98 protein-coding genes and 1 tRNA gene (1 of these 99 running past the window's edge) are annotated in these 115343 nt (G+C 44.8%); 48 read left to right on the forward strand and 51 right to left on the reverse strand.

All coding sequences use genetic code 11. The annotated features are described in order from the left end of the window. The first annotated feature begins 124 nt into the window (after window positions 1–124). From ABHV44_RS02200 to ABHV44_RS02240, 9 genes are all read left to right on the forward strand, one after another. Window positions 125–490, forward strand: a complete 366-nt coding sequence (locus ABHV44_RS02200) for a hypothetical protein (RefSeq protein ID WP_459073008.1) — start codon at window positions 125–127, stop codon at window positions 488–490. Between the two features lie 168 nt (window positions 491–658). Then, window positions 659–1492: a hypothetical protein gene (locus tag ABHV44_RS02205; protein WP_459073009.1), complete on the forward strand. Its 834-nt coding sequence runs from the start codon at window positions 659–661 to the stop codon at window positions 1490–1492. Between the two features lie 223 nt (window positions 1493–1715). Beyond that, window positions 1716–2168: a hypothetical protein gene (locus ABHV44_RS02210; RefSeq protein ID WP_459073010.1), complete on the forward strand. Its 453-nt coding sequence runs from the start codon at window positions 1716–1718 to the stop codon at window positions 2166–2168. A gap of 19 nt (window positions 2169–2187) precedes the next feature. Beyond that, window positions 2188–2679 (forward strand): RNA polymerase sigma factor, encoded by a 492-nt coding sequence (locus ABHV44_RS02215; protein WP_459073011.1) that lies wholly within the window; start codon window positions 2188–2190, stop codon window positions 2677–2679. Further along, a complete protein-coding gene (locus ABHV44_RS02220) occupies window positions 2663–3301 on the forward strand; it encodes a hypothetical protein (RefSeq protein WP_459073012.1) in 639 nt (212 codons plus the stop codon). The genes ABHV44_RS02215 and ABHV44_RS02220 overlap by 17 nt, the downstream gene beginning before the upstream one ends. A 146-nt stretch (window positions 3302–3447) precedes the next feature. After that, complete coding sequence (locus ABHV44_RS02225; RefSeq protein WP_459073013.1) at window positions 3448–3711, forward strand: hypothetical protein; 264 nt, start codon at window positions 3448–3450, stop codon at window positions 3709–3711. A 150-nt stretch (window positions 3712–3861) separates the two neighbouring features. Beyond that, a complete protein-coding gene (locus tag ABHV44_RS02230; RefSeq protein WP_459073014.1) occupies window positions 3862–4383 on the forward strand; it encodes a hypothetical protein in 522 nt (173 codons plus the stop codon). A 129-nt stretch (window positions 4384–4512) separates the two neighbouring features. Beyond that, on the forward strand, window positions 4513–4917 hold the full coding sequence (locus ABHV44_RS02235; RefSeq protein WP_459073015.1) for a hypothetical protein: 405 nt from the start codon (window positions 4513–4515) through the stop codon (window positions 4915–4917). Window positions 4918–5302: 385 nt separating this feature from the next. Continuing rightward, on the forward strand, window positions 5303–5821 hold the full coding sequence (locus ABHV44_RS02240) for a hypothetical protein (protein ID WP_459073016.1): 519 nt from the start codon (window positions 5303–5305) through the stop codon (window positions 5819–5821). A 348-nt stretch (window positions 5822–6169) separates the two neighbouring features. Here the strand turns inward: ABHV44_RS02240 and ABHV44_RS02245 are convergent, their stop codons facing one another. After that, window positions 6170–8635 (reverse strand): copper-transporting P-type ATPase, encoded by a 2466-nt coding sequence (locus ABHV44_RS02245; RefSeq protein ID WP_459073017.1) that lies wholly within the window; start codon window positions 8633–8635, stop codon window positions 6170–6172. 166 nt (window positions 8636–8801) lie between these two features. On the opposite strand from ABHV44_RS02245, the gene ABHV44_RS02250 reads away from it, so the two are divergent. Next, window positions 8802–8876, forward strand: a tRNA-Pro gene (locus ABHV44_RS02250). Between the two features lie 689 nt (window positions 8877–9565). Next, window positions 9566–9904: a hypothetical protein gene (locus tag ABHV44_RS02255; protein ID WP_459073018.1), complete on the forward strand. Its 339-nt coding sequence runs from the start codon at window positions 9566–9568 to the stop codon at window positions 9902–9904. Window positions 9905–9911: 7 nt separating this feature from the next. Here the strand turns inward: ABHV44_RS02255 and ABHV44_RS02260 are convergent, their stop codons facing one another. Further along, window positions 9912–10298 (reverse strand): Ig-like domain-containing protein, encoded by a 387-nt coding sequence (locus ABHV44_RS02260; RefSeq protein ID WP_459073019.1) that lies wholly within the window; start codon window positions 10296–10298, stop codon window positions 9912–9914. 59 nt (window positions 10299–10357) lie between these two features. Between ABHV44_RS02260 and ABHV44_RS02265 the strand changes: the two genes are divergently transcribed. Together ABHV44_RS02265 and pheS are read left to right on the forward strand one after the other, a co-directional pair. Then, the gene (locus ABHV44_RS02265) at window positions 10358–11098 is read left to right on the forward strand and encodes a peptidylprolyl isomerase (protein WP_459073020.1); all 741 of its coding nucleotides are present in this window, start codon (window positions 10358–10360) and stop codon (window positions 11096–11098) included. A gap of 3 nt (window positions 11099–11101) precedes the next feature. Continuing rightward, the gene (pheS, locus tag ABHV44_RS02270; protein WP_459073021.1) at window positions 11102–12124 is read left to right on the forward strand and encodes a phenylalanine--tRNA ligase subunit alpha; all 1023 of its coding nucleotides are present in this window, start codon (window positions 11102–11104) and stop codon (window positions 12122–12124) included. Here pheS and ABHV44_RS02275 read toward each other — a convergent pair. The 9 genes from ABHV44_RS02275 to ABHV44_RS02315 all read right to left on the reverse strand — a co-directional run bounded on the left by ABHV44_RS02275 (window position 12121) and on the right by ABHV44_RS02315 (window position 23518). Continuing rightward, window positions 12121–14211, reverse strand: coding sequence for a tetratricopeptide repeat-containing sensor histidine kinase (locus ABHV44_RS02275; protein WP_459073022.1), 2091 nt, complete (start codon window positions 14209–14211; stop codon window positions 12121–12123). The genes pheS and ABHV44_RS02275 overlap by 4 nt on opposite strands. 88 nt (window positions 14212–14299) lie before the next feature. Then, window positions 14300–15343 (reverse strand): M42 family metallopeptidase, encoded by a 1044-nt coding sequence (locus ABHV44_RS02280; protein WP_459073023.1) that lies wholly within the window; start codon window positions 15341–15343, stop codon window positions 14300–14302. A gap of 136 nt (window positions 15344–15479) precedes the next feature. Beyond that, a complete protein-coding gene (locus tag ABHV44_RS02285) occupies window positions 15480–16493 on the reverse strand; it encodes a M28 family peptidase (RefSeq protein ID WP_459073024.1) in 1014 nt (337 codons plus the stop codon). Continuing rightward, window positions 16486–17964 carry a cysteine--tRNA ligase gene (gene cysS, locus ABHV44_RS02290; protein WP_459073025.1) on the reverse strand — a complete coding sequence of 493 codons (1479 nt, stop codon included), beginning with the start codon at window positions 17962–17964 and terminating at the stop codon, window positions 16486–16488. The genes ABHV44_RS02285 and cysS overlap by 8 nt, the downstream gene beginning before the upstream one ends. A gap of 133 nt (window positions 17965–18097) precedes the next feature. After that, window positions 18098–18994 (reverse strand): toxin-antitoxin system YwqK family antitoxin, encoded by an 897-nt coding sequence (locus ABHV44_RS02295; protein WP_459073026.1) that lies wholly within the window; start codon window positions 18992–18994, stop codon window positions 18098–18100. Window positions 18995–19037: 43 nt separating this feature from the next. Then, a complete protein-coding gene (locus tag ABHV44_RS02300) occupies window positions 19038–20006 on the reverse strand; it encodes an NAD-dependent epimerase/dehydratase family protein (RefSeq protein ID WP_459073027.1) in 969 nt (322 codons plus the stop codon). 304 nt (window positions 20007–20310) lie between these two features. After that, window positions 20311–21027, reverse strand: coding sequence for a LytR/AlgR family response regulator transcription factor (locus ABHV44_RS02305; RefSeq protein ID WP_459073028.1), 717 nt, complete (start codon window positions 21025–21027; stop codon window positions 20311–20313). Further along, the gene (locus tag ABHV44_RS02310; protein ID WP_459073029.1) at window positions 21024–22076 is read right to left on the reverse strand and encodes a sensor histidine kinase; all 1053 of its coding nucleotides are present in this window, start codon (window positions 22074–22076) and stop codon (window positions 21024–21026) included. Before ABHV44_RS02310 ends, ABHV44_RS02305 begins: the two co-directional genes overlap by 4 nt. A gap of 50 nt (window positions 22077–22126) precedes the next feature. Then, complete coding sequence (locus tag ABHV44_RS02315; protein WP_459073030.1) at window positions 22127–23518, reverse strand: alpha/beta hydrolase; 1392 nt, start codon at window positions 23516–23518, stop codon at window positions 22127–22129. 242 nt (window positions 23519–23760) lie between these two features. Here ABHV44_RS02315 and ABHV44_RS02320 point away from each other — a divergent pair, with 242 nt between their 5' ends. The 5 genes from ABHV44_RS02320 (at window position 23761) to ABHV44_RS02340 (ending at window position 30266) form a co-directional block, all read left to right on the forward strand. Then, window positions 23761–24291, forward strand: coding sequence for an RNA polymerase sigma factor (locus ABHV44_RS02320; protein WP_459073031.1), 531 nt, complete (start codon window positions 23761–23763; stop codon window positions 24289–24291). 21 nt (window positions 24292–24312) lie between these two features. Next, on the forward strand, window positions 24313–26964 hold the full coding sequence (locus ABHV44_RS02325; protein ID WP_459073032.1) for a carboxypeptidase-like regulatory domain-containing protein: 2652 nt from the start codon (window positions 24313–24315) through the stop codon (window positions 26962–26964). Further along, window positions 26965–27747: a DUF4249 family protein gene (locus ABHV44_RS02330; protein ID WP_459073033.1), complete on the forward strand. Its 783-nt coding sequence runs from the start codon at window positions 26965–26967 to the stop codon at window positions 27745–27747. A gap of 153 nt (window positions 27748–27900) precedes the next feature. Beyond that, window positions 27901–28752, forward strand: coding sequence for a FecR family protein (locus ABHV44_RS02335; RefSeq protein WP_459073034.1), 852 nt, complete (start codon window positions 27901–27903; stop codon window positions 28750–28752). Between the two features lie 290 nt (window positions 28753–29042). Next, window positions 29043–30266: an S-adenosylmethionine:tRNA ribosyltransferase-isomerase gene (locus ABHV44_RS02340; protein WP_459073035.1), complete on the forward strand. Its 1224-nt coding sequence runs from the start codon at window positions 29043–29045 to the stop codon at window positions 30264–30266. Between the two features lie 68 nt (window positions 30267–30334). Here ABHV44_RS02340 and ABHV44_RS02345 read toward each other — a convergent pair whose 3' ends face one another. The 11 genes from ABHV44_RS02345 to mutY form a co-directional block, all read right to left on the reverse strand. Further along, window positions 30335–32395, reverse strand: coding sequence for a peptidylprolyl isomerase (locus tag ABHV44_RS02345; protein ID WP_459073036.1), 2061 nt, complete (start codon window positions 32393–32395; stop codon window positions 30335–30337). A gap of 121 nt (window positions 32396–32516) precedes the next feature. Next, a complete protein-coding gene (locus ABHV44_RS02350) occupies window positions 32517–33791 on the reverse strand; it encodes a hemolysin family protein (RefSeq protein WP_459073037.1) in 1275 nt (424 codons plus the stop codon). Window positions 33792–33851: 60 nt separating this feature from the next. Continuing rightward, complete coding sequence (locus ABHV44_RS02355; RefSeq protein WP_459073038.1) at window positions 33852–34070, reverse strand: hypothetical protein; 219 nt, start codon at window positions 34068–34070, stop codon at window positions 33852–33854. Then, entirely contained in the window at window positions 34063–34662 is a 600-nt protein-coding gene (lptC, locus tag ABHV44_RS02360; RefSeq protein ID WP_459073039.1) for an LPS export ABC transporter periplasmic protein LptC, read from the reverse strand. Before lptC ends, ABHV44_RS02355 begins: the two co-directional genes overlap by 8 nt. Further along, window positions 34659–36023, reverse strand: a complete 1365-nt coding sequence (locus ABHV44_RS02365) for a tetratricopeptide repeat protein (RefSeq protein WP_459073040.1) — start codon at window positions 36021–36023, stop codon at window positions 34659–34661. The genes lptC and ABHV44_RS02365 overlap by 4 nt, the downstream gene beginning before the upstream one ends. A 53-nt stretch (window positions 36024–36076) precedes the next feature. Further along, window positions 36077–37489 (reverse strand): hypothetical protein, encoded by a 1413-nt coding sequence (locus tag ABHV44_RS02370; protein WP_459073041.1) that lies wholly within the window; start codon window positions 37487–37489, stop codon window positions 36077–36079. Continuing rightward, a complete protein-coding gene (locus tag ABHV44_RS02375; protein ID WP_459073042.1) occupies window positions 37461–38174 on the reverse strand; it encodes a type III pantothenate kinase in 714 nt (237 codons plus the stop codon). The genes ABHV44_RS02370 and ABHV44_RS02375 overlap by 29 nt, the downstream gene beginning before the upstream one ends. Further along, a complete protein-coding gene (gldD, locus tag ABHV44_RS02380; protein ID WP_459073043.1) occupies window positions 38174–38746 on the reverse strand; it encodes a gliding motility lipoprotein GldD in 573 nt (190 codons plus the stop codon). The genes ABHV44_RS02375 and gldD overlap by 1 nt, the downstream gene beginning before the upstream one ends. Then, on the reverse strand, window positions 38736–40130 hold the full coding sequence (gene gldE, locus ABHV44_RS02385; RefSeq protein WP_459073044.1) for a gliding motility-associated protein GldE: 1395 nt from the start codon (window positions 40128–40130) through the stop codon (window positions 38736–38738). Before gldE ends, gldD begins: the two co-directional genes overlap by 11 nt. A gap of 49 nt (window positions 40131–40179) precedes the next feature. Further along, complete coding sequence (locus ABHV44_RS02390; RefSeq protein ID WP_459073045.1) at window positions 40180–40626, reverse strand: single-stranded DNA-binding protein; 447 nt, start codon at window positions 40624–40626, stop codon at window positions 40180–40182. Between the two features lie 89 nt (window positions 40627–40715). Next, on the reverse strand, window positions 40716–41771 hold the full coding sequence (mutY, locus tag ABHV44_RS02395; RefSeq protein WP_459073046.1) for an A/G-specific adenine glycosylase: 1056 nt from the start codon (window positions 41769–41771) through the stop codon (window positions 40716–40718). Window positions 41772–41904: 133 nt separating this feature from the next. Between mutY and ABHV44_RS02400 the strand changes: the two genes are divergently transcribed. From ABHV44_RS02400 to ABHV44_RS02410, 3 genes are all read left to right on the forward strand, one after another. Beyond that, entirely contained in the window at window positions 41905–42195 is a 291-nt protein-coding gene (locus tag ABHV44_RS02400; protein ID WP_459073047.1) for an HU family DNA-binding protein, read from the forward strand. 3 nt (window positions 42196–42198) lie between these two features. Next, a complete protein-coding gene (locus ABHV44_RS02405; protein WP_459073048.1) occupies window positions 42199–42795 on the forward strand; it encodes a tetratricopeptide repeat protein in 597 nt (198 codons plus the stop codon). Window positions 42796–43026: 231 nt separating this feature from the next. After that, window positions 43027–44574, forward strand: a complete 1548-nt coding sequence (locus ABHV44_RS02410; protein ID WP_459073049.1) for an Rne/Rng family ribonuclease — start codon at window positions 43027–43029, stop codon at window positions 44572–44574. 21 nt (window positions 44575–44595) lie between these two features. On the opposite strand, the gene ABHV44_RS02415 is transcribed toward ABHV44_RS02410, so the two are convergent. Further along, window positions 44596–45837, reverse strand: a complete 1242-nt coding sequence (locus ABHV44_RS02415) for an HD domain-containing protein (RefSeq protein ID WP_459073050.1) — start codon at window positions 45835–45837, stop codon at window positions 44596–44598. Window positions 45838–45972: 135 nt separating this feature from the next. On the opposite strand from ABHV44_RS02415, the gene porX reads away from it, so the two are divergent. The 3 genes from porX (at window position 45973) to ABHV44_RS02430 (ending at window position 49258) form a co-directional block, all read left to right on the forward strand. Then, window positions 45973–47532: a T9SS response regulator signal transducer PorX gene (porX, locus tag ABHV44_RS02420; protein ID WP_459073051.1), complete on the forward strand. Its 1560-nt coding sequence runs from the start codon at window positions 45973–45975 to the stop codon at window positions 47530–47532. Between the two features lie 4 nt (window positions 47533–47536). Then, window positions 47537–47950 (forward strand): tRNA (adenosine(37)-N6)-threonylcarbamoyltransferase complex ATPase subunit type 1 TsaE, encoded by a 414-nt coding sequence (gene tsaE, locus ABHV44_RS02425; RefSeq protein WP_459073052.1) that lies wholly within the window; start codon window positions 47537–47539, stop codon window positions 47948–47950. An 87-nt stretch (window positions 47951–48037) separates the two neighbouring features. After that, window positions 48038–49258, forward strand: a complete 1221-nt coding sequence (locus ABHV44_RS02430; protein ID WP_459073053.1) for an alanine dehydrogenase — start codon at window positions 48038–48040, stop codon at window positions 49256–49258. A 287-nt stretch (window positions 49259–49545) separates the two neighbouring features. On the opposite strand, the gene mutS is transcribed toward ABHV44_RS02430, so the two are convergent. From mutS to clpP, 3 genes are all read right to left on the reverse strand, one after another. Beyond that, window positions 49546–52173: a DNA mismatch repair protein MutS gene (mutS, locus tag ABHV44_RS02435; protein ID WP_459073054.1), complete on the reverse strand. Its 2628-nt coding sequence runs from the start codon at window positions 52171–52173 to the stop codon at window positions 49546–49548. Window positions 52174–52369: 196 nt separating this feature from the next. Then, entirely contained in the window at window positions 52370–53605 is a 1236-nt protein-coding gene (clpX, locus tag ABHV44_RS02440; protein ID WP_459073055.1) for an ATP-dependent Clp protease ATP-binding subunit ClpX, read from the reverse strand. Between the two features lie 89 nt (window positions 53606–53694). After that, window positions 53695–54378 (reverse strand): ATP-dependent Clp endopeptidase proteolytic subunit ClpP, encoded by a 684-nt coding sequence (gene clpP, locus ABHV44_RS02445; protein WP_459073056.1) that lies wholly within the window; start codon window positions 54376–54378, stop codon window positions 53695–53697. Between the two features lie 288 nt (window positions 54379–54666). On the opposite strand from clpP, the gene ABHV44_RS02450 reads away from it, so the two are divergent. Both ABHV44_RS02450 and ABHV44_RS02455 read left to right on the forward strand, forming a co-directional pair. Further along, entirely contained in the window at window positions 54667–56064 is a 1398-nt protein-coding gene (locus ABHV44_RS02450) for a dipeptidase (RefSeq protein ID WP_459073057.1), read from the forward strand. Between the two features lie 46 nt (window positions 56065–56110). Beyond that, complete coding sequence (locus ABHV44_RS02455; RefSeq protein WP_459073058.1) at window positions 56111–56572, forward strand: LEA type 2 family protein; 462 nt, start codon at window positions 56111–56113, stop codon at window positions 56570–56572. A gap of 3 nt (window positions 56573–56575) precedes the next feature. Here ABHV44_RS02455 and ABHV44_RS02460 read toward each other — a convergent pair whose 3' ends face one another. Beyond that, window positions 56576–57367 carry a hypothetical protein gene (locus ABHV44_RS02460; protein WP_459073059.1) on the reverse strand — a complete coding sequence of 264 codons (792 nt, stop codon included), beginning with the start codon at window positions 57365–57367 and terminating at the stop codon, window positions 56576–56578. Between the two features lies 1 nt (window position 57368). After that, a complete protein-coding gene (locus ABHV44_RS02465; protein ID WP_459073060.1) occupies window positions 57369–58388 on the reverse strand; it encodes a TolB family protein in 1020 nt (339 codons plus the stop codon). Between the two features lie 247 nt (window positions 58389–58635). Between ABHV44_RS02465 and ABHV44_RS02470 the strand changes: the two genes are divergently transcribed. Continuing rightward, window positions 58636–61818, forward strand: coding sequence for a WD40/YVTN/BNR-like repeat-containing protein (locus tag ABHV44_RS02470; protein WP_459073061.1), 3183 nt, complete (start codon window positions 58636–58638; stop codon window positions 61816–61818). Here ABHV44_RS02470 and ABHV44_RS02475 read toward each other — a convergent pair. The 5 genes from ABHV44_RS02475 to ABHV44_RS02495 form a co-directional block, all read right to left on the reverse strand. Continuing rightward, window positions 61807–62409 (reverse strand): outer membrane beta-barrel protein, encoded by a 603-nt coding sequence (locus ABHV44_RS02475; protein ID WP_459073062.1) that lies wholly within the window; start codon window positions 62407–62409, stop codon window positions 61807–61809. The two genes, ABHV44_RS02470 and ABHV44_RS02475, sit on opposite strands and share 12 nt — an antisense overlap. Window position 62410: 1 nt before the next feature. Further along, window positions 62411–63307 (reverse strand): Omp28-related outer membrane protein, encoded by an 897-nt coding sequence (locus ABHV44_RS02480; protein ID WP_459073063.1) that lies wholly within the window; start codon window positions 63305–63307, stop codon window positions 62411–62413. A 13-nt stretch (window positions 63308–63320) separates the two neighbouring features. After that, the gene (locus tag ABHV44_RS02485) at window positions 63321–65012 is read right to left on the reverse strand and encodes a DUF6029 family protein (protein WP_459073064.1); all 1692 of its coding nucleotides are present in this window, start codon (window positions 65010–65012) and stop codon (window positions 63321–63323) included. Window positions 65013–65064: 52 nt separating this feature from the next. Next, window positions 65065–65562: a TlpA family protein disulfide reductase gene (locus ABHV44_RS02490; RefSeq protein ID WP_459073065.1), complete on the reverse strand. Its 498-nt coding sequence runs from the start codon at window positions 65560–65562 to the stop codon at window positions 65065–65067. A gap of 103 nt (window positions 65563–65665) precedes the next feature. Beyond that, window positions 65666–67156: a T9SS type A sorting domain-containing protein gene (locus ABHV44_RS02495; protein WP_459073066.1), complete on the reverse strand. Its 1491-nt coding sequence runs from the start codon at window positions 67154–67156 to the stop codon at window positions 65666–65668. 407 nt (window positions 67157–67563) lie between these two features. On the opposite strand from ABHV44_RS02495, the gene ABHV44_RS02500 reads away from it, so the two are divergent. From ABHV44_RS02500 to ABHV44_RS02525, 6 genes are all read left to right on the forward strand, one after another. Continuing rightward, a complete protein-coding gene (locus tag ABHV44_RS02500) occupies window positions 67564–69831 on the forward strand; it encodes an NADP-dependent malic enzyme (RefSeq protein ID WP_459073067.1) in 2268 nt (755 codons plus the stop codon). Between the two features lie 33 nt (window positions 69832–69864). Continuing rightward, window positions 69865–70449, forward strand: coding sequence for a Holliday junction branch migration protein RuvA (ruvA, locus tag ABHV44_RS02505; RefSeq protein ID WP_459073068.1), 585 nt, complete (start codon window positions 69865–69867; stop codon window positions 70447–70449). Window positions 70450–70454: 5 nt separating this feature from the next. Continuing rightward, on the forward strand, window positions 70455–77939 hold the full coding sequence (sov, locus tag ABHV44_RS02510) for a T9SS outer membrane translocon Sov/SprA (protein ID WP_459073069.1): 7485 nt from the start codon (window positions 70455–70457) through the stop codon (window positions 77937–77939). A 104-nt stretch (window positions 77940–78043) separates the two neighbouring features. After that, entirely contained in the window at window positions 78044–78418 is a 375-nt protein-coding gene (gcvH, locus tag ABHV44_RS02515) for a glycine cleavage system protein GcvH (protein WP_459073070.1), read from the forward strand. A 13-nt stretch (window positions 78419–78431) separates the two neighbouring features. After that, on the forward strand, window positions 78432–78839 hold the full coding sequence (locus ABHV44_RS02520; RefSeq protein ID WP_459073071.1) for a VanZ family protein: 408 nt from the start codon (window positions 78432–78434) through the stop codon (window positions 78837–78839). Between the two features lie 48 nt (window positions 78840–78887). After that, window positions 78888–79595 carry an energy transducer TonB gene (locus ABHV44_RS02525; protein ID WP_459073072.1) on the forward strand — a complete coding sequence of 236 codons (708 nt, stop codon included), beginning with the start codon at window positions 78888–78890 and terminating at the stop codon, window positions 79593–79595. 59 nt (window positions 79596–79654) lie between these two features. Here the strand turns inward: ABHV44_RS02525 and ABHV44_RS02530 are convergent, their stop codons facing one another. Genes ABHV44_RS02530 through ABHV44_RS02550 form a run of 5 tightly spaced genes read right to left on the reverse strand, consistent with a single transcriptional unit; the run spans window position 79655 to window position 82536 of the window. Further along, a complete protein-coding gene (locus tag ABHV44_RS02530) occupies window positions 79655–80179 on the reverse strand; it encodes an AAA family ATPase (protein ID WP_459073073.1) in 525 nt (174 codons plus the stop codon). After that, window positions 80176–80718 (reverse strand): nicotinamide riboside transporter PnuC, encoded by a 543-nt coding sequence (gene pnuC / locus ABHV44_RS02535; RefSeq protein ID WP_459073074.1) that lies wholly within the window; start codon window positions 80716–80718, stop codon window positions 80176–80178. The genes ABHV44_RS02530 and pnuC overlap by 4 nt, the downstream gene beginning before the upstream one ends. After that, a complete protein-coding gene (locus ABHV44_RS02540; protein ID WP_459073075.1) occupies window positions 80711–80968 on the reverse strand; it encodes a hypothetical protein in 258 nt (85 codons plus the stop codon). Before ABHV44_RS02540 ends, pnuC begins: the two co-directional genes overlap by 8 nt. A 27-nt stretch (window positions 80969–80995) precedes the next feature. Continuing rightward, window positions 80996–81610 (reverse strand): leucine-rich repeat domain-containing protein, encoded by a 615-nt coding sequence (locus tag ABHV44_RS02545; RefSeq protein WP_459073076.1) that lies wholly within the window; start codon window positions 81608–81610, stop codon window positions 80996–80998. Beyond that, complete coding sequence (locus ABHV44_RS02550) at window positions 81607–82536, reverse strand: bifunctional riboflavin kinase/FAD synthetase (RefSeq protein WP_459073077.1); 930 nt, start codon at window positions 82534–82536, stop codon at window positions 81607–81609. Before ABHV44_RS02550 ends, ABHV44_RS02545 begins: the two co-directional genes overlap by 4 nt. A gap of 181 nt (window positions 82537–82717) precedes the next feature. Here ABHV44_RS02550 and atpD point away from each other — a divergent pair, with 181 nt between their 5' ends. The 6 genes from atpD to ABHV44_RS02580 all read left to right on the forward strand — a co-directional run bounded on the left by atpD (window position 82718) and on the right by ABHV44_RS02580 (window position 88507). Further along, complete coding sequence (gene atpD, locus ABHV44_RS02555; protein ID WP_459073078.1) at window positions 82718–84235, forward strand: F0F1 ATP synthase subunit beta; 1518 nt, start codon at window positions 82718–82720, stop codon at window positions 84233–84235. Window positions 84236–84255: 20 nt separating this feature from the next. Beyond that, on the forward strand, window positions 84256–84492 hold the full coding sequence (gene atpC / locus ABHV44_RS02560) for an ATP synthase F1 subunit epsilon (protein WP_459073079.1): 237 nt from the start codon (window positions 84256–84258) through the stop codon (window positions 84490–84492). A gap of 175 nt (window positions 84493–84667) precedes the next feature. Then, complete coding sequence (locus ABHV44_RS02565; RefSeq protein WP_459073080.1) at window positions 84668–86401, forward strand: hypothetical protein; 1734 nt, start codon at window positions 84668–84670, stop codon at window positions 86399–86401. Further along, on the forward strand, window positions 86388–87041 hold the full coding sequence (locus ABHV44_RS02570) for a class I SAM-dependent methyltransferase (RefSeq protein ID WP_459073081.1): 654 nt from the start codon (window positions 86388–86390) through the stop codon (window positions 87039–87041). Before ABHV44_RS02565 ends, ABHV44_RS02570 begins: the two co-directional genes overlap by 14 nt. Before the next feature lies 1 nt (window position 87042). Beyond that, window positions 87043–87909: a decaprenyl-phosphate phosphoribosyltransferase gene (locus ABHV44_RS02575; RefSeq protein ID WP_459073082.1), complete on the forward strand. Its 867-nt coding sequence runs from the start codon at window positions 87043–87045 to the stop codon at window positions 87907–87909. A gap of 4 nt (window positions 87910–87913) precedes the next feature. Beyond that, window positions 87914–88507: an HAD family hydrolase gene (locus tag ABHV44_RS02580; protein ID WP_459073083.1), complete on the forward strand. Its 594-nt coding sequence runs from the start codon at window positions 87914–87916 to the stop codon at window positions 88505–88507. On the opposite strand, the gene rlmH is transcribed toward ABHV44_RS02580, so the two are convergent. After that, window positions 88504–88977: a 23S rRNA (pseudouridine(1915)-N(3))-methyltransferase RlmH gene (gene rlmH / locus ABHV44_RS02585; RefSeq protein WP_459073084.1), complete on the reverse strand. Its 474-nt coding sequence runs from the start codon at window positions 88975–88977 to the stop codon at window positions 88504–88506. The two genes, ABHV44_RS02580 and rlmH, sit on opposite strands and share 4 nt — an antisense overlap. Before the next feature lie 111 nt (window positions 88978–89088). Between rlmH and ABHV44_RS02590 the strand changes: the two genes are divergently transcribed. The 7 genes from ABHV44_RS02590 to ABHV44_RS02620 all read left to right on the forward strand — a co-directional run bounded on the left by ABHV44_RS02590 (window position 89089) and on the right by ABHV44_RS02620 (window position 94994). After that, the gene (locus ABHV44_RS02590; protein WP_459073085.1) at window positions 89089–89466 is read left to right on the forward strand and encodes a DUF4783 domain-containing protein; all 378 of its coding nucleotides are present in this window, start codon (window positions 89089–89091) and stop codon (window positions 89464–89466) included. 112 nt (window positions 89467–89578) lie between these two features. Continuing rightward, on the forward strand, window positions 89579–90421 hold the full coding sequence (gene nadC, locus ABHV44_RS02595; RefSeq protein ID WP_459073086.1) for a carboxylating nicotinate-nucleotide diphosphorylase: 843 nt from the start codon (window positions 89579–89581) through the stop codon (window positions 90419–90421). A gap of 1 nt (window position 90422) precedes the next feature. Further along, window positions 90423–91385, forward strand: coding sequence for a YihY/virulence factor BrkB family protein (locus tag ABHV44_RS02600; RefSeq protein ID WP_459073087.1), 963 nt, complete (start codon window positions 90423–90425; stop codon window positions 91383–91385). Window positions 91386–91455: 70 nt separating this feature from the next. Continuing rightward, on the forward strand, window positions 91456–92154 hold the full coding sequence (locus ABHV44_RS02605) for an SDR family NAD(P)-dependent oxidoreductase (RefSeq protein ID WP_459073088.1): 699 nt from the start codon (window positions 91456–91458) through the stop codon (window positions 92152–92154). Between the two features lie 154 nt (window positions 92155–92308). After that, entirely contained in the window at window positions 92309–92746 is a 438-nt protein-coding gene (locus ABHV44_RS02610; RefSeq protein ID WP_459073089.1) for a DUF2147 domain-containing protein, read from the forward strand. Between the two features lie 114 nt (window positions 92747–92860). Further along, window positions 92861–93916 carry an N-acetylneuraminate synthase family protein gene (locus ABHV44_RS02615; protein WP_459073090.1) on the forward strand — a complete coding sequence of 352 codons (1056 nt, stop codon included), beginning with the start codon at window positions 92861–92863 and terminating at the stop codon, window positions 93914–93916. 97 nt (window positions 93917–94013) lie between these two features. Next, complete coding sequence (locus ABHV44_RS02620; RefSeq protein ID WP_459073091.1) at window positions 94014–94994, forward strand: LamG-like jellyroll fold domain-containing protein; 981 nt, start codon at window positions 94014–94016, stop codon at window positions 94992–94994. A 41-nt stretch (window positions 94995–95035) separates the two neighbouring features. Here ABHV44_RS02620 and ABHV44_RS02625 read toward each other — a convergent pair whose 3' ends face one another. The 7 genes from ABHV44_RS02625 to ABHV44_RS02655 all read right to left on the reverse strand — a co-directional run bounded on the left by ABHV44_RS02625 (window position 95036) and on the right by ABHV44_RS02655 (window position 104722). Then, window positions 95036–96511 (reverse strand): MATE family efflux transporter, encoded by a 1476-nt coding sequence (locus ABHV44_RS02625; protein ID WP_459073092.1) that lies wholly within the window; start codon window positions 96509–96511, stop codon window positions 95036–95038. 6 nt (window positions 96512–96517) lie between these two features. After that, window positions 96518–97651 carry a polysaccharide pyruvyl transferase family protein gene (locus ABHV44_RS02630; RefSeq protein WP_459073093.1) on the reverse strand — a complete coding sequence of 378 codons (1134 nt, stop codon included), beginning with the start codon at window positions 97649–97651 and terminating at the stop codon, window positions 96518–96520. A 1-nt stretch (window position 97652) separates the two neighbouring features. Beyond that, a complete protein-coding gene (locus ABHV44_RS02635; protein ID WP_459073094.1) occupies window positions 97653–99347 on the reverse strand; it encodes a cytidylyltransferase domain-containing protein in 1695 nt (564 codons plus the stop codon). Continuing rightward, entirely contained in the window at window positions 99340–100218 is an 879-nt protein-coding gene (locus ABHV44_RS02640) for a hypothetical protein (protein ID WP_459073095.1), read from the reverse strand. Before ABHV44_RS02640 ends, ABHV44_RS02635 begins: the two co-directional genes overlap by 8 nt. Before the next feature lie 96 nt (window positions 100219–100314). Beyond that, a complete protein-coding gene (locus ABHV44_RS02645; protein WP_459073096.1) occupies window positions 100315–101202 on the reverse strand; it encodes a glycosyltransferase family 2 protein in 888 nt (295 codons plus the stop codon). Between the two features lie 86 nt (window positions 101203–101288). Further along, window positions 101289–104042, reverse strand: coding sequence for a PD-(D/E)XK nuclease family protein (locus ABHV44_RS02650; protein ID WP_459073097.1), 2754 nt, complete (start codon window positions 104040–104042; stop codon window positions 101289–101291). A gap of 62 nt (window positions 104043–104104) precedes the next feature. After that, window positions 104105–104722, reverse strand: a complete 618-nt coding sequence (locus tag ABHV44_RS02655; protein ID WP_459073098.1) for a tetratricopeptide repeat protein — start codon at window positions 104720–104722, stop codon at window positions 104105–104107. A 65-nt stretch (window positions 104723–104787) separates the two neighbouring features. Here ABHV44_RS02655 and ABHV44_RS02660 point away from each other — a divergent pair, with 65 nt between their 5' ends. Then, window positions 104788–105054, forward strand: a complete 267-nt coding sequence (locus tag ABHV44_RS02660; protein WP_459073099.1) for a hypothetical protein — start codon at window positions 104788–104790, stop codon at window positions 105052–105054. Then, on the forward strand, window positions 105044–106102 hold the full coding sequence (gene murB / locus ABHV44_RS02665; RefSeq protein WP_459073326.1) for a UDP-N-acetylmuramate dehydrogenase: 1059 nt from the start codon (window positions 105044–105046) through the stop codon (window positions 106100–106102). The genes ABHV44_RS02660 and murB overlap by 11 nt, the downstream gene beginning before the upstream one ends. Here murB and ABHV44_RS02670 read toward each other — a convergent pair whose 3' ends face one another. The 5 genes from ABHV44_RS02670 to ABHV44_RS02690 form a co-directional block, all read right to left on the reverse strand. Further along, window positions 106103–107095 carry a PorP/SprF family type IX secretion system membrane protein gene (locus tag ABHV44_RS02670; RefSeq protein ID WP_459073100.1) on the reverse strand — a complete coding sequence of 331 codons (993 nt, stop codon included), beginning with the start codon at window positions 107093–107095 and terminating at the stop codon, window positions 106103–106105. Window positions 107096–107103: 8 nt separating this feature from the next. Further along, a complete protein-coding gene (locus ABHV44_RS02675; RefSeq protein WP_459073101.1) occupies window positions 107104–108660 on the reverse strand; it encodes a hypothetical protein in 1557 nt (518 codons plus the stop codon). A 6-nt stretch (window positions 108661–108666) separates the two neighbouring features. Beyond that, complete coding sequence (locus tag ABHV44_RS02680; protein WP_459073102.1) at window positions 108667–113733, reverse strand: PKD domain-containing protein; 5067 nt, start codon at window positions 113731–113733, stop codon at window positions 108667–108669. A gap of 131 nt (window positions 113734–113864) precedes the next feature. Beyond that, window positions 113865–114290, reverse strand: a complete 426-nt coding sequence (locus ABHV44_RS02685; RefSeq protein ID WP_459073103.1) for a YkgJ family cysteine cluster protein — start codon at window positions 114288–114290, stop codon at window positions 113865–113867. A 58-nt stretch (window positions 114291–114348) separates the two neighbouring features. Further along, window positions 114349–115343: the 3' portion of a cytochrome-c peroxidase gene (locus ABHV44_RS02690; protein ID WP_459073104.1), read on the reverse strand. The gene runs 124 nt beyond the window's last position; only the last 995 of its 1119 coding nucleotides appear in the window; its start codon lies off the right edge, out of view — the gene reads right to left on this strand; it ends in the stop codon at window positions 114349–114351.

The raw sequence follows: 115343 nt of genomic DNA on the forward strand, positions 1-115343 counted from the left end.
AAATTCAAGATATTGCAATCAATGAACTCTAAGAATTAAAAACGAAAATCAACGGCTCCGAAAATCCGCACGATTTTTTAGCCAAGGACGTTGTGCACAAGCTAAAAAAACTAACGTCAATAAAATGAAACTCCTCATATCGACAATCATTTTGACTTTGACGACCTGCGTTGGACAACGCCAAAATTTGGACTACCCGACCGATATTAAAGAAATTAAGGAAGTGACTTTGACTCGGCCTGACAAAGAATCAAATGGAAAATTTGCGACAATCAAAGATTTGACTGAAGAAGAGATCAAAGAACTTTTGAAAGCTCTAGAAAACTCAAAACCAGTTGGCCCGTGGAAATTCATTCCCGACTATTTCATTGTCTTTACGACAACAGAAAACGAGACTAAACGAATAAAAATTAACGGAAACAAAGTCAAAGGGTACGACAGCGACTATACCTATGAGATTGACCAACTCGATTTTTTAGAAGAGTTTTGAAAAAAGAAAAAAAGCCTGTGCACAACATCGGCTATAGCAAATGCGGGCTGACTGCTTAAAAATGAATATTTTACAACTAAATAAATTTACGGTAGGCGGACAAGAAAGCGGTTTCAAAATCCCGCAATTGCCATAGCCAGGGCCGTTGGCGTGCATGTAAAACAGACAATGAGCAGATTAGAAAAAATATGGACTGACTTAAAGGACTTGAAAACCGATGCTCAAGTTTTAAGCTATTGGGAAAACAGACAGTCCAGAATTTTGGAAACCCTAAAAACTGCGGACTCGGACTATGACACAGCCACTAATATCATCCACCGTCTAGCAAAATCGCTTAATGACAGGGAAAAGTATTCTGCTGTTTATTACCTATACAAAGCGGGCTATCAACCGATAGAAAACAAACTCAATCAGACCGACCAATTAAACGAAGTCAAATACGAACTCGGACGCGGACTTCATCACAACAGAAAATACAACCATTCCAAACGACTTTTTAATGAGTTAGCAAATACGGATTTTGACACAAGCAGAATTGACGGATGGTGGAATCAAACAGCCTTTGCAAGCACAAGAGACAGAATTTGGTTTCAAACGGATGTTCTTCCAGCAATTGGACGATTTGCGATTATGGTCGCCTACATATTGATTGCCATAAAAGCAGAAGAGTTTCTAATCTCAACAACAGTTTACATAATACTCTTTGAGCTTTATGAGACATGGTGGTATCAATACAAAGTGTCGAGTTATTTAAAGGAATTTGAAGGTGCAGCAGAGACCGCAGACATTAAAAGGAACATCAAGAAAAAGATACTGATTGAACTTGGAATTTCGATTCTGTTTTATCCAATCTATTTCCTGAAACAAGAATGGTTACTGCCCTTGGTATTGATAATCGCAGTTTATTTTCAGATTTTCCATTACGGACTGAACTACTATTATTTACCGAAACTGATTGGAGACTTAAATAGAAAAAACACGACACGCCAACATCGGCTATAGCAAATGCGGGCTAAAGTGCTAAAATGAAAGTGATTACACAAAATAAACTTACTGCTAAACGGACAAGTAAGTGCCTTGAAATCCCGCACTTGCCATAGCCAGGACCGTTATCACCAATATACGAAGACCTAAATTCGACAGTCAAATCTATTTTTCGAAAAAATATTTTGTGAGGGTGTAATATTCTGCGACTTGAGCCACTAAACAAGAAAAGATTAAAATCATGACAATTAAAAATGCGATTAACCTTTTCAACCGTTTGGTATCTGAGACCACAAAAAAGTCTGAAGTTAAGGTGTACAGGGATTTCATAGAAATACTTACTAATGTAGAAAAAAGACACTTAACGAAATCTGAAGTTGAATCCATAGAGACGAAACTTGATGCGCTTGAATTAATCAGTACCACAACAAACAAGAAAAGACATTTTAAAAAAGCCCTTCAACAGTTTAAAAAGTATCTGAAGGATACCTTTTCTTTAATTACCAAAGGGCACTACGCAGGACTGGGCATAGCTTTAGGCGCCTCAACAGGTTTGCTTTTAGGAGTAATATTTCTACCGGGTTTAGAGCGGTCTATGGGAATTTCACTTGGTATTTCAGTTGGCATCTTGATTGGTATAATCATAGCAAGTTATTTGGAATCTCAGGCTAAAGCTTCGGGAAACTTGATTTAAACTACGAAAATATGAAAGCTTGAGTAATGACTTTTATGCCATATCGATTAATCCTTATGCTGCCATCATCATAAAGATATGCAGGGCCTATACAAATTCTCAGGAAGATTTCGAAGATTACTATCAGGAGGTGTGCTTACAAATCTGGAGAACCAGAAACAACTTCCGTGGGCAATCCGAATGGTCAACCTGGGTGTACAGGTTAGCATTGAATGTGAGTTTAACCATGCTGAAAAAAAAGAAAAATAATCAGCAGTATTTTACTTCTGAAATCTTGCCAAACGAATTGGCAGAAACTAGCCAAGCATTTCCGGACGAAGCACTCAATCAATTGTATGATGCCATTAAACGTTTATCAGAAGTTGACAGAGGTGTAATACTACTTTACCTGGAAGAAAAGTCGTATAAGGAAATCGCTGAAATTACAGGCACGAACCCTAACAACATTGGGGTACGAATTAAACGCATTAAAGAACGATTAAAGAAAATATTAGATGGAAAAGTCAATTGAATCAATTTGGAAGCAAGGTTTTTTAAATAGTGATGCATTGGTTGCCCCAAAGCTGAACAACCTGTACAATCAAAAATCGATACATGTCATCGATAAGTTTAAACGAATGTTCAAAATTAACCTGATTGCAATCGTTATAGGTTCAATCCTCTTTTTGGGGATTTCATTTTTGATTGGGATTCCTTGGATGGGAATAGGCTTTTTTTTGACACTAAGTGTAATCGTAATAGTCAACCGAAGGCTTTCCAGAGGATTAGCTAAAATTGATAAGAGCGAAAGCAGCTACCATTATATCAAAGCATTTGACAACTGGATGAAGCAGCAAGTCAGTGTAAATAGTCTAATGGCCAGATTCTATTATCCTTTGTTCTTTTTGTCTATTCTACTTGGTTTTTGGCAGCAATTAGGTGAAGCAGTTACGAATAAGTTGGTTTTAAACTATCCTGGCATTGACCTTATTTTTGGTGTGCCGCTATTTCTCATCATTGGCGTGGTTTTAATGATGGTTTTACTCTCCTACTTTGGGGCAAGAATATACATTTGGGATTTGAAGGTTGTCTATGGAGGTGTACTCAGAAAGCTGGATGAAATTATTGCCGACATGGAAGAATTAAGAAAATAATACTGGTGATAACATTGGCTAAGAAAACATAGGGCAGACATGGCTTTCAGAAAGGTTGGTTCATCTAGCAAGCTTTGGTTTCGGTGGACAAGTAATCGCTCCGAAAGCCCTACGTTTCTTAGCCTAGAACGTTAAGCTTCCTTTGAATGAAAAAAGAACTACTTGACATCCTTTACAATCAGACTCTATTCTTTTCCGAAAATGGAAAATCAAATATTGATAGTCCGAATATCATGGTTCAAGAAACTCATAAGAGTTCCGGAAAATCAAGGAAAGAAGTAATCGGACTTTTTAAAGAACTAACTGACATTGGATTCATAGAGAAAGTGCCTGATGAAGAATATGCTTATCGAGTAAGGGAAATGATGAGTATTCAAGAAATAAAAAAACGAAAGCTTAACAATACCTAGAATTAATGCGGCCATTTCGTCTTCCTGCCTACCGGCAGCAGACACAGACGCGGTTGACGATGACGATTTCGGTACTTTTTTTTGGAACTTGCGGAAAACCGCACTGGCTTTAGCCAAACTGTAATCAGCGAAATACTAGAATGCGCCAATATGAAAAAACTAATCAACTCGGGAGAAGTCTATTATTTAAAGTCGGCCAACGTTATTGGGAGCAAGAATATTCAACTTCTATTGCGGCAAGAGAGTAAATATTTTTTGCGAAATAGTCGAGAGAATGAGTACGATTACGTGAACTTTTCATTGGTTATATGGATGAATAATCCGAAGGATGCCGAATACTACTTTTCTGAGATCAATAAGTATTTTTTAGATGATACCTTGTCAATTGATTTGGTATCTGTGAATTCATTGGAAGAATTTGAACTTGAACTGATTGGTGGTACTGATTATCTAATAAAGGTCAAGAATTACAGTGAGAATATTCTCAGTCAATTTAAAGAAGACTGGGTTGATAGGTATTTGTATGCAACTAGTCGAGTCTTCGAAGAAATGGAAACAAATACGAGATACCGTGATTTAATAGAGAGTTTGAAAAGATTGGCCGAGTATTCCAAAGATAAAATGGCAACCGAGGTTTTAGAACGAATAGAAAAATTTGAAAAGAAAAACTGATATTACTGGAATAGTCCAAGCCAACTTTGCCCTGTTTCAAATAGGGACATCCAGTTGAAGTTGATACTTTATTTAAAATCATTAAACAAACGTTGGTGTTTTAAAACCGTTCGCAACTGTAGAGGCAGTATGATTAGAAAAGTCGTATATATCGCAGCAATAGTATTTACAATTTCGTGCGTGACTCCATCTTCATGTGCTCCTTCATCTGACCCTTTAGCTGGTAAATGGAAGTTTTTCAAAGCACTGGAAGACAATGAAGGTATCCAGGTCTATGGCCCCAATGTCACGGATTCAAGAACAATTGAATTTTTTCCAAATGGGGAACTTCACCACTTTAATCATGGTTCAAGGGTTGGCCTTGGCCTTGATGAATATAAAGTCGATGGAGATTCAATAACTATCGCGAGTTACGATATCCTTCCAGAAGGAAAACAACTAAGACGCAAATTAGTCGTGAGTTTTGCAACTGAAAACGACACGTTAATAATTGAGGATGGAATAATAAGTATGATCTACTTGAAGTTAGATTAAAAATAAAACATCAACTCAAAAATTATCTGATAGCTTCACCCCCTCTTCAATCTCAAACTATTACCAATTACAGTTACCGAGCTGAGGCTCATGGCCAGGGCTGCGAGCATGGGGCTGAGTAGAAGCCCGAAGAAAGGGAATAGCAATCTAGCTGCAATTAGAACTCCTCAAGCGTTGTCAGCAAAGGCTAGTCTTCCTCCAGGCAGCAAAAAATACAGTTAACAATCTGGCTTTTTTAGGAATTTACGGAAAACCCTGACTACCGGCAGGTAGGCCCATCAGCTTCAGCCTAATCGTGATATGTTGTTTCCCGTATTAATTCTTGATTCGCGATTCGCGAATTGCGAATATACTTCTTATATTTACCTCTCAAACGAACAGTCGTATGAAAAAGCATAGCGGAATGAGGCCTCATGATATCGCTGTTTTGCTAAAAATAGCTAGTAAGGGGAGCGATAATTGGCTTATGAAAGACTTAGCCCATGAGCTGATGATAAGTGCGAGCGAAATAAGTGAAAGCATCAACAGGTCAGTAATTGGTGGTTTAATAAGTAGCGATAAAAGAACGTTGAAGAAACTTGCTCTGCTAGACTTCCTGAAATCGGGTCTTCGCTATGTATATCCACAACAACCAGGCTCGATCACAAGAGGTGTAAATACAGCAATCTCTGCACCACCCCTGAATGCCGAGTTTATGACTGAAGAAAAATTCGTTTGGCCCTATGGAAAAGGAAATAGTAGAGGACAGTCAGTCGAGCCGTTGCATCCAAATACTCCAGAAGCATGTTTGAATGATGCTAAATATTATGAACTGATGGCTCTTGCAGATGCGATCAGAATTGGGAAAGTAAGAGAGCAGAACATTGCATTTGAGATGCTAAAAGAAAGGATTGATGATGCTTAAAAATCAAACCATAAATTTAAAGGTCATTGAAAAAGTCGCACTAGCTCTTGGAGAATTAAATGACCAGGTCATTTATGTTGGTGGCGCTGTAGTGGTGTTGTATGTCACAGACGAAGGTGCCGAACAGCCACGACCCACCAAAGACATTGATATTTCAGTACAGATAAGCACGTACTCACAAATGGATAAACTGCGGGAGAGACTAGCCAGTAAGAAAATCTATCCTGCCTCATCGGAAAAAGTCATGTATCGATATTCTTATGAGGGCATTCTAATTGACTTCATTCCTTTCGAAGAAACTCTTCTGGGACCAACCAATAGTTGGTTGAAACCTGGCTTACGAATCCTTCACCCCCTCTTCAACCTCAAACTATTTCCAATTACAGTTACCGAGCTCAAGCTCATGGCCAGGGCTGCGAGCATGGGGCTGAGTAAAATTCCGAAGAATGGAAACAGGAGGCCAGCTGCAATGGGTACGCCAAGGGCGTTGTAAACAAAGGCGAAAAACAGGTTTTGCTTGATGTTACGCATCACATCGCTGCTGAGTTTTCGCGCTCTCACTATTCCGTCCAGCTCTCCTTTCACAAGCGTGATTCCTGCACTTTCAATGGCTACGTCTGTTCCGGTTCCCATGGCGATGCCGACATCGGCTTTTGCCAGTGCAGGTGCATCGTTGATGCCGTCTCCGGCCATGGCGACTTTACGTCCCTCTTTTTGCAATTGCTCCACCTTGTCGTGTTTTTGTTGTGGGAGCAAGTCGGCTTCAAACCCATCGAGATGGAGCTTTTTGGCTACAGCTTCGGCAGTTTGCTTGTTGTCGCCAGTGAGCATAATCACCTTGAGCCCCTGACTCTGAAGTTTTGAAATGGCGTCTGCAGAACTTTTCTTGATGGCATCGGCTACGCTGACAAAACCCGCATACTTTTTCTCCACCAAAACAAACATCACCGTCTCTCCTTCGCGCTGTCTTTGTTTGGCCTCTTCAGGAATGTTAGTTTCACTGCCCAGGTCTTTCAAAAGCTTCTCATTTCCGATGGCTACGTGCTTTTCACCGATTTTTCCCTGCACGCCTTTTCCGGTGATGGAGTCGAAGTCGGAAACATCTAGCAGTTCGATGTTCTGATCTTTCGCTTCTTGTAAAATTGCCGAGGCCAGCGGATGCTCGCTGTCAGCTTCGAGTGAAGCCACCAGCGTCAGCAACTCCTTTTTGTCGATATCAGCGTTGGCAACTTCGAGGTGTTGAAAGGTGGGTTTACCTTCTGTGATGGTTCCGGTTTTGTCGATCACCAGCGTATCTACCTTTTCCATCTCTTCGATGGCACGGGCGTCCTTTACCAGTACGCCCTGCTTTGCTCCTCGACCAGTTCCTACCATGATGGCCATCGGTGTTGCCAGTCCAAGAGCACACGGACAGGCAATAATCAATACGGTGATGGCACTGCTGAAGGCGTAAACGAGTTTGGGATCCGGACCCCAGATGGCCCACACCGCAAAAGAAATGATGGCTATGGAGACTACTATTGGCACGAAGTAGCGCGCGACTTTGTCGGCCAGGTTTTGAATAGGAGCTTTGGTGCGACTGGCTTTGTTTACCATGTCGATGATTTGGGAGAGCAGCGTTTCACCGCCAACTTTTTCCGCAGTCATTTCAAAAGAACCCGATTGGTTGATGGTTCCGGCAATCACCTTGTCTCCCTGCGCTTTCTTCACAGCTGCCGGCTCTCCGGTGATCATAGACTCGTCAATGGAGCTTTTCCCGGAAGTGATTTTACCATCCACCGGAATTTTTTCGCCCGGCTTGATTTTGAGTGTGTCTCCGGCTTTCACGTCATCGATGGAAACTTTCAGTTCCTTGCCGTCTCTAATCACAACCGCAGTTTGCGGCACGAGGTTGAGCAATTCTTTTATGGCGTCATTGGTTCGGCTGCGGGCTTTGTGCTCCAGCACCTGGCCGAGCATAATTAGCGTGAGGATCACTACCGATGCTTCAAAGTAGAGGTGAACATGACCACTGTCGGTTTTGAATTGTGGTGGGAAAATGTCGGGCAGAACAAGTCCGATGATGCTGAAAAGATAGGCCGCTCCGGCACCGAGAGAAATCAGTGTCCACATGTTTGGCGAGCGGTTAATGATGGACTTGTAGCCTCTCACAAAGAAGCTGCGGCAAGCGTAAAAAATCACAGGAGTGGAAAGTGCAAACTGCACCCAGCCCCAAACCGTTTCGCTGGCCAGTTTCGAAAATGGAATGCCGACCATATCGCCCATGGCAATCACAAAAACAGGAACGGTGAATGCAACGGCTACCCAAAATTTCTTGAGGATTTTCCGGTAGGACTTGTCTTCTTGCTTTTCCTCATCCGGACTGGGCTGCATGGGTTCCAGGTCCATGCCACACTTGGGACAGCTTCCCGGTTCGTCTTGCACCACTTCAGGGTGCATGGGGCAGGTGTATTTTGTTTTCGACTCGTGACTATCGCCACCACAACAGCTGCCTGACGAGTGGCCGACAGTCTCCTCCTTTACCAGATCCATACCGCAGACGGGGCAATCACCGGGCTTGTCGTAGCGCTTGTCGCCTTCACAGAGCATCGGGCAGTAGTAGTCGCCAGTGTTGTTTTGATTTTTTGCCGGATGTGGTTTTTTGCGGTTTGTGCTGTGGGAGCTGCAACAGCTACCTTGAGCAGGTGACTGGGAAGCCACTTCCTCCTGCACCAGGTCCATACCGCAGACGGGACAGTCCCCTGGCTTGTCGTATTTTTTATCGCCCTCGCAGAGCATTGGGCAGTAATATTTTTTGTCGGTTTCGTGAGCCATTTTTATCTCAGTTTAGAACAGCAAAGGTAGGTGAGAGGTGGTGCTGACGTGTTACAGAATTTATGAGGATAGTTACAGAATTTGGGCTGAAGTCCACAGCCGCGTGAAAAGGCAGAAATCAGTTTTCAGATTCTAACAGATGTTTAAATTTGCAACCGCAAAAGCTCGGGATGTAGCTTAGTCCGGTTAAAGTGCGCGTCTGGGGGGCGCGAGATCGGAGGTTCGAATCCTCTCATCCCGACAAAGCAAAAAACCCGACTCGCAGTGAAACTGCGGGTCGGGTTTTTCATTTCAGGAAAAAGCCAAGCTCTGCTTGAGCTTTTTCCTGAAATGAAAAACCAGAAGTGAGACGAAGGAACACTTCTGCGGGTTTTGCTTTGAATCACCCCCCAAAAGGATCACGCAGTAATCCTGTTTAAAGCCAAGCTCCGCTTGAGCTTTTTCACGAAATGAAAAACCAGATGTGATCAGCAAGATCACAGCGTAGGTTTTTTGCTTTGAATCACCCCACCTGAGGATCACTTTAGTAATCCTTTTGTAGTGAAAAAGGTAATTGGGGGGATTAAGGTAAATTAGTAGCTAGCAACGCTTAGTAGGTCAATCGATCGCTGTCCTCCTTTGGAGAAAGTGCCCGTAGGGCGAAGGAGGACTTGTGGTCAATGTGAGAGAGACACCAGTGATTTCAAGAGTTAAACCATTAAGGTTCGTTAAGCAGTCAAGGTTCATTAAGCACTACTAAATCAGACCTTAATTTCTCAATGTTAAAAACTCCTTAGCTGTATGCCAAACAGATAGAAGTCTACCACCATTTCCTCTCCCTCTCCCCACCACAATTCCCCTCTTAGCCCAAAGGATTAAATCATAGCTTTGATCTCGATTTGAGGCAGTGTAATTTTGTATTGCTTTTCAGAAAAAAAAAGAGAAGAGAAAATGGATTACGTATTCGAGAGAAAGTGGCAGGAAACGGTGAAGGAGGTTTCTGATCAGTACGGAGAGGAGCTCGACTTGCAGGCGCTTTTGTTTTTAATTGGCGTGCAGGAGTTGGGGCTCGGCTACAAGAAATTCAAGAAAGACGAGAAGATCGATTTGATGCACATCGCCATTTGCACTCTGCTGGAGCCATACGGATACTTTGAATACGAGGGGCGAGACGAGGATGGTTGGCCTCACTTTACGAGAAATCAAAAGCTGCCTGCACTGGACGGAAGCCAGCAGGAAAGACTGATTAAAGAAGCTGTTATAGAATATTTTTCAGGAGAAGAAGCTTAGCAAAAGCTTACTCGATCACTACTGTTTCTTCAGAAGTTTCTTCTTCTTCGATCTTAATCAGACTAGAACCTTCGAGTTCGCCTTTGTAGGCCTCAATGTCGAGAACGGCAAATCCGGCCTGGCCTTGCTTGTAGAATTCTGAAAAATTGAATGAAACTTTACCGGCTGCGTTGGTGGTTCCTGTTGTGTCAAATCTCAATGGATTGATCACCGGCTCTTCGCCAGATCCTTCTGCATAGAGCCTTACTGTAGCTCCTGCAACTGCATTGCTTTCTGCGTCAACCACTGTAATTGTTGCAATGGTGTCTTCTTCCTTGTCGCAAGAAGTCATCAAAAAACTGATCATTACCACTGGTAAGATCAACGCCCACACCTTCAATTTTTTCGTATCCATAGTCTGAATTTCTTAATTTCGTCCGCTGCGCAGAATGATCAGCCAAATTAAATAAAAAAATGTTTACCGGAAAACGCTATTTCTTATTGCCAGTAACTTGCATTTTGCTGTTTGTTGGCTGCTCCCTGCTTCAAAAGGACACGAAGTCGGACGAAAACGTTGCTCAGGAAGTTGAAGAAAAGGAACCCGAAGAATCTAAAGGTGAGCGGGTTTTGATTCACACCGAATACGGTGACATGATCGTGGAGCTCTACGACAAAACGCCCATTCACAAAGAAAACTTTTTGAAGCTGACTGGGTCGGGCTATTACGACAGCACACTTTTTCACCGTGTGATCAACGGATTTATGATTCAGGGGGGTGATCCCGACTCTAAAGGTGCCCCTGCAGGGATGAGACTGGGAAATGGCGGTCCGGACTACACCCTCCAAGCGGAATTTGACACTACGCTGATTCACAAAAAAGGAGCTTTGGCGGCTGCCAGAAAAGGCGATGGAGTGAATCCTGAAAAGCGCTCGTCTGGAAGTCAGTTCTACATCGTCCAGGGAAAAGTGTTTAACGATGAAGGGCTCGACAAGATGGAAGAGCACATCGCAGAATCGCACCCTGGATTTAGCTACACTGAAGAACAGAGAGAAATTTACAAAACCATAGGAGGAACGCCTCACCTCGACATGAGCTACACTGTTTTTGGACAGGTGGTAGAGGGCGTAAATGTGATTGATTCGATAGCGGCAGTGAAAACCAGAGGTTCGCGGCCGGTAGAAGATGTGATCATGACCATGGAAAGAATCGAATAAGAGATGCAGGAAAAAATCGCGCAACTGGAAAAAGAAATCGAAAGCTTTGATGGCTCCACGGCCGAAGAAGTTGAGGCTTTTCGAATAAAATTCCTCGGCAGAAAAGGAATTGTGAAAGACCTCTACGCTGAGTTTAAGTCTGTGCCCAACGAGCAGAAACGCGAAGTAGGGCAGAAGCTGAACTCCTTGAAAAGTCAAATCCAAAACAAAGTTGAGGAGCGCAAAGCTGCTTTTGCTTCGGCATCCGGCAGCGGTGTGAAAGTGGATGATTTGACCAGACCTGCGGGAATGGAAGAGCTCGGCAGCCGACACCCGATTTCGCTAGTCAGACGCGAAATTCTGGACATCTTTTCGCGCATCGGATTTACCGTTGCCGAAGGACCCGAGATTGAAGATGACTGGCACGTGTTCAGCGGATTGAATTTCCCACCGGAGCATCCGGCTCGCGACATGCAGGATACGTTCTTCGTAGACCGGGATCCCGACATGCTTTTGCGCACACACACTTCTTCCGTACAGGCCAGAATGATGGAAAAAACCAAGCCGCCATTGCGAATCGTAATGCCAGGCCGTGTTTTTAGAAACGAGGCCATTTCTGCAAGAGCACACTGCATTTTCCACCAGATTGAGGGGCTTTACATCGACAAGGATGTGTCGTTTGCCGACATGAAACAAACGCTCTTGTATTTCGCAAAGGAATTTTTTGGTGACAAAACGGAAATTCGTCTTCGTCCTTCTTACTTTCCGTTCACCGAGCCAAGTGCCGAAATGGACGTTTACTGGGGGTTGGAAAACGAGATTGATTACAGAATCACCAAAGGAACCGGCTGGCTCGAAATCATGGGCTGCGGAATGGTGGATCCAAATGTTTTGGAGCTGAGCGGAATCGACTCAAAAGAGTATTCTGGCTTTGCCTTCGGAATGGGAATCGAGCGAATTGCGATGCAGCGATTCCAGGTCGATGACCTGAGACATTTCTTCGAAAACGATGTGCGTTTCCTAAAGCAATTCTCGAGCGCTTTTTAAGCGTTGAGGTTGGGTAGCTGGAAAATGAGTTTCGATCCTTTTTTCTCGTTGCTTTCGAGAGTGATCGATCCGCGGATTTTGTCCGTTGCGATTTTCACGAGGTAAAGTCCGAGCCCGGCACCTTTCGACTTGTGTGTACCTTTCACAAACATGTCGAAGACGTTTTCTTTTACTTTCTCTGAAATGCCCACACCGTTGTCTTCAATGGCCAGCACAGCTCCGTTTTGGTCGGTAGTGATGGTCACCTTGCAGAAATCGTTCTCAGTGCCGTTTCGATAGTCGATGGCATTGGTGATGGTCTTTCTCAGGATCACTTTCAGCAATTTAGGATCGCTGAAGAATGGCGTGTTTTCACGGATGTTCCAAATCAGTTTCACCCCGTCAAGCTCAGTGATTTCTTTTGACTCCAGGTCGTATTGCAGCTTTTTGAAGTCGACTTTTTCAACCTTCACATCGATGTTTTTGTAATCGACAGCGCGGGAAAGGTTTACCAAAATGTCGTCCATCTGCTCACTGCAGGCATCAATCAGCCCGAGGTATTTTGCTGTGGTGGCGTTGTGTTCTTCCGTTTTTAGCAGTCTCAACAAACTCTTGATGCTTGTAAGCGGAGTTCTCAAATCGTGCGAAGATTTGTAAATGTAGGTGTTGAGTTCCTTGTTGGCTTTTCGCAATTCACGAGTTCTCTTGTAGACCTTCCACTCGAGCACCTTGCTCAATTTTCTCTTTTGGATAAATTCGCGATAGAGGAAGAAGAGCACCAAAACAAGCACGATGATGCTGCCGATCATGAGGTTTTGGTAGAGAGCGGTATTGCGGTCTTCGAGTTCATCCATCTCCACAGCGGCTTCTTTTTTGAACTCGATTTGCTCCTGATTTTTTTGCTGGATTTTGGCCTGCATTTGCGCCACAAGTTCTTCAGATCTCACTGTTTGCAAACTGTCGCTGATACTCAGAAACTTGTAGGCCGTTTGGTAATCGTCACGAGCAAAGTAGAAGTCGCTAATCGCTTTAGCAGCTTTCTGGATGAAAGTGTAATCCTGTGACTTTCTGGCGAGCCTCATGGCATCGTGGTAGTGAAGGAGTGCGTCAGTGTCTCTGTTGGCCAAAGAGCAAAGCTCTGCCAGTCGTAAGGTCAATCGGCTACGGTCGCGGAAATCCGATTCTCCAGCGTAGGTGATGGCCTTCTCCTGCATTTTTATCGACTCGCGGTAGTCGCCACCTTTTTCGAAGAGGAGAGAAAGCTTTTCGTACTTGTTTTTTACCTGCAGGCTGTCGCCCATCAGGAGGTTGATCTCAAGGCCGCGTTGTGTAAACTGAATGGCGCGGCCGTATTTGCCCTGCTCTGCGTAGATCTCGATGAGGTAGTCGAGCAGGAAGTTTTCTGAGCTGCGAAAATCGTATTTGCGATAAATTTCTATGGCTGCCAGAAAATGGTCTTCGGCATCTCTGTAGTCACCCAATCTGAATTTGAGAAGAGCAATTTCTTCTTGCGTGTAGCCAATCTTGAGTTCATCATTTTGCTGGCGGTAAATCGCAAGTGCCCTCTCGAGATTTTTGATAGCCTTGTCGTAGTCGCTGTCTTTGGATTTAATCTTTCCGACCTTGCTGAGGACCTTGGCTTTTCCTGAAGGATTTTCTTCGTCTTTAAAATGTTTGTAGGCAGTGAGGTAGTGTTTTTCTGCGAGGTCAGGGCTTTTTTGCTCCAGGTAGATATCTCCCAGGGCGAGTTCAGCTTCGGCCATCACTGCCTTGTCGTCAATCTCTACTGCTAGCAGTTCGTTGAGCCGGTGAATGGCCCGGACCGGCCGTCCCGTTTCGCTGTAGATTCTTGCGCTTAGCAGCAGTGAATGGACGAGTTCTGACTTCAGGTTTTGATCTCTAGCCATGTTGAGGGCAGAATCTGCCAGAGCTTCGGACTGCTCGTAGTTCTTTTTCTCGTAGGCTGTTTTGCCCTGTTGCAGGAGTTCAGCGGGGTTGCTAAAACCGGAAGAAGACTGGCTATGTAAATCCGCAAAAACCCCAGTTAGCATCAGCAACACTGCAGATGCTAAGAAAACAGAGATTTGGTTAGCGAATCTTCTTCTCACAAAATTTTTATTAGGTCAAAAAATAGTAAGTCCGCATTAGGGTTTAAAGTAAAATCATCAACAACGGGAAACTGCTCATGCCATTTGGCTAACGCTTCCATTCATGCTTGTCCAGTTCTTCGAGACACTTGGTTAGCAGCTTGATGCTGGCTTCAATATCCTTTTTGTTGGCCATCTCTATCACAGAGTGAATGTGGCGAGTTGGGATTGAAACGGCCCCGGCAATGCTGCCTCCAGCTGTCATTTGCTGAAGTCCTGCTGTATCTGTTCCACCAGCCGGTAGTATTTCCGGCTGCCATTTTATCTTGTGTTTGTCGGCTGTCTTTTTCATGAAGCTAACCATTCGCGGGTCGCAAATGGTGCTGGCGTCCATGATTTTTATACCCGTTCCCTCACCGAGGGTCGTCACCCGCTCGTGGCCGCTCGATCCCGGTGTGTCAAAAGCGATGGTGGTATCGAGTCCAAATCCAAAGTCTGGCTGAATGCCGAGGCTCGAGACTTTTGCTCCGCGAAGCCCAACCTCTTCCTGAACCGTGAAAACTCCGTAAATATCGTAAGGAGTTTCAGACAAGTTGCGCAGTGTTTCGAGCAAGATGAAAACTGACACTCTGTTGTCGATCGACTTGCAGTTTACGCAATCGCCCATTTCAAAAAGTTCGCTGTAGCGCGTAACCGGATTTCCTACCTCCACTATCTTTTCGACTTCCTTTTTGGGCATGCCTAAATCGATGAAGTAGTCCTTGATTTTTGGTGCCTTGTTTCGCTCATCGGGCGACATGATGTGAATCGGCTTGGATCCCATCACACCCATCAGGTCTTTCTTGCCGTGAACTACTACGCGCTGAGCGGTGAGAGTTTTTGGGTCGAATCCACCAAGCGTGTGAAATCTCACAAACCCGTTGTCGTCAATGTGATTCACAATGAAGCCGATCTCATCCATATGGGCGGCCACCATTGCTTTTTTGGATTCCCGCCCTTTTTTCAAAGCGGTGATGTTTCCGATGTTATCGACTGAAACTTCGTAAGGTAAATCTTTGAGCTCGCGCAAAACAACTTCGCGAATCCGGTCTTCGTATCCCGGTGCACCAGCGACTTCACAAATCTCCTTGAGGAGCGGAATATTCAAAGGCATAGTAAGAGAATATTTGGTTGATCGTTCAGTAAAAATAAGTGGTTTCTACCGATCTTCCTTAAATCCCAAAGCGAACATATCCTCAAGAAGGCGTTAACAAGTGTTTTTGATCTGTTAGGTGTTTGAAAGACAGTTGTTATCGCCTGGTTCGAGTTTGGTAGATCATCTCCAAAACTGTCTGTCCAACTGCTTTCAAGGTGTTTTTTCCAATCACGTCCATGTTGTCTTCGTGGGTGTGGTGGAAATCTCCGTAAGTACTTTTATCGGTATGGAACTCCACGATGCAGGCCGAAGGGATGTTGGCATATTCGTTTACGAAAAGGTGATCGTCTGTAGTGGGGCCGGTTCGGTCGTTGGTGAAATAACTTCCGTATCCGATTCTGCCGGCAGTGCGCCAGATGTCGCGAACCAGGCCAGGTGCGTAGTAAAGTGATGTTCCTTCTTTCGGGAAGACTGCGTCTTTTCCACCTACCATGTCGAGCAAGATGCCGTACTGTGCGCTGTAGTTTTGAACGTGCGGATTTTTACCCCAGTGTTGGGCTCCGAGGCACCAGTGTTCTGCTTTCCCGTCTACTTGCGATCCGTTTGGAGGGCCGTAGTCTTCAGCATCAAAAAAGATGATGTCGACACCGTAATCGGTAGGTTTTTGCTGAAGCTGTCGTCCGACTTCCATCAAAACGCCAACGCCACTTCCGCCATCGTTGGCTCCGAGGATGGGCTCAGACATTCGCTCTTCGTCTTTGTCTGCGAAAGGGCGCGTGTCCCAGTGTGCGAATAGCAAAATCCGATTTGGATTGTCTTTGTCGAATTGCGCAATAATGTTTTTAGCCTGAAGTCGAGTGTTGTCGAAAGCCGTGACCTGAGCTTCCTGAACGATTACATCGGCACCGAAAGCAGTCATTTTTTCTTCGAGCCATTTTGCACAAGCCGCATGCTCTTCAGTGTTGGGAACCCGGGGTCCAAAGGCTACTTGTTTTTCAATGTACTGGTAGGCCGAGTCGGAAGAGAAATCAGGTGTTTCCACCGGTGGGAGTTCTTCTTTCTTCTCCTGTTTTTTGCTCTTACTTTCAGTGCTTTGGTCGTTTTGACAAGCTGTAAAACTACCGAGCACTACGGTCAGTGAAAGTGTGTAGAAAATAATTTTATTCATAACTCCAGGTTGTGCCTTCTCTATCGTCTTTGATCTCAACGTTGAGCTTCTCCAATTCGTCTCTGATCTGGTCGGCTGTTTCAAAATCTTTGTTTTTTCTCGCCTGTTGGCGGATGTCCATCAGCAGTTGCATAATCCCATCGGCTATGCCTTTCATCTTTTGGCCTTCGCCATCGCTCGAGGTACTTCTGAACCCGAGGATGTCGTAGCTAAACTCGTGCATGGTTTTCTTCAGCAGGTCGAGGTTTTTCTCATCGATGGCGAGCTTTCCATCCCAAATAGAATTAATCGCTTTCACACCTTCAAAAAGCACGGAAATCAGCACCGGAGTGTTGAAGTCATCGTTCATTGCTTCGAAAGCTTTTTGGCGAAGTGGTTCGGCTTCAAACTCGCCTTTGTCTGTAGCTTTCAGATTCTCCAGTGTGTCGAGCGTGTTCATCAATCGCTTGTAGCCGCGTTCAGCCGCCTGCAGTGCTTCGTTCGAGAAATCCAGCGTGCTGCCGTAGTGGCCCTGAAGCATGAAAAACCTAACAGTCATCGGGCTGTAGCCCTGCTCCAGAAGTTTGTGGTCGCCTGTGAGTAGTTGCTCTGGAGTGAAGCCGTTTCCTTCTGACTTAGACATCTTTTTACCGTGAACGGTAAGCATGTTTCCGTGCATCCAGTAGCGCACAGGAGACTCGCCAGTGGCGCCTATGTTTTGAGCGATTTCGCAGTCGTGGTGAGGAAACTTTAGGTCCATTCCGCCACCGTGAATGTCGAAATTGGTTCCCAGATATTTTGTACTCATCACAGAGCATTCGAGGTGCCAGCCGGGAAAGCCTTCGCCCCAGGGAGATGGCCATCGCATGATGTGCTCCGGCTCAGCTTTTTTCCAAATGGCAAAGTCAAGTGGATTGCGCTTCTCATCCTGACCATCCAGCTCTCTGGTGTTAGAAATCAGGTCTTCAATCTTTCTTCCGGAAAGGGTTCCGTAGCCGTGTTCCTCATTAAACTTTGGTACATCGAAGTAAACGGAGCCGTTGGCCTCATACGCATAGCCGTTTTTGAGGATGGACTTCACCATCTCAATCTGCTCAATGATATGACCGGTTGCAGTCGGCTCGATGCTCGGAGATTGAATATTGAAAACCTTCATCACATCGTGGAAGCCATTGGTGTACTTCTGCACAATTTCCATTGGCTCCAGATTTTCGAGACGTGCTTTTTTAGCGATTTTATCTTCGCCCGCATCTGCATCGTTTTGAAGGTGGCCCACATCAGTGATATTGCGGACGTAGCGCACCTTGTAGCCCAAAAATTTCAAGTAGCGGAATACAACGTCAAAAGTCATAAACGACCTCACATTCCCCAGATGGACATCGCTGTAAACGGTTGGCCCGCAAACATAAAGACCCACGAATGGTGGGTTGAGCGGCTCAAACAATTCTTTTTTTCGGGACAGGGTGTTGTAGATGTAGAGCTGGTTTTCCATGCTACAAAGAAAAAAAGAAAATGCTTAGTGAGTAGAACAGCGGTAGTTGTTTTTGCCAGAGGTGTAAAAAACGAAAAGCCACCGAAAGTTTTGCTTTCGGTGGCTTTGGCGGTCATTCTAATTGAGATGATATTTATTTTTCTATCAGACCGTTACCTACGTATTTTCCATCTTTATAAACTTCAATACGAATCAGAATTCCATCCTGGTTGTATTGGTACCATTTCCCGTTCCAGAGCTGCCCATCTTTGTACTGGCCAACCTGAGAGATTTGGTCGTTGCTGTTGTAAATTGTGTTGTAGCCGTTTGCTCTAAATGATTTCGCCTTGTTTGTTTTCGCGTCTTCAGGAAGCGGCACAGCTTCTTCGGCAACAGGTTCTTCAACAGGTTCAGTGATTTTCGGCTGTTTTGGAGCGTTGCCTCCATAGGTTCTCACGCTGGCTGGATCAACCTCACCGTTGTGAAATACCTTTCTTTCTTTCAACTTTCCATTGGCAAAGTAGCGCTTCATTTCGCCTTCTTCTTTACCGTTCACAACATTCACTTCCAACCAAAGATTACCATTTTCGTGGTAGTAGCGCTGTTCGCCATAGCGAAGCCCGTTGTCAGAAAAGAAAAACTTTTGTTGAGGGTTTCCATTTTTATAAAAGCGCTCAAACTCACCTACGTTTTTATTTCGTTGCCAGTAGCCGTGTTCTTCAATCTGACCATTACGGTAATAGATTGAATATTCACCACGAGGTTTGTTGTTTTCGTAATTGATCTCACTTTTCACTACACCATTGGGGTAGTATCTCGTCCACAGTCCGTCTTTCAGGTTGTTCTTGTAATTACCTTCCTCTATGGTGCTGTTGGGGGAGTACTCATCAGAGTCTACCATGTAGCCCTTGATGATCCAATAGCCTTGTCTGCGACCCTGGTCGTCTACAAGGTTGAGCTCTTTTGCTGATATCTCAGTAGCCATTGCCACAAATAGAAATGAGGCGATGAGGCGAAGAAAGAAAATCGGGGTTTGAGTAGAAAGTGTCATAAGCGAGCTATTTGTTCTATTCACCCACTTACGTAAAAGAGCCTTACAGTGTTTCGGTTTGAGAATTTTTTAGCCGAATGGCCGAAATCATTTCGTGAACAAGTTCCGGCACATCGTATCTGTGGCTCCACTTCCAGTCTTCTCTGGCTCGAGCATCGTTGATGCTGTTTGGCCAGCTTGCGGCAAGATCATTTCTAAAATCGGGAGCGTAGCTGATTTCAAATTCCGGAAGGTGTTTTTTGATCTCTGCAGTGAGTTCAGCAGGAGAGAAGCTCATTGAAGACAAGTTGTAAGAACCTCTAATTTTCACCGATTCAGACGGGGCCTCTGTGATGTCGATGGTGGCTTTGATCGCATCCTCCATGTACATCATTGGCAATTTCATGTCTTCGGCCAGGAAGCACTCGTACTTTCCTTCCTCCACAGCTTTGTAGAAAATCTCGACTGCGTAGTCGGTGGTTCCTCCGCCTGGTTCTGAGCGATGACCGATAAGTCCCGGGTAGCGCAAACTTCGCACGTCAACTCCGTATTTGTTGAAGTAGTATTCGCACCAACGCTCTCCGGCAAGTTTGGAGATTCCATAAACCGTAGAAGGTTCGCAAATGGCGTGTTGAGGAGTGTTGTCTTTGCTGGTAGAAGGTCCAAAAACTGCGATCGAGCTCGGCCAGAAAATCTTTTTGATCACTTTATCTTTTGCGAGGTCGAGGACGTTGAAAAGCCCTTGCATGTTGAGCTCCCAACCGAGCTGTGGTTTTTTCTCAGCTGTGGCTGAAAGAAGTGCCGCCAGTTGGTAGACGGTTTCGATTTTGTGCTTCTCGCAGATTTTGCGGAAGTCATCTTTATTCATCACATCCAGCACTTCAAAAGGACCATCGAGAAGCGTGCTGTCACTTTTGGGCTCGCGAATATCAGCTGCTACCACGTTTTCGTTGCCGTACTTTTTTCTCAATTTAAGTACCAACTCAATGCCGATTTGACCGGCTGCTCCAATAACTAAGCACTTTTCTGCCATGATGAATGTGTTTTCCTCGGTTTATACGCAGTTTTTAAAATCAGGGTGTCAAAAGTAAGAATTATTCAAATGCTGAAATGTTTTGGAAACCTGGCTAAAAACAAAAGCAACGACCACCAATGGAGATCATTGCTTTAGGGTGGCAACTACGATTTTGTTATTCAATTCTTCGTTTTCACCACGAATTTTAGTTTAATGTACTTGTTAAGTAGAATAGTACGTGGCCTCTATACAGCGACTTCTGTTGTTACCCTAAAATTTTGTGATGATTTCGTGATAAATAAAAAATCTGAATGAGCTCGGTTTACAAGCTGAGCAGCTCCCGGAGCCGGATTGCCTGCCTCCTGGAGACCTCTACTTCTTCTCCTTCTGTGAGTTCTAATTTTAGCCTTCCGTTAAACCACGGTTCTACATTTTTTATGTAATTCAGATTGATAATTTCCTGTCTGTTGGCTCTAAAAAAAGTTTTTGTGCTCAGTTTTTCTTCAAGTTGGTTGAGCGATTTTAGTATCATCGGCTTGTTCTTTTCGAAATGTACTCTGGAGTAGTTGCCGCAAACCTCAAACATCCGAACATCGCCCACGCGCACTATCCAGCATTTCTCTCCGTCTTTTATAAAGATTCGACTGTCTTCGCCAAGTTCCTCACCACTATCTTTCTTTTGTGACGGTGGCTCATTTTCTACGCATTTCTTAATTGCCTTTTTTAGTCTTTCGGGATTGATAGGCTTGAGAAGGTAATCCAGAGCGTTGTATTCAAAGCTTTTGATGGCGTATTCATCGTAGGCTGTGGTGAAGATTACCTTTGGTAGTTCATCCAGCTCTTCGAGCATCTCAAAGCCATTTTTTCCGGGCATGTTGATGTCGAGAAATATAAGTTCAGGTTCGAATTCAGCTATTTTCTCGATGCCTTCCTCAGCGTTGGCGGCTTCTGCTACAACCTCTACTTCGGGAATTTCACTGAGTAGATTTTTGAGCTCGCTTCTCGCAAGTCGAGAGTCTTCTATGATAATGCTTTTCATAAGTCGAGTTGGTTTTTAGGAATTTTAATATTGGCAATCACTTCGCCATTGCTCTCGTACAAAGTGAAATTAGCATTCTTTCCATAAAGCAAAGTGAGGCGTTCGCGTATATTTTTGAGTCCGATATTTTGATTTTGGCCATCTGCCAGCTTTCTTCTTTTCAGGGTTCCCGTGTTGGACACTTCGATCGTGAGATGATCTTGTTCGGTGTAAACTTTTACTGCAATTTCCCCACCTTCAGGAATTTGTGAGATGCCGTGTTTAATGCTGTTTTCAACCAGCATTTGAATGAGCATAGGCGGAATCTTGTAGTTGATGCACTGTGGATCGACATCGAAAGTGTGCTTTAGTCTTTGATCGAACTGAATGCTGTTGAGTGCGATGAAATTTCGGGTGATTTCAAGCTCATCGCCAATGGTTACAGTTTTGGTTTTGCCATAGGCCAGCGAATAGCGCAAAAGTTCTGACAATCTGGTGAGCATCTCGCGCGATTTATGAACGTCCTCGAGCATGAGCGCTCTAATGTTGTTCAACGCATTGAACATAAAATGCGGATTGATCTGAGATTTGAGGACTCTCAGTTGAGCGTCTTTGTAGGCGGTTTCCAGCTTGTATTTTTCAACTCGCATGCGCTGCGACTGATTGAATAAATTGACACTAAAATAGATGACCGACCACAAAACGATAACCAAAGTTGAGCTCACCAGATTTGAAATAGCCAGGCTCCAGGTGAAATTGATTTCGGCACCTAAAAAAGAAGTGATGTAGTAAGCCCCGAGAAAAGTCGCAGTCCAAATGGTGGCAACAATAAGGCTGGCCACAAGCATCGGAAAAATAACTTTTATCATGGGAAGTTCTCGCCAACCTTTTCTGTGGATGAAATATCTGTAGAGCGTGGTCCAGCCGAAACCTCCGGCAAACACCGATATGCTCACCACGTAGGTCGCCCAGTTGTTGCCGAGAGACTGAAGGTTTAAGAAAAAGACAAAAACAGCAAACAAGACCCACCCGATGGCTTGAAGAATCCAGAAGTATTTGCTTTTTATCATGCGCTAAGGAAAAGTTGATCGATTCAAAAATGGGGAATCGCGGTTGAATTTTAGAATCGCTCGTGAATCCAGTTGGTCATCAGTTCTAAAACGGATTCGTTGATTGTTTCTTCGATCTTACCATACTCACTGACTCTGCCAGTGGCAGATCTTTGGAAAAGATGGTTGAGTCCGTGGATTTTCATTGTTGTGATATCTTCATTGCCGGCTTCTTCAAGGGCGTCTTCAATGGCGTTTAGGTTTGTCTCAGCTTCTACCTGCAAGTCGTTGGTGCCATTGATTGCCAACACGGGAATGTCTTCGATTTGACGCCAACTTTGAGCTGGATCGTAGTTGATGAAATAGTGCATCCATGGCGTTCCGTACTGTGATAAGGTCTGGTTCTTCAGACTTTCTACATCCGGGATTTCCTGATCGCTCTGCGCGATGATACTGTCCAGAGCAGTTCGGACACGTTCTCTGGCATCCTCGTAATCTTCGGCTTTTTCAATTGCACTAATGATTTGCTCCTGCTCCTGGAGCGATGCTTCCACAGCAGACTCGGGAGTGCCTTCTGCCAGGGCAATAGCTGTGATTTGGGTTCTGAGCACCTGACCACCACTCACTCCGGTTCCGGCCAAAGAGATCACGAAATTCACTTTTTCACTCTTTGCTGCAGCTATGGCCGCCACCAGCCCGCCTTCGCTGTGGCCGGCCAAACCAATAGCTTTCGGGTCTATCTTTTTTGTCTTCTTGAGAAATTCTACTGCAGCCAGGGCATCATCAGCAAATTCCCTGGAAGTAGCGCCTTCAAAGTCACCTTCCGATTCGGCAATGCCGCGATCGTCATAACGAAGTACGGCAATGCCATTTTGAGCAAAATGGTCTGCTATCACTAGAAACGGCTTATGGCCAAGAATCTCCTCGTTTCTGTCTTGTGGACCGCTACCAGAAATCAAAACCACCGCGGGAAAAGGCCCCTTGCCTTGAGGAATTGTCAGCGTTCCGGCCAGGTTTATTTGGGCTTTGGCATTTTCGAAAGTTATTTCCCGAACTTCATAATCAAAAGGAGGTTTGGGTTCCTGTGGGCGTATTTTCTCTTCTTTCTCAACCGGTTTTGGTGAAAGTTCTACAGGGAATTTTCTTCCCATCTGGTTGATTGTCCCAATAATCATCTCATCCTCCGCAGTGCGTTCACCTTTGAAAACAAGCCCGATTTGGTCAATTTCAATCGTAATTTGATTGTTGTCGACAAAAGCGGTGTCGGCAGGAATTCCAAAGGCACTTTGGTCGGGGCTGTCCATCTTAGCTGAGTAGCCGGTTTCTGTAGAATCGATGTGAAATGAAATTCTCAGAGTGGCTGCGCCCAGGTCGGCTTTGCCATGCCAGCTACCTACAAAACTTTGGGCCTGAATGCCAATAGCACCAATGAGCAAGCTGAAAATGAGTAGTAGTTTTTTCATGATCTGTCGGTTTGAGTTATGTCAAATGTCTCAAAAAACTCGACCTGATGTCCGTAAATGTGCTTAATGGATTAAAAATATGGAGAGTGGCGTGAAGAGATTTGTTGAGAAAATTTCGGATTGTGACAAAAACGAGACTGATGGTTTGAGCGATCCGATTATTTTTGGAAATTCAGTTGATTCGAATTTACGGGTAACATAAAATTGTAAATCACCGATAAAGGGATAGCGAAAAATTGATCTTGAGTCTTTCAAATAGCAACAAAGGTGAGTTCTCGAAACTCACTGCCAGCGACTACCGCGAAGTGTTTGACGAATACTACGATGCAATTCGAAATTTCCTTTATTTCAAAACCTACGATGAAGGTGTGGCTGAAGACATTGCTCAGGATACTTTTGTGAAACTGTGGGAGAATCGGGCGAAAATTGATCGAACTACGATTAAATCCTATCTTTATACTATTGCGAACAACCTCGCCATTAACAGCTTAAAGCGTCAGCAGCTGAGATACAAGTTCGAAAACAGCACTTCGAGAAAAGTCGAAAGTCAGTCACCGGAATTCATTGCAGAGATGAAAGAGTACGAGGAAAAGGTAAACCTCGTGATTTCTGAAATGACCGAAGGCAGTCGAGAAGTTTTTTTGATGAACAGGATCGAAGGGCTGAAGTACAAAGAGATAGCAGAGCGAATTGGTATCAGTGTGAAGGCCGTGGAAAAACGGATGAGCAAAGCATTGCAGGTTGTCCGCGATCGACTCGGAGTCAACATTTGAGGGAAATGTACTTATTATACCATGATACTAACTCAACTGCGGATTGTTGTTTTAAGCGCCTTTCTGGCCCTGTGCTTTTTGAGAGTGCATTCTCAGAGCGACACCATTCTTGTTTCAGTTGAGTTTGAAAATACAAGTCTTCACCAGGCCCTCGATCAATTATCGGAAAAGTACACCATCGATTTTGCCTACGACATCAACTTGCTCAAAACACTGGAAGCTTCCGGCAACTTCGAGAATAAAAAACTGAGCGAAGTATTAAAAGTCTTGCTCGGTGCTTACGATTTAAATTACGAGCAGATCGGATCAACTATCGTAATCTACAACCCAGACCAACCTCCCGGAGGGGGAAAGAAACCCAGCCGATTTGATGTAACCATTACCGGGAAAGTCACAGATGTGTCGAGCGGAGAGCGGCTGCCCTACGCTTCGATTAGAGTTGTAGGAACCAACAAGCTCGGCTTTGCCAATCAGGATGGCTACTTCACAATTTTCAACCTGCCCAACGACACGGCTTTGCTCAGAGTTACCTACATCGGCTACAAGCCCTCACTGCTCAGGGTCACTCCCAACACCGACTTGAAATCGGTCCACATCGAAATGGAATCTCAAAGTGACGTGCTACCAAGTGCAGAGGTTTATGGCGAGCAGATAAAAGCCATGGAGATAAACCGCGAAATCAGTACGCAGTCGATAAATCCGGCAAAAATTAGCCGTGTTCCAAATTTGGGTGAGGCTGACATTTACAAGGCAGTTCAGTTGCTTCCCGGAGTGAATAGCACAGCAGAAAATTCTGGGGGTTTGAACATTAGAGGTGGGCAGTCTGACGAGAATCTTATCCTCTACGATGGTTTCACTATTTATCACCAGGATCACTTTTATGGAATTTACAGTGCCTTTAATCCGATGAGTATCAAAAACATCAGGGTTTACAAAGGAGCCTACGATGTGAAATACGGTGGGCGAAGCTCGGGCGTGCTCGAAATCGAAGGTAGAGACGGCAACATCAAAAAACCTTCGGTGAAGGTGGGGCTCAATTTGATCAGTACGAATTTCATGGTTGAATCGCCAGTGGTTAAAGAGAAGCTGTCGGTGATGGTGGCGGGAAGGAGAGCCTACACCGATGTGCTGCAAAGTGAAACCTACAAATCCCTTTTCAATAATCTTTACAACTCAAATATTACTCCGCCCGATCAACAGTCGGTGGATGTTTTCAACTCCGAAGGTTCTCCTGACTTCTCTTTTTACGACCTCACTGCAAAACTGAGTTGGAAGCCCACCGAAAAAGATCACGTAACTCTTTCTATGTACAGTGGACTGGACCAGTTGCAGCTGGCCTACGAAGAAGAGCTCACAGAAACTTTCTCGATTCGATTTAACGACCAGAGCGAATGGGGAAATACTGGTGTGGGAGCTTCCTGGTCGCGAAAATGGAATGAAAAATATTACTCAAAATTTATTGCTGGGTTCTCCAGCTATAAAAATGATCTCACAGCCACAGACATTTACCTGCGCGAAAACGGAACGGAAGTAGACACCAACTTCTACAGCCACGAAAACGACTTTAGGGATGTGTCGCTGCAGTGGAACAATGAGTATTCTCTACCTAATCACGATTTGTCTTTTGGAGCAAACTTGATCTACAACGACCTCGATTACACCTTTGGAACAGAGTTAAATACAGATACAATTCAGGACGAAGGAATGCAGGCTTCCATCTATCTGCAGGACAAATGGGAGATTTCCGAAAAGACGACTTTCAGACCTGGCGTGCGGCTGACTTACTATGACGTAACCGATGATTTACTTTTTGAACCGCGAGCAGCTTTTTATCAGGAGGTTCATGAAAAGGTGCGTTTGAAAGCCGCATTTGGGGTTCACTATCAAGTTGTCAAAAGGATATTGCGACAGGATATTTACCTGAACACGCCAGACTTGTGGCGTCTGTCAAACAACAACACAATCCCAATTTCTCTCTCCAATCATTTTATCACTGGAGCAACTTGGGACCTGGGCAAGTTCGCAATCGATGCAGAACTCTACTACAAAACGATTTTCGGAACTGAGCAAGAGCTGCCCTATGTAGACTCGGGTATCAATGCCGGGCAAAATTTTGTTTTCGGAGAAGGGGAAGTTTTTGGGCTCGATCTCCTGATTCAAAAGAAAACCGGTAGATACACCGGTTGGATTGCCTATACCTTGAGCAAAGCCCAAAATAGGTTTAACGAGCTGGCTGACGAAAACTTTATCCCCTCTTCAATCGATCAACTTCACGAACTGAAATGGGTGAACTTCTACAACTGGCGAAAGTGGGAGTTCTCCGGGGTTTTCACGATTGCTACCGGGAGGCCGTACACACCTCTGCTCGGTACTTACGATCTCGGAACTCCGAACGATGCCATTGCCAATTTTGTAGTTTTTGGAGAGGTGAACAGTGCCCGTCTGCCTTCGTTCCACCGACTGGATGTTTCGGTTGCTTACAATTTTGAGATAGGAAAGGGAAGGGCAAAAGCGGGCGCAACAGTATATAATGTGTACGACAGAATAAATGTGAAGGGCAAAAGGTACTTTGCTGTGCCGGATCCCGACAATGAATTGAGCTTTACTGCAGGAGAAAGAGATGTGCCCACACTGGGAATCACGCCTTCTGTCTTCCTAAATTTTGAATTTTAAATGATGAAAAAAGCTTTTCTAATAGCTCTACTATTTATTGGTCTTTTGGGTTGCGAAAGGGATCCCGATATCCACGAACAGTGGGAGAAGGTGATTGCCGTTGAGGCCATGCTCACTGTAGGTCAGGAAGTGCATGACATCCGACTGAAACACCTCGAAAATGGAGACTTCTCTGCGGAGGCCATCCCAATCTCAGATGCTCATGTTTTGCTCTCGACACCGGACAGCACATATGCGCTCAACTACAATTCTCAAACTGAATCTTACCAAAAAGAGGGTCTTCTGGTAGAGGCTTCCACAACTTATCATCTCAAAATTGAATACCGCGATCAGATTCTGGAATCCACTACAACGACCCCACCGGAGCTTCAACTACAAACCAGTTCGGAACCATTTTATGACATAGATCCCGATGCTCCAGACACTACCGTGATGAAGGTGTGGTGGAACAGTATTCCTTCGAGCCACTACATTTTGCATTTAAGATCGCTAGAGGAAGACCCCGAGCCAATTTTCTTTCAGGAAGATTATCCGGGGTTCAACGAGCTGCATTTCGAACCCACCACGGACAATTCATTCGCAATGAAAGTTTCGGAGCTGGAGTACTACGGTTGGCATCAACTCGATGTGGTAGCGGTAAACGAGAAGTACACCGCAATTTACGATTACAATACCCAGGGAGATCAAAATATCCTGGAGCAAGGGCCCAGCAACATCGAAAACGGCTATGGCTTTTTCACAGGTGTGTCATGTAGTCATCTTAAATTCTACGTTATGCAATGATTTGCAGGTAGGGACAAATGACTAAATCTTGTACCTTTTGCGAGTGCGAGATAATTTTCTTCAAAAATTTTCAATTTGAAGATGGGGTTATCTCAAACGAGTGTGTAAGAGCAAGACTTTTCGAAACTGAATTGAAAAACAAAACCAGCCTGCGTGCTGAGAAAAAACTTTAGAGTGGACAAATTCAATGAAATCATAAGCAATTGGGAGGTTCCCAGAGCTCAAAGCAAAGAGCAAGCCTGGGAAGAGCTGCAGCAAAAAGTGAACCTGCAAGAAAGTGCTGATGAAAAGAAAGTGATCCCGATTTGGAAAAAACTGGCAGTGCCGGTTGCCGCAGCAGCATCTATTGCTCTCCTATTGTGGTTTGTTTTAATGCCAAATGCAGAGATGGTCAATCACGTAACTCTTGCTGGTGACCATTCAGAAATAGAGCTGCCTGACGGTTCGAAGGTAATTTTGAATGCATCCTCTACACTCGAGTACGACAAAGCGAGCTGGAACGAAAACCGTGAGCTGACCATTACTGGAGAAGCATTTTTTGAAGTTCAAAATGGCTCCAAATTCACGGTGAAAACTGAGAGTGGAAATGTCAGTGTATTGGGGACCAGCTTCAATGTGTTCAATCGAAACGATATTTTGGAAGTGGCCTGCTTCACTGGAAAAGTTCAGGTAGATTGTTCAGCCGGAAGTAAGACCATAGAACCTGGTCAGTGTGCTGTTTCAGATGCTGTGAAAATGCATTTGACGGATTTCAATCCAGCTCAAAAAGATTGGAGAACCGGACACTACTCATACGATGGTGCCCCTCTCGGTAGAGTTCTAAATGAAGTTGCTCTACAATACAACTTGGATATTAAATACGATGATAAAGTTGATCGTCAATTCTACGGATCATTCCGAGTGAGTGACGACAACAGCAAAGAAATTCTTTCAATTATTTGCAAAGCCATGTCTCTTGACTATGACTTTGTGAATGCGCAAACTGTTGTTATTACAGAGAAGTAGTCAGTTAAAATCTGTTAAGGATAAATTGGCAAGCAACAAAGTGAAAGAATGTGAGTTTATTAAGGAGAAGTTTTCACAACGAAGATTGGAAAGCTTTTACTGGGAAGAATGAAGTGAAGTTGTAATTTTGTCGCGGAAGTAATTTACCAAAGAAGTAACCCGTTCTGGGTTACATGATAAATAGTATAGTTAGTTTTAGTTAAGGTTTAGAGCAGTCCTGGGAAACGTCCCGGGACTGTTTTTTTGTGGTAGGCTGAGTTAGGTCAAAAGCACATCACTACTTTTGCACCATGAGTTCTCCTAAAGACCTGCGCATAGAAGATTTTACCTACGAGTTGCCCGAAGAGCGGATTGCAACTTTTCCTCTCGAGAAGAGAGATGACGCCAAGCTGCTCGTGTACAAAAACGGTGAGCCAGGAGCGGATAATTTCTCAAACCTTCACCAGCATCTTCCCAAAGGCACACAGCTCGTGATCAACGATACGCGGGTGGTCAACGCAAGACTGATTTTCAAAAAGGAAACCGGTGGCAAGGTAGAAGTGTTTTGCCTCAACCCCGACCCCAGCGAGGGCGATGTGAGCAATGCATTTGAAAAGCGCGGAAGCGTGAGATGGGAAGCACTCGTTGGTGGAGCTAAAAAGTGGAAATCAGGGCCGCTTGTGCTAAAAGGTGAAACGAGCGAAGGAGAAATTGAAATGCAGGCTGAAAAAGTGGAAAACCGCGAAGGTCGGTTTGTACTGGATTTCTCCTGGGCACCGGAGAATCTTTCGTTTGCAGAAGTTCTCTCGAAACTTGGCAACCTTCCGCTGCCTCCTTACCTCAAGAGAGAAGCAGAGAAAGCAGACCTCGAACGATATCAAACGGTGTTCGCCAATCGAGAAGGATCTGTGGCTGCGCCAACCGCTAGCTTGCATTTTACACCTGAGGTGTTTGAGCAGCTCGACCAAAAAAGAATCCAGCGCCAGGTTTTCACACTCCACGTTGGTGCGGGCACGTTTAAGCCAGTGTCTGCCGAGAAAATGGCCGATCACGAAATGCACTACGAGCATTTTGAGGTCAGTAAAACTTTTCTGGAAAATGTGCTTAAAAATGTCCACAATCCGATTGTTACCGTGGGAACGACTTCGCTGCGAACGTTGGAGAGCCTTTACTGGCTTGCCGCGAAAATAGAAAGCTGTAATCTCAAACCAGGAGAGTTAGTGGTCAATCAGTGGGATCCTTACGAGCTCGATGCTGAGCTGAGTGTGAAAAGATGCCTGGAGATCCTAATCGATTTCTGTAGTAAACATCAGGTTGATGTACTTCTCGGGAAGACTCAGCTGCTCATTGCACCGGGCTACTCATTCAAATTTGCCAATGGACTCATCACAAATTTTCACCAACCAAACAGCACTTTGCTTTTGCTTGTGGCTGCCTTTGTGGGAGAAGATTGGAAGAAGATCTACGACTTCGCTCTCTCAAACGAATTTCGATTCTTGAGCTACGGTGACGGTTCGCTCTTATGGAGAAAATGAAAGAGCCGTAGATCCTGAAACGAGTTCAGGATGACTACGGCTTTTCTGAAGATTATTAGATCAGTCTCTTAGTACTGATACGTTCTGTTTTCGATTTCAACAGCTTCTTTCATTCCATTGAAAACACGCATAGCGCTTGAAGAAAGGCCTCTGTTGAGCTGTTCTTTTTCACTTGCGTAAGTTTCCTTTTCAGCTGGCTGCGATGGCTCATTAGTTGGAGCAATCACGTAAATTCCAGCTTCACCAACGATTGGGTAAGACATTTTGCCTTTCTCAATGGCAAATGCCATCCCGATCACTTTCGGTTCGTTGTTGCCACCACCAGGAATGTTGTTTCTATTCATGTTGATGCTGGTGGCCGTTTTCACGGTTTCGTTCACGTTGTCGGCAACCTCCTGAAGATTTGCTCCTTCGACCATTTTCTCTTCATAAAGCTCTGCTTTCTTCTCCTTGATCACTTCGGCTCTCATCTCTTCTTGCACATTTTCGAATGGAGGTACTCCTTCTTCCTTGATCTTCGTCAAAACTGCCAGGATGTAGCTGTCATCAATGGCGATTGGGTTTGAAACCGCACCTTTTTTCTCAGCGTTGAACGCCCATGAAACAACAGGGCCAGCGTTCGAAAGACCACCTGGCAGGTTGTTTTGCTTTGGTCCGATGTCTTCTGCTGTTCTCAAGTTGTAACCGAGCGTGTCGGCTGCGTTTCTGAAATCTTCAGGAGAGTTGTACAGCAAAGAGAATTCGTTGGCTTCTTTGAAAGCCTCTTTCATTGTTTTCCCCGATGGAGAAATTGGTCTAGAGATTTCAGCGAGGCTCACTTCTTCTTCTGTTCTCTTGTCGTCAACCATGATGAGGTGAACGCCAAACTGCGTTTCGGCAATTCCCATTTTACCAACTTCGGTATTGAAAGCCACTTCCTGGAATGGAGCTACCATTCGTCCTTCACCGAACCATCCGAGATCACCACCTTTTTGTGCCGAACCATCTTCGGAGTACTGTCTCGCCATATCGGCAAAGTTGTCGTCTTTTTTGATAACCTTTTCAAGGCTGTCGATGCGTGATCTTAGCTCTTCCATGTCTTTGCCTGGGCCAGACTTAAGAAGGATATGACTTGCTTTTACTTCCGTTACTTCACCGCTTTCAAGCACTTTTGCGATTTTGTAGTTGCCATTTTCGATAAATGGTCCCACAACGGTTCCCACGCTTGCATTCATAATGAGAGAATCTTGCGCTCCTGTGATGTCGCCCTGACGGTATTTTCTCGGAGTAAATCGGTTGACTCTGCTGTTGTTTACTACATAAAGTGAATCGTCTTCAGCTTCAGAAAATTCGCTTTTCATATCCGCGAGCTCTTTGCGAATAGCAGCACTGTCTTCTGCCGTTGGAGTTACCTCAAAAGTGATGTAATCGAAACTGCGGGTGTTTTCCTGCTTGTACTTGTCTTCGTTCTTGTGAGCGTTGTAGTATTTTCTTACATCGCTTTCTTCAACGGTGACTACTGAGTCTGGAATGGCGTTAAATCGCTTCAAAACAAAATCGAAAGAGACCGTTTTGTTTTGCATCACGTAGTTGTTCTTCGCTTCCAGAGAGTTGGCGTAAAGGCCTTTATTCACAAGCTCGTTGAACTTTTCGCGCTTTCTGTTTTGGATGATGAATTCCTTGTAGCCTTCCCAGGTAGCTCTTCTACCTTGATACATCTGAGCAAACATTTGGCGTTGCTGTTGAATTTTTTGCGGGTTAGGCTGATTCTGGTAAAAAGTTCTGCTTACGTAAGGCGAGATATTTTCACCGAAGCGAATGTCGTCAAACTCTTCTTTTGTTACCTGAAGTCCGAGGTCTTCGAAGTTATCTGAGAGCAATCTACGCTCTACAAGGTCGTTCCAGGTGTCGTTTGCCAAAGCATCATTGTTGCTCTGGTAAGAGAAAAGGTCTCCTCTTTTTTGAGATTGACGCTGAAATTCCATCGCTGAAACTTCTTCACCGGCAATAGAGCCAAAAGATTGCGTTGCACGTGTTTGGCCAAGAAGGGCCAGCACAGCGTCATAAGGGATGAGAAAGCCGAGCATTCCCAAACCGATCATAATGAAAAGCAGTTTTCTTCTCTTCCTGATTTTATCGATCATCGCCATTTTCCGAAAGCTTTAAAAATTAAGGTTGCGAATATACAATTGTAAAATGATTTTTGAAAGGCCTTGATTCGCATTGAGTCAGTGCATTACGCAAAGAGTTTGGATAAAGTTTTTGCTATTGTCAAAGTGTCTCAACCTCAACCAGTTCAATACGTGTTTCACTTACTTTCTTCACCGTGAGCTTAAGGTCTTCTACTTCAATGATGTGTCCTTCGTCAGGAATATCTTCGTGGTGATGAATGATAAATCCGGCCAGAGTGTCGTAGTCCCCTTCCTCATCAATGTTGAGGTCGTAGTGCTCGTTGAGATAGTCAATTTCGATTCTACCTGAAAAAAGGTAGTGGTCTTCACCAATCTCTTTTTCGATAATGTCTTCTTTGTCGTGCTCATCTTCAATTTCTCCAAAGATTTCCTCTACAACATCCTCGATAGTGACGATCCCTGAAGTTCCGCCAAATTCGTCTACAACCACGGCCAGGTTGCGATTTTGCTTGATCAGCAGCTCCAACACCTCATTGGCTTGCATCGGCTCCGGTACGATGCTCACAGGGAGCAGAATGTTTTTGATTTGTTCCGGTCGCTTAAAAAGCTCGTTGCAGTGCACGTAGCCAATGATGTTGTCGATGTTGCCGCGATAGATCAAAATTTTGGAGAGGCCGTGCTCGATGAATTTCTTGGTGACTACTTCAATCGATTCGTTGAACTCTACAGCGATCAACTCATTTCTCGGGATGAGGCAATCGCGGGCTTTTACTTTGGAAAAATCGAGGGCATTTTGGAAAATCTGAATTTCGTGATCAATGTCGTCTTCCGGTTTGAGCTTCTCGCTGATTTCCTTGATGTAGTGGTCGAGGTCGATTTTTCCGAACTCCACGTTTTCGGTATTGGTGTCGGCTTTCAAAAATACTTTTAAAAACAGGTTTGAAAGTCCGGTGATGAACCAGGCGGGCAGCCATAAAATGATGTAGACCAACAAGAGTGGAAGCGCAAAAATATTGAGCCAGCGATTGGGGTCTGATCGGAAGATGACTTTTGGAAAAAACTCGGCTGTCAATAAGATGACCAGAGTGGAGATTAGTGTCTGAATGAGTAGGGTGAGCGTGGGGTAATCAGCGTGTTTCGCATCGGTCACTCCAAAGATGGCTGTGAGAATGAGCGATCCGGCAAAAATCCCATAAACCACCAAAGCAATATTGTTGCCCACGAGCATGGCACCGATAAAGCGCTTCTGATCTTGCTGAAATTTGGAAAGGATTTTAGAGGTAAAAACACCCTGCTTGCTGTCTAGCTCAATTTTCAACTTATTGGCCGACACAAAGGCGATTTCCATTCCTGAGAAAAATGCTGAAAAGAGCAGCGAGATTAAAATAAACAGGATCGGTTCTGAGTAATCCATTCAATGTGATGTGCTTGAGTAGAGCAAATTTAAGGAGAATTAGGCGATGCGCAACGATTGTTACTCTTCTCCGTTTTCGCGCCTTTGACGAGCTTCCATGCGCTTGCGAATAAACCTGCGGAAAAAATACATAGCCAGCGCTATGAAAGGAATGAGTAGAAAATCCTGAATAGCAACAAATCCCATTTCCGATCTGAAGTATTCGAAGGTCAGCCAAACCACTGATCCAGCAAAGAGCAGCAGCCAAACAATCTCCATTATCCTGTGTAAGTTATTCATCTTCTTTTTCTTTTTCGTCTTTTTCGAGCGACTCTTCGTCTACGTAAATATCACCGCTCATTCCTATAAGTTCATAATTTTCGAACTTCTCATCTGCTATCAATCCGTCTTCCCCGTAGATCACTCCATCTTCGTTGGTGATTTTCACAAGCTGATCGGTGTAGATCATGGCGCTGTCCTGGTCCCAGGTGAGCACTTCTGTGTTAAGTTGGTCGCCATCCTTGTTGATCAGCTCAACATTGTTTCTGGCTACCATCATTCTTTTATTCGGCTCAAAAACCCCGTCAACAGCAGTGAGTTCAGCAGCAAAGTTACCTAGCGAGTCGTAGATGAAAACCTGAAAACCTTCACTCACGACTATTCTTCGATCTTCTCCACCGTACCTGTCCAGTCTGGAGGCGATCAGTCTGTTTTTCAACTGCCCATCTTCGGTATAGTCGTAAGTGGCGTTGAAAGAAGTTTGAAGAGGCTGTTCAGCCAGATCGGCCAGGCTGTTTATCTCCTCAATCTCATTGGTGCATGAAAAAAAAAGCATTCCTCCGACAATGAAAGCCAGAGGAATGCTCAAGTATTTTAATTCGTTTTTGATCATGGGCGAGCCCTGATGGTTGTGGTTTCATTCCATGGGCAAGTTACATCAAAGCTGCTACCTTCGGTCAGACTGTAAACAAAAATGTCTTGCTTAGAAGGAAACTGGCTTCTGGCGGAGGCCATTTTTTGATTGGCTTTTTCAGCAACTGAAGGGTCGATTGACTTCGCTCTTTGGTAGTAGTCGTAAGCCAACCAGTAAACTGCTCTTGAACCAAGCTTGCCGTCATCGCAGCGATCGCTCGCACCTGTAATGGCGTCACCAATCACGAGGTAAGCTTCACCGCTTTTAGCATCGATTTCCAACACCTGATTTGCATACTGCTTTGCAGTAGAAGTTCTTTTGAGTGCCGAAGCTACCTGAGCCGCCTTGAGGAGGTAGGTTTTCTTTTCAACACACTTTCCAGCGCACAGCTCAACGGCTTGTTCGAGATATTCAAGACCTTTTGAGAGCTCGCGCTTTTTCACGTACCCAATTCCAACTCCATAAGCTGAAGGCGCAGTAGGGTTTTCAGCGTGAACAGCTTCTGCAATTTCGAGGTAAAAGTCACTCTCAGTGCAATCTTTTTGATTCATAAGTCTGAGGACTTTTTCTTTAAGTTCCATGTTGTCAGGCTCTGCAGCAACATTTTTCTCCAAAACAGGGACCATATTTTCGCAATCAGAAACGATGGTGAAAACCTGATCGAGGTTACCCATTGCGCTTTCGTAAGCAGCTTTGGCTCTTTCGCTTTCTGCCTCGTTCATGTTGTTGTTAGCGATTTCCTGAAGCACGATGTACTCCGTCAAAAGCTCCTGGTTGTATTTATCTCTTTCTTCACCTTCAGCGTCTTTGTAAAGGTTGTAGAGGTTTACGTAGTAGTAAGAGATCACGCTGGCATTGGCGTCATCGCCCAGGCATTCGATGGCATCTCTCAGGAGTTCGTAAGCCTCCTTGTCTGTGCCAGGAATGTTACGAGCCATGTCAATCGCCTTGTATGCTCTTAGCTCACATCCTTTTTTGGGCTCTTCCGGATCGTTTCCGTACTCCTCAATTCGTTGGTCATAAACCCAAATCAAAGAATCCTGCAGGGCTTTTTTGCGCTCGTCAGAAATCTCTGTTTCCAAAATATCACGGATGAATTTTGCACCATCAGAAAACATGCGCTCACTGGCAGTTGCCGGACAAGTATTTACGGCTTTTTGCCATCCGTTGTAGGCGTCTTTCAAATTGTCCTGGTCCCTAAAACTGCGGTAAACGCTAAGGGCTTCTTTACATTCAATTTGTTGTTCTTCTGTTTCACCGTATTTGTTGCCGTCTTGTGCCGTGGCTACAAATGTGAAGAGGAGCATAAAACTCAGTAAACTGATTATCTGGGTTTTCATTTTATATTGATTTTTTAAAGTTGATTCTTTAGTTCGGTTTGAGCTCTATGGGTTTACTTGTATCTGCGTTGTCTGAACCAGCGGTTTCTAAAATCGGGGTTTAGTGTAAATCCAATAAAGGCTCTAATAAATTCTTCTTCTATTAAATTGTTTTCTGTTGATCCTCTTTTTCCAACTTCCATGCCTAAATGAAATTTGCTCATGGACCTCGAATTCTTCAAAGGCCAGGATAGACCGGTGGAAACAGCCATCTCAGTTAGTTGTTCGCCATTGATATTCAAATAGGTATCGCTAATTCTAAAGCCGAGTCTGTAGCTCCCGAGCTCGTGGAAAGAAAGGTTGAAATCAGTAAAGTTTTCATTAGGCTGATACTGAAAGCCGACAGAAATTTGACGTGCATCTCTCAGCAAATCGCTGTTGATGCTTGGCAGTTCAGTTTCGAAAGTGGACCAGCTCTGCTGCTGATAATCGACTGCGAAAAGGAAAGCACGCTTTTTAACAGAATATTTAAATGCCACTCCAGCGCTGATTTTTTCAGGAAACCTCAGAGAACCGTCAGAAAACTCGGTAAAATTGGCCGTGTCAACTGTGATTGGTCTGCTTCCTATGAATTGAAAAGATTCGTAAAGGTACTCACCGGAGGCGCTAGTCTGACTCTCTATGTCGTAGCTCGCTCCAACTTGCATCGTAAGGTTTTTCACCCTGCGTTCTCCTTTAAACTTTTTGAAGATGTTGGTAGAGTAGTAGATGCCGAAATTAGCACCAGGTCCGCGAATGGAAGTCGAACTATTAATCTGGCTATTGAGAAAATCGGTGTCGTTGAACACAACTTGTTGTGTGTTTTGGATCGTTCCGAAATAGTAGTTCAGATTGGCACCAAAGTAAACCCGGTGTGGAGTAGAAGTGATGGTGTCCAATGGGTTGTTCAACGAATCTCTTGTGATTTTAGTTTGACTGAACTTAAAGCCCTTGCTAAAGCCCAGATAAGCCTTGCTAATGCCGCCATCGCCAACAAATGTCCTGGTGAAATCCCCAGTCTCTTGAGTGTTGTCATCGAGCGCCAGGTTGTAGCTTGTGGAGCTAAAGGGTGAAATTCCGAAAGCCAGTCCCCAGTCGTTTCTCAAGGGAAAACCAAAACTGATGTTGTTTATCGAGCCGGAAGTAGCCGTTTGAGACTGATCTGCGGAGCTCACTTGCAAAACATTTAACCTACCGGAAAACTGGAATGCCGGCCCAACGAGCATCGAGTAAGTTGCAGGGTTTTGTTGGTTCACCACCCAGGGATTAGCAAGAGGAGTAGTTACGCCTCCCATGCTGTAGTTGACAACTTCTCCCTGATCGTGAAGATTGCCGATGCCAAACCTCGAGTATGGTGAGTAGGTAAGTTGTGCCTGAGCTGTGTAGGCGCAAATGAATAAAATAAGCAGCGCGGCTGCCTTAATTAATGTTGTATAGAAGTATTTCATTTAAGCCTTTGAGGGTTAAATCAGAGTCTGCAAAAATGTTACTTTTTAACTCCTTTTCAAAATAGGTCATGTCACCGCCTGTAAGGGCTACTTTTAGCTTCGAATGGTCGCTTAAAAAAGCATTTATAAAACCTTCGATTTCATGTTTTAGGCCAAAAAATGCTCCGCTTTGCAAACTTTCTAAAGTTGACTTTCCGGTCAACCGCGAAGCCGTTGGTTCACTGACCAACGGCAAACGTGCAGTGAAATTATTCATTGCCCGATAGCGCATTTTCAACCCAGGGCTGATGGCTCCGCCTTGATATTCTCCACTGGAGTTCACCAGGTCGTAGGTCACACAAGTTCCAAGATCAATGGCGAGCGAATCGCTATCAGGAAACATTTTGTAAACAGCCACAGCATTCGCTACACGGTCGAGTCCGAGGGTTTCAGGGGTTTTGTAATTGAGGGAAATTGGCAGTGGAGTTTGATGGTCGAAAGCAACACTGTGGAGGGCCAGGTTTTTTAGCGTTTCATCTTCTCCAGAGGCTGAGTAAATAGCCTCTTTGATCTGATATTTTTCAACGACTTTCTTCAGTTCACCGACAAAATCATTTTCAAGGCGACCTTTTTCGATCAAATCTCGCGATTCAAAAACTGCCCATTTCACAAAAGAATTTCCTCTGTCGATCGCGAGTGTTTTCATTAGTTCCAGCTTGTAGTGTTCATCAGGTGAACCACGTCTTTTCTAATGAATTCGAGAGAAGGTGCCAGCGAATCGGCATTGGGAACGCGGCTGAAGTACAGGGCCCCGCGCAAAAAGTGATCGGTGCTGTCGGTCATGTAAAACTGAAGCGGAGATGCTACGTTGCCTTTAAGGTCGTAGATGATTCCATGAACATCGGCAGTGTCGTTGTGAACTACCGTCCGTTTTATTCCCGAAGACTTGATGTTGTGCTGATAGGCAAAGTTGTAGGCATCGTCCATGTAGTCGGCAAGGTTGTTCTCTACCGGCAGGTAAGTGAAGTGCAACTTGGCGTTGATACTCGGAATAACCAGATTAAACCAACAGCTGTCGTTGCCAGTGGCTGATCGAGATTTTTCCACGTAGGAATAAGCCGGACGATCAAAAGAAAAATCGCAGTTGGATTTATACTTTTCGTATGACTTTTCAGGGTGATCGATTCGAAAGTAGCCGCGAGGTTTTGGTACCGGATCGCTCGAGCAGGAGGCTAATCCCAGGACTATCAGCGCTATTATCAATACTCTAATCTTCATTGGCTTCTCTGGCCTTTTCTTCATTTATCGTGAGCTTCACTCGCTTGACTTTTCGCTTGTCAGAGGCATCCACGGTGAACGTAAACTCACGGAAAGTTATTTTTTCTCCCTTCAATGGAATCTTTCCGGCTTGCTCGATAACAAACCCTGCGAGCGTGTCGGACTCACCTTTGGCAGCTTCGAGAGGCGCGCCATCGATATCCAAAATTCTGTAGATGTCGATAAGCTGAGTTTTGCCCTCGAAGATGTAATTGTGCTCATCGAGCTTTGAATATTTTAGGTCTTCGCTGTCGAACTCATCGGTGATTTCACCTACAATCTCTTCTATCACATCCTCCAACGTCACCAGTCCCGAGGTTCCACCATATTCATCCACCACAATTGCCATGTGGATTTTCTTCTCCTGAAACTCTTTCAATTGATCATCAATCTTTTTGTTCTCAGGAATGAAGTAGGGGCTCCGTAGTACCCCTTGCCAGTTGAATGTTTTTCGGTGCAGGTGTGGCAAAAGATCTTTTACATAAAGCACGCCTGCAATCTCATCGAGGTTTTGTCTGTAAACCGGGATTCTGGAGAATCCTGCGTCTATGATGATTTCCACCAGTTCCTGAAAGGACGTTTCAAGCGAAACAGCCAACACATCCATCCGCGATGTCATGATTTGCTTGACATCGATATTTCCGAAATTGACAATCCCCTCAAGTATTTTTTGCTCTTCGTGAGACCTCTGTTCATCATGGGTGAGCTCCAGGGCATGGCCTAATTCATCGACCGAAAAGCTTGAATTTCCTTTTCCCAGCTTCTTCTGGACAAACGAGGTGCTTGCAATCATCGGCTTGCTCAACCAGGCAAATATTTTTTCGCAAAAACTCAGCGGCTTTGCCATGAATTTGGCGAGCTGAACATTGTTGCTCGTGGCGTATACTTTTGGAATAACCTCCCCAAAAAGAACGATGAAAAATGTAACAAGTCCTACCTGGAAAATCAGATTTATGGCACTTGCGGAAATTTCAAATCCAAGCACAATAGTAGTGGCGTCAGATTCGGCCCTCAAAAACGGCATGAGGTAAGTAGAAAGCAGAATGATCCCGATGTTTACGAAGTTGTTGACAATTAGGATGGTGGCTAGAAGGAGTTGTGGGCCATATTCTTTGTCAGGCTCTTCCAGCAACTTTAGGACTGCATCCCCTCGCTCATCTCCATCGGACTTTAGTGACTCTCTGCTAGAAGGGGAGAGAGAGAAAAACGCCACCTCAGATCCGGACACCAGTGCACTGCAAATGAGCAGGATCAACATGGATATGGCCGGTAGTAGAAAATCCGCAGTGAGATACGGAGATTGAAGTAAAATGGATAAGACCGGGTCGCTACTGGAAGGGTCCAAATGCTTTCAGGTTGGTTCTACAATTTTTTAGCGGAGCTCTGGCTCCAATCTAAAACGGAAGATCGTCTTCCTCGCTGCTTTCGTTGAGTGGTGTTGACTCTGGTTTTGGCGGAGTTTTGGCCGATTCTTGCTGGTTGGATCCACCGGCACCCTGGCTTTCTCCTTTTGGAGTGAGCATGGTCATGTTGTCGCCTACAATGTCCACAGCATATCGCTTCTCGCCTTTTTCGTCTTCCCAGGTGCGGCTTCTGATTTTTCCTTCGATAAAAACCTTGTCTCCTTTGTGGAGGTATTTTTCAGCTACCTCTGCCAGACCTCTCCAAAGAGTGATGTTGTGCCACTCAGTAATTTCTCTTCGCTCGTTGGTTTTACGATCGTTGTATGTTTCTGTAGTGGCAATCGGGAAACTACAAACAGTAGCGCCAGATTCTAGCTTTCTCACTTCTGGGTCTTTCCCGAGGTTTCCGATTAAGATGACTTTGTTTACTCCAGACATAGGGCTCAATAGTTTTTAGAATTTGCAAATATAAGGTCTTTATCTGGCTGAAATTACTTAAAAAACTCCCGCAATCAAAACAATGTAAATCAGAACAATTCGGGGTGATCGTTCACAAAGTTTTCGATGAGTCGGGGGATGGCAAATTCATCCAGTTTGCTCTTGTGAACGCGAATGAGTTTCTCGCTGGCGTCCTCTTGGGGCTGTGAATTCACAACGTAAAATCTAGCATGTATTTTTCGGTGGCTCAGCACGTGGGTGTACTCCCGTTCCACCGGAATAGGATTTGAAGAGTCCTTTACCCGTCCATATTTTTCATTGGATTCCTTCACCAGCCATTGCTGTTCTTTTTCTACTTCAGATTCAATGAGTGGAAAGTCGTGCAGGTTCTTCCAAATTCCATTTCCACTTCTCTTTCTCAGCCAAATATGATCGTCCTCCGAAAAGACGAGGTAGTTGAAAAAAACGTGCTTCACTTTCTGTTTTTTGCTCTTTTGGGGTAGGGCTGCCACTTGATTTGTGCGATGAGCGATACAAACTTTGTTAAATGGACAGCTATCGCAATCCGGGTTTTTAGGAGTGCAGTGGGTTGCGCCAAACTCCATCATGGCCTGATTGTGCTCACCGGGGTCGTCATTATCAATCACCTCATCAGCCTTTTGTTGAAATAGCTTTTTCCCGGCAGTGCTGTCTATTGGAGTGAACTCCCCATAGATACGTGCGAGTACCCGGTAGACATTCCCATCCACAACCGCTTTGGCTTCACCAAAACAGAATGAAGCAATGGCCGCTGCTGTGTAAGGTCCAACGCCTTTTAGTTTTAACAAGTCTTTGTAACTGTTCGGAAACTGACTGTTATAATTGTTGACAACCATCTTTGACGTAGCATGCAAATTGCGGGCTCTTGAATAATAGCCCAGGCCCTGCCACAGCTTCAAGACCTGATCCTCTGTCGATTGTGCGAGATCGTTCACTGTGGGAAAATGATCCACGAATTTTTCGTAGTAGCTCATTCCCTGGTCTACCCTCGTTTGCTGAAGGATAATTTCGGAGAGCCAAACTTTGTAAGGGTCGGACGTATTACGCCAGGGTAAATCGCGTTTATGTCTTCTGTACCATTGAATTAGAGCTCGGGAAAAGTCCATGTGATTTGTAATGAGTTAGGGCTGAAATGGTTGAACAAGTAATTTTGCAAAGGTAGAATTTAGTATTTGGAGAAATCCGTATATCTTTGCAGCCCTTTTGAAAAGGAAAATAACCTAATAAACAAATAGAATCATGACAAAGGCGGATATTGTGAATGAGATTTCGGAAAAGACCGGAATCGAGAAGGTTGATGTACAGTCAACAGTAGAAGCATTTATGAAATCAGTGAAAGGATCACTGGAACAAGGGGAGAATGTATATCTCCGTGGGTTTGGAAGTTTCGTTGTGAAAAAACGCGCTAAGAAAACAGGTAGAAACATTTTGAAAAATACGACTATCGAAATCCCAGCACACAACATTCCTTCTTTCAAACCTGCAAAAACATTTGTAGAAAACGTAAAGAAGAAAGTAAAAGTAAAATAAAGTATGAAAGCCAGAACACTTAAGACTCTGGCAGCAGCGGTAGCTGTTTTGATCATCGTTCTTTTATTGATAATGCCGAAACAACCTTCCTCGACAAAAAGGGAGGTTGCTTCGGTTAATTCGGACCCTCTCCACCAAAAAGTGGATAAGGCCGTGGGAATGGTGAAAGGAGAAAACCCCATGGAGGGGATCATGCTCCTTAGAGAAGTGCTCGAAGAAGACTCCACTTACGTACCTGCAATTTATTGGCTGGGTATGTTTTCGGTGGAATCCGGGCAGCTCGACAAAGCTCAGGAACGATTCGAGCAAGTAGTTCAGCTTAATCCGGAGTACGTAGATGCCTATTGGCAACTCGGTCATCTTGCCTTAGAAAGGGCAGAGTACTACGAGGCGATAGATCATTTTAAACGTGTTCTAAAGTTGAGTCCCGAAGAGTACAATGGAGCGCATTTCTTTCTCGGAAAGACTTATGCAACAGTTGGTCAGCCGGAAGATGCGGTTACGAGCTTTAAGAACTACAAGAAACTGGTCACCGACACAGTTATTGAAAAACGTGTTGATGACTTTATTGATGAGTTAGAAAACAATTTAAATAAGTAATCATATGCCAAGCGGAAAAAAGAGAAAAAGACATAAGATGTCTACCCACAAGCGTAAAAAACGTTTGAGAAAAAACAGACACAAGAAGAAAAAATAAGAGGTTGGGATTTTATTGAAAATCCCGCCTTTTCACTTTTTGTGTACAACTGAAAAGACTTCAAATTTCGATATGAATTTGTAAATGGATAGGTATTGCCGCTTTCATTTATTTAATAGCAGGTGCTTGTGAGTATGGAACTGATCATAAACTCGATGCCCAATAAGGGCGTTGAAATTGCCTTGATGAAGGACAAGCAGCTCGTGGAGCTGCACCAGGAGCAAGGTACCAATCAGTTTGCTGTAGGAGATGTTTACCTGGGAAAAGTGAAAAAGGTAATTCCGAGTCTCAATGCTGCATTCGTGAATGTGGGCTACGAGAAAGATGCGTTTTTGCACTATCTCGATTTAGGTCCGCAATTTTCATCGCTCAAGAAGTTTACAAAAGGAGTTCAGGGCGGAAAGCAGAATTCTGCCGATCTCAGCAACTTCAAGACTCTACCGGACATCAACAAACACGGTAAGATCAAGGAGCAGATGGCCACCAACATGCAGATCGTTGTTCAGGTAGCTAAGGAACCTATTTCTGCAAAAGGTCCGAGGTTGACATCAGAGCTCACGCTTCCAGGACGTTATCTGGTTTTGGTTCCGTTCTCGAACAAGATCAGCCTTTCGCAACGGATCAAGAACGAAGATGAGCGCGAACGATTGAGGAGACTCATGCAAAGTATTAAGCCACCTAAGTTTGGCGTGATCGTCAGGACAGTGGCTGAAAACAAAAAGGTAGCTGAGCTCGACTCCGACCTCAGAGACCTCGTGGAGCGGTGGAACATCCTCTACGAAAACCTGAAAACGGCAAAACCTCCTAAAAGAATCCTCGGTGAGCTGGACAAAACGTCCACTATTCTCCGCGATCTACTCACTCCAAAATTCACGAACATTTACGTGAACGATGAGGAGATATCGAGTGAGGTGAAGCGGTTTATCAGCAATGTGGAGCCTGACAAGGAGAATATCGTGAAGTACGTGAAGACGGACGATATTTTCGATCAGTTTCAGGTTCATCGTCAGATCAAAGCTTCTTTTGGTAAGCAGGTAAACCTTAAAAGTGGTGCTTATCTGATTATCGAACACACCGAAGCGATGCACGTCATTGACGTGAACAGTGGTAATCGAAAAGGTGGCGTGAAAAATCAGGAGGAGAATGCGCTCCAAACCAACCTCGAATGTGCTCGTGAGATAGCCCGAATTTTGCGCTTGCGCGATATGGGTGGAATCATCTGCATCGATTTTATCGATATGCAGGACAGAGCGAACCAGCGCAAACTGCACGAGGCTCTGAAAGACGCCATGAAAGACGACAAGGCGAAGCACAACGTACTGGCTCCAAGCCGTTTTGGTGTTGTTGAGATAACCCGCCAACGCGTGCGTCCGGTGACCAATATTACCACTTCCGAAAAGTGCCCGAGCTGCAACGGGACAGGTACCGTGCAAGCTCCAATCCTTTTTACCGATGAGATTGAAAACAACATGCGCTACCTGATTGACGAGTACAAACTCAAGTATTTGCGCCTGGTTGTTCATCCAATTTTGGAAGCCTACATCAAAAAAGGCTTTTGGAACAGCATGCTCAGAAAGTGGAGAAAGAAATTCAACATCAAAATTGATGTTCAGGGATCTGGGTCAGTTGAGTTTCTCGAACACCATTTCTACTCAAAAGAAGGCGAAGAAATCGCTGTCTAGCTTCACAGCTAATTTTCTGATCTATTCCTCTTTTACCGGGTAGCTGATGAAATATTTTTCAACGGTTTCCGAAAGAGCATTCAAATTCAAATTGTCTGATGCTTCTGTGGCGTCTTTGATGGTTCCGTCCTTAAACTGAATTTTGATATTTTCCGCAGCTTTGTTGTAGGCGCGGTTGTCGATTTTTCTGGAGATCACAAAGTAAGAGGCGTCTTCTTCTGACAGATTTAATTGCTTTGCCAGTTCAGCCGTTTTCTCCTCGATTTCACTTTTTGGAATCGGTTCATTTTGTAGCCTGATCTTAAACAATTCCCGGTTCATTAACTTTTTGCTCAAAAGTGCCAGCACTTTGTCCTCATGAGAAGTCCAGACCTTGATGGCCCCCATGATGTCAAAGTCATCGAGCAGCGCAAACTTATCCAGCAGCTCAGGGTTTTTCTGAAAATCATCCTGACCATATCGATTGTAGAGAAACTCCTTGAGCACTGGTGAAGCGAAAATGTCGATGTCATTGTCGGCCAGCCACTTTGCTCGCTTCAGGATGTTCACAAGCATGAATTCAGCACTGAGAACCGTTTTGTGCAAATACACCTGCCAGTACATGAGCCTGCGGGAGACGATGAATTTTTCTATCGAATAGATTCCTTTCGATTCCACTACTAACTCATCATTGGCCACGTTGAGCATCTTAATAATCCTTTCGCTACCGATGTTCCCCTCTGCAACCCCTGTGTAAAAGCTGTCTCTTCGTAAATAATCTAAGCGATCCATGTCGAGCTGACTGGAAACGAGTTGATGTAAAAAATTCTTTGGATAGTCGTTGTTGAAAATGCGAATAGCAACCTCCAAGCGGCCGTCCATCTCTTCATTGAGGCGACTCATGATCAGAGCTGAGATCTCCTCGTGGCTCACGCCTTCAACGAGTGAATGTTCGAGAGCATGAGAGAACGGGCCGTGGCCAATGTCGTGCAGCAGAATTGCGATCAGCACTCCCTGAGCTTCTTCATCTGTGATTTCCTGACCTTTCTGGCGAATGACTTCAATCGCCTCCGACATGAGATGCATCGCTCCAATGGCGTGGTGAAATCGATTGTGCAGCGCTCCAGGATAGACCAATTGGGTTAAGCCAAGCTGATTTATTCTTCTCAATCTCTGAAAAAATCGGTGATCGATCAGGTCGAGCAGAATGTCGTGGTTCAGGGAAATAAACCCATAAACCGGGTCGTTTAAAATCTTCCTTTTATTGGTGGGATGATGTGCCAATTGCAAATCGTTCTACTTGGTTTTACCCGACAAAAGTAAAGTAAATCAACAGAGTGCTTAGTCACCTGTTTTTTCTTTGTTTCTTTGGGGAGAAGTACCACTTTTTCAAACAGAAATTTAACGACAACCGAAAATATGGCAGAAGCAAACATTTTATGGGCCGATGACGAAATTGACCTCCTAAAACCACACATCATGTTCCTTGAAAACAAAGGCTACAAAGTGGTGACTGCAAACAGCGGAAACGAGGCCATCGACCTGGTGAAAGAAAATGTATTTGATATCGTTTTTCTGGATGAAAACATGCCTGGTCTCAGCGGGTTGGAGGCTCTCCAGGAAATAAAATCTGCCGATCCAACACTGCCAGTGATCATGATCACCAAGAGCGAGGAAGAATCGATCATGGAAGAAGCCATCGGCTCTAAAATTTCGGATTACCTCATTAAGCCAGTGAATCCAAATCAGATTTTGCTTTCGGTTAAGAAAAACCTTGACGATAAGCGATTGATTCGGGAAAAGACCACTTCGGGCTACCAGCAGAATTTTCGTCAAATTGGAATGCAGCTGATGGACAACATGGACTCTGCAGAGTGGGCAGAGCTCTACAAGAAATTGGTCTACTGGGACCTCGAACTTTCCGACTCGCAGGACGAGGGGATGGAAGAGATCTTCAACACCCAGCGAACTGAAGCCAATGGCCAGTTTGGGCGATTTATTAAAGACAACTATATCGATTGGTTGCACGATGAGAGTGACGACACTCCTGTGATGAGTCACACGCTTTTCAAGAAGAAAGTTGCGCCAATTCTAAAAGACTCGGGAGACGATCCGGTGTTTTTGGTGGTGATCGACAACCTCCGCTACGACCAGTGGAAAACACTGCAGCCTCAGCTCAATGAGTATTACAGAATGGCGGAAGAGCATATGTTTTACAGCATCTTACCTACGGCAACACACTACGCCAGAAATGCCATTTTCTCAGGTTTGATGCCCACGGAAATGGAGAAAATGTACTCCGACATCTGGAAAAACGAAGATGATCCAGGTGGAAAAAATCTCCATGAGGAAGAGTTTCTCGCTTCACAACTCAAGCGACTTGGATTCGACATTAGATGGAGCTATCACAAGATTACGAACTTGAATGCTGGTAAAAAGCTTTCAGAGAATTTTAAAAATCTTTTAACCAACAAGCTCAATGTGATTGTCTACAACTTTGTGGACATGCTCTCTCACAAGCGTACCGAGATGGAGGTAATTAAAGAGCTGGCGGATGATGAAAGTGCTTACCGTTCGCTCACCGAATCCTGGTTCGAGCACTCGCCTCTGTTGGAAGTAATCAGAAAAGCCGCGGAAGAAAATGCCCGACTGATTATCACTACCGACCACGGAACTATCCGCGTGCAGAACCCTTCGAAAGTGATTGGCGACAGAAATACAAACACCAACTTGCGTTACAAGGCAGGTAAAAACCTCGACTACGACAAGCGCGATGTTTTTGAAATCACCAACCCGGCAGATGCATTTTTACCGAAAGTGAATGTTAGCACATCTTACATTTTTGCGCTGGACGACAGATTTTTTGTCTACCCCAACAACTACAATCACTTTGTAAATTATTTTCGCAACACGTTTCAACACGGTGGTGTGAGCATGGAAGAAATGCTCATCCCGTTTGTTTCACTCAAGGCGAGATAAAAAAGTGACCCACGATATCAGTACACTCGAAAAGCTTGAAGACACTGCGGAGAAGTTCGTCCGGGATTTTCCTTCAGCAGGTGTGTTTTTGCTCAAAGGCGAAATGGGCGTTGGTAAAACAACCTTCATAGGGAAAGTGTGCCGCGCACTCAAAATAAAGGACGAGGTCAGTAGTCCTACTTTTTCTCTGGTCAACGAATACCGCACTTCGGATGACGAGGCAGTTTTTCATTTCGATTTTTACAGAATTGACGATGAAGAGGAAGCCATGGACATGGGAGTGGAGGAGTACTTTTACTCTGGTGACTTTTGTTTTGTAGAATGGCCAGAGAAAATCCCATCACTTTTACCCGAAGGTGCTGTCGCAATTGAGTTTTGGTTTGATGGTAACCAGCGAAAAATGAAATGGGAAAAATGAGCGCTTCAGGTGTCGATCTAATTTTTTATTTTCGGGAGGCTCCAAACGCAGTCAAAGTCGTACCTTCAGTAACCTAATCACACCTGCATGGACAGTAAGAAAGAAGCGATAAAGGCATTGGCCAAAGAGGCGGCACTGATGCCTCAGGAAGAAATGCTTGAGGTGGGAAAAAAGCACCAAAAGCTCACAATTGGAATTCCCAGGGAAACATCTTTTCAGGAACGCAGAGTGGCGCTCGTGCCAGAGGCCGTTTCTGTTTTGGTTGGCCGCGGACATGAGGTTTTAGTGGAAACCAATGCAGGTGAAGATTCCAACTTTCACGATAGAGACTACAGCGAAGCAGGAGCGACAATCGTTTACGACACTAAAGAAATTTTCGAATCCAATATCATTTTCAAAGTTGCCCCACCTTCTGTGGAAGAGGTGGAGATGATGCCTGGGAAGCAAACTCTGTTTTCGGCCCTTCAGCTCACCGTTCAGCCCAAGGACACTTTGCAGCTGATGATGAAAAAGAAGATCACGGCAGTGGCCTGGGACTACATTCAGGATGAGACTAACATTTATCCGGTGGTGCGTGCCATGGGCGAAATTGCGGGCAATACCTCGGTTTTGATCGCAGCAGAATACTTGAGCAATGCAAATCATGGTCAGGGAATGATGTTCGGGGGAATCTCCGGAGTGAGGCCCACCGAAGTTGTGATTTTGGGAGCGGGCACCGTGGGCGAGTTTGCCACACGAGCAGCCCTCGGACTCGGAGCCAACGTGAAGCTTTTCGACAATTCGATTTACAAAATGAGGCGCATGCAAAACGATCTCGGTTGCCGTTTGTGGACCTCTACCATTCAACCAGAAGAACTGAAGAAGGCTATCAGAGATGCCGATGTGGTGATTGGCGCGCTGAGAGCTCCTTACGGCCGCACTCCCTGTGTAGTAACCGAGGAAATGGTGAGCGCCATGAAGTACGGATCAGTGATTGTCGACATCAGCATCGACCAGGGTGGATGTTTCGAAACTTCGAGAATTCGAAACCACGATGACCCGATTTACAAAGAGTACGGAGTGATTCATTACTGCGTGCCCAACGTTGCCAGTCGCGTTTCGAGAACCGCTTCTTACGCGCTCAGCAATATTTTCGGCCCGATCCTGATTTCGATTGGTGATGAAGGTGGAGTGACAAATGCAATTCGAAAGCACAAGGGACTGCGCCACGGAGTTTACATGTACAACGGAACCCTCACCAGCGAAGTAATCGGTGAAGCGTTTGACCTGCCCTACAAGAAGTTGGATTTGTTAATTGCTGCTTTCTAAAGAAGAGTCACAGCTGTGAGACGATGCCAGAGGCATCGAATATTTGTAGACCTAGGGATATCCGCAACGAGCAATCGACCCCAGCGGGGTCGCACCTTTCTGTTTGTTAGCTGAGCAAAGAATATTCGACCCACTCCGGGGTCGGGCTCTTACTTCATAAACTCTTTGCTACAAACATTGGAACCTGCTAGGTTCCTCTTTACATCAACGGGACTATTTCTATTGGCAAATATTGCTGGTCGTACCAGTCAGCAATTCGTAATTGATTAGCTCCTCAATTGCCTACTTCACTTCTTCCCACTCACCATCCTCTTGATCTCATTCAGCTTCATCAGTGCTTCCACGGGAGTTAGCGTGTCGATATCGGTTTGTAGTATTTGCTCGCGCACTTGCTCGAGAACGGGGTCATCCAATTGGAAAAAGCTCAACTGCATTTCGTCTTGCTCAGCCAGCGATTTGGTGCTTTCACCCAGGTCTTCGCTCTTGTGAGACTTTTCGAGGTGCTTGAGAATTTGCTTTGCACGATTCACTACTGCTGATGGCATTCCGGCCATTTTAGCTACATGAATTCCGAAGCTGTGGTTGCTTCCACCTGCAACGAGCTTTCTGAGAAAAATGATCTTGTTGTCGATCTCTTTCACCGACACATTGAAGTTCTTGATTCGGCCAAAAGTGGAAGCCATGTCGTTGAGCTCGTGGTAGTGAGTTGCAAAGAGTGTTTTGGCTCTTGAGCTGGGGTTTTCGTGAATGTATTGAGCTATCGCCCATGCGATAGAAATCCCATCGTAGGTGCTGGTTCCCCGGCCGATTTCATCGAGCAGTACCAGGCTTCTGTCGGTGAGATTGTTGAGAATGCTGGCCGTTTCGTTCATCTCCACCATGAAAGTCGACTCTCCGCTGGAGATGTTGTCCGATGCCCCTACGCGCGTAAAAATTTTGTCGACCAATCCGATCTCTGCAGACTTTGCGGGAACGTAACAACCGATCTGCGCCAGTAAAGTAATCAGTGCTGTTTGGCGCAAAAGAGCTGATTTACCACTCATGTTCGGACCGGTAATCATGATGATCTGCTGGGTTTCGGTGTCTAGGTACACATTGTTGGAAATGTATTCTTCACCAAGGGGCAGGTTTTGCTCGATAACCGGGTGCCGCCCTTCTTTGATATTCAGAACTTTGTCGTCCTTAATGGCCGGCCTCACGTATTCGTTTTTCAGACTGATTTTAGAGAACGATAAAAGTGCATCCAGCCTGGCAACTAAAGTTGCATTAAGCTGCATAGGTGAAATATAGTCGGCAATGCTTAGGACAAGGTCATTGTAGAGTCGATTTTCGAGCACACCGATTTTTTCTTCAGCTCCCAGGATTTTGGCTTCGTATTCCTTTAGTTCTTCAGTGATGTAGCGCTCAGCCTGAGTGAGAGTTTGTTTCCGGACCCATTCTGCTGGAACTTTGTCTTTGTGAGTATTCCTCACCTCCAGGTAGTAGCCAAACACGTTGTTGTAGGCGACTTTCAGAGAAGGGATTCCAGTTTTCTCCATCTCCCGTTGTTGAATCTTAAGCAGATAATCCTTGCCCGAGTGTGCAAGTTGCCTAAACTCATCGAGCTCCTCATTCACTCCGTCACGAATAACATTTCCTTTAGAAAGGAGCATGGGCGGATCTTCGGCAATTTCATTTTCTATCCGATCGCGAAGGATTTTGCAAAGATTGAGTTGCTCACCAATTTTGTTGAGCTCATCGTTTTCAGCTTTTTCACAAAAATCCTTGATTGGCTCAATGGCAAACAATGCACGCTTGAGCTGAACGACTTCCTTCGGATTGATCCTTCCAGTAGCGGCCTTTCCGGTGAGCCTTTCGAGATCTCCGATTTTCTTCAGTTCGCGGCTCAGGTTTTCGGCATCCTCCATGTGGTGGATAAAGTGGCCGACAACGCTGAGTCGTTGCTCAATTGGTTTTTGATCCTTAAGCGGAAGCACAATCCAGCGCTTCAACAAACGTGCGCCCATTGGCGAAACCGTGTGGTCGAGCACATCGATGAGTGTTGTCGCGTTTTCGTTGGGCGAGTGGATCAGCTCGAGGTTTCGGATCGTGAAGCGATCGAGCCACACGTACTTTTCCTCTTCGATACGGCTCAGATTTTGGATATGAGCCGTGTCGGTGTGCTTGGTTTCTCCGAGGTAGTGTAGCACCGCACCGGCAGCAACAATTCCAAGAGAGTAGTTTTCGATTCCAAAGCCTTTGAGAGAAGCTGTACCAAAATGACTGTTGAGAGAGTCTTCAGCAAATTCATCTGTAAACACCCAGTCTTCGAGATGGTGGGTGTAGAACCTATCGCCAAAATGGCTGATAAACTCCTTGTTGCCGTACTTTTTGAAGAGCACCTCGTTTGGTTTAAATCCCTGTAGAAGTTTGTCGATGTAATCGAAACTACCTTCTGCAACCAGGAACTCCCCTGTAGAAATATCGAGGAAAGAAATTCCGGCCTTGCTTTTGTCCATGTGCACTGCAGCCAGGAAATTATTGCTGCGTGTTTCGAGCACCTGGTCGTTATACGAAACTCCCGGAGTCACCAGTTCTGTGATTCCGCGTTTCACAATCTTCTTTGTCGCTTTGGGATCTTCCAGTTGGTCACAGATGGCAACGCGATTGCCTGCTCTCACCAACTTTGGGAGGTAAGTATCGAGCGAGTGGTGTGGAAAACCCGCCAGTTCCACATAAGCTGCAGCACCGTTTTTTCTTTTGGTAAGTACAATGCCGAGGATTTGAGCTGCTTTTACCGCATCTTCACCGAATGTCTCGTAGAAGTCACCAATTCTAAAGAGCAACAGCGCATCAGGATAACGCGCTTTCATCTTGTTGTACTGCTTCATCAGCGGAGTAACAGTCTCTTTCTCTTTACTTTTTGTGGCAGCCATGTGGGTTGAAACGGTTCTGATTAAAGTACAAATTTGAGCTCTCTAAATGAAAACTGTCGCTGGATTTCACTCATGCAGCGACAGTTTTCTAAAAGGAATCTCGTAAGATTGGCACGATCGAAGTAAAGGTAAAAGTTCTCGTAGGGAGCTAACTTACTTTCGATCGTCTTTTTTTCACATTGTATCAACAAGCGAGCTACGCCACCTTGAGCTGGCTCATCTTGGATTTGCCAAACTTTTCTTCGGCATAGCTTCGAGTGATTTTTAGCTCCGATTTGCCTTTTTCCGAAGGCAGGTCGTACATCGCATCGGTCATTATAGCTTCACAAATGGAGCGCAAACCGCGGGCACCGAGCTTGTATTCGATGGCTTTTTCAACGATAAAGTCAAGCACTTTCTTATCAAAGGTCAACTTCACGTTATCCATTTCAAACAGGCGCTCGTACTGTTTCACAAGAGCGTTTTTAGGCTCCGTGAGAATACGTTTCAATGTTTCGGCATCCAATGGGTTGAGGTGCGACAAAACCGGGAAACGTCCAATCAACTCTGGAATTAATCCATAAGACTTGAGATCGGTAGGGGCGATGTACTGCAAAATGTCATCGCCTTGTTGAATTTCGCTGTTGTGAGAACCGTAACCGATAGTGGCTGTTTTTACACGTCTTTCAATGTGTCTTTCGATGCCGTCAAAGGCACCACCACAAATAAAGAGAATATTCTTCGTGTCAACCTGAATCAATTTTTGTTCTGGATGCTTTCTTCCTCCTTGTGGCGGCACGTTAACAGTGGAACCTTCGAGGAGTTTGAGGAGCGCTTGCTGCACGCCTTCTCCACTAACATCCCGAGTGATGCTGGCATTGTCGCTCTTGCGGGCAATTTTGTCAATCTCATCGATAAATACAATTCCACGCTCCGCTGCAGGAACGTCAAAGTCGGCAGCCATCAGCAGTCGTGAAAGCACGCTCTCCACATCTTCTCCCACGTAACCTGCCTCAGTAAGGATGGTGGCATCGGCAATGCAAAATGGAACATTCAGCATTCTGGCGATGGTCTTGGCCAAAAGTGTTTTTCCCGTTCCGGTTTCTCCTACCAGCACGATGTTCGACTTCTCAATTTCGATGTCGTCATCTTCTTTAGACTTCGGTTGGAGAAGTCTTTTGTAGTGATTGTAAACTGCAACAGAAAGCACTTTTTTGGCATTCTCCTGACCGATCACGTACTCGTCCAAAAGCTTTTTGATGTCTTTTGGCTTTTGTAGCGTAAGGCTGGCTTCCACCTGGCTATTCTGCTTTTGTGTCAGCTCTTCCTTTACAATGTTTTCGGCTTGTCCGATGCAGCTGTCGCAAATGTGTCCGGTGATTCCGGCAATCAAAATATTTACTTCGCTTTTCTTTCTGCCGCAAAACGAACAGGTAATTTCTTTTTCACTCATAATTGTTGTTGTGAGTTTGTTAGGTGAAAAAAAGTCGCACCATAAGGTACGACTTTATTTATTTTCATCCCGCAAACCGGGCAGTTCCGTTATTTTTTAGAGGCCGCTTTTCTTCCAAGTACCTCATCAATCATTCCGTACTCTTTAGCTTCTTCTGCTTTCATCCAGTAGTCGCGGTCACTGTCTTCCCACACTTTGTCGTAGGGCTGTCCAGAGTGATCAGCGATGATTTCGTAGAGCTCTTTCTTGAGCATCTGGATCTGGCGAGCAGTAATTTCAATATCCGAAGCCTGACCCTGGGCTCCACCCATTGGCTGGTGAATCATCACACGAGAGTGCGTGAGTGCCGTACGTTTTCCGGCAGCACCTGCGCAAAGCAGAACTGCTCCCATCGAAGCGGCCATTCCCGTGCAGATTGTAGCTACATCGGGCTTAATGTACTGCATGGTGTCGTAAATTCCGAGTCCGGCATAAACGCTACCTCCCGGTGAGTTCAGGTAAATTTGAATGTCTTTATCACTATCGGTAGACTCCAAAAAGAGGAGTTGTGCCTGGATGATATTAGCTACCTGGTCGTTGATTCCCGTTCCGAGGAAAATGATGCGGTCCATCATCAAACGAGAGAAAACATCGAGCTGAGTAGCGTTCATTTGGCGCTCTTCAATAATGTATGGAGTTAGCGATGACTCGATGTAATTATCGAGGTGCATGCTGCTAATTCCCTGGTGCTTTGTAGCGAATTTTTTAAACTCTTTGCTGTTTGGGTCTATCATGGTTTATCTTTTTGAGTCGATTTGTAGATGGTTTGCAAAGTCAATAGTAGCAAAAACGCTAAAAATGAACTGTTGCAAAAGTCAAAAAATGAATTTCGATTTGGCACTGCGAAAATAACGCCACTCTGGTTGATCTGCAAAGGTGGCAGAGCTTTTCTCACTACCGGTGTTTGAAGTCCCGGTTTCACTGCCATTTCATCTTCATGACAGCCTGCCATATCCGGCTTGCAGTGGTGCAGAAAATTGCGAACTTTGAGCTTTCAATTTTTGATTTAGAAAAACATAAATATGGAAGCTGTTCAAAAGTTTATAGATGCCAACAAACAGCGGTTCCTTGACGAACTGCTGGAGCTGTTGCGCGTTCCATCGGTATCTACCGATCCGGCCCACAAAGATGACATTCGCAAAGCTGCAGAAATGATTGCTGAAGACTTGCGCTCATCGGGTGCCGATGAAGTTGAAGTGTGCGAAACCGGTGGTCATCCGATTGTTTACGGAGAAAAAATTATCGACCCTTCTTTGCCAACTGTTTTGGTGTACGGTCACTACGATGTTCAACCGCCAGATCCGCTCAACCTCTGGACTTCACCGCCATTTGAGCCTGTGATCAAAGAAACCGAACTTCACCCACAAGGTGCCATTTTCGCCCGTGGTTCGTCTGACGACAAAGGACAGATGTTCATGCACGTGAAGGCCTTTGAAGCCATGATGAAAAACGATGAGGTTCCTTGCAACATCAAGTTTATGATCGAGGGCGAAGAAGAAGTAGGTTCAGATCACCTCGAGCCTTTCCTCGAGAACAATAAAGAGAAACTTGCCGCTGATGTGGTGTTGGTCTCAGATACTGGTTTGATCAGCAAGGACGCGCCATCTATCACAGTTGGGCTTCGTGGTTTGAGCTACGTGCAGGTTGAAGTGATCGGGCCAAACAGAGATCTTCACAGTGGACTTTACGGTGGAGCTGTGCCAAATCCGATCAACGTGCTCAGCGAGATGATTGCCAAACTGCGTGATGAAAACAAGCACATTGCTATCGATGGATTTTACGATGACGTTGCCGAAGTTCCCAAAGAGGAGCGCGAAGCAATGGCCAAAGCGCCTTTTGATGAAGAAGAGTACAAGAAATCTATCGGTCTGAAAGACGTGGAAGGCGAAGCTGGCTACACCACCATGGAGCGCCAGTCGATTCGTCCGACTCTCGATGTCAATGGAATTTGGGGCGGCTATCAGGGGGAAGGAGCCAAAACGGTGATTCCATCTTCAGCTCATGCAAAAATCAGCATGCGTTTGGTTCCAAATCAGGACCCGAAGAAAATTACCGAACTCTTCACCAAGTACTTTGAGAAAATTGCTCCGGATTCAGTTACCGTGAAAGTAACTCCGCACCACGGGGCAGTGCCGGCAGTGACGCCAATCGACTCACCGGCCTACCAGGCAGCAAGCCGCGCGATGAAAGACACTTTTGGAAAAGAACCCATTCCTGACAGAGGGGGAGGAAGTATTCCAATCGTAGCTTCATTTGAGCAGATCCTCGGTTTGAAAACCGTTTTGATGGGCTTCGGACTCGATTCGGATGCGATCCATTCGCCAAACGAGCATTTCGGAGTTTTCAATTTCTTCAAGGGGATTGAGACCATTCCAAGGTTTTACAAGTACTTCGCTGAAGAAATGGCAGCGCAGAAATAAATTAAAAGGCGGGACAATTTTAGTCCCGCTTTTACTTTTTACTAGCATGAAAAATTTCCGGTTCCTTCCACTGCTCTTGATCGTGTTTCTTGTCACTTCCTGCAATCTCTACAAGGATGTAGAAGTGTCTGAAGTGAAAGACTTGCGCATGACCGAAATCGGGAAAGATGGAATGGAAGCCGAAATCGAAGTGGACATTTACAATCCCAACTTTTACAATGTAAAGCTGGTGGAGTCGGATGTCGATCTTTTTCTCAATGGAAAACCAGTGGGCAAAGTCACACTTTCCGAAAAGGTGGTGATCAAAAAGAAGACTAAGCAACGCTACACGATCATCGTCAACAGCGACCTCGAAGGGCTGAGCACTTCATTTTTCGAAACGCTGCTTTCCGCACTTCTTTTCAGAAAAGTTCACGTGAAAGCAGATGGCGATCTCAGAGCCAAAGCTCTCTTTATCGGCCGCGATGTCGGGATTGAAGTGGACCAGGATGTGGAGTTGAGTAGGTGAAGCTTAGTCGGAAGTATATCCGGTGGAATTCTGCAAGCCAAATCGTAGATGTAAGCCTGTGAAAACTCCTGAGAAATCCAGACTAATAGGATGTTCCCCGAACACTACCCAGTCATTTCCTGAATTATCTTTTAATGTTGACGTTTGCAAATATTGATATCCCGCATGAATTCCTATTGCTCCGAAGAACTTACGATTCAGGAAGGGGTATTCCAGTTTTAGAGTGGTCTGTCCCTGAAAATCTGAAGATGTTAAAATCTGACTCTCTGCATTGGGCGCTGGTGTAGGATATTGAATACTCGAAAGCAAAGATGAATATGCCCATCCAACACCAGCTCCAACTGTTAAAGTCGTATTTCGAAAGATTGATGATTCAGACTCTTTAAATTCGAGCAAATCACTGATGTGTAAGTTGGCGTTCAGTCCAACAATTGTAGAACTGACTTTTAGAGAAGATTCTCCTGTGTAGACATTCGTAATATTTCCCTGATTGTCTGTTTCTCGGAAAGCTGGCGACCCTGTTGAATTACCTTGATTATGTTTAAGGTAAGGTCCAAAATCAATAGGAGCGTGAGTTTTGAAAATTATATTGGCTTGCCCGCTATAACCGTCATTAATTGGAGCTTCAAAATGACCTTGAGGGATTGCAAAAGCTTCAAAATAATGTTGATTCAAAGATGACATTTCAAACTTGTTATAGCTTCCTCCTATTTCCACTGTAAAGGAACTTTCGTCTTGTGCAATTGCTTGCCCAGTTAAAATTAAGAGGCAAAAGATCCAAATGTTTTGCTTCATTTTAATCGAGGTTAATTTTAGTTTCTTCCAGGGTTGAAAGGTCAATCATGTAAATGGAGGAGTTTTCAATGATATTGCCGGTAGGATTTCCGGCCTCGTTTTTTTCGAGGTGCCTGTCGACTCTTTCTGCAATCATCTTTGTACCGTCCGGAGAACAAGAAATGTTTTTGTAGTCCTTGCTATCACAATGGTTTATCAATTTTGTGTACTGCCCACTATTGACAGAAAGTTTATAAAGGCCTTTGTTGGCAACGGTGAAATAGACTGTCTGGTCGTTATTTGACCAGGTTAATCCAGTCAGGCCGATCAGATCACTGTCTGCGAGGTCTATCAACTCAGTAAAGTTGAAATCTTCTAGTGATGCGTAGCCTAAAGAGAGATCATTGTTGATCGAGGTACGGCATATTATTCTATTTTCGATGGAAATATCATTGTGTGTGGCACGCCCATGATTTTCACCGCTAGTATGCATAACTGTGTCTGGGGGCAAGGAACTATGTAGGGGTTTGGTCAATAAGTAGTATGGAATTGCCAAGTTTGGGGAGTGCTGCCAGTACAGATTTTCACCTGTACTGTCCCATGCAGGGTCATAGTTGCCAACATTTTGAGTTACTTGTGTAAGACTATCTCCATTTTCCTTTACCATGAAAATATGATCCACATAATCAGGCGCTCTTGTAAACGCTATCCAGCCTTTTCTGCTCCATTTGGGCTGCCTATATATTTTATAATTGCTACTAATTATTTCAGTGTTAGTGCCAGTGGACAGGTCGTGTTTCATTAAGAGATATTCACCTTGCTCATGATCCATATAAAAATAGACAAATTCATTTCCATTATTAGGGTTAAAATGAGGTGCCTGATACTGAAAACGGCTATCTGAAAAATATGAGATGTTTAGAAATGGAAATTCATAACATTCGGCATCAGTTTCTGGTGAAAGCGGCAGTTCCTTGTCTTTTCGACAAGAAAGTATAGCCAGGGATGCAAATAGGATCGTTAATATTGATGTTTTGGTCATGTTAATGAAAGGCACCTGTACAAAGCTTTAGTTATAGAAAATCGTTTCTAGGGAAATTAGAATATTAATCAGAAAATCCCAAAAAGGGAAGGCCCTACACTTCACATCATAAGCAAAGTTTTGCTTTCGAGTTTGATTTTTTGTTTCCTAGAAATGCCTAATACTTCTCCTGATAACCGCCCAACACAATCCTTTCCACATTACTCCCTCCTTTTCTATTTTTGGAGAAATTAACTTTTCAAAATTCATGAAAAACTTCTCCATTCTCTTAGCTTTTCTTTTAGTTGCCGCAACTGGTTTCGCGCAGCAACCCGAAATGGATTTATTCAAAAACATGAGTGTTCGCCACATCGGACCGGCAGGGATGAGTGGTCGTGTCACTTCTATCGATGTCATTGAAGAAGACCCAAACGTGATGTTTGTAGGAACTGCATCTGGTGGTTTGTGGAAATCAAAAAGTGCCGGACTCACCTGGGAGCCGATTTTTGAAGACGAGCCCACACAGTCGATAGGTGCAGTTGCCGTCTGCCAGAGCAATCCCAGCATCATCTGGGCCGGAACCGGAGAAGGAAATCCACGAAATTCTCACAGCAGCGGTCGCGGGATTTTTAAAAGTATCGATGGCGGAAAATCCTGGGAGTGCATGGGACTGGAAGAAACGAAAATCATCCACCGTGTGATCATCGACCGGACGAATCCGGAGATCGTCTACGCTGCAGCAATGGGCTCTGCCTGGGGAGAAAATCCCGAGCGAGGAGTTTACAAAACCACCGATGGCGGTGAGTCGTGGGAGAAAGTTCTCTACGTAAATGAATCAACTGGCTGTGCCGATTTGGTAGTAGATCCTACCAATCCCAACAAGCTCGTTGCAGCGATGTGGGAGTATGGTAGAAAGCCGTGGACCTTCAACTCAGGAGGGGAAGGCTCAGGATTGTACATCACTTTTGACGGAGGAAAAACATGGAAAGAGAAAACCGAAGAAAATGGTCTGCCAAAAGGCCAACTCGGCCGCATCGGACTGGCGATTTCTCCCTCAGATCCGGAAATTATCTACGCGCTTGTAGAAGCTAAAAAAACCGGACTTTACAAGTCTGTCGATGGCGGATTTAACTGGAAGTTGGTAACGACTGAAAACATTGGAAACCGTCCGTTTTACTACGCAGACATTTTCATTGATCCAGAAAATCCCAACAGACTTTACAATCTCTACTCGGTAGTGTCCAAAAGCGAAGACGGTGGTAAAACCTGGGATGTGATGTTGCCCTACAGTGGCGTTCATCCTGATCACCACGCCTTTTGGATTCACCCAAAGGACCCCGACTTTTTGATCGATGGAAACGATGGAGGACTCAACATCTCGAGAGATGGTGGCGATACCTGGAAGTTCATCAACAACTTGCCACTCGGCCAGTTTTATCACATCAACTACGACATGGACATTCCTTACAATGTGTATGGAGGAATGCAAGACAACGGCTCGTGGAAAGGTCCGGGCTACGTGTGGCACTACGGAGGAATTCGCAACGAAGACTGGCAGGAAATCTTGTTTGGTGATGGATTTGATGTGGTTCCGTATCCTGCCGATTCACGCTATGCCTATGCGATGTACCAGGGAGGAAACGTGTCCTGGGTCGACACCGAAACTGGTGCGAGTCAGTTCGTTCAGCCGAACCACCCTGAGGGAGAGGAGCTACGATTCAACTGGAATGCGGCAATCGCACAGGATCCTTTTTCCGATTGCGGAATTTACTTTGGAAGTCAGTTTGTGCACTACAGTAGCGACTGTGGTTCAAGCTGGAAAATTATTTCTCCGGATCTGACAACCAACGACACCACAAAGCAAAAGCAGGCAGAAAGTGGTGGACTCACCATCGATGCTACGAAAGCCGAAAACTACACTACGATTACGACTATTGCTCCCAGCGAAATCGATCAGGACATTATTTGGGTTGGAACTGATGACGGAAACGTGCAGGTCACTTCCGATGGAGGACAAAACTGGAAGAACTGCACTGGCTCAATGAAAGGCTTTCCCGAAGGAGCATGGATTAATCAGATTGTTCCTTCTAAAGTTCATAAAGGCGATGCATTTAAAAATGAGGCTTTTGTTGTGGCAATCGACTACATGCGCAACAATTGGGAGCCGTTGGTTTATCACACCAAAGACCTCGGTAAGAGTTGGAAACGAATTGCAACGCCAGATCAAATTGACAACCCCACCTGGTGTATTGCACAAGATCATCAGGACGGAGAGGAAAGTTTGCTGTTTTTGGGAACGGAAGGCGGACTTTACGTCTCCTTTGATTACGGAAACAACTGGCAGCTTTGGGAACACGAAATTCCATCAGTGGCTGTCCGCGACTTAAAAATCCACCCAAGAGAAAACGACTTGATCGTTGGCACATTTGGCCGTGCTGCCTATATCATCGATGACATCACTCCACTTAGAGAGTTTGCTTCCAAAGAGCGATTTAATAAATCGAGCTTTACAATTCTTTCAGCTCCGGATGCTTACCTGGCGAGCTACATGCGACCAGCCGGTGAGCGGTTCAATGCAGACTTTCATTTTGCAGGAGAAAACAAAAGCTCAGGAGCAAATTTCTCAGTATTCATTCCGAGAGCAAATGAGGAGAAATCGGATGAAGATGTAGAAGAGAGTGAAGACTCCGAGGAGAAGGAAAAAGATGAAATCGATGTGAAAATTATTGACCAGGAAGGAGACACACTCAGAAATTTCCAGGCAAAAGCCGACACCGCTGTGATGCGTGTTCAATGGGGGTTGGACAGGAAAGGTGTTCGCTGGCCGAGTAGAGAAAAACGGAAGGACGAAGAAAAAGAACCCGGTGGTGGATTGCGGGTAGCTCCAGGAGCGTACAAGGTTGTGATGGAGTACAAAGGTGAGAAAGACTCGACCATGCTCACGGTTCACGCTGATCCACGCCTTGAGTTTTCTCCCGATGCACACCGTCAGAGAGAGATGGCTGTGAAAAGACTCTATGAAACAGTGGAGCTTGCTGATGCCGGTTTCGAAAGACTCAAAGAGGCCCGGAAGACAATCGAATTGATTCAGGGTAATTTGAAAACTGCTGACGATACTGTGGCTCAGGCGCTAATCGATTCTTCAAAAACACTGATTAAAACGCTCGACAGCCTCGAAACGCTCTATATGAACCCACGAGGTTTTGAGGGTTATGATCACGTCACTTTGCGATTGAATAACCTGCTCTACAACGCTCACTCTTACATTAGCTCAGACGAACGTGCTCCTGGCGAAAATGCTATGAACGCACTGCGCAAAGCGGAAAACGAAACCGAAGTGGTGATTGCTCAAGTCAATGAGTTCTTCGCCAATGAATGGAAAGAGTGGAGAGAAGAAGTTGAAAGTTATCAGCTTTCTCTTTTCAAAGACTACGAGCCGCTAGAGCGATAAGCCGAGCATTAGCTGAACCGCAGTATGGTATTGTCCGCTCCTGTAGAAAGGATCAACCGATCCTTCGGGAGCTGGCAACACCGGTAGAATTGACTGAGTGACACGGCCGTTTATAAAAACGGTTTCTGACAGGTGGAATGTGCCATCGAGCAACACGCCAATGTCCTGTTTCTCGTAAGCTTCTGAAATGTCAGCTTCAGCACCTGCTCTGATTTCATTTGCAGAAATAAGGACACCAGCATAAGCACCGCCACCAAGTGAAAAATTTCCAAGGTCGCGCTGAAGTGTAATTGGAATTTCCAGGTAATTAAATTTTAGGGCGTACTCAAAAATGCCTTTTTCATTGTCGGGAATCTGACGACTGCCTTTTTGGACGAAAAGTAGTCCCATTTGCAGACCCCAGTCTTCATTCCAGTTCATTTTTACGTGTGCCCCTCCGGTGAGGCCAAACTTGTCGAAGCCGGCAAGTCCATCACCGCCAACCTGGCTTGTTACAGCACCCGCTTTAACACCTGCTGTAAAAGTGAGCTGGCTGTGAGCAGTAAAGACACTTGCTAAAATGAAAAGGGTAGAAAGAAGAAAAATTCGCATGCTATTCAATAAGTTTTGCATGTGAAACATCGATTATCTCGTAAGTGTTCGCATTGAAAACATAAGCGTAAACGTACATGTGGCTGTGATCGTATTCTTCACTTACCGTGTGAGGAAATTCATTTTCGAAAGTTAGTCCTGGTGAAGTGATCTGATCGGTGGTTACCAATCCGGTACCTTGAACTCCGTTTACAGCTCCTCGCAGAACATGGCGATGCACGTAGTCTGGAATATTCCCATAAGGATAGTTTGGATCTGAAGGTTGACCCCCAGTTCCATTTTTCTGCCAGTCGACTACGCTGTCTTCTACCATCACGACACTGAGTGAGTACATTCCATCCCACTCTTCGATAGCTTCAGTCGTTGTGCTGATGTTGAGCTCACGACTCGTAGTGTCATAATTCAGAATGATTTCGATTTCCGCAATTTTTGGATCGTCAAGAATGCTTTCTACGGTTGACCTCCAACTCCCTACACCGAGCCAGTAAGAGCCGTCAACCTCGATTCCGCTGACTACACCGAGTGGCATAAATTGTATGTCATATTGGTTTTGTAGTTGGAGTCCAAGCGGAGTCCTGAAATCAGTCACAAATGGATCTCCCGGATCACCCTCAACAGGAGTTGAAAGTCCATCAAGGTCTGGATGAACTCCTAGTACAGTCACTTGCTCTGGATAGTCTTCGTAAATGCCTTCAGCGGTCACAGCAGCGTTCGGGCAGTTTGAGCACTGGTGGCCTGTGAAGTCCATTAGTAGGATGTCTCTTTTCATGGCCACAGTGGTATCAGTTCCACCGCCACCGCCTGTATTCGTGTCCTCAGTTGGGTCATCCACATAGTCGCAAGAAGTGAAAAATGCGAGTGTTATAAATACGGGTAGGAATAAAAATCGAAATTTCATGGCAAATGAGTTTTTAGAAACTACTTGTTATTGTCAAAGTTAAGCCATTTGACGCAGGTACCGGTCGGCAAACACCTCCAACACAGAAGATTCCTGCTCTTCGCTTTCCGTATTCCACGCTGAATCGGTTGCCACCGTTGACATACGTGACAGATCCAAATGGGTAGTGAAGCTTGTTGTCTTCCTTCGGGTTACCGAGGTTGTACTGATTGAGTACAGCAAAAATCCAGTGAGGAGAAACGCTATACTCAAAAACTGCAGCTATCCAGTCTCCCTGGTGTTGATCGGTTCTCATGTATTGGAAAACTGAACGCAGGTTGTGTTTCTTTTTCAACTTCGTGTTGATCTCAGCAATGAAAACGTCAGCGTAAACATTTCCTTTTACTGCTGATCCATCCAGGAAGTAAGCACCCTGGTTCACATCATTGTTGTAAACGAAATTGTAGTAGCTGAATTTCGTCTTCCACATTTTCGACCATTTTTTGTCGAGCACAATGTGAAAATCACTGAAGTTTAGCTGATCTCCGGGAGATAGAAAGTTGTTGGTTCTGTAGCCGTTGCGTTGTCCGTCTTCCACAGAGGCAATGTGCGTGGTGTCCGGGTTGTATGCCTGAGCAAAACTTACGATTACATCCATTCCGTATTTGTTCCACTTTGCATCGCTTCGTGGAATTTTAAAGGCGGTTTCGGCCATGAAGGCGACCTCGCCATTAAACTGTGTGGCATACGGGTAAAAAGTGCCAGCCAGAATGTAGGAGTGCTGGCGAGTCATTGCCGGAAGGAAGTTGATTGTAGCGTCTGTAATCTGAAGACTTCTATCTGGTCTAAAGCTGAAATTGTCTATGGACTTGGCATCAAAGGTGAATGAGAAACCTCTTGTAGCGTATGTCAGATTCATCAGCAGGGCGCGGCCATCCTTGTAAATGTAGCCATTGTCTTGCGATGGGTCATTGATTTTGTAAGCGTACTCACCCATCACGCTGATTGGCCCTCGTTGAACCGTCATGCGGCCAGCCCAGGAACCTACGTTTTCGGGGAGCACCAGGTCAGAGCGATTATCTCGTTGATACTTACTCACGAAGCTTCCCCCGAGGATAACCTGTGTTTTTGCCGAGAGCCACGATTCTTTCAGTTGGTTCACGAAGATTTCACCATCGATTCCCCGAACATAGCCATCGGTGTTTATGAGACCATCGTTGAAGTTGTAGCGCATTTTTCCGTAAACACCTTTCAGGTAGACTCCAGCAAGAGGCGAGTAGTTGACTTTCACTCCATCCATTGCATTGTCGAGTCCGAGGTTTCGCTCCTCGTAGCTGCGAAGTACGAGTCCATTTCCAAACTGCTCATAGAAATTCCCAATCGTCACCGATAGGTTTTCCTGAGTAAAAGCTGCATACCGATAACCCAGTCCTGTACCGGTAAATCTATTAGGATAACCGGCTTGTCTGGGGAGGTAGGATTCGTAGCGAATTCCAGCGCTAAATTTTCCTCTTCGATAGTTGAGGTTAGTAAAAGCATTCATGGTAGCCTGCTCGGGTGGAGTGACAGCGCCAATTGCAGAGTCCTCGTTGTATTGCTGGAAAAGGACCTGGACATTTCCAGAAATTTGCCCCAGGTCGTCCGGCAAGTTTATTTGTTGTTGGGCGAAGCCAAAAATTGGCACTGCCAAAAAAACGACAAGGGAGAGTTGTTTCAAAAGTTTCATTTGAAAAACAGGTTTTGGTCTAAAGAGTCAGGTTGAGAGAGTTTTTGAGATGCTAGCCATTGACCAGCTCCATCACTTTTTCGAATAATTCTTCTTCATCTCCGGGAGTGTATCCATTGTGCTGCCAAACGATATTGCCTTCACCATCAATCAGGAAAGTGTGAGGCACGTTGTTAACGTTCATAGCTCTCTTGAAGTCACCATTTGGGTCGAGGTAAACTTCGTAATCCCATGCCTGAGCATTTACGTAAGGACGAACACGAGTAGAGCTTCGGGCGTCATCAATGGAAATGGCAATCAACTTAACTCCGCTTTCTGCCTGCCAATCTGGGTAGATGTCCGCGATGTTGTTCAATTCTTTTTTGCACGGAGCGCACCAGGTTGCCCAAAAGCTAATGATGATCGGCTTGCCGTTGTTCGAAAATTCTTTGGTGTCAACTGTCTGACGGTTGAGGTCTCTGAGTTGAACAGATGGTAGTTGGCTATCCTGAGCCAATGTTGTAGTCGCAAATAGGATACAGAAGAGAGCAAAAAATGAATATCTAAGCATGAATATTGGATTTAGTGAATTCAGTAAAATAAAGAGTCAGCAGCTCGGATGCAATATGAATACCAAACTACTGACTCTTTAAATAAAGGGATTGAATTATGCTTTATCGTGTTCTGGTGATTCGTTTAGTGATAGCTTCACCATCAATCGTAAAGTTCATGATGTAAACTCCTGGCTCAAGCTCGTTCATGTCGATCACATCTCTGTGCTGACCAGCTTTCATGCTACCAAAGTTTTCAGAGATCACTTGCTGACCTACCATGTTGTAAACAGTCAATGTAACATCGCTCGCTTTTGCAAGGTCGAAGTTCACATTGGTGATTCCGTTTGTTGGGTTAGGGTAGATGCTGAGTGATGATTTAGAATCAACTTCGGTAACTGACGCGGTTGGATCTGTGCGGAATCCATTGAAGTCTTCGTCTTCGTAGTCTCCATCTCCTTCTGCGATAATCCAGTTCTCATCAGTTGAGCCAATGATTTCGTAACCATAATTAGCTGGGTTTCCTGTTGATTGAGGGCCGGTGTAGTACATTCCGTCACCATAATCATCGTAAATTGTAAAAGTAAAGCAATCTGCATCAGAGCCTAGGTTTACTTCATGTTCGTGAGTTTCTAGAGCATCAGCCGAAGTGTACTGGTGAGAATCAATAATATTCCCTGAACCATCTTTGATTTCCCAACTACATTCCTGAGAGTAATAATCAGTAATCACACGAACTGTAATAGTGGAAGATGCGAGATCTGAAGCATTGATGAGCTCAGTATATGAGTCGTTTGTTTCAAGGTCATCTGCTGTAGTGATGTTGAAAGTCACTTCCGTGTCTGATGTTACATTCACAGTTCCAACTTCAACGTCTGCAATTTCGTAAGTAGAAAGATTTCCTGTCCACTCTGTACTGGCAACAACGTTTCCGTTGATCACGGCTTCAATACTTGCTGAAGTTAAATCTTCAGATCCGAGGTTTTGAAGACCAACTTTAAGGTCATAGTCTCCACAAGCAATTGGCTCAGCAGTTTGAGAAGCGGTAAGGCCACCATCAGTTCCTTCTGTAGCAACAGGGCACGCCTGAGCAAAAGAATACAGGTTGGCAACAGATTGTTGTCCTACTTCTGTCACTACTCTACTAGGGCAGATACCATATACAGTTGGGTAGTAAGCCAGGTTGTATAGTCCTGCGATTTGGTCATCATTTGCCATAATGTAAGGTACTCCTACTGTCCAGTCACCAATTGAGTTTCCTCCTCCAGTGATAGTTCCAGCAGGTGTAGATGCATCGCTCTCGATACCCATTACAATCACTTCATCAGTTCCTTCAGGACCGTATTGGTTGTAAAGATCCTTAAGTGCACCAGCGTTTGGGTGACCAGTTCCGGTGTTGTGGTAGTTCCAGCAAGGTCCACACCATACAGCGTAAAGGTCAATAATTACGGTGTATCCCTGATCGAGATAGTCGTAAAGTTCGTGTTGATTACCATCTAGATCTGTGATGGTGAAGTTTGGTGCTATAGATCCATCTTCTAGTTGAGCAGATGAGTTAAAGCTCAACAAGAGAGTCGACACCAGGATAGATGTGAAAAGTAAAAGTCGCTTCATAAGAATAAATTTTGGTTGGTTTCTAAAATTCGATCTCGTAAATGTAAGACATACTTTTCTATTTCGTTATCATTTTCTGCCAAACTATCGAAATGCTAATTTCTGCTTGTTTAAGTGATAGGAATTTCATATTGAGTTCCAGGTTTTGAGTTTAATGTTATTAAACAAAGGTGTTTTGTTGGTTAATCCTGGGTTTTGTTCATTTATAGGAATCCAATATAAATCCCGAAGAGTGTATTTGTGAGTTTCAAATGGTCACCGTTGATTGCTCAGTATGTGGAGTATCGTGATAAATGATTATTGAAATCCTACCAATCTCTGGTCTGCATCAGCTGAATTTTGCCTCTCCCAATTTTTCTCCCTCATTTAATTAATACCTTTAGCGCCTCAAAAAAACTAGCTGAAACATGAGCAAAATCAGGAAGCAAGAGGCGCTGGACTACCACTCGCAGGGTCGAAAAGGAAAGCTGGAAGTGATTCCGACAAAACCTTACAGCTCACAAAGAGACTTATCTCTGGCCTATTCTCCAGGTGTGGCCGAACCTTGTAAAGCGATAGAGAAGAATAAAGAAGACGCTTATAAATACACCATGAAGGGCAACCTCGTTGGTGTGATTTCTAACGGGACTGCTGTTTTAGGTCTGGGAGATATTGGTCCTGAAGCCTCTAAACCTGTGATGGAAGGTAAAGGAGTGCTTTTTAAAATCTTTGCCGATATCGATGTTTTTGACATAGAAGTGGATGCTTCAGATGTCGACAAGTTTGTAGAAACGGTAAAAGCGATCGCTCCAACTTTTGGAGGAATAAACCTCGAAGACATCAAAGCTCCTGAAGCTTTCGAAATTGAAGATCGACTAAAGGCGGAGCTGGATATTCCTGTAATGCACGATGATCAGCACGGAACTGCAATCATTTCAGCTGCAGCTTTACTAAATGCACTTGAACTGGCAGGAAAGAAACTGAGTAAAATCAAAGTAGTTTTTAGCGGTGCTGGTGCGGCAGCTATGTCTTGTGTGAAGCTCTACGAAAGCATGGGGGTGAAGAAAGACAACATCATCATGTTTGACAGCAAGGGCCTGGTGCACGTAGATCGCGATGATATGGATAAGCGCAAAGCTGAGTTTGCTACTAAAAAGAAGGTGAAAGACATGGAAGCTGCCATGAAAGGTTGCGATGTGTTTGTAGGTCTTTCTGCCGGAGGAATTGTCAGCGAAAAAATGGTGAAGTCGATGGCAAAAAATCCTATCGTTTTTGCACTGGCCAATCCCGATCCCGAAATTACTTATAATGCAGCGAGAAAAGCTCGCAAAGATGTGATCATGGCGACTGGTCGTTCTGATAACCCAAACCAGGTAAACAACGTTCTCGGATTCCCTTACATATTTAGAGGGGCTCTTGATGTGAGGGCCAAGGCAATTAACGAAGAAATGAAGATTGCTGCTGTAAAAGCCATTGCCGAGCTCGCCAAGGAATCTGTTCCAGAAGAAGTGAACGAGGCTTACGATATGTCAAACATCACTTTTGGCCGCGAATTGATAATTCCAAAACCACTCGATCCGCGACTTCTTTCGAGGGTTTCTACGGCCGTTGCAAAAGCCGCTGTAGAAAGCGGTGTAGCCAGAGTTGATATTCCCGATTGGGAAGAATACTCAAGGTCCCTCAATGAGAGAATGGGTAAAGACAACAAGTTGATCAGGGGAGTTGCCGAACGAGGAAAGAAAAATCCGAGAAGAGTTGTTTTCGCAGAAGGCGACAACTATAAAATCTTAAAAGCTGCAGAGCAAGCTGTGGACGAGGGTATTTGTCAGCCGGTGCTACTCGGTAATTGCGAGAAGATCAAAGAGCTGATCGAAACCCACAGTCTTGAACTACCCGATGTAGAAATCATCGATCCAAAAGATAAAGCGAACGATAAAAGAGCGGATGCCTTTGCAGTAGAACTCTTCGAGAAAAGAAAGCGAAAGGGTATGACTCTTCTCGAAGCATCCAAGCTTATGCGAGATAGAAACTACTACGGTGCATCTTTAGTTAATGCCGGAGAGGCGGATGCGCTCATTTCTGGGATTACCAGAAACTACGGAAGTGTAATTCGTCCGGCTCTGAGAGTCATCGGAATGGAAGAAGGGGTTTCTCGAGTTGCCGGGATGTACATCATTCAAACCAACCAGGGGCCGGTGTTCTTTGCCGATACTACCGTGAACTACGAACCAACAGCTGACGATCTTGTGAATATTACTTTGCTGGTGGCCGATGCTGTGAAAAAATTGAAAATTACACCGAGAATCGCCATGCTTTCTTACAGCAATTTCGGTTCATCTCAGGGAAAAGATGTGGACAAAGTTCAAAAGGCTGTGAAAATTCTTCACGAAGAGCACCCGCAACTTATTGTGGATGGAGAGCTTCAAGCAAACTTTGCATTGAACAATGACTTGCTCAAAGAGAATTTCCCTTTTTCGGTTTTGAAAAACCGCAAAACCAACACGCTAATTTTCCCAAGCCTGGCTTCAGGTAACATTGCCTACAAATTAATTCAGGAGCTCGGTGACAAAGAAGCGATCGGACCAATTCTGCTGGGGATGAAAAAATCTTTCCACGTACTTCAAATGGGTTGCAGCGTGAGAGAGATTCTCAACATGATTAGAATTGCTGTAGTAGAAGCCCAATCCAAGAGTTGATATTTAATCAAACAAAAGTATCTTAGCCGGCTTATGATTAATCACCTTAAGGGAAAGCTAGTAGAAAAGTCGCCAACTCACTGTGTTGTAGAGTGTTCGGGCGTTGGGTATTACGTTCAGATCTCACTCAATACATTTTCTGCCCTTGGCAAGGATGAAAATGTAATGGTGCTCACCCATCAGGTGATTCGTGACGATGCCCATTTGCTGTTCGGATTTATGTCAGAAGATGAGCGCAGCGTCTTTCGTTTACTGATTTCCGTTTCTGGGGTTGGAGCTTCAACCGGACAAATGATTTTGTCTTCTCTCAACCCCGATGAGGTGAAGAGTGCAATTACTGCTGGCGACTCTGCACTTTTCAAAAGTGTAAAGGGTATCGGTGCAAAAACTGCCCAGCGCATAATCATTGATTTACAGGATAAAATAGATAAGGTAGAAGGTGGAGAAGAAAAAGTTTCTCCATTGGGCAATAGCCTAAAAAATGAAGCGTTAACCGCTTTGTCCTCGCTAGGCTTTGATCAAAAGAAAGCGGGGAAAGTACTAGACCAACTGTTGCAAACCGAACCAACTATTAGTGAAGTGGAGGAGCTTATCAAGCAGGCCTTGAAACGTCTTTAGAAATTGTGGGAAAGTTTAAGGCTATTCATATTGTTCAATCTCTTGGTGTTGTCGCGTGTGTGTCCATAATCTGGACTGCAAGTGCCAACAATTCCTATCTGAAAAAGTTCAAATGGGAAAGAGAGAGCGTGCGCGAAACCGCTGAAGAACCAAATGACGAGTCTCCAGAACCTTCCAGTTACGCAGCTTCTCCAGATACTTCAGGGATAGATTTACCTCTGCCTCACGATCAGGACGGCCCGGGAACCACGGAAACTTCGGGGATCAGCTTGCCGCTTCCAGATAATATCAATGATCAGGTTGTTTACGATCCAGAGACGGGGGAGTACATCATCCAACAATCGATTGGGGACTTCGACTTTAGAAGACCATCTTCAATGACGTTAGACGAATACCTCGATTACGATATCTCCAAAAACATTTCAAAATTCTGGTCAGAAAACCAGGCAGAAGAAGACGAAGCCAACAGAGAGCCTTTTGCTCCTTCGATAACTGTTGATAGCGACAGGTTCAGAACTATTTTTGGGGGCGACAAAATTGAGATTCGTCCACAGGGTTCTGCAGAGCTCACATTTGGTGTGAATGTTTCAAAAACGGAAAACCCGCGAATTCCTGAAAATCAGAGGCAGATCTCTACTTTCGATTTTGATCAGAGAATTCAATTGAATGTAGTAGGTAAAATCGGTACGAAACTCGAGCTTTCTACGAGCTACAACACCGAGGCGACATTCGACTTTGAAAACCAAATGAAGCTCGAGTATACCGGTGATGAAGACGAAATCATCAAAAAGATTGAAGCCGGTAACGTGAGCATGCCACTGCCGACATCCCTGATCACCGGCTCGCAAAGTTTGTTTGGTGTCAAACTCGAGACGCAATTTGGCCGCCTGAGAAACACCACGGTTTTCTCACAGCAAAAAGGTGAACGAAAAGAAATTGAAGTTGAAGGCGGAGCTCAAACAAAGTTGTTCGACATCAAAGCGGACGACTACGAAGCGAATCGTCACTACTTCCTTTCTCAATTTTTCCGCGATCAGTACAACGATGCCCTTTCCAGTTTGCCGGTTGTAAATTCCGGAGTGAACATTACCCGACTAGAAGTTTGGGTGGTGAACAATCAGGCGAATACCGAGGAAGTTCGAAATGTGATTGCCCTCACCGACCTTGGTGAGTATCCTGGGCCACTGCCTCCAGATATCGAGGACGAACCTGGAGATCGATACATTTCTGATGGACTCCCAATTCCTCAGCTCACTGATGGTCCGGAGACAAATGTGAATCCGAGCAGATACCCTGACAACAGCCAGAACGACATTTACTACGACATGGTGAATAATCCTGACGTGCTTGGTTTTACCAATGCCAATCAGGCTATTCAGCAAATGAACATGGGCTACCAACAGGGGATTCACTACGAGCGAGTGGGGAATGCCAGAAAGCTCGACCCAAGTGAGTATTCCTACAACTCTCGCCTTGGTTTTATCTCACTTCAGCAGTCGCTCAACAATGCCGAGGTACTTGCCGTTGCTTTCGAGTACACAATCAATGGAGAAACGTATCAGGTAGGTTCGCTTTCTCAGGATGGACTTGCAGCTCCGAATGCGCTCATCCTGAAGATGCTTAAAAGTAGTATCACCAGTCTTCAGTCTCCAATGTGGGATTTGATGATGAAAAACGTGTACAACATCGGAGCCTACGGAGTGAATCGCGAAAACTTCCGCCTCGGTGTTTGGTACAACAACCCTGCTACTGGGGTCGACATGAACTACATCCCTCGCGAGCCCATCGATGGAGAGCTTTTCCTCCAGGTGCTCAACATGGACCAAATTGACGTCAATAATCAGCCGAATCCAGATGGTGTGTTCGATTTTGTAGACAATGCCGCAACGCAGGGAGGGACGATAAACTCCGAAAATGGACGAGTCTACTTACCGGTGGTGGAGCCTTTTGGGGATTGGCTACGCGAGATTTTTGAAGAGGGAAACCCTAACCCAGAAAGTGTGATCAACAGTGTGGTTTTTGAGCCGCTCTACGACTCGACCAAAACAGCAGCGCAACAGATTCCAGCACTCAACCGATTCAGTCTTAAGGGTGAGTTTCAGTCGTCTTCATCTTCCGAAATTCCACTTGAGGCATTCAACATTCCCGAAGGATCTGTGACGGTTACTGCCGGTGGTGTTCAGCTTGTTGAAGGTCAGGACTACTCTGTAGATTACAATCTGGGTAGAGTACGAATTTTAAATGAAGGTCTGCTCGATTCCGGAACGCCAATCAAGATCTCACTCGAGAGTAACTCGATGTTTAACATCCAGACCAAAACCATGATTGGTAGTAGGTTTGACTACACGGTGAATGACGATCTGAACATCGGAGCTACAATTTTGAATTTGCGTGAGCGCCCATTGACTCAAAAAGTGAATATTGGAGATGAACCGGTGAACAACACGATCATCGGGTCTGATGTGAGCTATCAAACTGATTCGGATTTCCTGACCAGAATGGTCGACAAGATTCCGTTCATCGATACCAAGGCCACTTCGTCTATCGATGCCAATGCGGAGGCAGCTTACTTCATTCCGGGTCACTCCAGGGCCATTGGTCGAGATGGAAATTCTTACCTCGATGATTTTGAGGGAAGCCAGTCTTCGATCGATGTGCGTTCTGTGAATCAGTGGTTTTTGGCGAGCACTCCAAAAGGTCAGCCGGAGCTTTTTCCGGAAGCTACCTACGAGGATTCTCTGATTTACAACTACAACCGCGCTAAGATGAGCTGGTATATCATCGACCCGCTTTTCTTTAGAGATAACAGTTTGACTCCACCAAACGTGGACAACGAAATGCAGAGTGATCACAGAATGCGTGAAATTCTGCAAAGTGAGGTTTTCCCGAACAGACAGCTACCGACAGGAACTCCACCGAACATTCCCACGCTCGATCTTTCGTACTACCCTGAAGAAAGAGGTCAGTACAACTACGATCGACCCAATGGAACCAACGAGACTGCCGGTCTGAATCCCGATGGTACTCTTGCGGATCCTGAGTCTCGTTGGGGCGGTATCCAAAGACCACTGACCACCACAGATTTTGAGGCTAGTAACGTGACTTTCATTCAGTTCTGGGTGATGGACCCCTTCAATGCCGATTCTGAAAACGAAAATGGTGGTGATCTTTACATTAACCTCGGTAACGTTTCGGAAGATGTGCTCAACGATTCGCAGTTGAGTTTTGAGAATGGTTATCCTACACCAGAGCAGGATTATCCAGTGCTTGAGTCCGTATGGGGATTCTATCCCGATCCTTCCACTTTCAACGTGGTTAGTGCATTTGACAATACTTCAGGAACTTATGTCCAGCAGGATATCGGTCTGGATGGATTGAATAGCAACAATCAGAACTTGATAAGTACATCGGAGTCTGAATTCTTTGCCGATTGGCTGGCTGAAGTACAGGGCTTTTCACAGGATGCTTTCAACAACTATGTTGAAGACCCTTCTGCTGACGACTATGCTTACTACAGAAGTTCTGCTGCTGACGATGCCGAGCTAAATATTCTGGAACGCTACAAACAATACAACGGCTACGAAGGAAACTCCAACACGGCTACTCCAGATGGGTATCCGATTGCGGCTACTACCATTCCAAACACCGAGGACATCAATCAGGACCTCACTCTGAGTACTATCGAAAGTTACTACCAGTACAAAGTGAGCATGCGTCCACAGGATATGGGCGAAGGAAACATCGGGCAGAATTACATCACCGACTCTTTTGAAACAACGGTTCAAACTCAAAATAACCAGAACAGAACCGTTCGTTGGTACCAGTTCCAAATTCCAATTCGCGACTTTGAAAAACGTATTGGGCAGATTCAGGATTTCCGTTCGATTCGATTCATGAGGATGTTTATGAAAGGTTGGTCGGAGCCGGTGACGCTGCGTTTTGCACAGCTCGAGCTTGTGCGAAGTGAATGGCGTGCCTATCAGGACGATTTGCGTGAACCGCAAGAGGTGGAGCCTACCGACCCGGAGCCGACTTCGTTCAATATTGCCGCAGTAAACATCGAGCAAAACGGAAACCGCGATCCAATTCCATATGTGGTTCCTCCGGGGATTCAGAGGGAAATTGACGTGGCAACAGCAAACCAGCGTTCGCTGAACGAGCAGTCGATGGCTCTCGAAGTCTGTAATTTGGCAGATGGCGATGCCCGGGCCGCTTACCGGAATATAAACTTCGATATGCGGATGTACGAGAAGCTGAAGATGTTTGTTCACGCGGAAGCTGCAGGTCAATTTGAAGAATTGGAAGACAAAGATATTTCTGTGTTTGTCCGGCTAGGTAGCGACTTTGACGAAAACTACTACGAGTACGAAATTCCGCTGGAAGTAACGCCATGGGGAACTAACGATGATGATGCCATCTGGCCCGAGGCAAACGATGTGGAGGTTGAGTTCGACCAACTTCAAAATCTGAAAATATCGAGACCGCAGGAATTCCCGACCACTCAGGAGTTTTCAGAGATAAATGGAAAAGCCAGGCTCACAGTAAAGGGAAATCCAAACCTGGCCAACGTGGTTACCGTGATGGTCGGGATACGAAATCCGCAACAGGAAAACAATCCGTTTGCCAGCGATGATGGACTTTCCAAGTGTGGAATTGTTTGGGTGAACGAGCTTCGACTAACCGACTTTAACCAGGAAGGTGGATGGGCCGCACAGGCAAACGTGAACGCAAAGTTGGCCGACTTTGCCAATGTTTCTCTTGCCGCCAACATCAGTACTCCAGGGTGGGGAAGTTTGGAGCAGACTGTTCAGGATCGTCAGCAGGAAACCATCAAAGGTTTTGACGCCTCGGGAACCTTCCAGCTCGGTAAGTTTTTCCCGGAAGAATCCGGAATTCAAATACCGATGTACGTGGGATATTCGGAGCAAGTGACCAACCCACGCTTTGATCCACTTTCGCCAGACATCGAGTTTGACGACCAACGAAACTTAACCGGTGACGAGAGGAGAGAGCGTCTAAAAATATCTCAGGAGTTTACAAAAAGAAGGAGCATTAACTTCACCAATGTCCGCATCGGAAATCCCGGTGGTGGAGGAGGCGGTGGCCCGGGTGGCTCTCGAGGTGGTCTCGGTGGAGGCCGTGGAGGTGCCGGAGGTGGCGCTGGTGGCGGTGGCGGCAAAAGCCGATTCTACGACATTTCGAACTTCACGCTGTCTTATGGCTACAACGAGGAGTTCTACAGAGATATCAATACGGCTTTCCGTCTGACGAAGAATTACACGGGTGCACTCGGCTACAACTTCTCGAACCAACCGACAGAGGTTAAGCCATTTGCCAATATCGGCTTCATCAAGCAATCGAAATTTTTGAAGTTCATTAAAGACTTCAACTTTTATACCGGAGTGAAGCAGATTGGCTTCAGAACGGACATGGACCGGTTGTATGAAACTCAGCGAATTCGAAATAACACTGAATATCTTTTCGGAATTGAAACCGATGTGTTGATCAATACGCAGGTGCTGAAGTCCTGGAACTGGAACAGGCAATACAACTTAAAGTACGATTTAACCAACAGCATTTCCTTCGACTTCAATGCGAATAACCAATCGTTGATTAGAGAACCACAGGGGGTTATTAACAGAGACGACCGCGATTCTTACGAAGCCTACCGCGACTCAGTGATGAGCAGCATCATGGAATTTGGAGAGACTACGAATTACAACCATTCGGCAAGGCTCAACTACAAGCTGCCGCTGGATAAGTTTCCTCTTCTCGACTTCCTCGGGGCGGATGCTTCTTACACGGCTTCATACCAATGGGAAAGAGCACCTTTCTCCCAGGATACTCTTGGTAACACTATCCAAAACTCGCGAAATCTGTCGCTCAATGCTCAGGCCAACATGACTACCCTTTACAACAAGTGGAAGTTTTTGAAAGATATCAATACCGGGCAAAGAAATAAAGACGACAAAAAAGAAGAAGAAGTCTCCAATCAGGATAAAGACGGATTTGGAAACGTAGAAGATGAAGAGGAGGACAAAATCAGTATCGATCCGGTTCAGGAATTTTTCAGACTATTGATGATGGTCAAAACCGTATCTGGTACCTATTCCAGAAACGAAGGTTTGTTGCTTCCCGGTTACGGCCGAAGCACCACTGTTCTGGGTATGGATGATAACTTCAATGCGCCCGGCATTGGTTTCATTGCAGGTCAGCAGAACACAAATATTTGGGGCGAAGAAGTTCGGAATATCGCCCTCGAAGCTGGTCAAAATGGCTGGCTTGTTCAGCAGCAATTCCTGAATACACAGTACAGCGAAACTTTCAACGAATCGTTAAATCTTCGAGCAAGCCTCGAGCCGATAAAGTATCTGAAGATCGATCTGGATGCGAACCAAACGACCACAACCGGGCTTACCAGCTTCTTCCGCTACGATCCAGAAACTGACGAGTACGTTTTTGACTCGCCTATGGAAACCGGGAGTTTTTCCAGTTCTATCATCACCTGGGCTACGGCATTTGAAGAGCAACCGGAAAACAACGTGTCGCAGGCTTTTGAAACACTCCTTGACAACAGAAGGCTGGTGTCTCAACGACTCAATGCGGAATACCACAACTTCGGAACAGATTCGCTGCAGAACAATGGATTCTACTCCGGTTGGGGGCCAACTTCGCAGAATGTTGTGATTCCAGCATTCCTTGCGGCTTACACCGGTCGTGATGTGAATGATGTTGCACTCAATCCTTTCCAGTCGAAGATGATGCCGAACTGGCGAGTGACTTACAATGGATTGACTAAAATTGAAGGTATCAAGAAGTTCTTCAAGAACTTCTCGTTGAACCACAGCTACCGTTCAACAATGACCACCAACTACACCACCAACCTCAACTACGAAGAGGATGCACAGGGTAATCCAACTGCGTTTGACCAGTCTGTAGATTTCCCGAATTACATTCCCGAACGAGTGATCAACACAGTGAGCATTAGCGAGCAGTTTTCGCCACTCATCGGTGTGGACATGACCATCAAAACTGCTAACAACAACAATCCGCAACTGAGAGTCGAGTACAAAAAAGACAGAACGCTCTCCTTGAGTTTGTCGAACAACCAGGTGACCGAAAACCGTGGTGAAGCACTCGTGATAGGGATTGGCTACACGATTCCAGAAATTCCGAACCCATTTATCAAGCGTAACAGAAAAAGTCGCCTTGGAGTGGAAATGCTCGAGAACTCACCGCTGAACTTGAGGGCTGACCTCACCATTCGCGATAACCTCACGGTAATTCGAAAAATGGAAGAAAGACAAAACCAGGTAACTGCAGGTCAAAAAATCATTTCGATTAAAACTTCTGCAGACCTGAGCGTGAGCAACAAACTAACAGTGAGAGTCTTTTACGATCAACAGCTTACCCGCCCTAAAATCTCCACTTCCTTCCCCACTTCCAATATCAATTCAGGAATTGCCCTGCGTTTCACTTTGAGTCAGTAACACTGGTTGAAAAAAATGTGTGAGAGCGGGGTCGCGAAGCTTTAGAATGCCACGAAAAGATTTAAGTTTGTGACTCAAATTGCTAATTTTTTTAAGAGAGAGGAATGAATATACCCAAAGATCTGAAGTACACCAAGGACCACGAATGGGTGCGTCTGGAAGGTGGAGTAGCTACAGTGGGAATCACTGACTATGCACAGGGCGAGCTTGGCGATATCGTTTTTGTTGAAATTGACAGCGAAGGCGAGGAGCTCGAAAACGAAGAAGTTTTCGGTACCATTGAAGCAGTAAAAACTGTTTCCGATTTGTTTATGCCATTGGCTGGGAAAGTCATTGAATTCAATGAAGAGTTGGAAGACAACCCGGAGTTGGTCAACGAAGACGCCTATGGCAAAGGTTGGCTCATCAAAATTGAGGTTGAAGATGAAAATCTCGATCACCTGATGAGTGCCGAAGACTACGAGAAAGAAATTTCATAAACCGAAATAACGGATGGGGATCAGTCGTTTTCTAAGACATAACATCCTCTGGTTTTTGTGGATGATCGTGGTGATGGGTTTGTACTCCATTCCCGGAAGCGATCTGGAGAGCATGAGTTTTTGGCAAGCCATGAGCCTCGATAAACTGGCGCATCTCGTTTGCTTTGCCATTTTGTCTTTAACCATGGCCGCTGGCTTTCGCAGACAAAACCTGATAAATGGTCTCAATGCGCACCCGTTTAGATATGCCATTATTATCGGAGTAATTTACGGAGGAGTTCTGGAATTAATCCAGGGTGCTGCCTTTGAAGAACGACATTCCGACATTTACGATTTTGTGGCCAATAGCCTTGGCGTAATTTTTGGAATTGTGATTTTTAGAATTATTTACGGACGTGAATTATCGCGTACAAAGTTTTGACATTCTCAAAAATGCCTACCTTTAGGCACCTCTAAATTATAATCGAATATGAAACCTAGAAAGACGCCAGAAGCGAATTTGGAGAAAAGGAGAAACCTCTGGTTTTTCCTGGGAATGGTCGGCATTTTGGCCATTACTCTTTCAGCTTTTCAGTGGACCAATTACACGAAAACTGAAGTTTACATGGGCAACGTTGACCTCGACCTTCTCGAAGATGAGGTTGTGCCTCCCAACGTAATGACCCCGCCACCTCCACCACCTCCACCGCCACAGCCGACTACTGTGATCGAAATCGTGGAAGATGATGAAGAAATCGAAGACGAACTTGAGATCGAGGACCTCGAGGTGACTGAGGAAACAGAGTTTGAAGAAGTGGAAGTTGCTGAGGAGCCGGAGGAAGAGGAAATCTTCATGGTGGTAGAGGACATGCCGACTTTGCCAGCATGTGAAAACATTAAAGACAAGGATCAGCAGCAGCAATGCACGCAGGGAGAAATCATCAAGTATATCTCTCAAAACACCACTTATCCACGTATCGCAAAAGAATCTGGAATTCAGGGAACTGTTTTCGTTGGATTCGTTGTGAATGAAAAAGGTGAAGTGGAAGATGCTCGAGTGTTGAGAGAGGTTGACCCTCGTCTCGATAAAGAGGCACTGAGAGTAGTAAATGATCTACCGAAATTCGAGCCTGGAAAACAACGTGGTAAAGCTGTGAAAGTGCAGTACAACGTTCCGGTGAGATTTACACTTCGCTAGAAGAGAATTACTGGAAAAAGAAAAAATTTGAAGCTGCTTCCTCTTGGGGGCAGCTTTTTTTATGACCTTAAATTCACAACGGCCTGCATTGCCTCCTCAAGTCTCGTAGGGCCCAGGCCACTGATTGTTGTGAAAGTGGCGTTGGACTCTTTGAGCTGTTTCTCATAGATTTTGAAAAGTCTCTCCCGGTCGATTGGATTTTCTCTCAATCCATCGTCTTCCCATGGCAAGTCGGGGTAGCACAAGAGGTAGAGGTCAAAGGATTGTTCTTCCCAAAGGTCCATAACCAGGGCAGACGGTTCTTGCCATTTTTCTTCCTGCCAGATTTTGATCGTCAGTATCTCGGTGTCGTGAATGAGAGTTTCTGGCTTATCTTCAAGAAATTTTAGTGCTTCGCTTTTTTGGAGCTGGGCAATTGTGTTGACGTCTTTCAGGTTGTAGTTTTTTCCGATTTCACTGAGGTAGTCCCGGGCAATTTCAGGAATAACCGGAGCATTGAACTCTTTTCCCAGTTCACGCGCAAGGGTGGTTTTTCCTGAGCACTCAGGGCCAACTATTGCTATTTCAAAAGGAGTGTTTTTCACAGGTAATGAAAGTAAGCAAGGATTGAAATAACGGTGTAAATCACAAATAGAATCGCACCGTAGTAGAGTTTTCTCTTGTAGTAGAGCCAAACGGAAACCGCGTCAATCACGATGAAATAAAGCCAGTTTTCGTGGACATAGTTCACCATCACCCAGGTGGCAAAAATGCTGAACACCGTAGTAAAGGCATCGAGAAAAGGGAGCGCTGAATCTGTTTGCCTTTTCAGAAAATAGCCAAGCCCAACGTTGATAACTGCTGCAGTGCCAATCAGGAGAAGGTGGTTGCCTACTGTCCAGTAGGTTCGCTCAAATTCTCCAGAAGTTGAAAAGTATCCATAAAAGGCCATGAGGACATAGAAAAGCTGTAGGAAGCTCTCTGCATAAATTCTTCGGACATAGCACAGGTAAACGAAAATGGACGATCCAAGAATTGCGAATGGCCAGCACCATACAACTTCAATGGCGTAGAGATAGGTGTAGGCCAGTCCGAAAATTACGGCAAGAATTTCGAGAACCTTTAGAGTAGATTTTTTAGGCATCTTTCGGTGTCAGGTCTGAGTTAATAAACTTGACGACCAAAATTCTGGCGAGCTCTTCGGAAAATGTAGACTTCATCGCGATTTTAATTTCGTCCATCACCGTGTCAAACTCTCCAAAAACCTGAGTGCTCATCGTGTTGACATTCACAGTGAGTTCAGGATGCGATTTCAGTTTGTCGATAAATTCAAGGATTGGCTTCTCGTACTTTTCCTCTAGCGGATAGAGGCTCATTTCAGCGCTTATTTTCATGCAGACCAGTTTTGGGCCGCATGATAGTTAATTTTCTGCATCTTCAAAAGTGCAATCGCACGGCTGAGACATGTCCACGCGCACACTCGGGCCAACAAGCGAAAGAACTCGTCTCTGTTCAGATTCCGTCATTTGATTGGCGAGGAGATCCAGTCTTTCCAGGTTTTTGAGCTTTGCCAGGCTGATAGGGTAGTAGGCAATGACGTTGCTCCAGAGCGAAAGAACACGCAACTGACGAAGATTGCTGATTTCATCTGGAATTCCACCAATGTAATTATCGCCAAGTTTGAGAACTCTGAGGTTTGGAAGATTACAAATGGCGGGGTTGATGGTGTCGAGCTTGTTTCGCTCAGCGCTCAGGATCTGGAGGTTTCTCAGTGTGTTCAAACTGTCAGGAAGTACTTTCAACTTATTCCTGTCCAGAATGAGTTCGTTCAAATTGGTGAAAAGGTAGATTTCGGAAGGAACTTCTCGCAGTCGCTCACGAGTAAGGTCGAGTCGATAAACGTATGCCGGGTTCTTCATCGCTTCTTGTAGTGAAGTATAAACGCGCGCTGTGTCGAGCTTTTTGAACTCGATGAGTTGTGCCTTGCCTATGGTAAAGCTCAGCACAAACACTAACAGCATCACGATTTTTTTCATTCCAGAATCGATTTTGAATTTTTTTTGTCCTTTTTGAGCTGTTCTTTCAGTTCTTCAATACTATTAAATTGAACCTCATCACGAATGCGATCCATCAAGCTTAACGTCACTCTGCTTCCGTAAATTTCGCTCTCTAGCCCAAATAGGTGGACTTCAATTGTTTGTCTGTCTTCATTAGTCACAGTTGGTCGCGTACCGATGTTCAACATGCCGTCAAACGTCTGTTCTCCAATCTCTGCTTTCACAGCATAGACACCTTTTGCCGGGATTAATTTGTACGACTCTTCAACAGAAATGTTGGCTGTTGGAAAGCCGATTTTTTTACCCAGTCCTTCACCACGAACTACCGTTCCGGAAATCGTATAAGGATGATTCAGAAACTGATGCGCCCGTTTCACATCGCCTGCGGCAAGTGCCTTCCGTATTTTCGTGCTACTCACATTCACATTCTCGATATCGAGAGCTGGAATCTCTTCCACATCAAAGTTATAGACCTGCGCAAACTCTTTTAGTTGCTCAAAGTCACCTTCGCGATTTCTACCGAAGTGGTGATCGTATCCCACAACTACTGTATCAACTCCTATTTGATTCACCAATAAGTCGCGGACATATTCCACGGCAGTCATTCTGCTGAATTCCTCGGTAAACGGATAAACAATGAGATGATCGATTCCGGCTTTTTCGAGCAGTTCGGCCTTTTCATCAGGAGTGCTCAAGAGCTCCAGTCCGTGGTCGTCAGGAAAAAGCACCATTCTTGGGTGAGGATGAAAAGTGAGCATCACTGTTTCGCCTCTTTTTTGACGGGCAATGTCTTTAAGTCTTGAAATAATTTTTTGATGGCCGATGTGGACACCGTCAAAAGTTCCTGTAGTGAAAATCGGTTTTTCTACATTTTTGAAAGAAGAGATGTCTCTGTAAATCTTCAAATTGGCGATGGGGTAAAAAAGGTTACTAATTCCTCAAGTGATCAAATATAACACCTCTGTGAGAAGCCGGAGTTTTTCCTCTCAAAAGGTGGTCACAAAAATACAAACATGCGTTGTTTAATAAATGAATTAGCCGTAGTTTTGCCCCCGATTTTCAGAACTCAAAACAAATTTAAATAAGATGTCCCAGAACACCGGTAAAATCTCACAAGTGATTGGTCCCGTTGTGGATGTGAGCTTTGCAGGAGCAGAGAAATTGCCAAACATCCTCGATGCCTTGAGCGTCACCAATGAAAGAGGAGAAACAATTATTTTGGAATGCCAGCAGCACATCGGTGAAGATGCCGTGCGTACGATTGCAATGGACTCTACCGAGGGTCTTCGCAGAGGGCTCGAAGTTGTGGCCAAAGGTCGCGCTATCACCATGCCTATTGGAGAAAAGATTAAAGGTAGACTCTTTAACGTAGTGGGTGATGCAATTGATGGTATCGACACAATGAACTCGGAAGAGGGCTACCAGATCCACCGTAAAGCACCGAAGTTTGAAGACCTTTCAACTTCTACAGAAATTCTTTACACAGGGATTAAAGTAATTGACCTAATCGAGCCTTATTCAAAAGGTGGTAAAGTTGGTCTGTTTGGTGGTGCCGGAGTTGGTAAAACCGTATTGATCCAGGAGTTGATCAACAACATTGCCAAAGGATACGAAGGTTACTCGGTGTTTGCCGGAGTAGGTGAGCGTACTCGTGAAGGTAACGACCTCCTACGTGAGATGATTGAATCGGGAATTGTGAACTACGGTAAGGAGTTTAGCAAATCCATGGAAGAAGGTGGATGGGACCTTACAAAAGTTGATAAAGAAGCACTCAAAACTTCGAAAGCTTCTTTCGTTTTCGGTCAGATGAACGAGCCTCCAGGAGCACGTGCACGTGTTGCTCTTTCTGGACTTACGCTCGCTGAGTACTTCCGCGATGGAGGTGATGAGGGCGATCAAGCAGGTGGAAAAGACATTCTCTTCTTTATTGACAACATTTTCCGTTTCACTCAGGCAGGTTCTGAGGTATCGGCCCTTCTCGGTCGTATGCCATCAGCCGTGGGTTACCAGCCAACTCTCGCTACAGAAATGGGTGAGATGCAAGAACGAATTACTTCTACAAAAACTGGTTCGATTACATCAGTTCAGGCTGTTTACGTTCCTGCGGATGACTTGACCGACCCTGCACCGGCAACAACTTTTGCCCACCTCGATGCCACTACAGTATTGAGTCGTAAGATTGCAGAGCTCGGAATTTACCCAGCTGTGGATCCATTGGATTCAACTTCAAGAATTCTCACCGAAGATATCGTAGGAAAAGAGCACTACCGTTGTGCACAGCGCGTAAAAGAGATTCTTCAGCGCTACAAAGAGCTTCAGGATATCATCGCCATCCTCGGTATGGACGAGCTTTCTGAAGAAGACAAGCAAGCTGTTTACCGCGCACGTAAAATCCAGCGTTTCCTTTCTCAACCATTCCACGTAGCGGAGCAGTTTACCGGACTGCAAGGTGTGCTTGTGTCTATCGAAGACACGATCAAAGGATTCAACATGATTCTCGATGGTGAAATGGATGAGTACCCAGAGGCAGCATTCAACCTCAAGGGAACTATTGAAGACGTAGTAGAAGCAGGTAAGAAAATGCTTGCAGAATCGAAGTCATAAACAGAGAATATTGAGATAAGATGCAAATAGAAATTCTTACACCGGACGAAACCATTTTTTCAGGAGAAGCGAAGTCTCTGAAGTTACCGGCACTTGACGGTAGCCTGGGTGTGTTGGAAAACCACGCGCCAATGATTACTTCTCTCAAGAAAGGTGTGATCACCCTGAAGGATGAAAAAGGTAAAGAACAAACGATCGAAGTTGCTGGAGGAACTGTTGAAGTTCTCAAAAACAGAGTGATCGTTCTTGCCGAGTAAATTACCGGTGAAATAATTTTATCAGAGAAGCCAACCCGTTAAAAGGTTGGCTTCTTTAGTTTACGGATAGCAAAGGTTTAACCTCTGACAAAGTTGCTACTTTAGTAGCGCAGCTTAAAGCTGACTTTTAATTAGTGAAATTACCCACAACCAGACTTTCTCAATTTAGCTACAGATGCAATTTCCATCATTCATCGTAAAAGTGAAAAGCTGGCACTATGCCTTGTTGCTGCTAGTTCTTTTTGTGACCATCGTTGCTGTGGTATCCGACAAACTTCACCATTACCCCTATGGAGATGGACCGGAGTACATTCTTATGACAGAGGCCTTGCACAATCACGCTAGTCCTGAAATTCGTCAGAGTGATATCGACAGTTATATGGACTATTTACAGAAAAATGATTTTCAGATCCACCGCAAGCGACTTTTTCTGAATTTGCAGGATTCCATTGCTTCTGACAAAGACGAATACAATGGTTTTTTCAGGACTAACCAGGGTGATTATTACTCTTATCATTTCTGGCTTTACTCTTTGGTAAATGTACCGGCCCGTGCTCTCTTGTCAAGTTGGAATGGAGACATCAGGTCAACCTTCTTCATCACGAACCTCTTTATAATGTTTTTCGGCCTTTGGTTGATCTCAAGGTTGAGAGAGGTCACCAAAGGTTATCGCACGGTCCTTTCATTGCTCTTGATTTTCTCACCGATGCTCTGGTATCTGGATTGGGCCCATGCAGAAGTTTGGGGAGGAGTGCTCACCTTTCTGGGCGTTCTGCTTTTCTTTGTGAAGAGGCGGTACAGCTCGTTGTTGGCATTTTCATTGGCGGCCGTTCACTACCCACCACTATTTATTCCAGCCTTAGTGGTTTTTGTGGAGATTCTCATAGTTGAAGACATCAAGTGGAAAGTTCTGGTGAAGCTTTTCTTTTCTAGCTTCTGGATAGTGGTTCCTTCCATTTTTTACCTAATACATTTTGGAACACCGAGTTTGATAGCTGATTCGGGAAACCTGAGCACTGAGGTCGTGGACCTGAGAAGACTGTTCAACTTTTTCTTTGACCTCGACCAGGGTATGATTTTGGTCATACCGCTCATCCTATTGACGATGATCGGAGTTTTTATCTACGATTTAATTCGACAGCGCTTTAACCGTATGTACCTTATGCTGCTTTCTATTCTTTTGATGTCGATCATCTTTATGCAGATGATTAACTGGAGTCATACTCATGCCGTGGCCAACCGTTACACGGTGTGGACTTCAGCGATTGTAATTGTTGTGCTCTTTGCCAGGTTGAGCAAACTAAAAAAAGGCGCATTCTACTCAATTTTTGGATTGCTGATAATAAGTCAGTCGCTAGTTGTCTTTTTGCAATACGACTTTACCAAAATCACCTGGGACGTCAATCGATTCAATTCAATTTCTACCTGGGTTTTGAATAACCATCCTTCCTGGTATAACCCTGATCCCTACGTCTTCATGACCAGAAATAGCGAGTTTGAGTTGTCAACCACCGACTCAGTGATGATCTACACAAACGAAGAAAATAGGATCGTGAAGATGCTGGTTTACAACGGAGCTATTTGGCAACTTGAGTATCGTGGAGTTGATCGGGAGGTACTGGAGGAGCTAAACCCCGGATTTGACTACTATCACGGTTATGCGTATCTAAACCCGGATGATCTCGAAGCTCTGGGCTACGAACAAGACCAGGACACACTAGTTCATTACATCGAGCGAACAAGGAAAGAAGAACTCAAAAAGAAAATCTTAGAAGATATTCTCAATTCACCAGAATGGTATGAGGGCATTAGAGTTTATGCTGTAGAAGAAGGCATTCCACTGGATAGTGCACTAAAGGAAAATGTTGATTATATGTACTGGAAAGGAAAACAAGATGCCCAAAATTGAAAACCGACAACTGATAAGTTTCCTGAAAAATCAGCAACCGTCTGATGCTGGTTTCCTGGATAAATTAAAGATTGCCTACCGACCGGTGATTTGTCCTTTTGACGATCTGTTGGAATTGATTCCCGAGCAGAGTTCGGTTTATGACATAGGTTGCGGTTCGGGGATGTTTTTGAGTCTCGTTAATGAGTTTCGCAATCCCTCTAAGTTGGGAGGCGTGGAGATTTCAGAAGAGTTGATCCGAAATGCAAACGCCCTGTTGGAAAACGAATCAGCACTACCGATCGACCTAAGAGTTTTTGATGGAAGTGAAATTCCAGAAGTTATTTTCGATTTTGATTTTGTGGTGATGATTGATGTCTTTCATCACATTCCCAGGAAAAACCAGCTGCAATTTCTTGAGCAATTGGTGGGTAAAATGAGATCTGGAGCAACGCTGATTTTTAAGGATATCGAAGGATCGTCATTCCTTTCTTTCTGGAATAAATTTCACGACTTATTGCTGGCAGGTGAAGCTGGTAATGAACCCAGAAGCACTGAGTTAGTGAGGTTTCTTAATCAACTTCCGCTCACTTTAGAACACCACAGTGAAAGGAGAATGTGGCTGTATCCACATTTTACATTAGTATTGAAAAAACTTTAGAATGGGCGAGCTGATCAAACTAATGCGACCGAGGCAGTGGATTAAAAACGTGTTTGTGTTTTTGCCGGCATTTTTTGGTGGCGCAATCAATACTTTAAACCTTTTTGATCTCGCAATCGGATTTGTAGCTTTTTCGCTTGCGGCTAGTTCCATTTACATTTTTAATGATTGGCGCGACCTTCAGTTCGACAAACTCCATCCAATAAAAAAACAAAGACCTCTTGCTTCAGGTAAGGTATCTATCCCGCTGGCGCTGGCTGCTGGATTCAGCATGCTCGTAGCGGCTATTGTCGGCATTGTAGTCTACCTCAACAGTCAGTTTGTTTGGATCCTCGCTATTTATGTTGTTCTCAATGTTTTGTATTCTCTGGGCCTCAAGAAAGTATCGATTCTAGACTTGCTCATAGTTTCATCGGGCTTTGTGCTCCGGGTTGCGGCTGGAGCTGAGCTGGTGCAGGTAGAGCTCTCCTTTTGGCTTCTTCTTATGACTTTCCTTTTCTCGATGTTCATTGTAGTTGGCAAACGGAGAGATGACTTTAGAGATGGAGTCGAGAATGCCAGAAGCCTGCGGCCGGTGAATGAGCATTACAATCAGTTTTATCTCGACAGTTCAATTGTGCTGTTATCGGCACTGATGATTGTGTGCTATATCATGTACACCTATTTCTCCCCTTACTTTCAGGGAAAAATCTATCTGGCTTTGCTTTCATCGGCTCTGGTGATGATAGGACTGCTACGCTACCTCCAGGCGCTTTTTGTGGAAAATAGAGGGGGCGCTCCCACCGATCTGGCTTTTCGCGATCGTTTTATCCAGATTGTGGTGCTGTTGTGGTTGAGTGTTTTTGCTTTCATTATTTATTTCAAGTAATGCCATGAGCAGGACAGTTGTACTCTTCGACTTTGACGGTACGATTTCCAAATCGGATAGTCTGCTTCTGTTCCTAAAATTCTATTTTCCGAGGCGAGAATTTATCAAGCTCATGAGCCGGTTCGTCCCTGTGTATGCAAAGTTTAAGCTCGGGCGAATAAAGAATGGAGATGCAAAGGAGCGACTTTTTGAAATGGCCTTTTCGGGCGAAAGCTTTCAGCAATTCGATCGAAAGTCACGAGAGTTCTACGGAAAAGTGCTTAAGAATGATCTTTACCCTGAGGCCCTTGCAAGTATTAAAGAACACTGTGAAAAAGGTCACCGGGTTGTTTTGGTTTCAGCTTCAATTCAGAACTACCTTGAGCCTTTTAGTAAAGATCACAACATGGAATTGATTTGTACCCAGCTTGAAGTGGCTGGAGGCAAACTGACAGGAAAGTTTCAAACTCCAAACTGCTACGGATCAGAGAAGGTCAATCGGATTCTTTCCGTAATTGATCTTTCGGAGTATCGAGAGATTTTGGTGTATGGAGATTCCCGTGGCGATCGTGAAATGATGGAGCTTGCGACCAGGAAATTCTACAGGCCTTTTCGCTAATCATTGTGATAGGACTCTCCTTTGAGTATTGTCTGAGCACGATATATTTGCTCGAGAGCAAAAAGCCGGATCATCTGGTGAGAAAAAGTCATTTTCGAAAGTGAAACTTTTCCATTACTCCTTGCATACACTTCATCCGAAAAGCCAAAAGCACCACCGATTACGAAAACCAACTTCTTTTCTCCCGAAAGAAACCACTGTTGAAAGTATTTGGCAAACTGTCGGGAAGTGTAGGCCTTTCCATTTTCATCCAATAACACCAAGCGATCACCGGCCTCGACCTTGTCCAAAATTTTTTTTCCTTCGGTCTGCTTCACCTGTTCACTGGTCCAGTTCTTACCTTGTTTTACATCGGGAATTTCCAGGTACTCGAACTTGCCGTAGTGCTTGAGACGATTCAAGTAGATTTCCATACCTTGCTTGAGGTAAGGAAAAGCAGTTTTGCCGACAGCGATAAGTTGAATCTTCATGTGAAAGCTCGCATTTGTTTGTTGGGCGGGACTTGAGCAAAGGAAATGATTTATTCTTAAATTGGCTCGGAAATTGTTTACCTGACCGACTAACTCATTAAAGAAGAATTCATGAGATTTTTGATAACATTTTCGCTACTGATGCTCTCTTTTGGAGTCTTTTCCCAAAACGACATTACGAATGAGATTAGCAATGCTTTTGCAAAAGGAGACGCAGCAGCGATTGTGGATCACTTTCAGGCGGACGTTGACATGACTGTTTTGGACGAAGAGGATGTTTACTCCCCTGAGGAAGCCCGCGAGGTACTCGAGAAGTTTTTCGCGGAGCACAACCCAACAGGATTTAAGGTTAAGCACGAAGGAACATCGAAGCTCAACGACCAGTACCGAATTGGAGACCTGACAACGGATAATGGTTCTTTTAGAGTGACTTTTTTCCTCAAAGGAAAGAGTAACGTGATGAAAATCGAACAATTAAGAATTGAATAAGAAATCGATCACCTTTTTCAGACGAACAAAATGAAGCTCGCAGTTGATATCTGCGGGCTTTTTTTATTCAAAGACGACAGAAGTTTTACTTTTGAGTAAAATCCAATGAGCAATGAATAGTGAAGTAAGAGAGCAGCTGCAGCGCTTTTTAAAAGAGGACCTTGGAGATGGAGATCACACATCTCTCTCGTGTATTCCTGCCGAAGCGCAAGGCAAAGCGAAGCTGCTTGTTAAGCAAGATGCGATGCTGGCAGGTGTGGAGATCGCCAAAGAGGTATTTCACATGGTTGATCAAAACCTGGAAGTGGATGTGCACTTGTGCGATGGCGATTTTGTGAAGTATGGAGATGTTGCATTTCACGTCAGCGGTGCGTCACGCTCAATTGTAATGGCCGAAAGATTAGCCCTCAATCTGATGCAGCGCATGAGTGCAATCGCTACAAAGACTAATAAAATTGCGAGCATTATCGAAGGAACTGGATGCAGAGTTTTGGATACACGTAAAACAACGCCTGGCTTGCGTTTTTTCGAAAAGCTTGCCGTGAAGATCGGAGGAGGAGAAAACCACCGATTTGGGTTGTACGACATGATGATGATCAAAGACAATCACATCGATTATGCAGGCGGAATTGATGAGGCCATTTCCCGGGCAAAAACATATCAAAAAAAGAAAGGACTGTCGCTCAAAATTGAAGTTGAAGCTCGAAGCCTGAGCGAAGTTGAAGAAATTTTGAAATCGGGCCCTGTAGACAGAATCATGCTCGACAACTTCAGCTATGAGGATATCCGAGAAGCGGTAAAAAGAATTGGAGACGAAGCCGAAACAGAAGCTTCTGGAGGAATTACAGAAGAAACTGTTTTGGATTACGCAAAGTGCGGTGTTGACTTTGTTTCCATGGGAGCACTCACGCACAGTGTACACAACGTTGACCTGAGTCTAAAAGCGATAGATTGAGATGAGTTGGGTTAAGAAATGGCAAGTTAAAATCGAAAGGAGTCGTTTGGTCCGAAGCACTAAAAAAGTTGCTCGCTCCATCCATCCGCCTGGTTTTGAAGGTCTTTCGTTGCACTATGTGGCCAGGTATTTTATTGAGGGACTACAAAAAGGTGCGCTCACGACCCGTGCTGCGGCCATTTCGTTCCGCTTGTTTATGGCCTTCTTTCCGATCATCATTATTCTGCTCTCACTCATTCCAAAAATTCCTGTAGAGGGTTTTCAGGAGCAGCTTTTTGCCAGCATCGAAGGTTTTTTCCCAGGAGATACTTATCAATTGGTAGAGAGTACGCTCAATGACCTTGTCAATAAAACTCACACGACTTTCCTTTCCATTGGTTTTATTCTTGGGTTCTTCTATGCCTCTAGCAGTATCAACGCTATTTGGCTCGGGTTTAACGGTTCTTACCATCTCGAAGATCGCGGCAACCCAATTCTGATGCGATTGGTTTCCGTAGGGGTACTGATGATTCTCGGTCTGCTTCTTTTCGTGGCTGTCTCTTTGATCCTGTTCAGCGGCTACGCGTTCGATTACTTACACAATTACAACATCATTCCCGACAATGGGATTGTCATCATTCTAGAGGTTGCCAAATGGCTCATCGTTGTACTGCTTATCTACTTCAGCATTTCCATTCTCTACAACATGGGAAACCTCAAGAGATCACACTGGAAGATGTTTTCGGCAGGGGCGACCTTCACTACAGTGCTCTTCATTATTGCGTCTATTCTGTTCGCCTGGTTCGTGAATAATTTCGCACAGTTCAACAGGCTTTACGGTTCGCTGGGGACACTCATTCTATTGCTTATTTGGGTTAACTTCAACAGTATTATTCTTCTGCTCGGCTTCGAGCTCAATACCAGCATCAAAAGAGCGAAGTCGGTTGTTTCGGAAACTGGCGATGGAAAGCCATCTAATGTTTAACATTTCAAAGTATTTCTTGAACAAAGTGCGGTTTGATTTGATTTTAGCTGTGAAATCAAATTGAGAACTTATGTCTAAGAAAGTACTGGTAATTGGAGGAAGAACAGGAATTGGAAAACAGGTGGTAAATGACCTACTGAAAGACGGCTTTGAAGTTATCGCTGCTTCCAGAGAAATTGAAGATGATAGTTTTGAAAATGGCGAAGTGACCACTCAAAAGTTCGATGTCACCGGGTCAGAGGAGTTGGATCTTCCTGATGAACTTGCTGGTTTGGTCTACTGCCCAGGAACAATTAATCTGAAACCATTCGATAGAATCGGTCTCGATCAGATCAGAGAAGAACTCGAGATAAATTACATTGGTGCGGTTAAAGTTCTAAATCAATCCATCAAGGCCTTGAAAAAAGGACAAGGGAGTGCAGTGTTTTTCAGCACAGTTGCCGTGGGTACAGGAATGTCCTTTCACAGTTCAATTAGCGCAGCAAAAGGAGCTGTTGAGGGAATGGTGAGATCACTGGCCGCGGAGTATGCGCCCAAGGTTCGTTTTAATGCTGTCGCACCATCGCTAACCGATACACCACTTGCAGAAAGTATGCTCAACTCTGATAAAAAGCGAGAAAGCAATTCATCGCGCCATCCATTGAAATCAATTGGTGAAGCAAAAGATATCAGCGAAGGTGTGCGCTATCTCATTAGTGACAAATCGCGCTGGGTTACTGGACAGGTTTTGAAAATCGATGGAGGGATGTCGAGTTTGCGATCATTGTAGAGGGTTTTTAACCTATTGGAGCAGAGAACTTTCTCAGTTTAATAGATTACAGAAGGGCACGGTTTCTGGTAAATTGATCGTTTTGAATTAAATTGTGGCGGTCTTCGGGGATATTTTCGAGGGCTTTCGAATCGAACAAAACAATATCTGATCAATGAAATCATTCTTAGCAGCCTTCACCTTCACCCTTTTATCTCTGTCACTTCTCGCTCAGGATGCTACCATCTTCGGGAAATGGAAAACCATTGATGACAACACCGGCAAGGTGCGCTCTATTGTAGAAATTTATGAAAAGGACGGAAAGGCTTACGGCAGAATCGTAAAGCTTTTCCGCACACCTGATCAGATTCAAGATCCGGTTTGCAAAAACTGCGAAGACGACCGCAAAGGCGAAAAGGTGCTGGGTTTAGAAATAATCCGTGGCATGGAGAAAGATGACGATGAGTGGGAAGACGGCACCATTCTCGATCCTGAAAGTGGAAAAATTTACGACTGCAGCATCTGGCTGGACGAAGACGACCCCAACACCCTGAACGTTCGCGGCTACATCGCTTTCTTTTACAGAACTCAAAATTGGAAGAGAGTGGAGTGAGTTAATTTGGCCATTAGCTTTTCTTGAATATTATTCAGTGTATTCGTTCATTTGCGACTACCTTCTTACAAACGAAGCACAATCCGATATTAGAATGAACCAATATTTTGAAGAATGAAACTGATTGACCATCTCAATACATACAATCCTAATAGAGTTGCAATTCCGTATGTCATCGCGGAAGCTGGTGTGAACCATGAAGGTTCAATGGACCTGGCCAAGCGATTGATCGATGAGGCCTTGGAAGGTGGGGCTCAAGCTATCAAGTTTCAAACTTATAAAGCCGAAACCATCGCATCTAAAGACAGTCCGTCTTATTGGGATAACTCAAAAGAGCCTACTACGAGTCAGTTCAAGCTTTTCAAGAAATACGATAAATTTTGGAAAGGAGAGTACGAAGAACTCGCACGTCATTGTGAAACAGCTGGGATAGAATTCATGTCAACTCCGTTTGATACTACTTCAGCAGAATTTCTGAATGATTTGATGACAGTTTTTAAGGTTTCCTCTTCAGATATTACCAATATACCCTTCATTCAGTTTATGTGCGATTTTGGCAAGCCAATCTTATTATCCACTGGAGCTTCATACTTGTGGGAGATCCAGCAAGCGGTGGAAGCCATTGAGCAGAAAGGCAATGACCTTTGTATTATGCACTGCATTCTGAATTACCCTACTCCAAATGAAAATGCTCATTTGGGAATGATCAAAGATTTGATTCGAAAGTTTCCTAATCATGTACCAGGTTACAGCGATCACACCCTGCCGGGAGAAATGGACGTCTTGCAGACTGCAGCTTTACTCGGAGCTACGGTTCTTGAGAAGCACTTCACGCACGACAAGTCTTTACCAGGAAACGATCATTACCACGCCATGGATAAGGAAGATCTCAAAAAGTTCTGGGCGAAATGGGAGGAAACCAGAATTATCTTAGGTAACTTCGAAAAGACTGCGTTGGAGAGCGAAATGATTTCACGCGACAATGCAAGACGAAGTCTTGTAATGTCAACGCCTGTGAAGTCTGGAGCAGTAATTCAAAAAGAACATCTTACCTGGAAAAGACCAGCTTCAGGTATTAGCCCAAAGTATATTCATGAAGTAATTGGTAAAACTGCAGCAATGGATTTGGGTGAGGATGAGGTTTTACAGTGGCAACATTTAAAAGGTTAGTGTCTTGGCTCATCGGTAGATGAAGAGTTCTTGTCGAGTCTTTATGAGGATTTAGAGAAAAATAATTAGTTTTGACGAAAATCTTAACTAATGAGACATGAAATCTAGCTACATATCTACACTCTTCGCAATTTTCTTTTCTTCACTTACAATTGGCCAAACCCCAATGGCAGAGTATCCTCTTGATGGAAATGCCGATGACCTTGGAGCGGGAAGTTATCACGGAATTGTACATGGTGCAGTACCAGCGACTGATCGTTTTGGAAATTCAGCGAGTGCATTGAGTTTTGACGGTGAAGATGATTATATAGAAGTTCCTTACGTGAGTCCGTTCAATTTCGGGACTCAGGATTTTGCAATTTCAGTTTGGATCAAAATTCCTCGTCCAGACCGCTCTTCGGGAGGAAGTGTAAGTCCGGGCATGATCGTGAATAAAGGAGGTGAAAGTGGAGTCTGGCGCCCTGGATATTGGCTGAGAGCTCCGGATTTGTATAATGACAACCACATCGCATGGTTTACCGGTAATGCCCAGCCAGGAGCACCTTATGCGGCTGATGACCAGATCATTTTAGATGACGGTGAATGGCATCACATTGTGGCTCAAAGAGTCGGTACTGTCATTGAATTGTACGTTGACGGTGTTTTGCTCGATACAGATAGCAGCTACATCAGAAATGTAAACGATCAAAATGGACTATTGATTGGTGCTCAAAACCCAAATCCAGACCGCCCATACATTCATCATCACTTCCTTGGTTACATTGATGATCTTGCATTCTTTCCGCAAGCGTTGTCACAAGAGCAAATAAATGAGCTTTGTGAAATTGATCTGAGTTTGGAGACAGCGACCGCGAATAAGCCCTTGGTCATTGCACCAAATCCATTTTCAACTCAATTCGAAATTACTGGAGAATATTCTAAATTCGAATTGTATGACCTCCAAGGAAAACTCATTTTCTCGCGGAATGCTACTTCGGGGCCGGTGCCAAACCTTAATACTCTTCGCGATGGAACATATATTCTGAAAGTCTATTCTGACGGACAGTCAGTTGCTTTTCGCAGGCTAATCAAACAATGACCTCTTGATCGCATTTTCGAAAATGCTCGGAAATGAATTGGCTACAATACTCTCTGTAACAGCTGTGTGAATAAACGGTTTAGGGATGGTGAAACTTTAAGAGCTAATATTCCTCCAGCAAATAGGGCAGTAGTTAGTGAACCCCTTACCAACAGATCCAATGTAGGTTCGTCACAGGCAGGCAAGTTGCTTACGGTCAAATAGGTTATGGCGAATAGAGCTCCAACTATCAAAAACTTGTAGTTGAATGGTTGAAGATTGAGTTTAGTCTTGAGCAAAATAAACCTAAGTAAGTTCACCACGAACATAGAACCGGCTGAAGAGAAAGCAGCGCCAATTATTCCGTAACTCGGTAAAAAGATTAGGTTCGAAACAAAGAGCAGCACAAGTAGCAAGATAGCAAAGTAGGTGTTGTATCTATAAAGGTGAGAAGTAGTGATAATCGATGCATTTTCACCTGTCAGCATGTCAAATAGATAGCCCAATCCAATAAAAAATACAACCCATTTTCCAGGCGTAAACTCGGTACCGATAATTTGAATCATGCTATCTACATTCAGCCAAACCCCTAAAAAGAGTAAGCCGCCTATTATTGATTGGTTGAGGCAGCTTTCAAAGTAGACTTTTGAAATTGTTGTTAGATCTTTTTTACTCCAGGCATCAGAGATCATTGTTCCCGATATTCGTTTTAGTGCCCTGGATGGAATGCTTACCAAAATTCCGAAATAGAACATGGTTGTATAAATCCCCAGGGAAGAAAGGCCTTCAAAATAATTTACCATCAAAGTATCAACTTGAATAACCAAGATGGTTGTAGTACTACTTAAGAGACCAAAAAGACTGATGTTCAGAATGCTTCTTCTGGAGAACTTCCTCAGGAAGGAATGATTAGGCCGTATGGAAAACTCCGGTGTTCTAACGGAATAGAAAAGCATGATTACTCCAGGTATAGCCAGTGCCATGGTATATAAGATTACAAAGTGATCTCTACCAACTAAGCCAAAATAGAAAATAAGAAGAGCAGTTAAAATGGCTATTCTTTGAATGATCTCTTTGGTTACCGCACCAATTATGGCATTGTAACGCATCCTAATGTAGGTATCAGAAATGATATAAATCAAGTTGAAAAAAATGAGGTACGGCAAAAGGAAAATAAAGTCTTCAAAAAGCTTCGATTTTTCTTTACCGGAGAGTAAGAGCCATTCGTAGGTGAGGAAGTACACAGCCAGGGCTGTTAAGAAACCAAGTATCAAGTAGATCAAACCCAGGTAGATATATCCATTGTGTTGCTTTTGAACGTCCCGCAAAGCCGGAAATATACGCAATGAAAGAGCTGGAAATCCAAGGCTAAATACCTGAGCAAAAATTAAGGCGTATCGGTTTAGCAAGTTAATGAGACCGATTTCTGTAGTAGAGAGTATCAGTGGCTGCAAAAGACCAACAGTTACAAAACCAACCAAAACACCTAAGTAGTTGATCACAGTTCCCTTTACTGCTTGCTGCTGGATTATTCCCATATGATTTTATGGAAGGTTTTTCAAAAAGGATTTCATCTCCCCCAGGTATGAGTCTAGCTTTTTGTCGATTCCTTCGAAAGATGGGTAGTCGTTGCTTAGCTCTCTGTCGATCTGCTCAATTACCAAGTCAGATATTGACTTTGGTACGTCAACTACTGGGAGAAACTTGAATATCCCTCCCCTAATCATACCATTCTCCAAATATGGGAGCCATTCTGCAAACAAGCTGTGATTATAAGCCATTTGTCCCGGCAGACCCAAAGTGGTGTAGTGGCCATAGCTCCTCGAGTCTTCAGCAATTACAAAAGAAGGTTTTCGCATGCTAGCAAAATAAATGTGTGAGTGCAACCTATATCCTACATGGAGATCGCAAATCTTTTGATCTTCTAAAGATTGTAAGTCATAGGCGTGATTCACAACTTCGTAGCCGATTCCTTCAAGTTTTTTTGCCGCTTTAGAAAAACGAGCAGCATCTTTGGAACTCGTGTATTTGTCTGCCTTGAGTCCACGATTAAATCCAGCTATTAGCCTAGCATGGGGGAACTCCGCCTTCAATGAGCTAGCCAACTTAAAGGCTTGTTCATGGAAGTAGTGCTTTTGAGGGAAAGAAAATAAAATAGATTTTATTTCTTCTGGCTTTTGGACCCCTTTTTCGGTAAACTCCAGATTATGCCACACGGGGCATCCAGTCATCACTACATTATGTATTCCTTTTGAAGTGATCAGATTTTTTGTGAATACGTCTCTTACGCTGATTCCCTTACATTTTTCGAGGAAGAGCCTTGTTCGACTGCTAAACTTGAACGTTCGGATTGCTTTGGATGTGAAAGGATACATGTAAGAACCTACGCCCATTAAATAAATTGGAGGCTTTATTCTGTCTAAATTATCTACGAAAGGGTACACTTCCGGATAGGACGATTGGCTCACTCCTGGACCACCCATCACGATGATTGCTTCGGCCTCATTAATCGTTTCCAAATGCTCGTCAAGAGGTTTCCAGGATGGAAATGCCTTCAGTTCTCGATCAGGTCTGACATGCCGGATTAGCTTTTCACTTCTATCACGAATCAAAAAGTCACCTACATTTTTCTTTGCTCCGTGAAGAACAGCATAAAAAGGCTTTTTCTCGTTTCCCATGTTATCTTTTCTCTTTCGAAATATCTGATGAAAGGTATGCAAAATCATGCGCCTGTTCGCCTCTCAACAAAGTTTCGATGAGTTGAACTACCCTTTTTCTGCCTGACTTTACATCCTGCGATAGTAGCTGCTGGTGCATTTCTTCTCGCAGTTTGACATTTTCCACTAACGATCTGAAATTCTCAAGAATTTCCTTTTCAGTAATCTCGGCACCAAGCCCAAGAGTACAAAATCCATTTTCTGGGCTTGCAAAAGCGTGGGTCAGTTCTCGAGAGTTCTGCGCCATAACAATACCCGGTATTCCCATGCTGGCTACTTCAAAAGTGGTTCGGCCTGCACTGGTGAAGATCAGGTCGGCACTCGCCATTAGCTCCGAAAGGTGGGCGACATCGCGATAAACGGTGAGGTTTGTCCACTCTCCGAGTGAGTCAATGTTCTCATATCCCAGACCTGCCACAACTGTGATGTCGATTACATGCTGTTGGCAATAATCATAAATGGATGCGACAGTTTTTGCGGTCAGGTTATTCGGGTCAACTCCTCCAAAACAGAGTAGTACGTTTTTAACCTCCTTTTTAATGTTTTTGACTGGCTCAGAATAGAGAAACTCCGGTCTAAGGCAGAAGTATTTTGGACCTGAAAATTGGTGGTGTTCTTCGTCATGTTTTTCTGGATACATCGCGTTGATGAGCATGTCGGCCATATCAGCACCAGCTCCCAGGTCTTCGATGTTAACAATCAAGCGTCCTTTCTTTTGAATGCTGCTCATGTATTGCTCGGTGGTGTCGAGCCTGTCGTTGATGATGAGGTCTGGGTTGATTTTATTAATGTCCTCTGCGATGTCTGTGTGCTCTTGCTTAAATAGTTTGTAGTGAGTTTGAGAAATCTTGTTGAAAGCCAGGTCGCTTTTTCCGTCTACCAAAAACGTGACACCATGAGCGACAAGCTCATCAGCAAGCATCAAAGTGTTGTAGACATGGCCCATTCCAATTTCTGGATAGCCCGAGACAACAAACAGGACTTTTTTTCTCGCCAGGTAATACTCACAGAGATTCCAATCTTCGTGGGAGTCAATGTCGATTTGCTCAGCTCCGTTGAGAAGAAATAGATCAACAGACTCTCCAATTCTTGAACTTTCTGAAATCACGTCCGACCTGCAAATCAAAAAACTTCCCGTTTCCTTGTAAGTTGGTGTGAGTTGCTGGCGATTTACACGCTCGGTGAAGTTTGGCAGAAACATGCCATCTTCCTTGCGCCATGTAAGGTGAGTGTCATTGGTTGCAGAAATGATGGTGTGAAAAGAAGGCTCATCGATCATTCGTTTTATGGCCATGTCTAAGGACTCAACCTTGAGCAAAGGTGAGGTGGGCTGCAAGGTGATGATGAACTGATAGTCCTTTCCACTCTTCTTTGAGGTTTCCTTGTAGGCATTGTAGATGACGGGGTCCAGAGTTGTTACGTCATCAGCCAGTTTTTCGGGTCTTTGATGGATCTGGGCGCCAAATTTTTCAGCCATCGTGAGTATCTCCCGGTCTTCACTTGAGACCACCACGTCCGGTCTGAATCTAGAACGGAGTCCGTTTTGGATTGAATAATAAATGAGTGGCTTGCCGTGAAGAATTCTCAGATTTTTCCTCGGAATCCCTTTAGAACCTCCTCTGGCAGGTATAACTACAAGAATATGTGGGCTATTCAATTTCCTCTGGTTTTATTCTTTCAAATGCATCAATCATTGAGTGCTCAGTGATATTAAAGATCTCTACCGAGCAGTGACCGGCATACTCTTTAATTTTGAAATATCCTCTAAAAGCGTGGACGAATTTAATCAGTATTTCGTGCATTTTTCTCGAACCTTTTCCCAACTTATCCATCGGAGCTGCTTCCTTTTCTTTCGAGTCATAAAAATGTTTCTGAGTTAAGTACACGATATTATCATCTGAGACAAAGATTTCTTTCATCCATGAGTGGTCAGCACCAGCTATGAAAATCTTTTGAAACCCAATATTGACACTCAAGATTAATGAGGGGATAAGGACATTATGCGGTCTTGGCATGCCTAGCCATTTGCTAAAAGCCCAATTTTCAAAAAATCTGAACCCTTCAATTGGAGTTGAAGAAAAATAAACTATTTGAATGTTGGCGTTAGGCGCAATTTTCTTTTTCCAACGCTCGAATTTTCTTGCGTTTTGGGGGATAAACAGAGTCACTGGCCATTCAGTATTTTCTGAAATAGCGGAGAACAACTTTTCACCTTTCCTGAAGTGAAACTCTTCTACATCGTCCATCCACATTTCAGGAGCTGCCAGTACATAATACTTTGGTTTAAGTGCCTTGTAAACATCTGACTCAGCAAAGTGATTGACACACAATAGCTCTTTTTTGGAGACGAGGCTTTTATTGGCCGCTAAGAAGTTTTTTAGCGAAGGGCCATTCCCAAGGATGATAAGTTCTGAGTTTTTAGGAGAAATAATTCGAGAGGTTTTTACGAACCTCGAAAAAAAGATCATTCTCAGGATGGAAAGGAAGGTGTTGACAAGGTTTTCAATAAATACTTTGAGGGATGTCATTTTAAGTCTCCGTCAGTTTATTATCGGTTTAAGAATAGTTGCGACTTGAAAATAGTGTTCAAAATTAACTTTTTCTCAAACCTTTTCAGTTGCTATCTACCTCCCCGTAAAATACCCCCAAAAGCTGAAAAACATAATCTTGATAACCTTGGTTTTGGCTGGTTCGCCTTTTATGAGGTAACCCAGACTGAGGATGAAGGAGGCGAAGACCTTGAAAAGGTAATCGAAAAATTTTTCGATAGCTTTTAATGGTTTGCCTTTAACGAGCTTCCTGTACTCCTTGCCATTCGCTCTGGCCAGGCTGACGATACCTTCTTCAGAAACTCGCGAGCTGGGAATGTGATGTCGAACTGATGCTTTTGGGTAATACAGTGTTTTGTAGCCGTGAGCACTCACCTGATTAAAGATGTAGCGGTCGTCCCAACGATTTTTTGTGCGTTCGGTGTCGAACAGTCCGATGGTTTTAAAAATCTCTTTTCGAAAGGCCATGTTGCAACCTACAGGCGTTTTCTTTCCAAAAGTCTTTGGCTCTTCACCCTGATCGACTTTTGCAACCATTCCCCAGAGATGCGGTGTCAACCATTTCGGCTCTTCGCCATCATAAAATGGAGTTACTTTTCCACCAAGAGCAGCATAATCCGGGAAGTTCCCAAAGGCTTCCACTATCGCTTCTGCGTAACTGGGTGAAGCCACCGCATCGTCATCGATGTAGGAGATAAATTTGCCCTTCGACTCTTTTATTCCGCGGTTTCTGGCGAAAGAAAGACCCTGATTTTTTTCGATATAGTAGCCAAAATTCACCTCCTGGTGGGTTTGTTCAAAAGCTTTCGAAACTTCCTCGGTCTGATCTGTCGAGTTGTTGTTGATTACAATGACCTCGTACCTATCTTTTGAAAGCGTTTGACCTGCTAATGACTCAAGAGCTGCGGGTAAAAAATCGCTTCGGTTGTAAGTGCAGATAACGATGGAAAGCTCTAATGGCATGTGCTGATCTTTGATAACGATTTTTTCGAGCGGCCAAAGATAAAAAGATTGAACCTTCCAGACCTTCTTATCACCGATCGCTACAATCACTCACAATACTCGCAAAAGTTTGCATCGGGATTGTGGACAAATGGCTGTTCGAGAAGGTAGATTTCTGAAAGTAGTTCGCCCAAAAATGCTCTGAACTCGTCCAAAACTTCAGTCGTGATTTTCGGACTGCCATTCACTATTAAGGGCAGAAACCCAGAGCCGATGTTTTTCAGTGAAATCATTCCCGGTCGCAGCTTTTCCAGATCTCCGTCATAGTTTTCGCTATAGGCAAGGCAGTAGCAAAGCAGTTGAATGGCCTTGGGCTTTTTTCTCAGACTTCCCATGTCGGTAACCTTCAGGTCCGAAGGATCGACCTTCCCGGTTTTGTAGTCGATGATTCTGATCTCATCTCCGTAGCGATCGATGCGGTCGGCTTTTCCATTAATCCGCACGGTCTTATCCTCAAACCCAGGAAGCAAGACTTCCGGTCTCATTTCTATTTCCAGCGATTCAATCGTCACAGCGATGCTGTTCTCCTTGACTTTGGCAATCTGACTGCGGTCTTTTGTCAAAAAGCGGAAAATGTACTCTCGAGCAACCTCAAAAGTGAGCAGGTTCTCACCGTGAGAAATATTCTTCGAGTATGAATTTTTGAACTGCCTTTCGAGCTCTTCATTTGCTTTGGCCAAAATTGAAGTGACATCTTCCGGAGCAATCACTTTTTTCTCGTAAGGCTTGTAGAGTTCTTCGAGCGTGTCGTGCACCACTGTTCCAAAAGTCGACAGCTCAATTCGCTCTTCCACTTCTTCTCGCTCCCGGAGTTTGAGGATGTAGCGATAGTAGAAGTTGAGTGGGCAATCGAGATAGAGATTGATGGCCGAAGGGGAAATGCCATAGTCCAAAACTCCATCCACAACCTTGAGCATATCTGCAGTTTTTTCCACCTTCGACTCGGGTTTTACCGTGTCAGAAGGAGTGTTGATGAAGTGGTTAGTGATCTTAACCTCTGAGTTGTAAGCGGGCAACTCACATTCAATTTGTGCAAGAAAACGACTTTTCTCCACGCTTCCCATTTCATCGGCTACGGTACTGTAGACCAAATCGACTTTTTTAGCGCGCTGGAGCAATCGGTAAAAGTAGTAGGCGAAAATAGCATCGCGCTGCTGGTAAGTGGGCAGTCCGTAGTGTTTCTTTAGGTCGAAAGGAATGAAGGACTGGTCAAATTTCGACTGCGGGAGAATCTCTTCGTTTGCGCTCAAAATTACCACGTGCTCGAAATCCACCGCCCGTGTTTCGAGCATTCCCAACACCTGCAGTCCGCTTAAAGGCTCTCCGATAAAAGAAAGATTTTCCTGGCGTAGCAGCTGATTCCAAAGCTTTCTGTAGCCGTTCACAGAGTTTATGAAAGGATACTTCGACAAGTAATTCTCCAGCTTGTTGATCAGTAGAGAAAATCGAAAAGTCATTTCCCTGTGTAGCGGCTCATCGTTCGATTCTTTGAGGTTTTCAGCCAAAAGCCGCTGTTGTGCAATCAGTGTTTCCGTGTCTTTCGGTCTTTCCAGCAAATGAATTACATTTTCAAAAAGTGGAAACTCGCTTGTCAGCTCTTCCGGATCGATCCAGATGAGATTGTTCTGTTGGATGTGGTTCTGAATCTTTTCGGTCAGCTCACCATCTTCCCGATTGACCACAGCTTTCATTCCCGGTTGGGAAATGCATTTAATCAGGTGGCGGTAGTAAATCTTGTTTTGCCCACTCTGGTCTTTGCTGCGATGCTCTATCAACTCCAGATGATTGTCGAATACGACTTTCAGACTGGTGAACTCCAGCGGCAATCCCATGGTCACGTTTACTCTGTCGGTGCCTTGAGGCAAACTACTCAACACAGGCATCAAAAGTGATTCGTCTGTGAGTACAATGGCCGTGTTTTCAGGATTATCGGTTTTTTCTTCGAGAATCGAACTCAGTGCTTTTGCCTGCCCAATGCGACTGGCAGTGGCGATCTGACGAATCTCCCGCTTACCGGTTTTTAGCAGCTCGTACTTGTTGCTTAGCTGTCGATTGTCTTTTTCGAGTTCTCTAAAAAAAGTGCCCGCTTCCTGAATTGGATTGTCAGTGTAATAGGCATCAGCATCCCACAGGCAAGTGGCGAGCTCGCGATCTTCTAGTTCATAAATAATTTTTTTCTCCGCTTTCGTCAGCGCATTCAGTCCCAAAATCCAGACGTGGTCGTAGGGCATCTTACCCATCCATTCATTTGGTTTCTCGGCACACCAGCGCTTAACTTGTCCAGTTGTGGTTGTATTTTTTTTCTCTAGTCTTGGAATGAAGTTTTCGTAGAGTTTGCCAAGTCGTTCCCAAAAGGCAGCGAAATTGCGTTGCTCTTGTGTGAGGTCGGGATCGTTGAGGCTCCAACCTTCAATTTCTTTGATATCGGTGATCTGCCTGAAAATGGTTTCAGGAGGAATGAGGTAGTTATCGATCTCGTTGAAATCGCGCAGCGCCATGCTTCCCCACGAACTAAAACTTTCAAAGGGCTCTTGTACGTTGGGATAAAGCTCGCAGTAAGTGTCGAAAAGCTCAAAAATCAGGCTTGTAGAATCGAGCGTGTTTTTACCACTCACTTTTTCCAGAAACTGATCGAATGCAATGATTTGAGGCGACCAGATTGATTTTCCGGCCAGATTTGAGTAATGCTTTTTGAAAAACCTTCCGGCACGCTTGCCCGGCAGCACAACGGCAATCTTTCCTGCATCGGCACCGTGGCGTTCGTAGATCTTTTCAGCGCAGTCCTGGAGAAATGTTTTCAAGCGAATTTAATTTCAAAGTGAGGATCGAAAATAGAAAATTCGCCCGAGCTTGGACTTGCCAGTCAGGCCTTGAACCCTCTGCCTACAAATCTCAAAAACTCTTTGAAACTTTCTTTCTTGGTGAAAACATTGAGCATTTCACGAAAATGAGCTTTTCCGCCAGAGTTTTTTTCTCTTGAAGCTTCGATTTCTTTTTGAAGATTTTCGGGCTTGGGTCTGGTAAAAGATGAGGTACTCTGACCAGAACTTTGCACCTGGCTGTCTTCGAGCATTTTTGCAAGCTCATCGGCTAGTTTGTAGTGATCCTTTGCTTCCTGCTTGTAGCCGAGTTGCTCTTGTAGTAGACCTAGATTGTTAAAGCTGATAGCGTCCTCCGGGTCGAGTTCCACCGCTTTTTTGTAGTCGGCTATTGCTCCGTGAAGATCTTTAACCGCACCGCGAATGTAGGCTCGGCTGGCGTATCGATAACCGTAGTCGGGTTGTAGCTCCACCGATTTGTCCATGTCGGCAAGGGCTTCTTCAAAACGCTCCATGTGGAAGAGGCAAACCCCACGATCATGAAAAATATCGGGATTGGTTGGCGTAGTTTCAATCGCTTTAGCAAACCATTTCATCGCTTCGTCCAACTTTTTGTCGCGATACAAACTCATCGCTTTTTCGTATGCCTTGTTTTCTTCCATATTGCAAAAGTACTTTAATGATAACGTTCGACAGTTGATTTGGTTCATCCGATTACCTTTGTGAAATGGAAGAAATTCAATTTCCTCAGTTCAGAAAATTGTCGAACGATAAATCCTGGTTTCGGGTTGACAGTGCAACTTCAATGACCGAAATTCAAATTATCGGAAGCTCTTACGTGGTTCATGAGCTGGAGGCGAAAATCCTCCCTGAAAGAAACCTGATTTCGGACGTACTGGAGATGGAAGGCGACCGTTGGAAAAAGGTGAACAGCTCGGAGTTTGAAAAATTCCTTTCCGACTGTGAAGCAAATCTCAAAAAGGTTGTTTTTTGAAAATCGAACAAATTCGAAAAGTTCTTCGCCCATGAAAATCCTCGAAAATACTTCTCTCAAGCCTTACAACACCTTCGGGATGGATGTTAAAGCCAGACGATTTGCAGCGTTTGAAAACAGTGATGAGCTTTCACAAATTCTGTCTCTCAAAGATGTAAAGGAAAGCGAAAAACTCACCCTGGGAGGCGGAAGCAATGTGCTTTTTGTCAATGATTTTGATGGGACTGTTTTGAAGAACGATGTGCGTGGAATCGAACTGACAGATGAGGACAGCGACTCCATCCTGGTAAAGGTTGGCGCAGGAGAAAACTGGCACGAGTTTGTGCTTCATGCCATCAAAAATAAATGGGCGGGAATTGAAAACCTGTCACTCATTCCTGGAAATGTAGGGGCCAGCCCGATGCAAAATATCGGTGCCTACGGAGTGGAAATAAAAGATGTGTTTCACAGTCTTCAAGCTTACCATTTGCCAACTGGCGAGGTACATACTTTTCGACACAGCGATTGCGAGTTTGGCTATCGCGAGAGTGTCTTTAAAAGAAAGTACAAAGGACAATACGTGATTCTGTCAGTGACTTATCGGCTGCTCAAAAAACCAAATCTCAGTCTCGACTACGGAGCCATAAAAGCAGAGCTAGAGCGGATGAAAGTGGCTACTCCAGATATTTCAGCTGTGAGCCAGGCAGTGATAAACATCCGGCAATCGAAACTACCGGATCCAAAAGTGATTGGAAATGCAGGTAGCTTCTTTAAAAATCCTGTAATAGATAAAAGTGAGTTTGAAGAGTTGAAGATGAAGTACCCGGATATGGCTTCTTACCCAGTTAGTGAAACCGAAGTGAAAGTGGCTGCCGGCTGGCTGATTGACAAAGCAGGGTGGAAGGGAAGACGCTTTGATAAGTATGGAGTTCACGAGCGACAGGCTTTGGTTTTGGTGAACTACGGAGGTGCTGTTGGGATGGATATCTACAATCTTTCCGAAGAAATCATGGAAGATATCTATGAGAAATTCGGCATCCATCTGGAGCGCGAAGTAAACGTGTGCTAATTAGAACTTGGCGCAAGGCACAATTCGCCTCCTCTGGAACTGGCTCTTGTCGTTGGCCCATTCGTAGATAATCGAAATCTCGTGCGAACCACCGGTGTTTCCAATTCCCAGTTGTGAAACGGTGAAATCGTAGCTGTAGCCAATTTTGTAGGGTCCGGTGTGAAATCCTGCCAGCACCGAAATAGCATCGTGGTTGAAGTATCCTTCCACATTCTGCTTGAAAGGAATTGAACGATACCAAAGTCCGAAAACCATTGGAGATGTTTCTACATACAGCCCGAGGTCCAGTTGCTGGAAATCCCCCTGCTTCTTGTACTGGAAAGCTGCCAGTAAATCACTCCCCTTTTTATTTCTCATGCTTTTGAGGTTGAACCGGTAGCCACCGTGAACAGAGAGTTTCTTGGGAAGTCTTGAAGCACCACCCAGCAAGGACTGGTTAGGTTCATTGAGGTGGTAAACACTTGCGCCAGCCCAAAAATTTCTTCCGTAAATCAATCCTCCTGAACCAAAGTCGAAGTAGTTGACCACTGGTGGAGTGTAGGGCTCAACAGTGGATTCAGCTCCATCTCTTACGAGTTGGTCACCAAAGGTGAGGTCGTTAAAATTGATAGAGCTATTGGTAAAACCGAATTCCATTCCGGGACGGAGGTAAATGTCTTTGAAGATTTGAAATTCGAAGTTGTACTGCAGATCAACTGAGGTAGCTCTCATTGCTCCTGTACCGGCTCTGTCATGCATGGCAGAGATTCCAACGCCACTGCTAATGTTTTCGATAAATCGATCGTAAGAAGCGCGATAAGTGACAAAGGCACCGGGGATTGACGGCCACTGATTTCGGTAATTGGCGGTCAAACGGCTTTGTTCTGCACTACCCGCAAACGCAGGGTTGAGGTAAGTTGGTGCTGCATAAAACTGGCTAAACTGTGGATCTTGTGACCTCAGAACCAAACTCATGCAGAGCAGAAGAATCGATATGAAGATGCTTTTTGTCAACGATTTATTTATTCTTTCGTTATCACCACGTTCTCGATTTCAAAAACAAACTCTTCCTCGTCTTCGGGGAAACTCCTGTAGATTTCACTCGTGGTTGTGTGATAACCGGGTGCCTCAACTACCATCTTGTAGTTGGTTAATGGGTTTACGATCAAAATGAACTTTCCGTTACGGCTATTGGCCTTGTATTTTCCCTGAAGCTGATTGTCGTCAGAGGTGATGAGCGTGATTGTCGCGTCAACCGGCTCTCCGCTGGTGTCAATGATTTTGGATTTTAGAACAAGTTGCGTTTCCTGGCGGTAGATAAACTCTAATTCATAGAGGTCCTGCATTCCAAATCCACCTGTCTTGTCACTGGAGTAGTATCCTTTTCTACCACCGGCATCCACAGTCATAAAAATGTCGTCTTTCACGGTGTTGATAGGATAACCAAGGTTTTCAGGGGTTTCCCAAACTTCATTTTCAGAAACTCTGCTCTTGAACATGTCAAAGCCGCCCATGGTGGTGTGGCCATCTGATGAAAAGTAGAGTGTTCGCCCGTCCACATCCATGAAAGGTGCGTCTTCGTTTGCCTCTGTGTTGATGGTTGGTCCTAGATTTTTGGGTAAACTCCACTCGCCATTTGGCAAAATCTTTACTCGATAAAGATCCTTTCCACCGTAGCCTCCAGGGCGATTCGAAGAAAAGTAGAGCGTTTTTTTATCAGGCGAAAAGCATGCACTGGTTTCCTGATAAATAGAATTGATTTTGCTGTTTAGCTTTTCGGGCTCTGACCAGCCACTGGCCGTTCTTCGAGTGATGTAAAGATCTCCTCCTGTGAGATTTTTATTCGTTCTGAAAATGATCATCTCTGTGCCGTCAGCCGAAAGTGCTACTGTAGCATCGTTTAGGTCGGAGTTTACAGTGGTCCCGGAGTTCTCGGCTTTTGACCATGCACCATCAGCCTTTTTAGACTGATAGATGTCTTCAAAGAATTCTCCGTTTGGGTCTTGTTCACCGCCTGTTGTCCCAGGCCTTCTGGAAGTAAAGTAGAGTTGTTGATTGTCGGGAGTGACGACCGGAACGTACTCGTGAAATGCTGTGTTGATATCGCTTCCGAGGTTTTTGATTTCTACGTCTACCGGGTTCTCCATCATGCGCTTAGCTCTAACTGAACGATCGATAAGCAGATCGACTTCGCGGTCAGGTCGACTACCTACTCTCTTATATTCTCGCAGGTACTTGATCGATTCGTTGAACTGCTCCTGTTGGTGGAGTGCTTTTGCATAAAAAAGAATCGCCTCGCTCTCACCGTTCTGCATTGCTTCTCGGATCAGTCGCATTGCCCTGTCGAGGTCTTTGTTCTCCTCTACCAAACACGCACCAAGCTTGTAGTTGAGCGGCTGGAAATCTGCGTCAATCTCATGAAGTTGTTCAAAAAGAATGAGCGCATAAGCATAGTCACCCTGATCGAAAGCAAAGTCCGCATCCTGATAAGCCACCCGTTCTTTTCTCGAGAAATTATCCTGAGAAAGGCAGATCACCGGAAGCATCAATAGAAGTAAGATGATCCGTAGTTTTTTCATTTTCATTTATCTCAAGAGCGTTACATCTCCAGCTTCTTCGATTTCTCTTCCATCGCTAAACTTGGCTCTAACTTTCCAGACGTAAACGTCTTGCTTGCAGAGCTCACCCTGGTAGTAGCCATCCCAACCGCGATTTACATTGTCGGTTTGGAAAAGCAGTTCTCCCCAGCGATTGAAGATCAACAACTGGTACTCCTGCACTCCCTTTTGAATAGGGAAGAAGATGTTGTTGTCGAGCGCATTCGGATCGTAGTCACCGTCATTTGGACCATTTGCCGAAGGCGTAAAAGCATTCGGGAAATTAATCTGTCCATCACTAATTGCAGTTACAGCTTCTGTGATAGAGAATGTATCGTTACATCCCCACTGATTTTCTGCTGTGAGCGTTATTGTGTAGGCGCCTGGCTCGGTGTACTGGTGGTCCGGGTTTTCGTCTGTGCTCGAGTTTCCGTCTCCAAAGTCCCAGAAATAACTGGTAGCGTTATTCGACAGATTCAGCATGTAAACCGGCTGACTCGGAACAGAGACCTGATTTGGGGTCACAGTAAAAGCGGCTTGAGCATTGGGATACACTTCAATGATTTGCTCCTGAGTGATCTGATCGGTTTGCTGTCCATCAAAACCAGTGACCGTGAGCGTCACAGTGTAGGTTCCAGGCTGGTAGAAAGTATAAACCGGATCGGAGACAGTCGCAGAACCACCGTCACCAAATGTCCATTGGTAGTCGGCTGCCCACTCGGATTGATCTGTGAAGCTCACAGTGAGCGGAGCACAACCAGCTTGTGGGCCATCAAAATCCGCAATCGGAGTGGGAGCATCAATTACTATTGTTCTTTGTGTAGAAGCATCACAGTATCCATTGTCGATGAAAAGATTGATCTGGTATTCACCCCATGTGTTATACGTGTGAGATCCAGGGTCTTCATCGGTCAGCGTGGTGCCGTCATCCATGTCCCATTCGTACATGAGGTCTGCACCGGTGCTGAGGTTTACAAGGTCTACAGTGGCATCAGGAAATACCTGGTTTGCAGGAGTAGCCTCGAAATCTGCTACAGGAACCGGGTAAACATCAATGTCCTTAGTGATTGTTTCTTCGCATCCAAAATACGACTCAACAGTGAGCGTCACTGTATACGTTTCAGGGTCGAGGGTTTCGTTAATATATTGGTAAGATGGGTTTTCGGCCGTACTCATATTTCCATCACCAAACTCCCAGGAGTAGGTAAGGCCTCCGACAGACTCATTTTCAAAATCGATATTGAGAGGAGAGCATCCTCCATCCGGAGCGTCAAAATCTGCGTTCAAAGCAGGCAGAACGTTCACCGTTGTCTGGTCCTGGCTCTGACATCCATGAATCGTGTACACATTGAGTGTCACGTTGTAGTTCACCGGATTCTGAGCATTGTTGTAATAAGTATAAGTGTGCGAAACGGCCGTAGTGTCACCGGTTTCTCCAGTTCCGTAAACCCATTGATAAGTATCACCACCAACTGAATTGTTTAGGAAAGTAACATCAAGTGGATAGCAACCGATCAGTGTGTCGATTTCTACATCTGCTACAGGTGTCGGATGAACCACAATTGGTTGAGTGATGGTATCCGTACAACCATAAATTGAGTTCGTGATCAAAGTCACGTTGTAAGTGGTGTCTGCCACGTTACTAGTGTTGATGAAAGTTGATGAAGGGTTCTCTTGTGATGAAACGAAGCCGTTTCCGAAATCCCACTCGTAGCCGGCATTTCCATTCACCGACTGGTTTGTGAAATTAGCAGTGAGTGGTGCACAGCCATCAGCCGGTCCAGTGAAGTCAGCTGTAACTTCAGGATAAATCGTCACTGGAATATCATCAGATGCAATACATCCACTTGCAGAAGTTGCAGTCAACGTCACGTCAAATGTGGAAGGAGCACCAGTAAAGTTTTCAAAGTCGTGCGTGTGCACGGTTTCATCAGTGGTCGACTGGTTTCCATCGCCATAATCCCATTCGTAGGTGTCACCAAAGAGCGTGTTGTTGGTGAAAGTAATCGGCATGGTACTGCAACCTTCACTTTGATCTGCTGAGAAATCAATGCTCGGTGCAGTTTGGACCACAATGTCATGACAAACCTGATCGACACAGCCGTAGTTCGTTTCAATTGTCAGGCAGGCGGAGTAAGTTGTATCCGTACCCGAGTTGTTCACGAATGTAGTCGATGGGTTCTCCGAAATTGATGTAATGCCATTTCCAAACTCCCAGTAGTAACTATCCGCATTGAGCGAGTTGTTTATGAAAGTAGGAGTATATGGCGAGCAACCAGTGTCTGGTGGTGTGAAGTCGGCCACTGGTTCTGGATACACCTCAATCACTTCGGTGTATTCTTCCAAACAACCGTTCACCGTTTCTGCCTGCAGCGTCACCACAAAGGTTTGAACGTCTCCAGTAGTGTTCTCAAAAGTGTGGGAGTGCACATTGGCCAGTGTGTCCGAAGTTTGACCATCATCGTAATTCCAGGTGTAGCTGTCTGCACCAAGTGAGAGGTTTTCAAACTCTACAGTGAGAGGTGCACAGCCTTGCTGAATATCTGAAGTAAACTGAGCCACCGGACTTGGGTTGATCTGAATCGTACTCGAAGCAGTGTCAGTACACCCAAACCCTGATGTGGCAATCACTGTTGCCTCGTATGTTACCGGATTCAATGTGTTATTTTCGTAAACGTGAGTAGGCGTGGAGGCATTAGAAATAGGACTGCCATCGCCAAAGTCCCACTCAAAAGTTTGCGCTCCCTGAATGAAAGGGAAAGTCACTACTGCTGGTGAACACTGCTCACCAGGGGTGATATCAAAACTAAAGTCGGGCAGTGGATAAACTGTCACTTCAGTAGAAGTCGTGTCGTGACAGCCATTGTTTGCGTAGGCAATCAGCGTCACAGTGTAGGTTGCTAAAAAACCAGTGTTGTTTGTGAAAGTGTGATCCGGACTTTCCTCTGTGGTTGTAGGTGATCCATCTCCAAAATCCCAAAGGTAGCTCGTTGCACCAGTACTTGTATTCGTGAATTCACCATCAAAAGGAGAACATCCCGGAGGAGCGCTGTTGTCGGTGAAAGATGCCTGAGCACCTGGGTAAACAGTCACCGGGATGGTATCTGTGATTGAACAACCGAAAGCGGTTGTAGCTATCATCACCACGTTGTAAATGCTGTCCTGTGCACTTGGATTGTCGAAAGTGTGTGTTGGGTCTTCTTCACTGCTCGATGCTCCACCACCAAACTGCCAGGTGTAACTGTCAGCTCCTGTAGTATTGTTGTCGAAATAAACCTCCAATGGGGCACAGCCTTCAGCAGGTACAGGAGTTACGTTGGGCACAGGAGAATCTCCTACATCCACACTCATTGTGTATGAGTCAGAACAGGTAGCCGTAGAAACAGTCAATGTCACATCGTAGGTTCCCTGAGAGTCATAAACGTGAGTAGTATTTTGACCGTAGTCCACATCTCCATCGCCAAAACCCCATTCCCATGAAATAATTGGGTCTCCGGGGTCGGACGTAGATAAGTCAGTAAGCACTGATTCTGAGCCTTCGCAAACATTGTCGATCACGTAATCGGCATTGGGAGATTCGTAAACATGAATCAACTCCTGATAGGTGTCGAGGCAGCCGTTAAGTCCTTCAACTGTGAGTGTAACTACGTAGTCACCGGGTGAATCAAAAAACTGATCGGGAGGGTTTTGGCCGCTGTAGGTTCCAGAAGGAAAAGTCCATTCCCAACCCATTGCACCGGTTGACTGATCTGTGAAGGAGACGTCCAGCGAATCGCAGCCAGTTAGAGCACTGGCGTCAAATTCGGCAATGGGCGCAGGCAAAACGGTCAGTTCTACGCAGGCTGTATCCCTGCAGACATCGTTAGAGTTTGCGATGTTAATGGTGTTGCAGACATTGTAAGTGCCAGGATTATTAAAAACGTAGGTGATGTTTCCCTGACCCGTAGGTAACCAACCGAGGCCATCGTCAAAATTCCATTGAAACTCGTAGGTGAGATCAGTGGGATTTACGTTTTCATAATCGTTGAAAAAAGTCACTGGGTCGCCAACACAAATAGTGTCTGTCGACTGCGAAATTTCTGCTTGCGGTGGAGGCACAATTTCCACCTCAATGGTGGCGGTGTCAACTCCACAATAGTTACTGTCAACCAACATGACTTCGTAAGTTCCCACTCCGGGAAATGCTACTTCACGATCTTGCGATGGAGGCCAAGGAGTCCAGTCGATAATTGAGTCAGTTCCCTGTCCCCAGTAATCACCGAAGTTCCAGTATTCATATCGCTGAAAAATGTTACCCTGGAAAAGGCAGTTTCTCTCAGTAGTGTTTTCAAAAATGAAAGTCGTGTCGGGGTAGCACAGGACGAGGTCGGACGGTGTGATTGCCGCATCGTCAATGTCCCAAATACGAATCGGGCTAAAGGTCGCGACACTCGGTCCACCTTGCACTGTGTTACAGTAGTTTTCTGCTGTAAGTGTTACCTGGGTTTCGCAGTCGACTGTTCCAGCCTGATAAATGTGGGAAACCACTTGATTCCAATTGGTGTGGTCTGCATAAAGGGGCGGGCTTCCGTCACCAAATTGCCACATAAAGTTGGTCGTCTCCGAAACGTTTGTACTGGAGTTGATGAATTCCATCAGCTCTGGAGCACATGCCTGAGTGAGTCCACCAACGGGCACCTGAATCGAGGCACTTGTAGCCTCTTCCTGAACCACAACTCCTTCAATAACGCAGCCAGTATTTACCTCTGTGATGGTCACCACAAAAGTATCAACCACGGCAGCGTAGTTGTGAGTTATCATGTCAGGTGTGTCCCAGGAAGTTCCTGTGGTAACGGGAGAGCCATCTCCCCAATCGATTTCGTATTCTCCCCAATCGTCAGGCGATTGCAAATTCAGGTCAAAAGCATTTCCATTGCAATTGTACCAGTAGGGTGCGTAAGACGGGTTGCCATTAAAGTCATAGACTTCGGGACATTGAGCCGTCAGATTGCCACTGTAAAGAAGGGCAAAAGCCGCGATCAGGTGGAGAACGCATTTAGTCCTTGCAGATTTCATACTCGATTTATACGGAAGGTTGCGCTCTCGGATACAGTTGGACGAGGCTTTTTTACAAACTGGCTAAAGAGTCATACGAAACGGGAAAAATCCGCGACAAAACGTATTGCGCAATCAATCAGTTAGCTGTTTTACTGAATGTTGGCTTTTATTGACTCTACCATTTTGCTCACAGCTGGACACACTTCAGTGTTCTTTCTGGTGAGACCCAAAATCTGATGCATGTTTTTACGATCCGTGTGGGGGTATTCCCGGCAGGCCCTGGGGCGATGTTCGTAAATTGAACACTTGTTGTCATCTTGCAGAAAAACGCAGGGTGACGTGTTGAGAACGTAGTCACCATCACTGTCCAGGTGCAGGTAGTCTTCGATCAGATTGGTCGGTTTTATCTTTAAGTGACTTGCGATTCGTTCAATGTCAATATCTCTGAAAATGGGACTGGTTGTTTTGCAGCAATTGGCACATTCCAAACAGTCGATTTCCTCAAAAGCATTTTCATGTTCTTCGCGAAAAAGCCTGTCGAGCTCTGCGGGTTTTTTCCGCTTCAGTCGCTGCATGAGTTTTTTGATTTGCTTTCTATTGCTCGTGGCCAGTTTTAGCCACTGCCGATAATCATCAGTCATGCGGATTGCTGAACTTAGGATTGTTGACGAAAGAGGTGTCGGTGAGAGTTTTTAGGAAGGCGATCAAATCGGCCTTGTCCTGATCGGAAAGGTTTAGCCCGCCTTCTTCGAATTTCATAAAAGGATCAAGCGTTTCGGAAGGATGGCCTCCGGAATCGTAGTGATCGATCACTTCTTCGAGCGTTTCAAAACGCCCATCGTGCATGTAAGGTGCTGTGAGCTCTATGTTTCTCAGGGTTGGTGTTTTAAACTTCCCATAGTCCAACGGGTCGTTGGTAACTCCACCAACACCGAGATCCGTAAAATTGGAATCGAGACCGTTGTTATGTGGCAGATAATCTGAAAACTGCATGTCGCCAAAACCGTGACAGTGAAAGCAATCGGCACCAAATTGACCTCCGGGAACCTGTTCCGGAGAACCGCCCTCTGTAATGAAAAGCTCCCGACCGTGATCTTCCGATTGCGTTAGTTCTGCAACCTCTCCTCTTCGCCACTTATCGAATTTGCTATCAGCCGAAATCATGGTTCTTAAAAATTGAGCAATGGCTTTGGTCACACGATCCTGAGTTACTTCCTCATCGCCAAAAGCCGCTTCAAACATTGGAGGATAAAGTGAGTTTTGCTGCAACTCCAATACCGCCTCGTCCCATTCCTGATTCATTTCTATCGGGTCTTGCACCGGATCGATAATTTGCTCTTCGAGCGTCATTGCGCGACTATCCCAAAAATAATCTCTAGCCCAGCCCAGGTTGACCAGGGCCATGGAGTGCCTGTTGCCTTCGATCCCCGTGGCACCTGTAGAAAACTGTGCAGGATCTGAGAAACCGTGTTCGGGGAAGTGACAAGATCCACAAGAGATTTCGTTGTTGCCTGAAAGCTGCTTTTCCCAAAACAGGTGACGACCGAGCTCAATTCCTTCCACTGTCATCGGGTTGTCCTCGGGAATATCCATTGGGGCAAAGAAAGGTGGAATGTCGATTTCGTAAG

The organism is Halocola ammonii (assembly GCF_049334165.1).
Classification (GTDB): domain Bacteria; phylum Bacteroidota; class Bacteroidia; order Flavobacteriales_D; family Sanyastnellaceae; genus JBEGHD01.

Coding starts and splice junctions, on each gene's coding strand:
- ABHV44_RS02200 (WP_459073008.1), top strand. CDS start 125: ATGAAACTCCTCATATCGACAATCATTTTGACTTTGACGACCTGCGTT.
- ABHV44_RS02205 (WP_459073009.1), top strand. CDS start 659: ATGAGCAGATTAGAAAAAATATGGACTGACTTAAAGGACTTGAAAACC.
- ABHV44_RS02210 (WP_459073010.1), top strand. CDS start 1,716: ATGACAATTAAAAATGCGATTAACCTTTTCAACCGTTTGGTATCTGAG.
- ABHV44_RS02220 (WP_459073012.1), top strand. CDS start 2,663: ATGGAAAAGTCAATTGAATCAATTTGGAAGCAAGGTTTTTTAAATAGT.
- ABHV44_RS02225 (WP_459073013.1), top strand. CDS start 3,448: ATGAAAAAAGAACTACTTGACATCCTTTACAATCAGACTCTATTCTTT.
- ABHV44_RS02230 (WP_459073014.1), top strand. CDS start 3,862: ATGAAAAAACTAATCAACTCGGGAGAAGTCTATTATTTAAAGTCGGCC.
- ABHV44_RS02235 (WP_459073015.1), top strand. CDS start 4,513: ATGATTAGAAAAGTCGTATATATCGCAGCAATAGTATTTACAATTTCG.
- ABHV44_RS02240 (WP_459073016.1), top strand. CDS start 5,303: ATGAAAAAGCATAGCGGAATGAGGCCTCATGATATCGCTGTTTTGCTA.
- ABHV44_RS02245 (WP_459073017.1), bottom strand. CDS start 8,635: ATGGCTCACGAAACCGACAAAAAATATTACTGCCCAATGCTCTGCGAG.
- ABHV44_RS02255 (WP_459073018.1), top strand. CDS start 9,566: ATGGATTACGTATTCGAGAGAAAGTGGCAGGAAACGGTGAAGGAGGTT.
- ABHV44_RS02260 (WP_459073019.1), bottom strand. CDS start 10,298: ATGGATACGAAAAAATTGAAGGTGTGGGCGTTGATCTTACCAGTGGTA.
- ABHV44_RS02265 (WP_459073020.1), top strand. CDS start 10,358: ATGTTTACCGGAAAACGCTATTTCTTATTGCCAGTAACTTGCATTTTG.
- pheS (WP_459073021.1), top strand. CDS start 11,102: ATGCAGGAAAAAATCGCGCAACTGGAAAAAGAAATCGAAAGCTTTGAT.
- ABHV44_RS02280 (WP_459073023.1), bottom strand. CDS start 15,343: ATGCCTTTGAATATTCCGCTCCTCAAGGAGATTTGTGAAGTCGCTGGT.
- ABHV44_RS02285 (WP_459073024.1), bottom strand. CDS start 16,493: ATGAATAAAATTATTTTCTACACACTTTCACTGACCGTAGTGCTCGGT.
- cysS (WP_459073025.1), bottom strand. CDS start 17,964: ATGGAAAACCAGCTCTACATCTACAACACCCTGTCCCGAAAAAAAGAA.
- ABHV44_RS02295 (WP_459073026.1), bottom strand. CDS start 18,994: ATGACACTTTCTACTCAAACCCCGATTTTCTTTCTTCGCCTCATCGCC.
- ABHV44_RS02300 (WP_459073027.1), bottom strand. CDS start 20,006: ATGGCAGAAAAGTGCTTAGTTATTGGAGCAGCCGGTCAAATCGGCATT.
- ABHV44_RS02305 (WP_459073028.1), bottom strand. CDS start 21,027: ATGAAAAGCATTATCATAGAAGACTCTCGACTTGCGAGAAGCGAGCTC.
- ABHV44_RS02310 (WP_459073029.1), bottom strand. CDS start 22,076: ATGATAAAAAGCAAATACTTCTGGATTCTTCAAGCCATCGGGTGGGTC.
- ABHV44_RS02315 (WP_459073030.1), bottom strand. CDS start 23,518: ATGAAAAAACTACTACTCATTTTCAGCTTGCTCATTGGTGCTATTGGC.
- ABHV44_RS02325 (WP_459073032.1), top strand. CDS start 24,313: ATGATACTAACTCAACTGCGGATTGTTGTTTTAAGCGCCTTTCTGGCC.
- ABHV44_RS02330 (WP_459073033.1), top strand. CDS start 26,965: ATGATGAAAAAAGCTTTTCTAATAGCTCTACTATTTATTGGTCTTTTG.
- ABHV44_RS02340 (WP_459073035.1), top strand. CDS start 29,043: ATGAGTTCTCCTAAAGACCTGCGCATAGAAGATTTTACCTACGAGTTG.
- ABHV44_RS02345 (WP_459073036.1), bottom strand. CDS start 32,395: ATGGCGATGATCGATAAAATCAGGAAGAGAAGAAAACTGCTTTTCATT.
- ABHV44_RS02350 (WP_459073037.1), bottom strand. CDS start 33,791: ATGGATTACTCAGAACCGATCCTGTTTATTTTAATCTCGCTGCTCTTT.
- ABHV44_RS02355 (WP_459073038.1), bottom strand. CDS start 34,070: ATGAATAACTTACACAGGATAATGGAGATTGTTTGGCTGCTGCTCTTT.
- lptC (WP_459073039.1), bottom strand. CDS start 34,662: ATGATCAAAAACGAATTAAAATACTTGAGCATTCCTCTGGCTTTCATT.
- ABHV44_RS02365 (WP_459073040.1), bottom strand. CDS start 36,023: ATGAAAACCCAGATAATCAGTTTACTGAGTTTTATGCTCCTCTTCACA.
- ABHV44_RS02370 (WP_459073041.1), bottom strand. CDS start 37,489: ATGAAATACTTCTATACAACATTAATTAAGGCAGCCGCGCTGCTTATT.
- ABHV44_RS02375 (WP_459073042.1), bottom strand. CDS start 38,174: ATGAAAACACTCGCGATCGACAGAGGAAATTCTTTTGTGAAATGGGCA.
- gldD (WP_459073043.1), bottom strand. CDS start 38,746: ATGAAGATTAGAGTATTGATAATAGCGCTGATAGTCCTGGGATTAGCC.
- ABHV44_RS02390 (WP_459073045.1), bottom strand. CDS start 40,626: ATGTCTGGAGTAAACAAAGTCATCTTAATCGGAAACCTCGGGAAAGAC.
- mutY (WP_459073046.1), bottom strand. CDS start 41,771: ATGGACTTTTCCCGAGCTCTAATTCAATGGTACAGAAGACATAAACGC.
- ABHV44_RS02400 (WP_459073047.1), top strand. CDS start 41,905: ATGACAAAGGCGGATATTGTGAATGAGATTTCGGAAAAGACCGGAATC.
- ABHV44_RS02405 (WP_459073048.1), top strand. CDS start 42,199: ATGAAAGCCAGAACACTTAAGACTCTGGCAGCAGCGGTAGCTGTTTTG.
- ABHV44_RS02410 (WP_459073049.1), top strand. CDS start 43,027: ATGGAACTGATCATAAACTCGATGCCCAATAAGGGCGTTGAAATTGCC.
- porX (WP_459073051.1), top strand. CDS start 45,973: ATGGCAGAAGCAAACATTTTATGGGCCGATGACGAAATTGACCTCCTA.
- ABHV44_RS02430 (WP_459073053.1), top strand. CDS start 48,038: ATGGACAGTAAGAAAGAAGCGATAAAGGCATTGGCCAAAGAGGCGGCA.
- mutS (WP_459073054.1), bottom strand. CDS start 52,173: ATGGCTGCCACAAAAAGTAAAGAGAAAGAGACTGTTACTCCGCTGATG.
- clpX (WP_459073055.1), bottom strand. CDS start 53,605: ATGAGTGAAAAAGAAATTACCTGTTCGTTTTGCGGCAGAAAGAAAAGC.
- clpP (WP_459073056.1), bottom strand. CDS start 54,378: ATGATAGACCCAAACAGCAAAGAGTTTAAAAAATTCGCTACAAAGCAC.
- ABHV44_RS02450 (WP_459073057.1), top strand. CDS start 54,667: ATGGAAGCTGTTCAAAAGTTTATAGATGCCAACAAACAGCGGTTCCTT.
- ABHV44_RS02455 (WP_459073058.1), top strand. CDS start 56,111: ATGAAAAATTTCCGGTTCCTTCCACTGCTCTTGATCGTGTTTCTTGTC.
- ABHV44_RS02460 (WP_459073059.1), bottom strand. CDS start 57,367: ATGAAGCAAAACATTTGGATCTTTTGCCTCTTAATTTTAACTGGGCAA.
- ABHV44_RS02465 (WP_459073060.1), bottom strand. CDS start 58,388: ATGACCAAAACATCAATATTAACGATCCTATTTGCATCCCTGGCTATA.
- ABHV44_RS02470 (WP_459073061.1), top strand. CDS start 58,636: ATGAAAAACTTCTCCATTCTCTTAGCTTTTCTTTTAGTTGCCGCAACT.
- ABHV44_RS02475 (WP_459073062.1), bottom strand. CDS start 62,409: ATGCGAATTTTTCTTCTTTCTACCCTTTTCATTTTAGCAAGTGTCTTT.
- ABHV44_RS02480 (WP_459073063.1), bottom strand. CDS start 63,307: ATGAAATTTCGATTTTTATTCCTACCCGTATTTATAACACTCGCATTT.
- ABHV44_RS02485 (WP_459073064.1), bottom strand. CDS start 65,012: ATGAAACTTTTGAAACAACTCTCCCTTGTCGTTTTTTTGGCAGTGCCA.
- ABHV44_RS02490 (WP_459073065.1), bottom strand. CDS start 65,562: ATGCTTAGATATTCATTTTTTGCTCTCTTCTGTATCCTATTTGCGACT.
- ABHV44_RS02495 (WP_459073066.1), bottom strand. CDS start 67,156: ATGAAGCGACTTTTACTTTTCACATCTATCCTGGTGTCGACTCTCTTG.
- ABHV44_RS02500 (WP_459073067.1), top strand. CDS start 67,564: ATGAGCAAAATCAGGAAGCAAGAGGCGCTGGACTACCACTCGCAGGGT.
- ruvA (WP_459073068.1), top strand. CDS start 69,865: ATGATTAATCACCTTAAGGGAAAGCTAGTAGAAAAGTCGCCAACTCAC.
- gcvH (WP_459073070.1), top strand. CDS start 78,044: ATGAATATACCCAAAGATCTGAAGTACACCAAGGACCACGAATGGGTG.
- ABHV44_RS02520 (WP_459073071.1), top strand. CDS start 78,432: ATGGGGATCAGTCGTTTTCTAAGACATAACATCCTCTGGTTTTTGTGG.
- ABHV44_RS02525 (WP_459073072.1), top strand. CDS start 78,888: ATGAAACCTAGAAAGACGCCAGAAGCGAATTTGGAGAAAAGGAGAAAC.
- pnuC (WP_459073074.1), bottom strand. CDS start 80,718: ATGCCTAAAAAATCTACTCTAAAGGTTCTCGAAATTCTTGCCGTAATT.
- ABHV44_RS02540 (WP_459073075.1), bottom strand. CDS start 80,968: ATGAAAATAAGCGCTGAAATGAGCCTCTATCCGCTAGAGGAAAAGTAC.
- ABHV44_RS02545 (WP_459073076.1), bottom strand. CDS start 81,610: ATGAAAAAAATCGTGATGCTGTTAGTGTTTGTGCTGAGCTTTACCATA.
- atpD (WP_459073078.1), top strand. CDS start 82,718: ATGTCCCAGAACACCGGTAAAATCTCACAAGTGATTGGTCCCGTTGTG.
- atpC (WP_459073079.1), top strand. CDS start 84,256: ATGCAAATAGAAATTCTTACACCGGACGAAACCATTTTTTCAGGAGAA.
- ABHV44_RS02565 (WP_459073080.1), top strand. CDS start 84,668: ATGCAATTTCCATCATTCATCGTAAAAGTGAAAAGCTGGCACTATGCC.
- ABHV44_RS02570 (WP_459073081.1), top strand. CDS start 86,388: ATGCCCAAAATTGAAAACCGACAACTGATAAGTTTCCTGAAAAATCAG.
- ABHV44_RS02575 (WP_459073082.1), top strand. CDS start 87,043: ATGGGCGAGCTGATCAAACTAATGCGACCGAGGCAGTGGATTAAAAAC.
- ABHV44_RS02580 (WP_459073083.1), top strand. CDS start 87,914: ATGAGCAGGACAGTTGTACTCTTCGACTTTGACGGTACGATTTCCAAA.
- rlmH (WP_459073084.1), bottom strand. CDS start 88,977: ATGAAGATTCAACTTATCGCTGTCGGCAAAACTGCTTTTCCTTACCTC.
- ABHV44_RS02590 (WP_459073085.1), top strand. CDS start 89,089: ATGAGATTTTTGATAACATTTTCGCTACTGATGCTCTCTTTTGGAGTC.
- nadC (WP_459073086.1), top strand. CDS start 89,579: ATGAATAGTGAAGTAAGAGAGCAGCTGCAGCGCTTTTTAAAAGAGGAC.
- ABHV44_RS02600 (WP_459073087.1), top strand. CDS start 90,423: ATGAGTTGGGTTAAGAAATGGCAAGTTAAAATCGAAAGGAGTCGTTTG.
- ABHV44_RS02605 (WP_459073088.1), top strand. CDS start 91,456: ATGTCTAAGAAAGTACTGGTAATTGGAGGAAGAACAGGAATTGGAAAA.
- ABHV44_RS02610 (WP_459073089.1), top strand. CDS start 92,309: ATGAAATCATTCTTAGCAGCCTTCACCTTCACCCTTTTATCTCTGTCA.
- ABHV44_RS02615 (WP_459073090.1), top strand. CDS start 92,861: ATGAAACTGATTGACCATCTCAATACATACAATCCTAATAGAGTTGCA.
- ABHV44_RS02620 (WP_459073091.1), top strand. CDS start 94,014: ATGAAATCTAGCTACATATCTACACTCTTCGCAATTTTCTTTTCTTCA.
- ABHV44_RS02625 (WP_459073092.1), bottom strand. CDS start 96,511: ATGGGAATAATCCAGCAGCAAGCAGTAAAGGGAACTGTGATCAACTAC.
- ABHV44_RS02630 (WP_459073093.1), bottom strand. CDS start 97,651: ATGGGAAACGAGAAAAAGCCTTTTTATGCTGTTCTTCACGGAGCAAAG.
- ABHV44_RS02640 (WP_459073095.1), bottom strand. CDS start 100,218: ATGACATCCCTCAAAGTATTTATTGAAAACCTTGTCAACACCTTCCTT.
- ABHV44_RS02645 (WP_459073096.1), bottom strand. CDS start 101,202: ATGCCATTAGAGCTTTCCATCGTTATCTGCACTTACAACCGAAGCGAT.
- ABHV44_RS02655 (WP_459073098.1), bottom strand. CDS start 104,722: ATGGAAGAAAACAAGGCATACGAAAAAGCGATGAGTTTGTATCGCGAC.
- ABHV44_RS02660 (WP_459073099.1), top strand. CDS start 104,788: ATGGAAGAAATTCAATTTCCTCAGTTCAGAAAATTGTCGAACGATAAA.
- ABHV44_RS02675 (WP_459073101.1), bottom strand. CDS start 108,660: ATGAAAAAACTACGGATCATCTTACTTCTATTGATGCTTCCGGTGATC.
- ABHV44_RS02680 (WP_459073102.1), bottom strand. CDS start 113,733: ATGAAATCTGCAAGGACTAAATGCGTTCTCCACCTGATCGCGGCTTTT.
- ABHV44_RS02685 (WP_459073103.1), bottom strand. CDS start 114,290: ATGCAGCGACTGAAGCGGAAAAAACCCGCAGAGCTCGACAGGCTTTTT.